Source organism: Massilia eburnea, from assembly GCF_050709955.1.
Lineage (GTDB): Bacteria > Pseudomonadota > Gammaproteobacteria > Burkholderiales > Burkholderiaceae_D > Rugamonas > Rugamonas eburnea_A.
The window spans coordinates 54758-163959 of sequence record NZ_JBNZFX010000033.1; the positions used below are offsets into that span (position 1 = coordinate 54758).

The 109202-nt window shown below is 61.4% G+C and carries 104 protein-coding genes and 3 pseudogenes; 47 read left to right on the top strand and 60 right to left on the bottom strand.

All coding sequences use genetic code 11. The features are described 5' to 3' along the window. The first annotated feature begins 112 nt into the window (after window positions 1–112). From ACQ4MM_RS20650 to ACQ4MM_RS20660, 3 genes are all read left to right on the top strand, one after another. Complete coding sequence (locus ACQ4MM_RS20650; protein ID WP_431479114.1) at window positions 113–862, top strand: electron transfer flavoprotein subunit beta/FixA family protein; 750 nt, start codon at window positions 113–115, stop codon at window positions 860–862. Between the two features lie 27 nt (window positions 863–889). Then, window positions 890–1822 (top strand): electron transfer flavoprotein subunit alpha/FixB family protein, encoded by a 933-nt coding sequence (locus ACQ4MM_RS20655; protein WP_431479115.1) that lies wholly within the window; start codon window positions 890–892, stop codon window positions 1820–1822. 75 nt (window positions 1823–1897) lie between these two features. After that, a complete protein-coding gene (locus tag ACQ4MM_RS20660) occupies window positions 1898–3688 on the top strand; it encodes an acyl-CoA dehydrogenase (RefSeq protein WP_431479116.1) in 1791 nt (596 codons plus the stop codon). Here the strand turns inward: ACQ4MM_RS20660 and ACQ4MM_RS20665 are convergent. The 4 genes from ACQ4MM_RS20665 to ACQ4MM_RS20680 all read right to left on the bottom strand — a co-directional run bounded on the left by ACQ4MM_RS20665 (window position 3685) and on the right by ACQ4MM_RS20680 (window position 7475). Beyond that, on the bottom strand, window positions 3685–4749 hold the full coding sequence (locus ACQ4MM_RS20665; RefSeq protein WP_431479117.1) for a bifunctional transcriptional activator/DNA repair enzyme AdaA: 1065 nt from the start codon (window positions 4747–4749) through the stop codon (window positions 3685–3687). The two genes, ACQ4MM_RS20660 and ACQ4MM_RS20665, sit on opposite strands and share 4 nt — an antisense overlap. Continuing rightward, window positions 4736–5485, bottom strand: a complete 750-nt coding sequence (locus ACQ4MM_RS20670) for an isocitrate lyase/PEP mutase family protein (protein ID WP_431479118.1) — start codon at window positions 5483–5485, stop codon at window positions 4736–4738. The genes ACQ4MM_RS20665 and ACQ4MM_RS20670 overlap by 14 nt, the downstream gene beginning before the upstream one ends. 95 nt (window positions 5486–5580) lie before the next feature. Then, window positions 5581–6489 (bottom strand): polysaccharide deacetylase family protein, encoded by a 909-nt coding sequence (locus ACQ4MM_RS20675; protein WP_431479119.1) that lies wholly within the window; start codon window positions 6487–6489, stop codon window positions 5581–5583. Then, entirely contained in the window at window positions 6486–7475 is a 990-nt protein-coding gene (locus ACQ4MM_RS20680; protein ID WP_431479120.1) for a proline dehydrogenase family protein, read from the bottom strand. Before ACQ4MM_RS20680 ends, ACQ4MM_RS20675 begins: the two co-directional genes overlap by 4 nt. A 60-nt stretch (window positions 7476–7535) precedes the next feature. Between ACQ4MM_RS20680 and ACQ4MM_RS20685 the strand changes: the two genes are divergently transcribed. Beyond that, window positions 7536–8156, top strand: a complete 621-nt coding sequence (locus tag ACQ4MM_RS20685) for a LysE family translocator (RefSeq protein ID WP_431479121.1) — start codon at window positions 7536–7538, stop codon at window positions 8154–8156. On the opposite strand, the gene ACQ4MM_RS20690 is transcribed toward ACQ4MM_RS20685, so the two are convergent. Continuing rightward, window positions 8153–8566 (bottom strand): glycine zipper 2TM domain-containing protein, encoded by a 414-nt coding sequence (locus ACQ4MM_RS20690; protein WP_431479122.1) that lies wholly within the window; start codon window positions 8564–8566, stop codon window positions 8153–8155. The two genes, ACQ4MM_RS20685 and ACQ4MM_RS20690, sit on opposite strands and share 4 nt — an antisense overlap. A gap of 139 nt (window positions 8567–8705) precedes the next feature. Further along, window positions 8706–9122, bottom strand: coding sequence for an NINE protein (locus ACQ4MM_RS20695; RefSeq protein WP_431479123.1), 417 nt, complete (start codon window positions 9120–9122; stop codon window positions 8706–8708). Between the two features lie 186 nt (window positions 9123–9308). Here ACQ4MM_RS20695 and rpsP point away from each other — a divergent pair, with 186 nt between their 5' ends. The 12 genes from rpsP to ACQ4MM_RS20755 all read left to right on the top strand — a co-directional run bounded on the left by rpsP (window position 9309) and on the right by ACQ4MM_RS20755 (window position 22835). Then, window positions 9309–9554, top strand: a complete 246-nt coding sequence (gene rpsP / locus ACQ4MM_RS20700; protein ID WP_055936763.1) for a 30S ribosomal protein S16 — start codon at window positions 9309–9311, stop codon at window positions 9552–9554. 8 nt (window positions 9555–9562) lie between these two features. After that, window positions 9563–10105 (top strand): ribosome maturation factor RimM, encoded by a 543-nt coding sequence (rimM, locus tag ACQ4MM_RS20705; RefSeq protein WP_431479124.1) that lies wholly within the window; start codon window positions 9563–9565, stop codon window positions 10103–10105. 14 nt (window positions 10106–10119) lie between these two features. Next, window positions 10120–10866, top strand: coding sequence for a tRNA (guanosine(37)-N1)-methyltransferase TrmD (trmD, locus tag ACQ4MM_RS20710; protein ID WP_431479125.1), 747 nt, complete (start codon window positions 10120–10122; stop codon window positions 10864–10866). A gap of 103 nt (window positions 10867–10969) precedes the next feature. After that, window positions 10970–11350, top strand: a complete 381-nt coding sequence (rplS, locus tag ACQ4MM_RS20715; protein ID WP_431479126.1) for a 50S ribosomal protein L19 — start codon at window positions 10970–10972, stop codon at window positions 11348–11350. Window positions 11351–11424: 74 nt separating this feature from the next. Then, a complete protein-coding gene (locus ACQ4MM_RS20720) occupies window positions 11425–12087 on the top strand; it encodes a CoA pyrophosphatase (protein WP_431479127.1) in 663 nt (220 codons plus the stop codon). 44 nt (window positions 12088–12131) lie between these two features. Further along, window positions 12132–13091 carry a CobD/CbiB family protein gene (locus ACQ4MM_RS20725; protein ID WP_431479128.1) on the top strand — a complete coding sequence of 320 codons (960 nt, stop codon included), beginning with the start codon at window positions 12132–12134 and terminating at the stop codon, window positions 13089–13091. Window positions 13092–13173: 82 nt separating this feature from the next. Further along, a complete protein-coding gene (locus ACQ4MM_RS20730; RefSeq protein ID WP_431479129.1) occupies window positions 13174–13479 on the top strand; it encodes a DUF3579 domain-containing protein in 306 nt (101 codons plus the stop codon). Window positions 13480–13517: 38 nt separating this feature from the next. Beyond that, a complete protein-coding gene (locus ACQ4MM_RS20735; protein WP_431479130.1) occupies window positions 13518–16211 on the top strand; it encodes a M16 family metallopeptidase in 2694 nt (897 codons plus the stop codon). A 9-nt stretch (window positions 16212–16220) separates the two neighbouring features. Further along, window positions 16221–17390, top strand: coding sequence for a M48 family metalloprotease (locus ACQ4MM_RS20740; protein WP_431479131.1), 1170 nt, complete (start codon window positions 16221–16223; stop codon window positions 17388–17390). Then, window positions 17387–20944, top strand: a complete 3558-nt coding sequence (locus ACQ4MM_RS20745) for a DUF4011 domain-containing protein (protein ID WP_431479132.1) — start codon at window positions 17387–17389, stop codon at window positions 20942–20944. Before ACQ4MM_RS20740 ends, ACQ4MM_RS20745 begins: the two co-directional genes overlap by 4 nt. Further along, complete coding sequence (locus tag ACQ4MM_RS20750) at window positions 20941–22248, top strand: DEAD/DEAH box helicase (protein WP_431479133.1); 1308 nt, start codon at window positions 20941–20943, stop codon at window positions 22246–22248. Before ACQ4MM_RS20745 ends, ACQ4MM_RS20750 begins: the two co-directional genes overlap by 4 nt. Beyond that, window positions 22218–22835: a WGR domain-containing protein gene (locus ACQ4MM_RS20755; RefSeq protein ID WP_431479134.1), complete on the top strand. Its 618-nt coding sequence runs from the start codon at window positions 22218–22220 to the stop codon at window positions 22833–22835. The genes ACQ4MM_RS20750 and ACQ4MM_RS20755 overlap by 31 nt, the downstream gene beginning before the upstream one ends. Here ACQ4MM_RS20755 and ACQ4MM_RS20760 read toward each other — a convergent pair. Then, window positions 22832–23572, bottom strand: a complete 741-nt coding sequence (locus ACQ4MM_RS20760; protein WP_431479135.1) for a GntR family transcriptional regulator — start codon at window positions 23570–23572, stop codon at window positions 22832–22834. The genes ACQ4MM_RS20755 and ACQ4MM_RS20760 overlap by 4 nt on opposite strands. Window positions 23573–23853: 281 nt before the next feature. On the opposite strand from ACQ4MM_RS20760, the gene ACQ4MM_RS20765 reads away from it, so the two are divergent. The 3 genes from ACQ4MM_RS20765 to ACQ4MM_RS20775 all read left to right on the top strand — a co-directional run bounded on the left by ACQ4MM_RS20765 (window position 23854) and on the right by ACQ4MM_RS20775 (window position 28572). Then, complete coding sequence (locus tag ACQ4MM_RS20765) at window positions 23854–26502, top strand: TonB-dependent receptor (protein ID WP_431479136.1); 2649 nt, start codon at window positions 23854–23856, stop codon at window positions 26500–26502. Window positions 26503–26572: 70 nt separating this feature from the next. After that, window positions 26573–27511 carry a glycosyl hydrolase gene (locus tag ACQ4MM_RS20770; RefSeq protein ID WP_431479137.1) on the top strand — a complete coding sequence of 313 codons (939 nt, stop codon included), beginning with the start codon at window positions 26573–26575 and terminating at the stop codon, window positions 27509–27511. Further along, window positions 27508–28572, top strand: coding sequence for an acyltransferase family protein (locus tag ACQ4MM_RS20775; RefSeq protein ID WP_431479138.1), 1065 nt, complete (start codon window positions 27508–27510; stop codon window positions 28570–28572). Before ACQ4MM_RS20770 ends, ACQ4MM_RS20775 begins: the two co-directional genes overlap by 4 nt. Here ACQ4MM_RS20775 and ACQ4MM_RS20780 read toward each other — a convergent pair. The 9 genes from ACQ4MM_RS20780 to tssK are packed head-to-tail and all read right to left on the bottom strand — an operon-like array spanning window position 28562 to window position 38191. Next, window positions 28562–29110, bottom strand: a complete 549-nt coding sequence (locus ACQ4MM_RS20780; RefSeq protein WP_431479139.1) for a hypothetical protein — start codon at window positions 29108–29110, stop codon at window positions 28562–28564. The genes ACQ4MM_RS20775 and ACQ4MM_RS20780 overlap by 11 nt on opposite strands. A 9-nt stretch (window positions 29111–29119) precedes the next feature. Next, window positions 29120–29602, bottom strand: coding sequence for a hypothetical protein (locus ACQ4MM_RS20785; RefSeq protein WP_431479140.1), 483 nt, complete (start codon window positions 29600–29602; stop codon window positions 29120–29122). Beyond that, window positions 29599–30219 (bottom strand): hypothetical protein, encoded by a 621-nt coding sequence (locus ACQ4MM_RS20790; protein WP_431479141.1) that lies wholly within the window; start codon window positions 30217–30219, stop codon window positions 29599–29601. The genes ACQ4MM_RS20785 and ACQ4MM_RS20790 overlap by 4 nt, the downstream gene beginning before the upstream one ends. Beyond that, window positions 30216–30860: a M949_RS01915 family surface polysaccharide biosynthesis protein gene (locus tag ACQ4MM_RS20795; protein WP_431479142.1), complete on the bottom strand. Its 645-nt coding sequence runs from the start codon at window positions 30858–30860 to the stop codon at window positions 30216–30218. The genes ACQ4MM_RS20790 and ACQ4MM_RS20795 overlap by 4 nt, the downstream gene beginning before the upstream one ends. A gap of 2 nt (window positions 30861–30862) precedes the next feature. Beyond that, window positions 30863–32581 (bottom strand): LysM peptidoglycan-binding domain-containing protein, encoded by a 1719-nt coding sequence (locus ACQ4MM_RS20800; protein WP_431479143.1) that lies wholly within the window; start codon window positions 32579–32581, stop codon window positions 30863–30865. A gap of 10 nt (window positions 32582–32591) precedes the next feature. After that, window positions 32592–33131, bottom strand: coding sequence for a hypothetical protein (locus ACQ4MM_RS20805; protein ID WP_431479144.1), 540 nt, complete (start codon window positions 33129–33131; stop codon window positions 32592–32594). Then, on the bottom strand, window positions 33128–36079 hold the full coding sequence (locus tag ACQ4MM_RS20810; RefSeq protein WP_431479145.1) for a type VI secretion system Vgr family protein: 2952 nt from the start codon (window positions 36077–36079) through the stop codon (window positions 33128–33130). Before ACQ4MM_RS20810 ends, ACQ4MM_RS20805 begins: the two co-directional genes overlap by 4 nt. Further along, window positions 36079–36837, bottom strand: coding sequence for a type IVB secretion system protein IcmH/DotU (gene icmH, locus ACQ4MM_RS20815; protein ID WP_431479146.1), 759 nt, complete (start codon window positions 36835–36837; stop codon window positions 36079–36081). Before icmH ends, ACQ4MM_RS20810 begins: the two co-directional genes overlap by 1 nt. A 13-nt stretch (window positions 36838–36850) precedes the next feature. Further along, on the bottom strand, window positions 36851–38191 hold the full coding sequence (tssK, locus tag ACQ4MM_RS20820; RefSeq protein ID WP_431479147.1) for a type VI secretion system baseplate subunit TssK: 1341 nt from the start codon (window positions 38189–38191) through the stop codon (window positions 36851–36853). Window positions 38192–38395: 204 nt separating this feature from the next. Here tssK and ACQ4MM_RS20825 point away from each other — a divergent pair, with 204 nt between their 5' ends. From ACQ4MM_RS20825 to tssH, 8 genes and pseudogenes are all read left to right on the top strand, one after another. Further along, window positions 38396–39010, top strand: a complete 615-nt coding sequence (locus tag ACQ4MM_RS20825) for a tetratricopeptide repeat protein (protein WP_431479148.1) — start codon at window positions 38396–38398, stop codon at window positions 39008–39010. A gap of 26 nt (window positions 39011–39036) precedes the next feature. Further along, on the top strand, window positions 39037–39540 hold the full coding sequence (gene tssB / locus ACQ4MM_RS20830; RefSeq protein WP_431479149.1) for a type VI secretion system contractile sheath small subunit: 504 nt from the start codon (window positions 39037–39039) through the stop codon (window positions 39538–39540). Between the two features lies 1 nt (window position 39541). Beyond that, a complete protein-coding gene (gene tssC / locus ACQ4MM_RS20835; RefSeq protein ID WP_090442950.1) occupies window positions 39542–41023 on the top strand; it encodes a type VI secretion system contractile sheath large subunit in 1482 nt (493 codons plus the stop codon). 30 nt (window positions 41024–41053) lie between these two features. Then, complete coding sequence (locus tag ACQ4MM_RS20840; protein ID WP_431479150.1) at window positions 41054–41545, top strand: Hcp family type VI secretion system effector; 492 nt, start codon at window positions 41054–41056, stop codon at window positions 41543–41545. A 41-nt stretch (window positions 41546–41586) separates the two neighbouring features. Beyond that, window positions 41587–42048, top strand: coding sequence for a type VI secretion system baseplate subunit TssE (gene tssE / locus ACQ4MM_RS20845; protein ID WP_229204772.1), 462 nt, complete (start codon window positions 41587–41589; stop codon window positions 42046–42048). A 1-nt stretch (window position 42049) separates the two neighbouring features. Further along, complete coding sequence (gene tssF / locus ACQ4MM_RS20850; protein ID WP_431479151.1) at window positions 42050–43894, top strand: type VI secretion system baseplate subunit TssF; 1845 nt, start codon at window positions 42050–42052, stop codon at window positions 43892–43894. Next, on the top strand, window positions 43858–44949 hold the full coding sequence (gene tssG, locus ACQ4MM_RS20855; RefSeq protein ID WP_431479152.1) for a type VI secretion system baseplate subunit TssG: 1092 nt from the start codon (window positions 43858–43860) through the stop codon (window positions 44947–44949). Before tssF ends, tssG begins: the two co-directional genes overlap by 37 nt. Window positions 44950–44959: 10 nt before the next feature. After that, window positions 44960–47654: pseudogene (gene tssH, locus ACQ4MM_RS20860) on the top strand (type VI secretion system ATPase TssH). Here tssH and tssA read toward each other — a convergent pair. The 7 genes from tssA to ACQ4MM_RS20895 are packed head-to-tail and all read right to left on the bottom strand — an operon-like array spanning window position 47655 to window position 56530. Then, a complete protein-coding gene (tssA, locus tag ACQ4MM_RS20865; protein WP_431479153.1) occupies window positions 47655–48695 on the bottom strand; it encodes a type VI secretion system protein TssA in 1041 nt (346 codons plus the stop codon). Between the two features lie 14 nt (window positions 48696–48709). Beyond that, complete coding sequence (locus tag ACQ4MM_RS20870; RefSeq protein WP_431479154.1) at window positions 48710–49459, bottom strand: OmpA family protein; 750 nt, start codon at window positions 49457–49459, stop codon at window positions 48710–48712. A gap of 1 nt (window position 49460) precedes the next feature. Next, complete coding sequence (tagF, locus tag ACQ4MM_RS20875) at window positions 49461–50438, bottom strand: type VI secretion system-associated protein TagF (RefSeq protein WP_431479155.1); 978 nt, start codon at window positions 50436–50438, stop codon at window positions 49461–49463. After that, window positions 50435–54262 carry a type VI secretion system membrane subunit TssM gene (gene tssM, locus ACQ4MM_RS20880; RefSeq protein ID WP_431479211.1) on the bottom strand — a complete coding sequence of 1276 codons (3828 nt, stop codon included), beginning with the start codon at window positions 54260–54262 and terminating at the stop codon, window positions 50435–50437. The genes tagF and tssM overlap by 4 nt, the downstream gene beginning before the upstream one ends. Before the next feature lie 20 nt (window positions 54263–54282). Continuing rightward, on the bottom strand, window positions 54283–54864 hold the full coding sequence (locus ACQ4MM_RS20885; RefSeq protein WP_431479156.1) for a hypothetical protein: 582 nt from the start codon (window positions 54862–54864) through the stop codon (window positions 54283–54285). Next, window positions 54824–55657: a hypothetical protein gene (locus ACQ4MM_RS20890; RefSeq protein ID WP_431479157.1), complete on the bottom strand. Its 834-nt coding sequence runs from the start codon at window positions 55655–55657 to the stop codon at window positions 54824–54826. The genes ACQ4MM_RS20885 and ACQ4MM_RS20890 overlap by 41 nt, the downstream gene beginning before the upstream one ends. 33 nt (window positions 55658–55690) lie before the next feature. Then, a complete protein-coding gene (locus tag ACQ4MM_RS20895; RefSeq protein ID WP_431479158.1) occupies window positions 55691–56530 on the bottom strand; it encodes a M15 family metallopeptidase in 840 nt (279 codons plus the stop codon). A gap of 221 nt (window positions 56531–56751) precedes the next feature. On the opposite strand from ACQ4MM_RS20895, the gene ACQ4MM_RS20900 reads away from it, so the two are divergent. Then, a complete protein-coding gene (locus tag ACQ4MM_RS20900) occupies window positions 56752–57564 on the top strand; it encodes a hypothetical protein (protein ID WP_431479159.1) in 813 nt (270 codons plus the stop codon). 37 nt (window positions 57565–57601) lie between these two features. Here ACQ4MM_RS20900 and ACQ4MM_RS20905 read toward each other — a convergent pair whose 3' ends face one another. From ACQ4MM_RS20905 to ACQ4MM_RS21010, 22 genes are all read right to left on the bottom strand, one after another. Continuing rightward, a complete protein-coding gene (locus tag ACQ4MM_RS20905; RefSeq protein WP_431479160.1) occupies window positions 57602–58519 on the bottom strand; it encodes a hypothetical protein in 918 nt (305 codons plus the stop codon). Continuing rightward, complete coding sequence (locus ACQ4MM_RS20910; protein ID WP_431479161.1) at window positions 58512–59444, bottom strand: hypothetical protein; 933 nt, start codon at window positions 59442–59444, stop codon at window positions 58512–58514. Before ACQ4MM_RS20910 ends, ACQ4MM_RS20905 begins: the two co-directional genes overlap by 8 nt. A 20-nt stretch (window positions 59445–59464) precedes the next feature. Next, a complete protein-coding gene (locus tag ACQ4MM_RS20915) occupies window positions 59465–59962 on the bottom strand; it encodes a hypothetical protein (RefSeq protein WP_431479162.1) in 498 nt (165 codons plus the stop codon). After that, window positions 59959–60450, bottom strand: coding sequence for a hypothetical protein (locus tag ACQ4MM_RS20920; protein ID WP_431479163.1), 492 nt, complete (start codon window positions 60448–60450; stop codon window positions 59959–59961). The genes ACQ4MM_RS20915 and ACQ4MM_RS20920 overlap by 4 nt, the downstream gene beginning before the upstream one ends. 8 nt (window positions 60451–60458) lie before the next feature. Then, the gene (locus tag ACQ4MM_RS20925; protein WP_431479164.1) at window positions 60459–60635 is read right to left on the bottom strand and encodes a hypothetical protein; all 177 of its coding nucleotides are present in this window, start codon (window positions 60633–60635) and stop codon (window positions 60459–60461) included. Window positions 60636–60771: 136 nt separating this feature from the next. Further along, the gene (locus ACQ4MM_RS20930; RefSeq protein WP_431479165.1) at window positions 60772–61248 is read right to left on the bottom strand and encodes a hypothetical protein; all 477 of its coding nucleotides are present in this window, start codon (window positions 61246–61248) and stop codon (window positions 60772–60774) included. A 25-nt stretch (window positions 61249–61273) separates the two neighbouring features. After that, on the bottom strand, window positions 61274–63307 hold the full coding sequence (locus ACQ4MM_RS20935; protein WP_431479166.1) for a LysM peptidoglycan-binding domain-containing protein: 2034 nt from the start codon (window positions 63305–63307) through the stop codon (window positions 61274–61276). Between the two features lie 24 nt (window positions 63308–63331). After that, complete coding sequence (locus ACQ4MM_RS20940; RefSeq protein WP_431479167.1) at window positions 63332–66424, bottom strand: type VI secretion system Vgr family protein; 3093 nt, start codon at window positions 66422–66424, stop codon at window positions 63332–63334. A gap of 101 nt (window positions 66425–66525) precedes the next feature. Further along, a complete protein-coding gene (locus tag ACQ4MM_RS20945; protein WP_431479168.1) occupies window positions 66526–67044 on the bottom strand; it encodes a hypothetical protein in 519 nt (172 codons plus the stop codon). A gap of 14 nt (window positions 67045–67058) precedes the next feature. Then, entirely contained in the window at window positions 67059–68753 is a 1695-nt protein-coding gene (locus ACQ4MM_RS20950; protein ID WP_431479169.1) for a PoNe immunity protein domain-containing protein, read from the bottom strand. Between the two features lie 165 nt (window positions 68754–68918). After that, window positions 68919–70214, bottom strand: coding sequence for a tetratricopeptide repeat protein (locus tag ACQ4MM_RS20955; RefSeq protein ID WP_431479170.1), 1296 nt, complete (start codon window positions 70212–70214; stop codon window positions 68919–68921). A 95-nt stretch (window positions 70215–70309) separates the two neighbouring features. Continuing rightward, entirely contained in the window at window positions 70310–71407 is a 1098-nt protein-coding gene (locus tag ACQ4MM_RS20960) for an ABC transporter ATP-binding protein (RefSeq protein WP_431479171.1), read from the bottom strand. A 3-nt stretch (window positions 71408–71410) separates the two neighbouring features. Continuing rightward, window positions 71411–72700 (bottom strand): MFS transporter, encoded by a 1290-nt coding sequence (locus tag ACQ4MM_RS20965; protein ID WP_431479172.1) that lies wholly within the window; start codon window positions 72698–72700, stop codon window positions 71411–71413. A 16-nt stretch (window positions 72701–72716) separates the two neighbouring features. Then, entirely contained in the window at window positions 72717–74204 is a 1488-nt protein-coding gene (locus tag ACQ4MM_RS20970) for a glycoside hydrolase family 3 protein (protein ID WP_431479173.1), read from the bottom strand. After that, window positions 74201–75004, bottom strand: coding sequence for a carbohydrate ABC transporter permease (locus ACQ4MM_RS20975; protein WP_431479174.1), 804 nt, complete (start codon window positions 75002–75004; stop codon window positions 74201–74203). Before ACQ4MM_RS20975 ends, ACQ4MM_RS20970 begins: the two co-directional genes overlap by 4 nt. After that, a complete protein-coding gene (locus ACQ4MM_RS20980) occupies window positions 75001–75840 on the bottom strand; it encodes a carbohydrate ABC transporter permease (protein WP_431479175.1) in 840 nt (279 codons plus the stop codon). The genes ACQ4MM_RS20975 and ACQ4MM_RS20980 overlap by 4 nt, the downstream gene beginning before the upstream one ends. Then, window positions 75837–77171, bottom strand: a complete 1335-nt coding sequence (locus tag ACQ4MM_RS20985; protein WP_431479176.1) for an ABC transporter substrate-binding protein — start codon at window positions 77169–77171, stop codon at window positions 75837–75839. The genes ACQ4MM_RS20980 and ACQ4MM_RS20985 overlap by 4 nt, the downstream gene beginning before the upstream one ends. 19 nt (window positions 77172–77190) lie before the next feature. Then, complete coding sequence (locus tag ACQ4MM_RS20990; protein ID WP_431479177.1) at window positions 77191–78204, bottom strand: SIS domain-containing protein; 1014 nt, start codon at window positions 78202–78204, stop codon at window positions 77191–77193. After that, window positions 78194–79306, bottom strand: a complete 1113-nt coding sequence (nagA, locus tag ACQ4MM_RS20995) for an N-acetylglucosamine-6-phosphate deacetylase (RefSeq protein ID WP_431479178.1) — start codon at window positions 79304–79306, stop codon at window positions 78194–78196. The genes ACQ4MM_RS20990 and nagA overlap by 11 nt, the downstream gene beginning before the upstream one ends. Next, entirely contained in the window at window positions 79303–79980 is a 678-nt protein-coding gene (locus tag ACQ4MM_RS21000) for a GntR family transcriptional regulator (RefSeq protein ID WP_431479212.1), read from the bottom strand. The genes nagA and ACQ4MM_RS21000 overlap by 4 nt, the downstream gene beginning before the upstream one ends. A gap of 60 nt (window positions 79981–80040) precedes the next feature. Continuing rightward, the gene (locus ACQ4MM_RS21005) at window positions 80041–80910 is read right to left on the bottom strand and encodes a BadF/BadG/BcrA/BcrD ATPase family protein (RefSeq protein WP_431479179.1); all 870 of its coding nucleotides are present in this window, start codon (window positions 80908–80910) and stop codon (window positions 80041–80043) included. A 286-nt stretch (window positions 80911–81196) separates the two neighbouring features. After that, the gene (locus ACQ4MM_RS21010) at window positions 81197–82561 is read right to left on the bottom strand and encodes a GIN domain-containing protein (protein WP_431479180.1); all 1365 of its coding nucleotides are present in this window, start codon (window positions 82559–82561) and stop codon (window positions 81197–81199) included. A 192-nt stretch (window positions 82562–82753) separates the two neighbouring features. Here ACQ4MM_RS21010 and ACQ4MM_RS21015 point away from each other — a divergent pair, with 192 nt between their 5' ends. From ACQ4MM_RS21015 to bufB, 8 genes are all read left to right on the top strand, one after another. Then, window positions 82754–82939: a hypothetical protein gene (locus tag ACQ4MM_RS21015; protein ID WP_431479181.1), complete on the top strand. Its 186-nt coding sequence runs from the start codon at window positions 82754–82756 to the stop codon at window positions 82937–82939. Then, window positions 82940–83413 (top strand): hypothetical protein, encoded by a 474-nt coding sequence (locus ACQ4MM_RS21020; RefSeq protein ID WP_431479182.1) that lies wholly within the window; start codon window positions 82940–82942, stop codon window positions 83411–83413. Window positions 83414–83422: 9 nt separating this feature from the next. Beyond that, window positions 83423–85045, top strand: coding sequence for an AAA family ATPase (locus ACQ4MM_RS21025; protein ID WP_431479183.1), 1623 nt, complete (start codon window positions 83423–83425; stop codon window positions 85043–85045). A 1-nt stretch (window position 85046) separates the two neighbouring features. Then, on the top strand, window positions 85047–85880 hold the full coding sequence (locus tag ACQ4MM_RS21030; RefSeq protein WP_431479184.1) for a general secretion pathway protein GspB: 834 nt from the start codon (window positions 85047–85049) through the stop codon (window positions 85878–85880). Further along, window positions 85877–86398, top strand: coding sequence for a molybdopterin-guanine dinucleotide biosynthesis protein B (gene mobB / locus ACQ4MM_RS21035; RefSeq protein ID WP_431479185.1), 522 nt, complete (start codon window positions 85877–85879; stop codon window positions 86396–86398). Before ACQ4MM_RS21030 ends, mobB begins: the two co-directional genes overlap by 4 nt. A 52-nt stretch (window positions 86399–86450) precedes the next feature. Then, on the top strand, window positions 86451–86651 hold the full coding sequence (locus ACQ4MM_RS21040; RefSeq protein WP_431479186.1) for a YjfB family protein: 201 nt from the start codon (window positions 86451–86453) through the stop codon (window positions 86649–86651). Between the two features lie 118 nt (window positions 86652–86769). After that, complete coding sequence (locus ACQ4MM_RS21045) at window positions 86770–87033, top strand: BufA1 family periplasmic bufferin-type metallophore (RefSeq protein ID WP_431479187.1); 264 nt, start codon at window positions 86770–86772, stop codon at window positions 87031–87033. A gap of 3 nt (window positions 87034–87036) precedes the next feature. Next, complete coding sequence (gene bufB, locus ACQ4MM_RS21050) at window positions 87037–88647, top strand: MNIO family bufferin maturase (protein WP_431479188.1); 1611 nt, start codon at window positions 87037–87039, stop codon at window positions 88645–88647. On the opposite strand, the gene ACQ4MM_RS21055 is transcribed toward bufB, so the two are convergent. The 3 genes from ACQ4MM_RS21055 to fumC are packed head-to-tail and all read right to left on the bottom strand — an operon-like array spanning window position 88627 to window position 90621. Then, window positions 88627–88914 carry a DUF883 family protein gene (locus ACQ4MM_RS21055; protein WP_431479189.1) on the bottom strand — a complete coding sequence of 96 codons (288 nt, stop codon included), beginning with the start codon at window positions 88912–88914 and terminating at the stop codon, window positions 88627–88629. The two genes, bufB and ACQ4MM_RS21055, sit on opposite strands and share 21 nt — an antisense overlap. A 25-nt stretch (window positions 88915–88939) precedes the next feature. Further along, window positions 88940–89170 (bottom strand): RNA-binding S4 domain-containing protein, encoded by a 231-nt coding sequence (locus tag ACQ4MM_RS21060; protein WP_431479190.1) that lies wholly within the window; start codon window positions 89168–89170, stop codon window positions 88940–88942. Between the two features lie 53 nt (window positions 89171–89223). Next, window positions 89224–90621, bottom strand: coding sequence for a class II fumarate hydratase (fumC, locus tag ACQ4MM_RS21065; protein ID WP_431479191.1), 1398 nt, complete (start codon window positions 90619–90621; stop codon window positions 89224–89226). A 125-nt stretch (window positions 90622–90746) separates the two neighbouring features. On the opposite strand from fumC, the gene ACQ4MM_RS21070 reads away from it, so the two are divergent. Next, entirely contained in the window at window positions 90747–91955 is a 1209-nt protein-coding gene (locus ACQ4MM_RS21070) for a type IV pilus assembly protein FimV (protein WP_431479192.1), read from the top strand. A 388-nt stretch (window positions 91956–92343) separates the two neighbouring features. On the opposite strand, the gene ACQ4MM_RS21075 is transcribed toward ACQ4MM_RS21070, so the two are convergent. Next, window positions 92344–92610: a flagellar protein FliT gene (locus ACQ4MM_RS21075; RefSeq protein WP_431479193.1), complete on the bottom strand. Its 267-nt coding sequence runs from the start codon at window positions 92608–92610 to the stop codon at window positions 92344–92346. Window positions 92611–92775: 165 nt separating this feature from the next. Continuing rightward, window positions 92776–93591 (bottom strand): HDOD domain-containing protein, encoded by an 816-nt coding sequence (locus ACQ4MM_RS21080; protein WP_431479194.1) that lies wholly within the window; start codon window positions 93589–93591, stop codon window positions 92776–92778. 233 nt (window positions 93592–93824) lie between these two features. Here ACQ4MM_RS21080 and ACQ4MM_RS21085 point away from each other — a divergent pair, with 233 nt between their 5' ends. The 3 genes from ACQ4MM_RS21085 to ACQ4MM_RS21095 all read left to right on the top strand — a co-directional run bounded on the left by ACQ4MM_RS21085 (window position 93825) and on the right by ACQ4MM_RS21095 (window position 96786). Continuing rightward, window positions 93825–95876: a M13 family metallopeptidase gene (locus ACQ4MM_RS21085; protein WP_431479195.1), complete on the top strand. Its 2052-nt coding sequence runs from the start codon at window positions 93825–93827 to the stop codon at window positions 95874–95876. A 9-nt stretch (window positions 95877–95885) separates the two neighbouring features. Further along, entirely contained in the window at window positions 95886–96500 is a 615-nt protein-coding gene (locus tag ACQ4MM_RS21090; RefSeq protein ID WP_431479196.1) for a class I SAM-dependent methyltransferase, read from the top strand. A 79-nt stretch (window positions 96501–96579) separates the two neighbouring features. After that, window positions 96580–96786 (top strand): CsbD family protein, encoded by a 207-nt coding sequence (locus ACQ4MM_RS21095; protein ID WP_055936965.1) that lies wholly within the window; start codon window positions 96580–96582, stop codon window positions 96784–96786. A 519-nt stretch (window positions 96787–97305) separates the two neighbouring features. Here ACQ4MM_RS21095 and ACQ4MM_RS21100 read toward each other — a convergent pair. The 3 genes from ACQ4MM_RS21100 to ACQ4MM_RS21110 form a co-directional block, all read right to left on the bottom strand. Then, complete coding sequence (locus ACQ4MM_RS21100; protein ID WP_431479197.1) at window positions 97306–97710, bottom strand: hypothetical protein; 405 nt, start codon at window positions 97708–97710, stop codon at window positions 97306–97308. A gap of 43 nt (window positions 97711–97753) precedes the next feature. Further along, window positions 97754–98131, bottom strand: a complete 378-nt coding sequence (locus ACQ4MM_RS21105) for a hypothetical protein (RefSeq protein ID WP_431479198.1) — start codon at window positions 98129–98131, stop codon at window positions 97754–97756. Window positions 98132–98342: 211 nt separating this feature from the next. Next, window positions 98343–99005, bottom strand: coding sequence for a glutathione S-transferase family protein (locus tag ACQ4MM_RS21110; RefSeq protein WP_431479199.1), 663 nt, complete (start codon window positions 99003–99005; stop codon window positions 98343–98345). Between the two features lie 168 nt (window positions 99006–99173). On the opposite strand from ACQ4MM_RS21110, the gene ACQ4MM_RS21115 reads away from it, so the two are divergent. Continuing rightward, window positions 99174–99659, top strand: a complete 486-nt coding sequence (locus tag ACQ4MM_RS21115) for a hypothetical protein (protein WP_431479200.1) — start codon at window positions 99174–99176, stop codon at window positions 99657–99659. A gap of 62 nt (window positions 99660–99721) precedes the next feature. On the opposite strand, the gene ACQ4MM_RS21120 is transcribed toward ACQ4MM_RS21115, so the two are convergent. From ACQ4MM_RS21120 to ACQ4MM_RS21135, 4 genes are all read right to left on the bottom strand, one after another. Further along, window positions 99722–101434 (bottom strand): DPP IV N-terminal domain-containing protein, encoded by a 1713-nt coding sequence (locus tag ACQ4MM_RS21120; protein ID WP_431479201.1) that lies wholly within the window; start codon window positions 101432–101434, stop codon window positions 99722–99724. Continuing rightward, window positions 101370–101576: a DPP IV N-terminal domain-containing protein gene (locus ACQ4MM_RS21125; protein WP_431479202.1), complete on the bottom strand. Its 207-nt coding sequence runs from the start codon at window positions 101574–101576 to the stop codon at window positions 101370–101372. The genes ACQ4MM_RS21120 and ACQ4MM_RS21125 overlap by 65 nt, the downstream gene beginning before the upstream one ends. A gap of 85 nt (window positions 101577–101661) precedes the next feature. Further along, window positions 101662–101940, bottom strand: coding sequence for a hypothetical protein (locus ACQ4MM_RS21130; RefSeq protein ID WP_431479203.1), 279 nt, complete (start codon window positions 101938–101940; stop codon window positions 101662–101664). 80 nt (window positions 101941–102020) lie between these two features. After that, a complete protein-coding gene (locus ACQ4MM_RS21135) occupies window positions 102021–103388 on the bottom strand; it encodes an MATE family efflux transporter (protein ID WP_431479204.1) in 1368 nt (455 codons plus the stop codon). Window positions 103389–103485: 97 nt separating this feature from the next. Between ACQ4MM_RS21135 and ACQ4MM_RS21140 the strand changes: the two genes are divergently transcribed. From ACQ4MM_RS21140 to ACQ4MM_RS21160, 5 genes and pseudogenes are all read left to right on the top strand, one after another. Further along, entirely contained in the window at window positions 103486–104157 is a 672-nt protein-coding gene (locus ACQ4MM_RS21140; protein WP_431479205.1) for a beta/gamma crystallin-related protein, read from the top strand. A 197-nt stretch (window positions 104158–104354) separates the two neighbouring features. Next, a complete protein-coding gene (locus ACQ4MM_RS21145) occupies window positions 104355–105767 on the top strand; it encodes a hypothetical protein (RefSeq protein WP_431479206.1) in 1413 nt (470 codons plus the stop codon). 261 nt (window positions 105768–106028) lie between these two features. Further along, a complete protein-coding gene (locus ACQ4MM_RS21150; RefSeq protein WP_431479207.1) occupies window positions 106029–106184 on the top strand; it encodes a hypothetical protein in 156 nt (51 codons plus the stop codon). Between the two features lie 141 nt (window positions 106185–106325). Beyond that, a pseudogene (locus ACQ4MM_RS21155) lies at window positions 106326–107189 on the top strand (DnaJ C-terminal domain-containing protein). Window positions 107190–107192: 3 nt separating this feature from the next. Further along, window positions 107193–107513 (top strand): chaperone modulator CbpM, encoded by a 321-nt coding sequence (locus ACQ4MM_RS21160; protein WP_431479208.1) that lies wholly within the window; start codon window positions 107193–107195, stop codon window positions 107511–107513. A gap of 4 nt (window positions 107514–107517) precedes the next feature. On the opposite strand, the gene ACQ4MM_RS21165 is transcribed toward ACQ4MM_RS21160, so the two are convergent. From ACQ4MM_RS21165 to ACQ4MM_RS21175, 3 genes are all read right to left on the bottom strand, one after another. Then, the gene (locus ACQ4MM_RS21165) at window positions 107518–107730 is read right to left on the bottom strand and encodes a hypothetical protein (protein WP_431479209.1); all 213 of its coding nucleotides are present in this window, start codon (window positions 107728–107730) and stop codon (window positions 107518–107520) included. Window positions 107731–107857: 127 nt separating this feature from the next. After that, window positions 107858–108271: a LysR substrate-binding domain-containing protein gene (locus ACQ4MM_RS21170; protein ID WP_431479213.1), complete on the bottom strand. Its 414-nt coding sequence runs from the start codon at window positions 108269–108271 to the stop codon at window positions 107858–107860. Beyond that, window positions 108190–108774, bottom strand: a complete 585-nt coding sequence (locus ACQ4MM_RS21175; RefSeq protein ID WP_431479210.1) for a LysR family transcriptional regulator — start codon at window positions 108772–108774, stop codon at window positions 108190–108192. The genes ACQ4MM_RS21170 and ACQ4MM_RS21175 overlap by 82 nt, the downstream gene beginning before the upstream one ends. Before the next feature lie 100 nt (window positions 108775–108874). Between ACQ4MM_RS21175 and ACQ4MM_RS21180 the strand changes: the two are divergent. Next, window positions 108875–109202, top strand: a pseudogene (locus tag ACQ4MM_RS21180) (FMN-dependent NADH-azoreductase); the annotation flags it as partial.

The window sequence follows — 109202 nt, forward strand, 5'->3', positions numbered from 1 at the left end:
GCCGGATTGTACTTAAAAAACGCACGATCGTGCTTTTATTCGATAAGTGATATCGAATTCCAATATAATCTAGCCCACTAATTTTACTTATCTCTTTTTCAAAGGCACACCTATGAAAGTCCTGGTACCTGTCAAGCGCGTCGTCGACTTCAACGTGAAAGTGCGCGTCAAATCCGACGGCACTGGCGTAGATATCGCCAACGTCAAAATGTCGATGAACCCGTTCGACGAGATCGCACTGGAAGAAGCGACCCGCCTGAAAGAAGCCGGCAAAGTAACCGAAGTGGTTGCCGTATCCGCTGGCGTGACCCAATGCCAGGAAACCCTGCGCACCGGCATGGCGATCGGCGCCGACCGCGGCATCCTGATCGAAACCGGCGTTGAGCTGGAGCCGCTGGCTGTGGCCAAGCTGCTGAAGGCTGTTGCCGACAAAGAGCAACCGCAACTGATCATCCTGGGCAAGCAGGCGATCGACGACGACTCCAACCAGGTTGGCCAGATGCTGGCAGCGCTGCTGGGCTGGCCGCAAGCGACCTTCGCATCGAAGGTTGAACTGGGCGACGGCAAAGTCACCGTGACCCGCGAAGTGGACGGCGGCCTGGAAACCCTGGCACTGCAACTGCCAGCCATCGTGACCACCGACTTGCGCCTGAACGAGCCACGTTACGTGACCCTGCCTAACATCATGAAGGCGAAGAAGAAGCCGCTGGATGTCGTCAAGCCGGAAGACCTGGGCGTTGACGTAACCCCACGCCTGAAAACCCTGAAGGTGGCCGAGCCTGCCAAGCGTTCCGCTGGTATCAAAGTGCCCGACGTAGCGACCCTGGTGTCGAAGCTGCGCACCGAAGCTAAAGTCATCTAATTCACCGAATACTCTAGGAACTCAATCATGGTCGCACTCGTCATCGCAGAACACGACAACGCATCCCTGAAGGGCAGCACCCTCCACACCGTTACCGCCGCCGCCAAATGTGCAGGCGAAGTCCACGTGCTGGTCGCTGGCTCGAACGCCGACGCCGCAGCTGCAGCCGCCGCGAAAATCGCCGGCGTCACCAAAGTGCTGCACGCTGACGCAGCCCACTTCGCCGACGGCCTGGCCGAAAACGTCTCCGAGCAGATCCTGGCGATCGCTGGTGGATACACCCACATCCTGGCTCCGGCAACCGCCTACGGCAAGAACATCCTGCCACGCGTTGCTGCCAAGCTGGACGTGGCGCAGATCTCCGAAATCACCAAGGTTGACGCGCCTGACACTTTCGAGCGCCCAATCTATGCCGGTAACGCGATCGCCTACGTGCAATCGTCGGACAAAGTCAAAGTCATCACCGTACGTAGCACCGGCTTCGACGCTGCTGCTGCCGAAGGCGGTTCCGCTGCCGTTGAAACCGTGGCTGCCGCTGCTGATTTCGGCAAGTCCGCTTTCGTTGGCCGTGAAGTGGCCAAGTCGGACCGTCCAGAACTGACCGCCGCCAAGATCATCGTTTCCGGTGGCCGCGGCATGGGCTCCGCTGACGCCTTCAAGATCCTGGAACCGTTGGCCGACAAGCTGAACGCAGCCATGGGCGCGTCGCGCGCTGCAGTGGATGCAGGCTTCGTGCCGAACGACTGGCAGGTTGGCCAGACCGGCAAGATCGTTGCTCCTTCCCTGTACATCGCTGTTGGTATCTCCGGCGCGATTCAGCACTTGGCCGGCATGAAGGATTCCAAGGTCATCGTGGCTGTGAACAAAGACCCTGAAGCTCCGATCTTCTCCGTTGCCGATTACGGCATCGTAGGCGACCTGTTCGAGGTTGTTCCTCAGCTGGTCAAGGAACTGGGCTAATTAAATAAATGTCCTGAAAAAGGACTGAGTACCGGGGCCACGCAAGTGGCCCTTTTACTACCTTGGAGAGGTGTCATGAGCTATCAAGCCCCAATGAAAGACATGCTGTTCGTGATGAACGAACTGGCGAACCTGGAAGGCGTGTCCGCGCTGCCAGGCTGTGAAGATGCAAACGCGGAAACCGCGGAAGCCGTACTGGAAGAAAACGCGAAGTTCGTGAGCGGCGTGATCGCCCCGTTGAACCACGCAGCAGACAAAGAGCCTAGCTCCTGGGCAGATGGCAAGGTCACCACCTCGAAAGGCTTCAAGGAAGCCTTCAAACTGTTCGCGGAAGCCGGCTGGCAAGGCCTGCAGCATCCGACCGAGTTTGGCGGCCAAGGCCTGCCGAAGCTGATCGGCACCCCATGCGTGGAAATGCTGCACGGCTCGAACCTGTCGTTCGCGCTGGTGGCGCTGCTGTCCGACGGCGCGATCGAAGCGCTGCTGACCGCAGGCTCCGACGAGCAGAAGGCGACCTACCTGGAGCCGCTGGTGACCGGCAAGTGGACCGGCACCATGAACCTGACCGAGCCGCAAGCCGGTTCCGATCTGGCAGCCGTGCGCACCCGCGCCGTGCCGCAGGGCGATGGCAGCTACAAAGTATTCGGCACCAAGATCTTCATCACTTACGGTGAGCACGACATGGCCGAGAACATCGTCCACCTGGTGCTGGCGCGTACGCCTGACGCACCGGCTGGCGTGAAGGGTATCTCGCTGTTCATCGTGCCGAAGTTCATGGTCAATGCCGACGGTTCGCTGGGCGAGCGCAACGACGCGCACTGCGTGTCGATCGAACACAAGCTGGGCATCAAGGCTTCCCCGACCGCCGTGCTGCAGTTCGGCGACAATGGCGGCGCCATCGGCTACCTGGTGGGCGAAGAGAACCGCGGCCTGGAATACATGTTCATCATGATGAACGCGGCCCGCTTCGGCGTCGGCATGCAGGGCGTGGGCCTGGCGGAAAACGCGTACCAGCAGGCTGTGGCCTTTGCCAAGGACCGCGTGCAGTCGCGCGACCTGAACGGCTCCCCAGCCGGCGTGGCGATCATCAACCACCCGGACGTGCGCCGCATGCTGATGTCGATGCGCGCCCAGACCGAAGCGGCGCGCGCACTGGCTTACGTGGCTGCCGGTATCCACGACGTGGCACACCACCACGCCGACGCGGAAGTTCGCACAGCCAACCAGGCCGTGTATGAGTTCCTGGTGCCGATCGTGAAGGGCTGGTCGACCGAGATGTCCGAGAACGTGGCCCGCGACGGCGTGCAAGTGCACGGCGGCATGGGCTTCATCGAGGAAACCGGCGCGGCGCAGCACTACCGCGATGCCAAGATCCTGACCATCTACGAAGGTACCACCGCGATCCAGGCCAATGACCTGATCGGCCGCAAGACCGTGCGTGACGGCGGTGCCCTGGCCAAGTCGATCGTTGCCCAAGTGCGCGCGACTGCCGAGCAACTGGCTGGCGTGAACAGCCCTGATTTTGCCGCGATGCGCAAGCACCTGCAGCAAGGCGCCGATGACCTGGAGGCAGTGGTGGACTATGTAGTCAACCATGCCAAGTCGGACATCAAGGGCGTGTTCTCTGGTTCCGTGCTGTACCTGAAGCTGGCCGGTATCGTGTTTGGCGGCTGGCAGATGGGCCGTGCTGCGCTGATCGCGCAGTCCAAGCTGTCGGCAGGCGAGGGCGATGCATCGTTCTACCACGCCAAGATCGTGACCGCGCGCTTCTTCGCGGACCACATCCTGTCCGGTTCCACCGGCATGCGTGCCGCCATCGTCGACGGCAGCGCAGGTGTCCTGGGCCTGGACGTCGAGCAGTTCTAAGCTGTAGCAGGGCGGCCGCCGTGCCGCCCTTCGTGCGCCAGGAGCCATTCCTTGCGCGCCAATCCCCCGCCGTAGCCAGTCAGCGATCCATCCTTGCCGATAATCCGGTGGCAGGGAATGATGATCGCAATCCGGTTCGCCCCATTCGCTCCAGCCACGGCCCGCACTGAGTTGGGTGCTCCCAGGCGCGCCGCCAGGTCAGCGTAATGCGTCACTTCGCCGAACTTCATTGCACGCAGGGCAGTCCAGACGCTGCGCTGGAAATCGCTGCCCGGTGCGTCGAGCGTCACGCTGAACTGCTGGCGTTTGCCTTCGAAGTATTCTGCGATCTGGACTTCTGCTTCACGCGTATGCGCGTTTTCTCCGGCCAGGATGCGGGCTTTGAACAGGCGCTGCAAATCACGGAACTCGGTTTCCAGCATGCGCCGATCGGTGAACTCCAGCAGGCAGATACCGTTTTCGCTAGCGCAAACGAACATCGGCCCGAGCGGCGACGCAAATCGGTGCAGCACCAGTTGCCTGGCGCCCTGGCTCGGTACGTTGCCGGTCATTTTCTTGTAGGTGTAAGCGAAGCCGCTGAGCGATTCGTAGCCGCTGTCGAGCGCCACATCGGTCGTGCTGCGCCCCTCGTTCAATTCCGTCGTGGCGAGATTGATGCGCAACATCCGCTGGTAAGACTGAAAGCTGAAGCCGTGGTGTTTCTGGAACCAGCGCCGCACCAGTTCCGGGCTGATGCCCAGTTCGCGCAGTTCGGCATCCTGGATGCGCCGTTTGGGCTGCTCGCGTACCAGGGCAACCGCACGGGCCACTTGCGGTGGCACGTCCGGCGCGTTTTCGGTCGGACGGCACACCTTGCAGGGACGGAAGCCCAGCGCCAGCGGTTCCTTGATGTCGGAGAAGAAGTCGACATTCTCCGCTTTCGGCTTGCGCGCACGGCAGGTTGGCAGGCAGAAGATGCCGGTGGTCTTGACCGCCGCATAAAAGGCGCCGACATGCTCGGGTGAGCGAGCTACCAGGGCCTGGTAGCAACGCTGGATGTCGGCTGGATCAGTGACTTTCATCGGCGAACAAAGAGGCGAATGATTGCTGGTGGCGGATCGTTGTGAGCATGGCCTGGACTTGCCGCGCCGTAGCCCCGTGCACGAAGTTCCCCATGCTGATGCGGCGTACGCCCAGTTGCGCCAGCGTGGCGAAATCAGGCAGGCCGGGCATGCACATCACGTTGACGGCGCAGGCCATTGTACCCGCCACCTGGCGGATATCGGCAGCTGCCGTGATACCGGGCACGAACAGGCCGTCGGCGCCGGCCTCCACATAGGCCAGCCCCCGCGCAATGGTTTCGTCCAGCGCTGCGGAGCAGCCAAGCAGGAAAGTGTCGGTTCGGGCATTGAGGAACAGGCCCGGAAATGCTGGACGCAGGGCGTGCAGGAGCCTTGCCAGGTGCGCCGGCGCCAAAAGCTCGCGGCGCCCCTCAATTACGCGGCTGTCTTCAATATTGATGCCAGCTACGCCCAGTTCCGCCAGCCGCGCGATATTGGCAATGACTGCATCATTGTCGCCGTAGCCGGCCTCGATATCGACGCTCAGCGGCAGCGCGCTGCTGGCGCGGATGCGGCGTACGATGAACAGCAATTCGTTGAAGGGCATTTGCTCGCCGTCCTGGTAACCAAGCATGGCGGCGATGGCTGCGCTGGAGGTGCCGATCGCGCTGTAGCCCGCTGCTTCGGCAGCCTGTGCGCTTGGCGCGTCCCAGACATTGGCCAGCAGCAGCGGGGTAGGGGAAAAGAAAGGGGACATAAGGTGAATTCCGGTTGCAGTGATGGCAGGAGCTTAGCGAGGCTCCTGCCGTTGCGGCAACCGAAAAACGGACGACTATTTTTTTGCCGGGGGCGCTACAGCCCCTTTTTTGCCAGCTCGGCGATTTCGTAGTCGCCGTCATCCACCAGGCGCTCGCCGCCCGGCATCAAGCCCAGTCCCAGGGTGCGCCCCAGCGATAGCAGCAAGCTTTGCCCCGCAGCCTTGCGCACCGGCTCCAGCTTGTAGACCGGATCGGCAAACGCCTGTGCCGGTGAAATGATCTTCCAGCCCATTTGCTCAAACTGCGTCAGCGCATCATCCAGCCACAGCGCGTTGATCAGGTTATGGTGCAGCAGCATGACTTGCGAGATATCGCGTCCTTGCAGTTGCTGCGAAAGTTCGCGGTAAGCCAGGGCGCGTTGCTTGATGTGAGCCAGGTAGGCGGTGCGGATCGCGCTGACGTCGGCATTCGGGTCCTTCTTCAGTACTTGTTCCAGCTTTTCGTTCAGGCGCCAATCGCTGGTGTCCAGGCTCACGTGCGCGTTGCGGTAGTCATGCTCGCGCAGGAATTTGCGCATGCCGTCGATCTTTTCGGGCGTATTCCCTTCGCGCAGGTAGGTAAAGCGCAGCCACTTCTGGTAGCCGGGCTGGGTGCTGATCAAGCGGTCGCATTCCATCACCTGGCGTTGGTAATCGGCCAGCGGGACCTTTTCCAGGTCCGGATGCGTCACCGTATGGTTGCCGATAGCGTGTCCGGCCTTGCTCCAGGCCCGCAGCAGCGGCAAGCCTTGCTGCGTGTTGGCGCCAAAGCCGGAGGTGACGAACAGTGCTGCCTGCACGCGGTGCTTGGCCAGCGCATCCAGCAGGGCCTGGTTGCGCTCCTTTGCGGACATGCGCGGCGTGTTGTCCGTGTTCGGACCGTCATCGATCGTGATTGCCACCGATTGTGCTTGCGCGGCACTGGCGGCGACTAGCGCGGCTGCGGCGAGAAGTCGGCGCATCATGCGGCACCCAGGGCGTCGACGACCGCCTGGTAGACGCGGACTGGTTCTTCGGAGATGCGGTTTAATACGTACAAGAAGTACTCCTTTCCAAAAACTGCGTATTCGCGCGTGGCAAAGCCGCCATCGCGCAAGTCTGAGATGTTTTGTTCGCCCAGGCCGATCAGGGACTCGAACTCGTAAGGGCCGGCAGCAATGCCTTCGGCGCGAATCATGGCCGCCAGCTCGTCCTGGATCGAGCGGTCATGCGTGGCGATCGAGCATTTGTGGCCGCTGCGCAGCAGCAGTGCTGCATAGCGGCGATAGGCCGATGCCAGTTCGGGACTGCTGCGAGGATAGGCGATTTCCACCGGTTCGAACATGGCGCCCTTGACCAGGCGGATGCGGCCCGGATGGCGCAGCAGTGCCGGGAGGTCGCTTGCAGTGCGGTGCAGCTTGGCCGGCACGGTGATGCCGACATTCGATAGCCCGTCCTGCTCGTGCAGGCGGCTGTAGATCTCGTAGATGCCGGAAGTGCGATCGGATGCCTCCATCGAGATCATCACTTCCTGGCCGATCTCGTTGGCCGCGCGCGCGATACGGCGCGCGTTGCGGTAGCCCAGTTCCGGGTCCACCAGCGAGCCGATATGCGACAGGTCGAAAGAGATCGAGCAATCGAGACGCTGCTCGCCGATGGCCTGCACCAGTTGCATGAAAACGCTGGTTTCCGCGTTGGCGAAAGCCTCATCGCGCACGCTCTCGCCCATGTATTCGGCGGAAGCGCGGTGCCCATTCTGGTTGATCATGGCGGCACGCACGACCGCATCCGCCACCGTGCTGCCGGCGACATAGCGCTGCGAAACGCGTTCCATGTAAGGGCGCAGCATCGGGTCGTTGAGGAAGCGGGCCTTGGCGTCTTCGTTGATGGCCAGCTTGCGCAAGGCGCCGGCCGCGCGGTCGACCAGCGGCTGCCACTGGGAGGGGAAGTGTGGCGTGGTATTGTCTGTCACGATGTCTCCTTGCACATTTGGACGTTGTATATTAACTAAAATTTCCATATGGAGCCGGCCATGGATGCTTCAACCCTCATGCTGTTCGTGCCTGCCTGTTTTGCGTTGAATATGGCGCCGGGGCCGAACAACCTACTATCGGTCAGCAATGCCACGCGCTATGGCTTTCGCCGCTCATGCCTGGCGGGCGCCGGGCGCCTGGTGGCTTTCGCGGGGATGATCGCCCTGGCATCGGCCGGGCTGGCGGCGGTGCTGCACACGTCGGAGCTGCTGTTCTACGGGATCAAGACTGTTGGCGCGATCTACCTGTTCTACCTGGCTTGTCAGCTGTGGCGCGCGGCACCGGGCGGGCAGGTGGAAAGCGCTATGCCAGCGGTAGGCTGGTGGCAGCTGGCGCGGCAGGAATTCTTTGTTGCCTCCGGCAATCCGAAAGCGATCCTGATTTTCACGGCCTTCCTGCCGCAATTCGTCGATCCTGCCGGGCCGGTGGGCGCGCAGTTCTTCGTGCTCGGGGTATTGTTCCTGCTGCTGGAGGTGGTGGCGCTGGCGGCTTATGCCTGGATGGGGGCGCGCATGCAGAAGTGGTTCGCGCAACCGCGCGGGAGGCGGCTATTCAACCGGAGTTGCGCCGGCCTGCTGGCCGGCGCGGGGATGGGCTTACTGCTGTCGCGCAGGACTTAGTAGCGGTTCAGGCCACCATTTTCACGGCGGACGTGGTCGCCGTTACGCAGGTTTGGATCGTTTTTCAGTACCACGGTGCCGACCTTGCCGGTTTCGTACTTGACGGTCACGTGCCATTCCTTGACCTTGTTCATTTTGCCTTCGATCTTCTTGCCGGCGTAAGCGCCGCCAGCGACGCCGGCCACGGTGGCCAGGGTTTTGCCGGTGCCGCCGCCTACCTGGTTGCCCAGCAGGCCGCCAGCGATACCGCCGGCTACCATGCCGGCCGCGCCGCCGTCGCCATCTTTTTCGACGAGTTTAACTGCGGTCACGGTGCCGCAATCTGCGCAGACGCCGCGCTTCGGTTGCGCCTGAGCGCCGGTCACCGTTACGGCCAGGATTGCTGGCAACAGGAATTTAATTAGTTTCATATGGGTTCTCCAAAAGCGGTTGTGGTGCTAGTGAGTATAGGTCAATAGTTGCCGAATGGAATGCTAAATTGTGACAAGACGTTATTCGTACATGAGCCCGTGTCCCACTTGGGGTGTGACCCCATGGTGTGACACGAGCTTAGCCGTAGATGCCGCCGGTGTAGAGCAGGTCGAACAGGCGGGCGATGGTGGCGATCAGGGCGAAGGCGCCGAACATCAGGGTGGCAACCAGCACGATGGCGAGCGGCCAGCGCGAGTCGGTTTGCTTGCTGGAGCCGGGGTTGAATGCGGCGTCCCACTTCTCGTCGGGCATCAGGCCCAGCACCAGGGCTTCGAGCGCGCCAACCAGGATCGACAGGATCAGCGGCAGCAGCAGAAAGTAGGGATCGGCTTTCGGCCAGAGCGCAAATACGGCGGCGCAGCCGGGCAGGCTGGCCATATGCAGCCAGCCCCATTGATCGGCCAGGCCGCGCAGGTAGAAGCGGTGCAGGCCGATGCCGCCGGTGACCGTGGCAAGCAAAGTGGCGAAAGTTTTGTTCTTGTGTAAAACAGACATGATTGCTGCCGATAGGTCCGAAAAACCGGCAGTATCGCACAACAAAGCGGTTGCCGCCGCGGCCAGTTCGGGGGATAATCCCGGATTGTCCAATTCCCCACCAATTTGATTAATCTTGCCGGTTGGAGTTAAAGCGCGCTATAATTCGCGGCTTTTTCCGACTCAGCACACTTTTTTGGAATTATTATGGTCGTTATTCGTTTAGCTCGTGGTGGCGCCAAGAAGCGTCCTTTCTACAACATCGTTGCAACCGATTCCCGCAATCGTCGTGACGGCCGTTTCGTAGAACGTATCGGCTTCTTCAACCCAATGGCTACCGGCCAAGCAGAAACCTTCCGCGTTGCTGCTGACCGTCTGGCTTACTGGCAAGGCGTTGGCGCGCAGCTGTCCCCAGCTGTTGCCAAGCTGGTTGCTACCCAGAAAGCAGCTTAATTCAAGCTTTGAGCAGCAAGCCCGCATCTGGGGTGCAAGCCCCGGCTGACCTGGTTCAGGTTGGCTTTGTTTTCGGTGCCTATGGCATCACTGGTGGGGTCCGTGTCCGGCCCTTTTCCTCCGAAGCAGATGCGCTGCTGCACGCCACTACCTGGTGGCTCGACAAGCCAAGCCTGCGTGACGTAGAAGTCAAGCGGGCTAAGCTGCATGGTGGCGACGTTGTCACCACTATCGTCGGGATGACGGACCGGAACGAAGCAGAAGCACTGAAAGGTGCTGCCGTTTTCGTGGCGCGCGCCGATTTCCCGCAGCTGGAAGAGGATGAATACTACTGGGGCGACTTGCTCGGCCTGGCAGTTGAGAATCAACAGGGCGAAAGCCTTGGAACAGTCGCGGACATGATGAGCAATGGACCACAATCCATCCTGCGCGTCGAGTACCAGGCTGATGGAAAGGCGCAAGAGCGCCTGATCCCATTTGTAAGCCAGTTTGTTATCAAGGTGGACAAGGACGCGAAGCTGATCATCGTGGACTGGGGCCTGGATTACTAATCCGGAACCGCACCATGCAATTCGACGTCATTAGCCTGTTCCCCGAGATGTTCGCTGCCTTGACGCAGTCCGGCGTGACGCGCCGTGCGTTCGAGCAGAAGCGCTGGGGCCTGTCGCTGTGGAATCCGCGCGATTTCACCAGCGACAATCACCGCACCGTGGATGACCGGCCTTACGGCGGCGGTCCGGGGATGGTGATGCTGGCCAAGCCGCTGGAGCAGACCATCGCGGCCGCTAAACAGCGCCAGATGGTGTCCGGCCTGCCGGCACCGCGTGTGGTGTACATGTCGCCGCAAGGCAAGCAGCTGACGCATGAGCGCGTGATGCAGTTGAAGCAGGAACCCGGCCTCGTGATCCTGTGCGGCCGCTACGAAGCGGTGGACCAGCGTTTGCTGGACCGCTGCATCGATGAAGAGATCAGCCTTGGCGATTTCGTGCTGTCCGGCGGCGAGCTGCCTGCCATGGCCCTGATGGATGCCGTGGTGCGCCAGCTGCCAGGCGTGCTGAATACCGATGCTTCCGCAGTCGAAGACTCGTTCGTCAACGGCTTGCTGGATTCGCCGCACTATACGCGGCCAGAGATTTACGAAGGCGAGGCCGTGCCCCCGGTGCTGTTGGGCGGCAACCATGCCGAGATCGAGAAGTGGCGCCGTGAGCGCATGCTGGAAGCGACGGCGCGCAAGCGTCCCGACCTGCTGGCAAAGGCGCGCGAAGCCGGCCTGCTCTCGAAGAAGGACGAGAAGTTTTTGGCGGGTTTGTAAACCCGTTGCAGTACCGTGGCAGGCATGTCGCCTGCCGTGTTTCAACCCCATCCTCTACCGGGCATCTTTTTGGCGCCGGCAAGATGGTAATAGGAGTTTTAAAATGAACCTGATCCAGCAACTGGAACAAGAAGAAATCGCTCGCCTGGGCAAAAACATCCCTGACTTCGCTCCTGGCGATACCGTGGTTGTCAACGTAAACGTAGTCGAAGGCACCCGCAAGCGCGCCCAGGCTTACGAAGGCGTTGTTATCGCCCGTCGTAACCGCGGCCTGAACTCGAACTTCATCGTTCGTAAGATCTCGTCCGGCGAAGGCGTTGAGCGTACCTTCCAGCTGTACTCCCCACTGATCGCTTCGATCGAAGTGAAGCGTCGTGGTGACGTTCGCCGCGCCAAGCTGTACTACCTGCGCGAGCGTTCGGGCAAATCCGCACGTATCAAGGAAAAACTGCCAAACCGCAAAGTTGCGGCAACCGCAGCGTAATCCATACCCCGGTATCGGATTCGAAAAGGACGCCTTCGGGCGTCCTTTTTTTTCAGCTTGGTACAATGCCGCCTATGGCCAAAACACCTTTCGACCCGACCCGCTTGCCGATTGAAGCGATTGCCGGTGAAGCCGCCGTGCTGCTGGAGCATCTTGCGCCGGACTGGCTGCGCCAGCGCTTTGCCGCGCCGCCTGAGTGGACGCCCGAACCGTCCGAGCCAGCGCTTGGCGTGCATCGCGGCGAGCCGACCCCGGCTTCCGTGCTGGTGCCGTTGGTGCTGCGCGAAGATGGCGTCCACCTGCTGCTGACGATGCGCACCGCGCATTTGAACGACCATGCAGGGCAGGTTGCGTTTCCGGGCGGCCGCGCCGAGCCGACCGATGCTGATGCGGTCGACACCGCCCTGCGCGAAACGGAGGAGGAGATCGGCCTGGATCGCCGCCATATCGACGTGATCGGCAGCCTGCCTTTGTATTACACCGGCACCGGCTATGCCGTGACGCCGGTGGTCGGGCTGGTGACGCCGCCATTCGACATGAAGGCCGACCCGTTCGAGGTGGCGGAAATCTTCGAGGTGCCGTTCCAGTTCCTGATGGACGGCGCCAACCACCAGCGCCTGGCGGCCGAACTGCCGAGCGGGCGCCGCACTTTTTACGCAATGCCATACCAGAACTATTTTATCTGGGGCGCAACGGCTGGCATGCTGCGCAACCTGTTTCATTTCTTGCGCGCATAAGCTATCGTAGCGGGCATTGTGGTACTGCAAATCAAAGGATTTAGATGACTTTTCTCTCCATACTCGTGGCCTTGCTGTTTGAGCAACTGAAGCCCCTGCGAGCGGACAACCCGATCTGGGCGGAAATCAAGAGCCTGGCCGTGCGCATGGAGCAGTGGTTCAATGCCGGGCATGCGAGCCACGGCCGGATGGGCTGGTTCCTGCTGATGGGGGCGCTGACGCTGCCGGCCGGCCTGGTCTACTGGCTGCTGTTGCGCTACAACCTGGTGCTGGCAGCCTTCGCCTGGAACGTGCTGATCGTCTACCTGACGCTGGGCTTCCGTCACTACAGCCATTACTTCACTTCGATCCAGCTGGCCCTGAGCGCGGGCGACGAAAGCCAGGCCCGTGCACTGCTGGCCGAGTGGTGCAAGATCGATACCGTGGGCCTGGAGGTGAGCGAGATTTCCCGCATTGCGGTGGAGAAGGCGCTGGTCACCACCCACCGCAATGTATTCGGCGTGTTCTTCTGGTTCCTGATGCCGCTTGGTCCTTGCGGCGCCATCCTGTACCGCGTGTCCGAATACCTGGCCCGTGCCTGGAATGAGCCTGAGCACATGCGCCAGGAAGCGTTCGGCATCTTTGCTGCCAAGGCTTTCTACTGGATCGACTGGATTCCAGCCCGCCTGACCGCCGTGGCCTTCGCCGTGGTCGGCAATTTCGAAGATGCGATCTACGCCTGGCGCAATTTCGCCCACCGCTGGAAGGATGAGGCAATCGGCATCATCCTGTCGGCCGGTGGCGGCGCCATGGGCGTGCGCCTGGGAACGCCGTACGAAAACGCGGCCAAGATCATTCCATCCGATGCGGCAACTGTCGACATCAGCGACATGGAAGTGGACCAACTGCCGGGCGACGAGCCTGGCGTACGCGCCCTGCAAAGCACGGTCGGCCTGGTCTGGCGCGCGCTGTTGCTGTGGATGATGCTGCTGCTGTTGCTGTCCGGAGCGGTGTGGCTCGGCTAAAATGACCTGAACCCGGGACCCCGTTCAAGTCTTCTATAAGATATAATACTGGGGTTCCTCACAGCAACTGGGTTTCAGGTATATGGCCAGCGAGTTCTTCATTCTTGGGCTTACGACCGACGGCAAACAATTCCGACCAAGCGACTGGGCGGAACGACTGGCCGGTGTACTGTCGTGCTTCCGCCCGGAAGGCTCCGGCGGCCGCCATGCCCACCTGCAGTTCTCGCCCTATGTCACCCCGACCGTCGTGAATGGCATCAAGGCCGTCGTCGTCAACGAAGGCCTGCGCGAAATCCAGCCGATGGCTTATAACTTCGTTAAAGAGTTCGCCAAGGACAATAAGTTGCAGGTGGTCGAGGCTTGCCTGCTACCTGACGAAAAGACCTAAGTGGTAGGATAGGGTTTTGCCAATATGAGCAGAACCCTATGCAAATCCGATATGTCGCAGCGCTGCTGCTGACCGCTTCTTCCGCTCTTGCCCAGACCTTGCCCGCCGGCGTCGCCAAGGGCCCGTCGGTCGAAGGCATCACCGAATACCGCCTGCCCAACGGGCTCAAAGTCCTGCTGTTCCCCGATGCGTCGAAACCGACGGTGACCGTCAACGTCACCTACCTGGTCGGCTCGCGCCATGAGAACTATGGCGAGACCGGCATGGCGCACTTGCTGGAGCACCTGATGTTCAAGGGCGCGCCAAACCATCGCAACATCCCGCAGCAGTTCTCCGAGCGCGGCATGGAATTCAACGGCACCACGTCGCTCGACCGCACCAACTACTACGAAGTGTTCCAGGCCAGTCCGGAAAACCTGAAGTGGGCGCTGGATATGGAAGCCGAGCGCATGACCAGGTCCTTCATCGCGAAGAAAGACCTGGATTCGGAAATGACCGTGGTGCGCAACGAGTACGAGAGCGGCGAGAACAGTCCGTTCGAAGTGCTGTACAAGCGCCTGGAAAGCATCGCCTACGACTGGCACAGCTACGGCCGGTCCACCATCGGCAACCGCAGCGATATCGAGAACGTCAAGATCGAGAACCTGCAGGCGTTCTACCGCACCTACTATCAGCCTGATAATGCGGTACTGCTGGTAGCAGGCAAGTTCGATGCGTCGCAGACGCTGGCCTGGATCAGCAAGACCTTCGGCGCGATTCCCAAACCCAAACGCAAGCTGCCGCAGTTCTGGACTGTGGAACCGACCCAGGACGGCGAGCGCCATTACGCGGTGCATCGCAAGGGCGACGTGCAGATCGTCCTGGTGGGCTACAAGATTCCATCGGGTTTGCATAACGATGCCGATCCGCTGGCATTCATGGGGCAGGTGCTGGGCGATACGCCAAACGGCCGCCTGCACAAGCAATTGGTGGAAAGCGGCAAGGCGGCGCAGGTGTTTGCCATGAGCCAGCCTGGTTTCGCGCCAAGCCTGCAAGTATTCGGCGCGGTGGTGAAGCTGGGGCAGCCGATCGAACCGGTGCGCGACGAACTGATCGCGGCGGTGGAGGGCTTCGCCAAGGCGCCGCCGAGCGCAGAGGAAATGGAGCGTACGCGCCGCGAGTACAGCAACTCGATTGAAAAGGCGCTGAATAATCCGCAGCAGGTGGGAGTGGCACTGAGTGAGCATATCGCACTGGGCGACTGGCGACTGCTGTTCCAGGGCCGCGACGGGCTGGCTGCGATCACCTCCGCACAGGTTGCGGAAGCGGCGGGGCGCTACATGAAGCGCGATAACCGCACCGTCGGCGTTTTTGTTCCGGATGATGCGCCGCAGCGCGCGGAGATCGGCGCGTCGCCGACGGCGGCCGAATTGCTGAAGGATTACAAAGGCAAGGCCAGCGCACTGACTTCCGAGAACTTCGACCCGAGCCAGGACAACATCATGGCGCGCACCGAGCTCAAGGAAATCGGCGGCCTGAAACTGGCGCTGCTGCCGAAAAAGAATCGCGGCGAGACCGTGGCGCTGGATATGCGCCTGCACTGGGGCGATGAAAAGAACCAGTTCGGCAAGCAGATCCTGTCGGCGGCGGCGGACCAGATGCTGGCGCGCGGCACCGGCAAGTATTCGCGCGCCCAATTGGCCGACGCGATGTCGAAGCTGAAGATGACAGGCAGCCTGTATCACTTCGAAACGACGCGTGAGCACCTGTCCGATGCGCTGCGCCTGGTGGCGCACGTGCTGAAGGATGCCTCCTTCCCCGAAGCGGAATTCGAGCAGATGCGCCAACAGTGGATCGTGGCGATTGAAGCGTCGCGCAACGACCCGCAGGCGATGGCAGGCCGTTCGCTGGCCGAATACTTCGATCATTGGCCGAAGGGCGATCCGCGTAGCGTGATGACGCTCGACGAACAGATCGAGGCGGTAAAGACGATGAAGCTGGCCGATGTGAAGGCCTACCACGCCGAATTCTACGGCACTTCGCGCGGCGAGCTTTCCGTAGTGGGGGATTTCGACAAGGCGGAACTGGTCAAGGTGGTGACCGAAGAGCTGGCCGGCTGGCAAAGCAAGGCCGCTTATGCGCCGATCCTGGACAAGCACGTTGAGAAGGCCGCGACCCGCATCGCGCTGGATGCGCCGGACAAGGAGAACGGCATGTTCGCCGCGCGCATCAATATCCCGCTGCGCACGGACGATGCGGACTATCCGGCGCTTGAGGTGGCGAATTACATTTTCGGCAACGGTGGCCTGAAGTCGCGCCTGATGGACCGGATTCGCCAGAAGGAGGGCTTGTCCTACGGCGGCGGCTCCTCGCTCGAAGCGGGCGACCGTGACGATGCGGGCGGCTTCACCGTTGACGCCATTGCAGCGCCGCAGAACATGGTCAAGCTGGAAGCTGCCATTCGCCAGGAATTGCAGCGCGCGGTGAAGAGCGGCTTTACTGCAGCCGAAGTGGCGGGCGCCAAGTCGGGCCTGATGCAGCAGCGCTTGCAGAATCGCTCGAAGGACGACGTGGTGGCCGGCGCCTGGTCGCACTTCCGCTACCTGGACCGCACCTTCGTGTGGAGCAAGGAGTACGACGCGAAGCTGAAGGCCTTGACCGCGGAGCAGGTGAACGCAGCCTTCCGCAAGCATATCGATCCAGCCAAACTGTCGGTGGTGATCGCCAGCGACGCCTCGAAGGCCAAGCGCTAAGTGGATAGCATGGAACTGCAGCCACTGGCCTATCACGCGAAGGTGGTTGAGCACCTGCGCCGCCACGAACCTGACGTATGGCGCTGGGCCAGCGAGCGCCGCTCTGACGAGGAGCATCGCGAATCGCTGCGTGCGCTGCTGTTGCGCGACACTTACCGTATCGAGGGGCAGAGCCACGCCGGCGTGCACCAGGTTTTGGCGCAAGCCATGGTCAGGCTGGGCATCCTGGCGCCGGCCACGCTGTATCAGTCGCCAGGACAGGAAATGAATGCCGCGCTGGTGTTCGTGCCGGACGAAGTACACATCGTCTTGCAGGGACCGGTGCTGGAGCGCTTGTCGCAGGACGAACTCCTGGCACTGTTCGGACATGAACTCGCGCATTATGTGCTGTGGTCGCAGGACGATGGCAGCTTCCTGGTTGCCGACCGTATTCTCGCCGACGCGCTGGCGTCGCCCAGCGCCAGCGCGAGCCAGCGTGAGACGTACCGCCGGTTTGCCCTGCACACGGAGCTGTTTGCCGACCGCGGCGGCGCCATTGCGGCGGGAGCCGTGGGGCCGGCGGTATCGACGCTGGTCAAGGTGCAAACCGGTATCGGCAGCGTTGACCCGGCTGCCTACCTGCGCCAGGCCAGCGAGATCGAATCGAGCGAGACCGGCGCCAGCACGGCGCACAGCCATCCGGAGACCTTTATCCGCGCACGTGCTCTGTCGCTATGGTGGGAGGGCGCGCCGGACCTGGACAGCTGGATCGATTCGCGCCTGCATGGCCGCTTGTCGCTGCCGCAACTGGACTTGCCGGGGCAGTTGCGCATGCAGGAGATGACACGCGGCTTCCTCGCCCATTTCCTGGACGGCACCGAGCTCGCGAGCGAAACAGTACTGGCGCAGGTGCGCATGATGTTCCCCGACTGGCAGGAAACAGAACCAACGGTGGCGCCCGAGGCCTTCGGCGCGGAGGCTGCCGACGAAAGCGTGCGCGACTACCTGAATGCGCTCATGCTGGACCTAGCGTTGGCCGATGCCGACCAGCGCGACCAGGCACTGCTGCGCGCCGGCGAGGTGGCGCAGCAACTGGGCAGCCTGGAGGGCCTGCGTCGCAACCTGCGGCGCGATGCCGGTTTCGGCAAACGGGAGTTGGACCGCTATAACCGCCAGCTGGCCAAGGAGTTGAAGATATGATGGGCACGCTGGATAAGCTGCTTGAGGCACAAGACGGGGCGGCATTGTCGGCCGACGACGTGCTGGTTTTGGTGCTGCCTCTGTTCCGGCAGGTGGCGGCATTGCATGCGCAGGGCAGGGTTGCCGCGCTCGAGGCCGATAGCATCCTGGTCGACGGCGAAGGCGCGTTAAGCCTGCGCCGGTCGGAAGGCGAAGCGCCGCGCATGAATATCGCGGCGGTGCACATGGTGCAGCCGCATCCCGCATCCGGCCTGAATATCGTCGGTACCTTGCAGTCCAAGCGCACCGACGGCGAAGGATTCGAGGTCAGCGACCTGGCGGTCCAGCTGGACGTGAACGCGGCAATCGAGCGACCGGTGCACCTGCCGGGTCCCGCAAGCTGGGAAAAGCTGGTCGGCCACCATGACGAAATCAGCGACGTCTACATGCTCGGCATGCTGCTGGCCAGCCTGGCCTGCGGACTGGATTTCCGCGATCCGCAGGACTTGCAGGAATTTGCCGGCGCGCGCCGCAACCTGTTCCTGCTGCACGAGCGCCTGCATCCGATTGTCGCCGCTGTGATTGTCGAAATGACGGAAGTGAACCGCCACGAGCGCGCGACCGACGTGGCGGCACTCGAAGCGCGCCTGCGCACCTGGCGCGAGCAGCCGCAGGTACTGGACGTGGAGCGCGCGCTGGCTGGTGCAGATGGCGCGGCACCGCGCCGCACGGCAGTGCTGAATCACCTGCGCGACCGCCTGTTCGACCTGTCGCGCCGCAACCGCCTGTTGTACTTCCGGCCGACTGCAGCCACGGTCAACCTGACTGTGGCCAGCGTGCCGCTGATGCTGCAGGTCGAAAGCATCCGCGCCGAGCAGATCTGTACCTGGGGCGGCCCGTTCGCGGCCGAACTGGCGGCGGGCAAACCGCTCGCGCTGCAAAGCTGGCTGCGTTTTGACGACCAGCCCTACCTGCCGGCGGCCCTGGACCAGTTGATCAGCGAGACCCGGCGCGACCGCGCCGAATATGGCTTCAGCAACCTGCGCCTGGTGATTGCCTTCCTGCGCTGGCACAACCTGAAGGAAGCGCCGGATGAACGGATCACGACGCCGTTGCTCTGGCTTCCGGTCGAACTGGTAAAGCGAAAAGGGGTGCGCGACCAGTACGTCATCCAGTGCACCAGCGCTGAAGCGGAATTCAATCCTGTGCTGCGGCATCAGTTGAACCAGCTTTACGGCATCCGGCTGGCTGAAACCGTGGACCTGACACGCACTTCGCTGGCCGAGGTGCACACCGATATCCTGGGCCAGATCCGCCAATCGGAACCGGCAGTCGAACTGCGCCTGGTTGAAAAAGCCGCGGTGCGCCAGGTGCGCCAGAAGGCCTTGCAGCGCTTGCAGCAGTACCAGCGCCGCCGTTCAACGGCGGGCGCCAGGCGCAGTGAAAGCTGGCTTCCTCCATACAGCTACGCTGCCGACGACTACCGGCCGCTGGGGCGCGCGCTGTTCGAGCACTGGATTCGCCCAAGCGAACTGCCGCAGCGTTTCGAGGCCGGCGCGGCGCCGACGGCGGGACCACGGTTGGCACACTTGGGCGCACCAGCGGTGGAAGCGGAAGACCGTGCCGGCTATACGCTGGAGGAAACCGAAGGACATCGCTACGCATGGGACCTTGACCTGACCCAGGTGACGCTGGCCAACTTCAATTACCGCAAGATGTCGCTGGTGCGCGACTACGCCCAACTGCTGGACGATCCTGCGCCCAATCCATCTTTCGACCGCATCTTCTCGATCGAGCCGAGGGCGCTGGAGGCTGGCTTGCCACCGCCGTTGCCGCCTACCGAACAATGGAATGTGGTGGCGGCCGACGCCACGCAAAACACTGCCGTGCGGCTGGCACGCACGCAGGGCAGCTTCATCATCCAGGGGCCGCCAGGTACCGGCAAGTCCCAGACCATCACCAACCTGATTGCCGATTTCGCAGGACGCGGCAAGCGCGTGCTGTTCGTGTGCGAAAAGCGGGCGGCGCTCGACGTGGTGTTCCACCGCCTGAAGCAAAGCGGGCTGGATTCCCTATGCTGCCTGATCCACGATTCGCAGGCCGACAAGAAGGCCTATATCGCCGATCTGCGCGGCTGCTACGAAAACTGGGTAGCACAGCCGCCCGCCAGCGAAGCGCTGGCTGCGCGCCGTGCACAGCTCACCGATGCCATGGCCACGCAACAGGCCAGCATCGATGCGTTCGAAGCGGCATTGGCCGGCTCACCAGCGGAACTGGGCGCAACCGTGCGCTCACTGCTGCGGCGCCTGGCCAAGTCGCCGGTCGTTCCGGAGCTTTCCCACGCTTGGCGCGAGCGCCTGCCTTCGCTGGCAGCGTGGGACCAGCAGCACGAGCTGGTGCAGTGCCTGCACCGTGCCATGCGCGAGCGCTTTGGCCTGGACGCCCTGGCGGCACACCCGTTCTCGCGGCTGGCTGCTGCCGTGGTGGCCGACGAACAGGCATATGGCCGGCTGGAGAAGTTATGCCAGAAAGCGGAGGCCCTGCTTGACACGCTGGAGCCAAGTTTCGATGCGACGCTTCAGCAGGCGCTGTGCGACGCGACGGACAGCCAATGGCTGCTGGACACTGGCATCGCTAGCCATATTTCCCTGCTTGACCATGGTTCGACGCAGTACGCTGGATTGACCACCGTGCGCAACACCCTGGCAAGCCATGAGCAGGCCCTGGCAAAAGCTCAGGAGGCGACGGCAAACTGGCGCGACAAGCTGACGCCGGGCGACACCATCGCGGCGCTCGACCTGGCCGGCCGCCTGGAAGGTTCGCTGCTGCGCTGGTTGCAGCCGGCCTGGTGGCGCATGCGTGGTGAAATGCAGCGGCGCTACGATTTCAGCCGTCACGCGGTGCGCCCGAATTACCGGCAGGTGCTGGAAGCGCTGGCAGCCGAACATGCTGCGCAGGCGAACCTGGCCGTATTTGCAGCGGCCAGCCAGCAGCAATACGGCGTGAGTGACATGCAGCCCTTCTTGCGTGCGCTGGAGGACATTGAGCAGCGGCTCGCCAAGCCAGATGGCCCGTCCGCACTGGTGGCACGACTGAGCCAGTCGGCCGATCCGCTCGCCTCGGCGCGTTCCGAAGCGCTCTCGCGCCAGGCCTTGGCCAGCCTGGCGCAAAGCGTCGGGCACGACCTGGTATTGGAGACGGGCATGCGGCTGGGCGAACTGGCCGAGTTGCTGCGCGACTTGCGCGAAGCGTCGGATGATTTGCCGGACTTGCTGCCATTGCTGCGTGCAGTGCATTCCGCCGGTCCAGCCTGCACGGCCATCCTGCAAGGCCTGAACTTCGCACCGCACGCCCTGGATGCCCTGGTCGCTGACGAAGCGTTCCGCCGCATTTTGCGGGTTGATCCGGTACTCGCACGTTTCAATGGCGCCGCCCTGGCGCAATCGGTGCACGCGATGTCATCGCTGCAGCGCGAATTGCTGGCGCTGAATGCGCAGGTGGTGCAGTCCACGCAACACGCGCGCTTCAGCGAGCATGTGCGGGTTTCGGCAAACCTCGGCGACCCAGCTCGATGACGACGCCAAGGCGTTCAAGGAAGCTGTATGCAACCGGGCGCCGCGAGCTGGAACACGAATTCGGCAAGAGCATGCGCCATCGCTCGATCCGTGACCTGAGCGACGACGAGACCGGGCTGGTGGTGAACGACCTGAAGCCGATCTGGCTGATGAGCCCATTGTCGGTGTCGGACACGCTGCCGCTGTCCGCCGATTTGTTCGACGTGGTCATCTTCGACGAAGCCAGCCAGATTCCGACCGAGGAAGCGGTGCCGGCGCTGTGCCGCGCGCGCCAGGTGGTGGTGGTGGGCGATGAAATGCAGCTGCCACCGACCAGCTTCTTCAGCGCCGGCGCCGGCGAAGGCGAGGACGAGATCCTGGTGGAAGAGGGCGGTGAACGCATCGCCATCAACCTCGATGCGGATAGCCTGTTGAACCAGGCGGCGCGCAACCTGCCGGCGACTTTGCTGGCCTGGCACTATCGCAGCCGGCACGAATCGCTGATCAGCTTCTCCAACGCCGCTTTCTACGAAGGGCGCCTGGTGACGATTCCGGATCGCCTGCTGGAACAGGAATCCGTGCTGGCGGCAGCGCGCCGCTCCGAGGACGACGGCGTCGGCGTTGCGGCTGCCGAAGCACTGATGGCGCGCCCGGTCAGCTTCCATCAAGTGGCCGACGGTGTCTATATCGGCCGTCGCAATGAGGCGGAGGCCCGCTATATCGCGCACACGGTGCGTGAAATGCTAAGGCGCGAAACGGGAATGAGCCTGGGCATCGTGGCGTTTTCCGAGGCGCAGCAGGGCGCCATTGAATCTGCCCTGGAAGCATTGGCAGAGGAAGATGCGGACTTTGCGATGCGCCTGGAGCGCGAGTATGTGCGCGAAGACGATGACCAGTTCAACGGCCTGTTCGTGAAGAACCTGGAAAACGTGCAGGGCGACGAGCGTGATGTGATTATCCTGAGTATCTGCTATGCGCCGGGGCCGGATGGAAAGATGCTGATGAATTTCGGCCCGATCAACCAGCGCGGCGGCGAAAAGCGCCTGAACGTGATCTTCAGCCGCGCGCGCCATCGGATGGCGGTGGTATCGACCATTCATGCCGAAGCCATTACCAACGTCCACAACGACGGCGCGGCAGCCTTGCGCTCATTCCTGCAGTTTGCACAGGCCAGCGCAGTTGGCCAGTTCGAACGCGCGCAAATCGGTGCTGGGGGCGTTGAAACCACGGGGCGCGCCATGCGTTCACCAGGGATATTCCGCAAGACAGCATTCGCGATGCGCTGGCAGCGGCATTGCGCGAGCGCGGTCACCAGGTGCACCTGAATGTCGGCCGCTCACAGTTCCGCTGCGACCTGGCCATCGTTGACGAATCGGCCGCCGGTTATGCGCTGGCGATCCTGCTGGACAATCCGGCCGAAGCGGTCAGCGACAGCGTGGAACGCTATGTGTTCCGTCCCGGCGTATTGCGCAGTTTTGGCTGGCGTGTGCTGGATATTCCAGGAAAGGACTGGCTGGATAATCCGGGCGCCGTCCTGCAGCGCATCGAAGCCATGTTGGCGGCAGGCGAGGACAGGGCGCTGGAGCAGATGGTTGATCCGGTGCCGCTCGCGCCGCCGCCTGCGCCGGCCGCCGCGGCGCATGCAGCGCATTTAGCGCAGGTGGCGCCGACTGCCGAAGCTGCACTGGACGCTGCGGCCGGGGCGCAAGTACGCAGCCTGCATTTCGAGCAGGGCGCATCGCGCAAGTTCTGGCGTGCTTCCCTGCGCGATGCCGAGCTGACCGTCAGCTACGGCCGCATCGGCAGCACTGGCCAGTCCTTGCTCAAGCAGTTCGAAACGCCCGAGCGCGCGCTGCGTGAAATGGAGAAGCTGGTCGACGAGAAGCTGCGCAAAGGCTATGTAGAAGACTAAGGCGTAGAGAGTTCCGCGACGAAGTCGTACATGTCGCCGCGGAAGATCGAGCGGCAAAACTCCACTGCGCGGCCATCGCGCAGGAAGCCAAGGCGTTCGACGGCCAGGCCGGCGTCGCCTTCCTTCGCTTGCAGCAGCTTGGCCTGTTCACCTGTCAGCAGAAGGGCGGACAGTCGCTGCAGCGCGCGCACCGGCCGGTGGCCGGCCGCTTCCAGCGCTTCATACATCGACACGTCCACCGCCTCCAGCGAAGGCAGCGCATCGGCCACGATGGTCGCGTATTCCACGCACATCGGCACTTCGTCCGCAAAGCGGATGCGGTGATAACGGTACACCGGCGCGCCCGGGCTAAGCCGCAGGCGCAGGGCTTCCTCGGGCGTTACAGTTCCTTCCGATTTCTTCAGCCACACGCTGCGCGGCGTACGCCCACGTGAGCGCATATCTTCCGAGAAGGAAGTCAGCTTGGCGAAGTTCTTTTCAATACGCGTGTTGATGAAATTGCCGGAGCCCGGCCGGCGCACCAGCAAACCTTCTTCCACCAGGCCGTCGATGGCTTTGCGCACTGTGATGCGGGAGATGTTCAAGTCGGCCGCCAGCACACGTTCGGCCGGTAGGGCTTCGTCGGGACCGAACACATGCAGGTTGATTGCTTCACGCAAGGCACGCTGCAGAAGCTGGTAAAGCGGCTGGCTACTGGTCTGCACCAGGTCTTCCATGAGCTGCGCGAGCGATGCCATTTAGTCTCCCCTTGTGTGCGGCTGATAATACCAAAAAAAGACCTTATGGCCAGAGGTATGCAGCCACTCATAGTCCACGTCCCCAATGGGATAGCGCTAACAGCAGGCTTTTAAGGCAAAAGTGGTATGTCTTTTCAGTACAACATGCGAAAAAAATACGAAAATTGGTAGTATTCTGGTATTTGATCGGGGTATATTGGCGTCCAATTGGTTTGAACGTGGTTTTAGAAACTGGTAACAACAGACCGGGCTTTGAGACAGCCCATACTTAGGGGGAGTAAATGAACCGCAATATGACACCGATCGCGACCGCAGTCGCCATCCTGACCGCCACCGCTGGCATGGCGCAAGCACAGCAGGCTGCTCCGGCCGAGCAGAACGTCGTGGTCGTGACCGGCGTGCGTGCCGCGCTGGCGCAGTCGATCAACCAGAAGCGCAATGCCGACTCGCTGGTTGAAGTGATTACCGCAGAAGATGTGGGCAAGATGCCGGACAAGAGCGTGGCTGATTCGCTGCAGCGCGTGCCTGGTGTTTCGGTCGCTACGGCCGGCGGTTCGGAAGGCGGCTTTGGCGAGAATGACCGCGTCAGCCTGAAAGGCACTCCATCCAACCTGGCGCTGACCACCCTGAACGGCCACACCGTGTCGAGCGGCGACTGGTACATCTCCAACATCACCAACGGCGGCCGCTCCGTCAGCTACTCGATGTTCCCGTCGGAGCTGATTGGCCGCGTGACCGTGCACAAGTCTTCGCAGGCTAACCTGATCGAGGGCGGCGCATCCGGCAACGTCGACATCGAAACCCGCAAGCCACTGAGCTTCAAGGACCCGCTGACCCTGATGGGCGCCGTGACCGGTGTGTACAGCGAAGGCTCCAAGAAGACCGATGCGCAGTTCAGCGCCCTGGGCAACTGGAAAAATGAACAGAACAACGTGGGCGTGCTGGTCCAGGTGTTCGACGAAAAACGCACCCTGCGCCGCATCGGCCAGGAATTCCTGTGGTGGGACAAGCTGAGCGCAGGCTATGCGCCGCAGTGGGTTGCCGCCAACCCTGAAGTGGCAGGCAAGTACATCTCGCTGCTGACCGGTACCGCCATGTTCAACCAGGAACGTGAGCGCAAGGGTGGCATGATCGACGTGCAGGTCAAGGTCAACAAAGAGTTCGACTTCGACATCAACGGTTTCTACACCCGCCTGGATGCGGACAATATCAATGCCAACTTCATGCTGGCGCCTTACCAGCCGCTGACCAATAACTGGTCCGGCGTGGGCGGCGTGATCCCTTCCAAGTGGACCGTCACCGGCGACACCATCACTTCGATCACCTTCCCAAGCGCCTGCCCAGTGGCGGACTGCTCGAAGATGGGCCCATCGGTGCAGGACATCATCGCCCGTCCTGGCTCGTACAGCGATTCGAAATTCGTCAACTTCGACTTCAACTACCGTCCTACCCAGGACCTGAAGTTCAAAGGCCAGATTGGTACCACCCGCGGTACCGGCTACGCCCGCGACTACGGTTACGAAGCCTGGCTGGCCTACGCAGGCAACAGCCTGACCACCCATGGCCTGGATTCTCCTGCCACCGTGATCGTGGATAACGCCGGCACCTTCAATCCGCGCACTGGCGCCGATTTCTTCGGCGGCTGGGCCTCGGACGTGACGGCAAAGGACAAGGAAACCTACGGCCAGATCGACGGCCAGTACAAGACCCAGTGGAACGGCGTGCCGACACTGCATTTCGGCGTCCGCAATGCAAACCACGAGCGTTCCCTGACCTGGCTGGGCGGTACGGTTGCTCCTGCCGGTTCGCTGTTGGCCAACCGTCCTACCGGCTTGACCAGCTTCCCGGACAGCCCACTGCCTAACCTGCTGAACCGCGCCTGGACCTTCGACGCCGAGTCGATGAAAGCCTGGGGCGACAAGTACGTCAACTTCGCCAACCACGCCTACCAGAGCGAATTCCTGATCAAGGAAAAAGCTACCGCGGCATATGTGATGGGTGACCTCGAGTTCGGCAACTTCGGCGGTAACGTCGGCGTGCGTTTCGTGAAGACCAAGATCGACGTGGACAACGGCTCGCCGAACAACGTCTGGAACCCGACCCACAGCTCCAACACCTATAACGACTTCCTGCCTAGCATCAACCTGTACACCAACCTGACGCCGGACCTGAAACTGCGCGGTGCTGCCAGCCGCACCCTGGCGCGTCCTGACTTCGGTTCGCTGGGTGCCTTGAGCCTGAACGACCTGACCTTCTCCGGTTCCGGCGGCAACCCGAACCTGCGTCCGATCATGTCGAACAACGTCGATGTGGGCCTGGAGTGGTACTTCATGCCGAAGTCCCTGCTGGGCATGAACATCTACAACATGAACATGGGCTCCTACGTGACCTTCGGTTCCTCGAAGGCTGACTTCTTCAATCAGTCGGTCGGCAGGGTCACCACCTATAACATGAGCTCCGCAGTGAACACCAAGGCTCGTGTACGTGGCGTGGAACTGCAGTATTTGCAGGACCTGGGCAACGGCTTTGGCTTGAACGCGAACTACACCTACGCCGACGGCAAGGAAACCGAAGCAGCACCGAAATCGGCTTGTGCGGATCTGGGCGACTGCAGCATGATCGGCACCTCGAAGAACTCCTATAACCTGGGCGTGTTCTACGAGACCAGCAAGTTCAGCGCGCGTATCAACTACAGCTACCGTTCGGCGTTCCTGAACGGCCTGGACCGCAACAGCGCAATCTATCAGGATGATGTGGGCACCTTGTCCGCTGCCTTCAACTACAACCTGACCGATAACCTGACGCTGTCGCTGGAAGGCAAAGACCTGAACGATCCGACCTTGAAGTCGTACGCTACGTCGCGTAACCAGCCACGCGCGTTCTACAAGAACGGCAAGCAGTTGTTCTTCGGCGTGCGCGGCAAGATGTAATTGATCCCGATGTAAGAGTGTTATGGCAGGGTTCCTCCGGGACCCTGCCTTTTTTGTATCCGGAGTTTGAATGCGTAAAGTAATGCTGGCGGCCCTCGCCGCCATCTCGACTGCCGCCGCCGCGGCGCCGGCAGTCGTCTATAGTCCCTATAAATACCTTTCACCGTGGGATCCGGCTCAGGGCGTGCAGACCTGGGCCTTCGCGCGCGGCGAATGCGGCCAGGAGCGCTGGGGTGAGCTTGACGGCGCCAGCGTTGCCGCAGACAACGTGCCGCGGTTCGTGCAGGCTGGCGTGGGATATATCATTTCGACGGGAGGGCAGGGCAATGTCTTCACCTGCGCCACTGACCAGGGGATGGAGGCGTTCGTATCGCGCTATGCGTCGCCGCAGCTGATTGGCTTTGATTTCGATATTGAGCATGGCCAGACGGCCGCGCAGATCGATTCGCTGGTTGAGCGCATCACCTTGGCGCAGAGAGCGCATCCTCACCTGCGTTTCAGTTTCACCATCGCCACCCATGCTGCTTCGAACGGCAGTGCGCGCAGCCTGAATGAAACCGGCGAGCAGGTACTGGCAGCCTTGCGCAAGCATGGCGTGCAGGATTACGTGTTGAACCTGATGGTGATGGATTATGGTCCCGCAAGCCGCAAAGTATGCGTGGTGCGACGCGGCCGCTGCGATATGGGGGCATCCGCCATCCAGGCAGCGCAAAATGTCCATCAAAAGTACAAAGTACCGTATGCGCAGATCGAACTGACACCCATGATCGGCGTGAACGATGTGGTGGAAAACGTCTACACCCTTGACGATGCGCGCGCCACCGCCGCTGCCGTGCGCAAGATGGGCATGGCGGGGATCCATTATTGGTCGCTCGATCGCGACCGGCCATGCCGCAAGCCCTCCAAGGTTGCAGAGCCGAATTGCAGCTCGATGGCGAACGTACCGACGGGTGCCTATCGGCGTATCCTGGCGCCGGCGTCTGTACTTCCGCGCGAGGCGGCGCAATGACTGCCGCCCGTTACCAATCGCTGGACGTCCTGCGTGGCCTGACGGTCGCGTTGATGATTATCGTGAATACGCCGGGTGACTGGAGCCACGTCTATACGCCGCTGCTGCACGCTCCCTGGCACGGCTTCACGCCGACCGACTGGGTGTTCCCGAGCTTCCTTTTCGTGGTGGGAAATGCGCTTGCGTTCACTTTGCCGCGCTACGAGGGAATGGGCAACAGGGCCGTGCTGGCCAAGATCGCAAAGCGTACCCTTATCATCATTGCCCTCGGACTCTTGCTATGCTTTTTGCCCAAGCTGGGCGGGTCTTTAAGCGAAGTACGCCTGCCCGGCGTGCTGCAGCGGATTGGCCTGTGCTTCGGCATCGCTGCGCTGGTGCTGCATTACCTGGGCGAGCGAGGCGCATTGGTATTCAGTATCGTCGCGTTGCTCGGACACTGGCTGGTGATGTCGCTGTTCGGAGACTACAGCCTGGATGGCAACGCAGGCCGGGCCATTGACCTATGGGTGTTTGGCGCCAACCACCTGTACAAAGGCGAGGGTATTCCTTTCGACCCAGAGGGCCTGCTTGGAACCCTTCCTGCCACGGTGAATGTCATCGGAGGCTATTTCGCCGGCCGCTACCTGCGCGAGAACGGAGCGACATCGCGCACGCTTGGCATGCTGGCAGTGGCTGGCGTCTTGCTTTCCGTGCTGGCGCTATGCTGGGCACCGCTGCTGCCGATCAATAAGAAACTGTGGACGGGTAGTTACGTGCTGCTTTCGACCGGTACCGCATTGATCGCGCTGGCCGCCCTGGCGTGGATCATTGAAGTGCGCGGCGCGCGGCGCTGGACGTACTTCTTCGAAGTACTCGGCAAGAACACGCTGTTCATCTACATGCTGTCGCAGGTCGCCGTGATTGCGCTGGACAAGACTGGCACTTACGCGCCCCTGGCAGCAGCACTGGCGCCGCTCGGCAGCCCAAAGGCTTCCTCGCTGGCGTTTGCGCTGCTGTTCATGCTTGCCTGTTGGCTGGTGGGTTATTGGCTGGACAAACGGAAGGTCTACATCAAGGTGTAGTGTTCTGGAATTCGATGCGGTTGACCTCGTACTTCCATTTATCGTGCGTGCCGAACACACGCACGTTATCCGGGTGTACATAGCTCTTCTCGGCGCGCTTGAGGCGGCGAACCAGCGCCGCATCCTCCGGCGCGCCTTTGGTGGGGCCGTATATGTCGCGCCGGATGCTGCCCTTTCGGTCGGAGCCGCGCCAGATCACGGTAAAGATGCGGGCAGCCGGATCGAAATACATGCGGAAGAAGCCATCCGTATTCATATCCTGCAGGTAAAGACCATCATCGCGCCATTTTGCGAAGTAATAGTCATCGCATCTGGCTTTGGGTTCATCCTTCCATTCGCACGACAGCAGGATCACCACATGGTGTTCATCCAGCTTCCTGATCGAGATGTGAGCCTTGTTATAGCCCCATTTGCTCGCTGGTACGGTTGTCGATGAAGTGAGATTGTATTCCCCCTCGATTGCAGCTATCGGTGACTGTGCGAAGGCGGCGGTGCAGGAAGCGAAAAGGGCGAGTGCTGCGAGTTTAATGTTCTTCATATTAGATTTCTATTGTTCCGACCATATGGTCAAGTGAAGCAAAGTCCGGCCTGAGCTCGCGCAAACGAATCCTTTGAGTGGTTCGCCAGTTTTCTTGAGCGTGGTCGTAAATCTCCGGCAGTTGGCTTTGCGGGAAAGATCTACCTCGTTGCCCTTATCACTCTCCAGAAGCTGGCGGAAGTCGTCGGCGAGCCAATGCCTTGCAGCTTCCGGAGCTATATAAACGGAACCTGTCTGCTCGTTCTGCGCGTCAAACCAGGAACTCTCCGAATGCAGTTCTGCTACGAGCGTAATGAGGAATGTAGGTCCCGGCACGCCGCCTTTGTATTCCGGGGTGCCAAAGACTTCCCAGCGTCCCGAACTTGCAGGAATTCGCAGGTCAATAATTCCACGCAGTTTGGCCAGGTCATCGGAGACGCCTGGTTTTGGGACATCGGGGGTGCAACCAGCCACTAGAAGCAGGGCAGCTGCGACGCGAAGACCGATCTTCATTGCGCCGATTGTGAAAACTCAAGCCGGCGAAAGTCTTTGGACAGCATGCCGGTAGGGGAGTTCTTCATTTCCGGGTAGTTCAAGAACTTGATCGCAAGCCTGCCATCCTGCACTGAGTATGCGGAGAAGTCTGTTTCTTTTCCGTCCTCGTTGTCGGGGTAAATGGACTCATAGCAGCTGCCGACGTGCACTTTTCCCAGCACCTTGATCTTTACGCCGTCGATGCTGGCAGCATTCAAATATTCTTCCGCCCCCGATCCACATTGGCCCATGCCTTCACCGCCGCTGCTGCGAACAACAGTATTGAACAGAACCACATTGCGCGAGAGGTAGGGCTGAAGCTCGAGGGGCAGGAAACGGATGTGCTTTTCCATGCCAATCAGCTCGGGGCCATAGTTCTTGTCGATCCGCTCGATCCTTTGCGAGCGGCCTCCGACTGCGATGCTGACCGAGCGGGCCTTTTCCTGATAATCGAGCGTTAGGGTTTTGCCGGGCAGGCGTAAGGAGGCGCCGGGGCGCTGCGGTTTGGCGTCTGGCGTGCAGCCAAAGTCTTTCAGCTCAGCTGCCTGCGCCGAAAAGGCGGCATAACATGCGAGTGCAGACAGGATGCGCATCATCCGTCGTTCCGTTCAACGTAGACCTGTTGCCAGACTTTATCCATATGGCGCTTGAACACAGCTTTATCGCTATCGAGCAGTGCCTTATCCGGCTTGTTCGTGCCACCCATCGCTTCCTGGCCCTTGAACTTGATCAGGGATTCGCCGCGGAGGGCGAATTTCTGCTTACCCTGGCGCAGGATCACCTTGACGGTCGAAGGATCGACGCCTCCGCCGCAGAAGGTCTTGTAAGCGACGGTGACCTCCGCTTTGCCGTCTTTATCCAAGTCGGTGACGGTGGTTGCGTCGGCGAAGAAGGAGGCCGCGCTATCCAGTCCCGGGCAGTCAACACCATCCTTGATGGCCCATGCAGGCGTCCACTTGCCGTCAGCCAGGTCGTAGTAGGTGGCGACCAGTTCGATATGCTCGATGCGTCCATTTTGCGACGCCAGCGACTTTTCGGTCAGCAGGAGAATATGCTCTCCGAGCGCATCGCTCACTTTTTTGCCCAGTACGACCTTGCCGCTGGTTTCGACCTGGAGCCGGCCAATCTCTGCGGCGGGTATGGTGGTGGCAGCCAGGTCGCTGGCCTGGCCGCTGTGGCAGGCCAGCACGAGCAAGGCGCAAACGGAATAAGTAAGGGTGGTGGCAAGTCTTCTCATATTTATCGCGTCGCGTCGCCTTCCTTCTTGTGCATGGAAATACCAAAAGCCTTGTTCAAGTCAGCGCAAGTGTGGTTGACCAGGCTCTTACCATCCTTGATTTCCTTCTTTGCGAATTCCGAATACGCGATCGGGACAAAGAAGCGCAGGCTTTTCTTGAAGGGGGTGAAGTTGATCTGGTCGGACTGGTTGCCGCCAAGGCAGGCATAACTGTTGCCATCCTTGGCGTAGACGAAGGCGACGTGATGGGTACCCTGGAGCATGATCGCGCCGTACACCGGCTCTTTGATTTCGACAAAAGTCGCATCCAGCGCAACGGCCCGGGCGCGGAACGAGTTCTTCCATTTCGAATAGGCCGGTTGGGCGTTGGTCAGGCAATATGAGACGAAGGAAGCGCACCAGGCGTTGTCTTTGCCCTCCAGGGAACTCAGGAATCCAGCCCCGGTCAGCTTGTGGTAATTGCTGGTCTTGGTAATGGTGCCTTCCGTCTTGCCGGCCCACTTCTTTGCTTCCTCGATGGCGATGGCCATCCACGGTGCCCGTTTCTGGTCGACCGGGATCAATGCCAGCGGCGCGCCACTGCCTTCCTTGCTGCGTGCCGGTTCGGCAGGCTTGGCCGGGGTTTGCTGGGCCGGCTCCTGTTTCTTCGCTGTGGGCGGCGCAGCTTTCTTGGGAGCCTGGGGCAGGGCAGCAGGTTTGGTGGCTCCGCCGGTCTTCGCTTGTTTTGCGGATGCCTTACCGTGAACGTTGAGCTTATCGCCGGGGAAGATACGCGCGATATTCTTGATGTGCGGATTGTCGCGCTGGATTTCAGCGATTGTCGTGCCAAAATCCTTGGCAATGCGGCCCGCGGTATCGCCGGGTTGGACCACGTACAGGGTCGGCGTGCGCGCCGCAGGAGTGGCCGGCGTCTTGCTTTGCGTCTTCTTCACTTCCGTCGTTGCCGAGAAGATGTCGAGCGAGTGGATCAGCGCCAGGGTCTTCGACTCCTGCGCCATGATGAATTCATGCGCTTTCTTCCATTGTCCGTCGACCGCAGTGAGGAATACCTTGACCTGTTCGCCCGGAGTCAGGTGGACGATGGCCGGCACGCGGCCACTCTTGTCGGTCTTGGTCTCATGAGCCTTGCCGGCGATTTCCACCTTGACCGGCAAGTCTGCCTTCGGCTTCGCACCATCGGTAACAACGATATTGGTGGCAGGGATTTCTTTTTCCTTGCGCGTCTCTTTTTTGCCGTGGAAGCCTTCGTGCTTCTCCATTGCGTCCATCATGCTTTCGAGCTGCGCGTCCGTCATGCTGGACAGCTTGGTCGTCGTCGGCAAGCCGGTATGCTTGGAGATCACTGCCGCGTACTTTTCCGGATCGTTGCTGTCGGTCTTTGGGGCATAGCCGTAAATGAGCTTGCCCTTGCCGTCGTCGATACCGGTCAGCATGGTGTAAATCGTACGGTCGTTATAGCGGCTGCGCAGAAGGGCTTTCTTCTGCTTCCGGCCTTCCTCGTAGCTGGAGAAGATCAGGAACGACTTGTTGGTCTTGGTGTCGCCGATGCCGATTGAGCCATAGATCAGCACCCCTTTCTTGCCGGGGCGCAGGTTGCCGGGGTTGTTGAAACGCCAGGCTACGGTGCCGCCGCTGCGAAGCAGGTGGCTGCCATCGCCGGCGACAAAATTTACGGTCAGGGTGTCGGCGTCGTACTTCGCGCTCAGGTACTCTTTCGTCATGATGGTGTTCTCAACGCGCCGGCTTCAGGAGGGCTTCCTTGGCGAGTATCTCTTCGACGCCATTTTTGACTTTACCGTACGGGCGGGTGAACACAGGCTGCAGCGAATAAGCCGGTTGGTCAGGATTGCTGCCATCGGTTTCGACGAACTTGTACCAGGTGGCGCTGGCGGCACCGGCCTCGCTGTACCCTTTTTCGGAGTTGCGGCTGGCAATGACAAAGAAGGTACCTTCCTTGCGCGGGACGACAATAGCGTCCGCCAGGAGCACGTCGCCTCCGCTGGCGCTATCCCAGGTAAATTCCATGCCGCTGTTCTTTCGCATCAGCGGGACCTGGTTCCAGTCCTGGTCGCCATTGGCCTTGAAATAGAAGCTGTAGCTGCGGTGGAAGGAGGTGACGTCCTGGTAGCTGCCGACAACCAGAATCAGCTTGCCGGAACTGGTCTGCCACTCGTGCAGGCCCTGGCTCATTGGTACTACGTCTTTTGCGGCATATGCCGACATTGTCACGCTAAAGGCTAACAGGGCGCCCAAGAAAAGGCGTTTGATCATTCATCGTCTCCAATTGGGGTGCCCATCAGGTGGGCGATCATGTCGGAGTCCAGGAACTGGACGTCATCGTCATGCGGCTGCGAGGAGTAGCTCACCAGTAGCTCGGGACTATTATGCATTTCCACGTAATGCTCGAAAGGCGTCGGTGGCACGTTGGCTGCGGCGACGTTCGGTTGCTCGCGCCAGGAATCGTCTCCGATCAGCAGCTGCAGGTCTTCTTTCTTCGGGAAATCCTGGCGCGGCAGGCGGCCATCCTTTGGCACCGTTCCTTCGGCCACGACCTTGCCTTTGCCGTCCACCAGCTTATAAGGCTGGTCGGTGATTCCCATCAGGTCTGCCAGCTTGTCGCTGCCCGCAAAGGCGAAGCGCAGGCTATGCGGGCCCGCGTCGGACTTGAATGCCTCGGGCATGGTGACCAGCCCATTGGGCAGTGGCGGCAGGTCGGCTGCTGCGGAACCCGCACCCTGGAAGTCATGTTTGGCAGATTTGACCGTGAAGTTGCCGGGGCAGGCGAAGGTGATATTGCCGCCTTCGAGCACGATCGAGGACTGTCCCGCATGCAGGACGATCTTCTTGTTGGCTTTGATTTTGATACCGTCGTTGACCGACAGGACCACCACTTCCTTGTCCGCCAGGATTTCCAGCGCGCCGGTGTTGGCTTGCAGCGAGACGTCGCCGTTGCCGGCGATGGCCTTGATGCCGCCCTCGCGCGTGAACAGGGTGGCGGCGTTGCCGGCCACGCTGGAGTAAGTCTGGCCGGCTGTCAGATGCAGGTCGGAGCCGCTGGTCCAGTGCAGTTGTTCGCCGGCGAACAGCAGGGTGGAGGCGGGCGTGGCGAAGTTGATGCTGTCCACGCTGTCGATCACAGTAATGGCGCTGGCGAAGCGTTCCACCGGCTTGGCGGAATCCAGGTCGCGAGCACCGTCTTGCGTGCGCTGGGCGGTATGGCCGTTTACAGCGTTGGCGTATTTGCCGTCCTGTTTCGGGTCTAGCTGCTTGAGCATGTCCTGCTGCGCCTTGATTGCTTCGGCGCTGTATAGGGCGTGCTGCTGCGCAGCGGGCTTGGCCAGGCTGTCGGCCAGCTTCTGGCTGGCGCGCAGGCGCTCCAATGCGTCGTCGACTTCGAGCTGGGTCGAGCTGATGCCGCTGCCTCGCGCTGAGCGGCCGCTGGTCGTCAGCAGCAAGCCTTCGCCCGAACGCAGAACGGCCCAGGCATCGGTGCGCAGTTCGAAACCGGTGCCGCGGTGCGCGCCGCGCGTGGCGGAGTCGGGCGCCTGGTGCACGATGTGGCCGAGGTTTAACTGGCTGGCTGCCGTGCTGCTGGCAAGGCGCATGCGCAGTTGCTGGCTGGTGTCGTCAAGCACCCATTGATTGTAGCCGCCGCCATCGAGGGCGTGGCTGTGGATGCCGGAAATGACACCGGCGTGGTTGGCACTCGAGTCAACGCCGGCCGAGAAGGGCGGGCGGTCACTGCCGGTATAGAGCTGGGCCACCACGATGGGGCGGTCGATATCGCCTTCAATGAAATCGACCAGCACTTCGGTACCAACGCGCGGTGTGAACTGAGTGCCAAAGTTCGGACCTGCCAGTGCTTCGGAAACGCGCACCCAGGTGCCCGAGCTTTCGTCGCCGGGCGCGTTGCCTTGCGTGTCCGTATTGTGATTGGCGCCGCCAGGATTGGCGCCAGGGCCTCGCTGCCATGGGAACTGGATGCGGATTTGCTGGCCACGTTGCGTGGTGTTGGCTGCATTTGGCAGGCCGACCACCAGGGCTGTTTGCGCGCCAAGCGCTGCGCCTTGCACGCGCAGGGCAGTAGCAGGCGGCACCAGCGGCACGGCGGAGCGCACGCAGGCGAAGCGGTTGCGGTAGGTGCCCGGGGCGACGCCGGGGCCGGCTTTCAGCGATGGCGTGAAGTTGTTGCGTGCTTCGTGTTCGACCCACAGCGTGGTGAATTCGTCGCCGTCAAAGCGCTCATGGTCGGTCAGCGTAAAGTTGCTGCCTGCCGCCAGGCGGCGTGCCGAGCCTTCGCCGGTGAACTGCTTGTTCGTCAGTTCGACGGCCTGCAGCATCAGCAGGCTATGGCCGTCGGCTTCACCGCTGGCAATGTAGCTGCGTTCCTCGCTGCCGTCGTAAATGGACATCGAAGGCAGCTCGCCGGCGTCGAGGTTGCTGGTCTGCTCGGCGGCTGGTGCCGACACCTGGGCCGGGTCCCAGCTTGCGATGCTGATGGCGTTCGGTGCAATGGCGCGGCGCGCGGCGAACTGGTCGATCGAGTCGTCGCGCTCCGTGGCGCGCACGCCGTGGAAGCGCAGGGCTTGTACGACCGGGCGCGCGGCCTGGCTGTCGAATACCACCACGCGATGGCGCGACTGGCCGTCCTTGGTAGCCTGCTCGTCCTGGTCGTGTTCGAAACGCCAGTTCAAGCCTTCGGACGCCAGGATGCGGCACAGGAACTCGAAATCGCTCTCGCGATATTGGGTGGTTGTGGCGCGCGGCGCCAGTTCCTGCGTGGCGTCGAAGTCGAGCCTTACCTGCGTGTAATCGGCCAGCAGGTCCTGCACGATGTCGCGCACCGACTTGTCCTGGAAGATGAAGTTGTCGCGGCGCAGGCGCAGCAGGGCCAGCGCCGGTTCCAGGCGCAGGCGGTAGCGTGCCACGCCGCCGTCGGCGCCAAGCCAGCTGGCCTGGGTGCACAGGCCGTGCCATGAACGGCGGCTGCCATCCGGCTGCAGCAGGCGGATGGTGAGTTCTTCGCCGATGAACTGGCCGAGGTCCAGGCTGGTGGAAGTGCTGAGCGCATCGATGTCGAAGCAGAACAGCTCATTCACGCCTTCGCGGCCGACAAAGCGTTCCGCCATCAGGCTTTCCGGCAAGCTGGATTCCTGGGCGCTGGCGAGCGTCAACAGGCGGCCGTGCTGGGCCAGGCCTGTCCCGAACAACGACCGCATCACGGCAGGGTGATGGTGACGTGGGCTTGGCGCGGTGCCATGCGCACCACATCGTTATAGGCGCTCACTTGCTGCGCCGTATGGCTGGACAGCGAGGTGCGCAGGCCGATGTAGGCGAGCGCGGAAATCAGTGCGAACACGGAGCACAGGACCCACAGCGGCAGGTCGCTGCGCAGTTTGTGCATCACCTGGTCGGGACGTTCGGCATGCGGTGCGAAACCCGGACGGCGGCCCTTCATGTGGGCGATCTCGTCACCCAGGCGGCTGGTCAGGTAGCCCAGCTTCTCAGAACCCTCCAGGATGTAGCGGCCCTGGAAGCCAAGCAGCAGGCACATATGGAACACTTCCAGCGCTTCCACGTGCTCGCTGCTGCGGGTGCGCAGCGCGTCCAGGCGGTTGAAGAAGTTTTCGCCGGCGAGCTGGTCGCCAAACAGGGTCAATTGCAGCGGTCTCAGTTCCCACGCGTCGCGAATCGAGAAATGGGAGCGCAGGATGATCTCGTCGACAGCGGCGCAGAATGCATATTTGGCGGCATCGATGTCGTCGGCGGAGACGTTCTTCTTGCGCGCATTGCGGCCGAAGTCGTCGAGGAAGCGCGTCATGCGCGACTGGAACTCGGCGTGGTCCTGCGGGGCGCTGCCGTTCTTCAGCATGAACAGGGCGTAGAAACCGTCGTACATCAAGTCCAGCAGGGTGGCGTTGGACGCCGGTGCGGCGATTGGTTCGGCGATAAGTGAAGGTGGGGCGATGGTGTTCATGTTCTGCTCTGGTTCAGGAGTTCACAGCAATCAATTCAAGTCGCAATTCGCGCATGCCGGATGGGGCATAGATTTCGATGGACTGGGCCTGCAGCATGCGCTCGTACAGCGGGCCTTTGGAGTCCAGCGTGAAGTAGCAGGTGTCCGGGCGTACCGGCACCGCAGCAGGGACTTGCGGCGCGTGTGCCAGGCGCACGCCCGGCATGGCCGACAGCACCAGCTTTTCCACGTCGTCGGGCGCGCCTACCTTGAAGCGCAGCGGCACCACTTCCACCAGTTCGACGGCCGGCATTTCGGCGCCGACAGCGAGGTAGAAGGTGGTGTCTTCGCTGATCTTGCCGGAATCGAGCATGCCGCGGTGGTGGGCCGGTTTCGGTTGCGACAAGGCGATGGCGAAGTAGCGCGAGGAAATCACGGTATCGAGCAATTCGCGCACGATCATGTAGAGCTGCGTGAACGCGGGCCCTGGATCGTCGTGGCGATACGGCGGCAGGTCGGACAGCGACCAGCTGCGCGAATACGTCATCAGCGCGCCGGCCAGCGACAGCAGTTGCTCGTACAGGCGCTCCGGATGCAGCTCGGGGTTATGGTAGTAGTGCGACAGCGATGCGAAGGCCGTGCTGGCGGTATGCAGCAGCCAGAAGGTTGACATGTCGCCGCTGCGGAATTCGATCACGTTGCGGCTTGGTTCGCGATGATGGCCATACAGCGCATTGACCTTGGCCTGCAGCGCATCGAGCAGGCGGCGCAGTTGCAGGTACAAGGGCTGCGCAGTGCGGATGGTCAGGCTTGGCGGTACGAAGCCTGGATCGAGCTCGAAGCCGCCGGTGGACAGCCGGCGCAGGCGCAGCAGCGGCAGGCATACGTAGCCTTCGCGCGGTTCGGCGTCGGACATCAGGCGCAGCGATTTTTTCAGGTAGGCCAGTTCGGCTTGCGCAGCCTGCGTGTACAGGTCCGGCGTGTCGGCATTGGTTTGCGAAAAGCGGGCGCCGTTCGACGGCTGTCCGGCTTGTGCGAAGTTGCCGCCGAAGTGTTTGAACACGGGCAGGGCGGCATACCAGGTCACGCTGTGCTGCGATTGCGTGAGCTGGCCCAGGTCGATTGATTCCGGCAGGCTGTCATGGCCTGGCGCTTCAACCAATTCCCCATCCGGCAAAACCAGCGACAGATCAAGCAGGCGCAATGTGTTATGCGCCAGGGCTTCCATGTCGATGGACAGGCGATCCACGCCCCACGCATAAGGGTGCACGGCCTTTACGCTGCGATGCAAACGGTGCTCGTGATAGCGGTCCTGTTGCTGGAAATGCTGAGGGCGCAGAAATAAACCTTCCCCCCATAACACTTTGCTGGCCATCTATGATCCTTCTGACAATTGTTTTCTGGTAAGTGCCAGAACAATAACATCTCCTTGGAAAGCCTGTATTAAAAGGCTCAATCGTGCGCAGGGGTGTGAATATTGGTGAGATTCAATTGTGCGTGGGTAATATTTTTTTTCTGCTAACGTTCGTCGCACGCAACTATTGTAAAAAAGCTATTTGTCCGTTTGATGAGGTTAGTTATGAAAAAAATCACTGTTATCTCCCGCATTTTGTGCATCGCAGCAATTGCTGCTTCCCTGTCTGCTTGCCAGACCACCGGCCCCAAGGTCGCCACTACGGTAAAGCCGAAGCTGGAGGACATGCTGGCCCGGGCTACCGAAGCCAAGGTGGCCGGTAAACAAGAACAGGCCATCACCCTGTGGAAGGAAACCGCCACGGCATATCCCGCCGACAAATCGCCTTGGGTGAACATCGCCCAGTCCCGCTATGACGCAGGGCAATATGGCGAAGCGATCGTGAGCGCCCAGGAGATCCTGGTACGTGATCCGTCCGACCAACTGGCCAACAGCATCATTGCGATTTCCGGTTTGCGCCTGTCGACCCGTGCGCTGGGAGACCTGAGCCGCCAGAACAACCTGTCCGGTTCCATCCGTACCGAGTCGCAGGACCTGGCCAAGCTGCTGCGCGAGAGCCTGGGCGAATCCGTGCTGGTGCCGAATGCCGATAAAAAGCCGCAAGCCCGCAGCAACAATGCCGCTGTCAATGCCGCTACCAATGCGGTCCGCGGCAAGGCCCAGGCAGTAAAACCGCCTGCATCGACCCCTAGCGCCGACCCATTCGGCGCACTGAAATAACCACCAAGTCCAAAGAAGGAGAAGCCATGTCCAAAAACGAAAGCGTCCAGAAGCGCCTGCAGAAAATCCGTCCGCCACGGGTCCAGATGACCTATGACGTGGAAATCGGCGACGCAATCGAAAACAAGGAACTGCCCTTTGTGATGGGGGTTGTCGGCGATTTCGGCGGCAATTCCGAGGTGGAGAAAAAGCGCCTGAAGGACCGCAGCTTCGTCAACATCGACCGCGACAACTTCGATGAAGTGATGAAGGGCGTGGAACCGCGCGCCGCCTTCCGCGTGCCGAATGAGCTGGGCGGCGAAGGCCAGTTCGGCGTCGACCTGAAGTTCAAGGCCATTTCGGACTTCCGTCCGGAGTCGGTGGTGGAGCAGGTGGAACCGCTGCGTCAACTGCTGGAAGCGCGCAACAAGCTGGCCGACCTGCGCAACAAGCTGGCCGGCAACGACAAGCTGGAAGATTTACTGAACGACGTGCTGCGCAGCACCGAGAAGCTGGCCGAACTGGGCCAGAAGTCCGAAAAAGGAGAATGAGATGTCGGCCCAACTGAACGCCGGCGGTGCACTGGCCACCGCGGAAGTTAACCTGCTTGACCAGATCGTCGAGCAAAGCAAGGTCGCCAAATCGACCACCGAGCACGCGCGCGCCAAAGACATCATCGCCGAGCTGGCGCAGCAAGTCATGGCCGGCACCGTGGTGGTGTCGGACAACCTGGCCGCCACCATTGACGCCCGTGTGGCGGAACTGGACCGCCTGATCTCCTCGCAGCTGTCGGTCATCATGCACGCGCCGGAATTCCAGAAGCTGGAAAGCAGCTGGACCGGCCTGCATTACCTGGTCAAGAACAGTGCCACCAGCACCGGCCTGAAGATCAAGATGCTGAACGCGACCAAGCGGGAACTGGTCAAGGACTTTCAAGGGGCGCTGGAATTCGACCAGAGCTCCATGTTCAAGAAGGTCTACGAGGAAGAATTCGGCACCTTCGGTGGCGCGCCATTCGGCGCCTTGCTGGGTGATTTCGAAATCACCCGCCAGCCGGAAGACATGTACTTCATCGAGCAGATGTCGCACGTGGCAGCTGCCGCCCACGCGCCTTTCATCAGCTCCGCTTCGCCTGAGCTGTTCGGCCTGGAGACGTACTCCGACCTGGGCAAGCCGCGCGACCTGTCGAAGGTCTTCGATACCGTGGAATACGCCAAGTGGAAGTCGTTCCGCGAGTCCGAAGATTCGCGCTACGTCGGCCTGACGCTGCCGCGCTTCCTGGGCCGCCTGCCGTTCAATCCGGCCGACGGTGCCACCGTGGAAGGCTTCAACTACGTGGAAGACGTGGACGGCACCGACCACGAGAAGTACCTGTGGTGTAACGCCGCCTACGCCTTCGGCGTGCGCCTGACCCGCGCCTTCGAAGACTTCGGCTGGTGCGCCGCCATCCGCGGCGTGGAAGGCGGCGGCCTGGTGGAAGACCTGCCAACCCACACCTTCAAGACCGACGAAGGCGAAGTCGCGCTGAAATGCCCGACCGAAATCGCTATTACCGACCGCCGCGAGAAAGAGCTGAGCGACCTTGGCTTCATCTCGCTGGTGCATTGCAAGAACACCGACTACGCGGCCTTCTTCGGCGCGCAGTCCGCGCAGAAAGCGCGCAAGTACAACACCGACGCTGCCAACGCCAACGCCGTGCTGTCGGCCCAGCTGCAGTACATCTTCGCCGTGTCCCGCATCGCCCACTACATGAAGGCCATGATGCGCGACAAGATCGGCAGCTTCGCCGCTGCTGCCAACGTCGAGGACTACCTGAACCGCTGGCTGACCCAGTACGTGCTGTTGGACGATAACGCCAGCCAGGAGCAAAAAGCGCAGTTCCCACTGCGTGAAGCTAACGTGCAAGTGTCTGAAGTGCCTGGCCGTCCAGGCGTGTATCGCGCTGTGTCCTTCCTGCGTCCCCACTTCCAGCTCGACGAGCTGTCCGTCTCACTCCGTCTGGTCGCGGAGCTGCCGCAATCGACCAAGTCTTAATTTTTATTTTTCAACACAGAAAGGAATACCATGGCAATCGACGTTTACCTGCAAATCGACGGCATCAAAGGCGAGTCCACCGATACCGCCCACAAGGATTGGATCGAAGTTAAATCCGTCCAGTGGGAAGTCCTGCAGCCAAAGTCGGCCACCGCATCTACTGGCGGCGGCCACACCGCGGAACGCACCGAGCACCGCGATATCGTTGTTTCCAAGCTGGCCGACCTGGCTTCGCCACTGCTGCTGCAGAATTGCTCCTCGGGCAAAACCCTGCCAAAAGCAAAAATCGAATTCATGCGTGCTGACGGCCAGGGCGACCGCGTCAAGTACTTCGAAATCGAACTGGAAAACGTGCTGATCTCCAGCGTGGCTCCAGAAGTTCGCCAGGGCGACATCCTGGGCGAAGACGTTTCGCTGAAGTACTCCAAAGTCAAGTGGAAGTACACCCAGCAGAAAGTCAACGGCGGCACCGGTGGCAACACCTCGGGCGGCTGGGACCTGTCGTCCAACAAAGTAGCTTAAGCGGGGACTGAATGACGGTAAGGGGATTTGCACCGGGGCTGATGGACCGGTTGCTCCAGCCTGGCGACGGCTCCGGCAGTGCGGCCGTCTACCGGATGTCGCTCGACGAGATGAAAGACTCCGTCGCGCGCGACCTGGAAGCATTGCTGAATACCCGCACCGTCATCCCTGAGCATCTGCTCAAACGCTTTCCGGAGTGCGGTCGCTCCATCGTCAGCTATGGGCTGAACGATTTCGCCGGCATGTCGCTGGCGAGCCCGGACGACCGCGCTGCCATTTGCCAGGGGCTGGAACGTGCCATCGCACGGCACGAACCGCGCCTGCGCAATGTACGGGCTTCACTTGAAATGCAAGAGGGCGGCATCGACCGCCTGAATTTCGCCATTACGGCGTTGCTGGTGCTGCACGCAGCACAGGAACCGGTCAACTTCGACGCGGTCCTGACACCATCCAGCCTGCAATACACGATTAGCAAGGCACGCCGCGCGCTGCCGGGAGCTTGATTTGGAAGAGTTACTGCCGTACTACGAGCGCGAACTAGGATTCCTGCGGCGCTATGCGCGCGAATTCGCCGAGCGCTACCCCAAGATTGCCGGCCGCCTGTTGATCGGCGGCGAGGTATGCGAAGACCCGCATATCGAACGCATGATCCAGTCCTTCGCGTTGCTGAATTCGCGCGTGTCGAAGCGGCTGGACGACGATTACCCCGAATTTACCGAAGCGCTTTTCGAAGTGCTTTATCCGCACTACCTGCGCCCGTTTCCATCCTGCTCGATCGCACGCATGGACTATGCCGCTACCGCCGCCCAGCTGACTGCGGCCAGCGAGATTGCGCGCGGGACGGTGCTCAACACGCGGCCCGTCAACGGCGTCGCCTGTACTTTCCGCACTTCCTATCCGGTGACGGTGGCGCCGCTGGAGTTGAGCCGGGCCTCGTTTACGGCCGCGCTGGCGCCGCCGGAAGCGGTGCAGCTGCCGCCAGGGGCCGGCGCCGGGCTGGCGATCACGCTCGATTCATTGTCCGAGCAGATCGGCCTGCCTGCCATGGAGGTGTCCAGCCTGCGCGTCTTCATCGACGGCGAGCCTTCGTTCTGCGCCGCCTTGCGCGATGCGCTGTTCATGCGCAGCGCCAAGGCCTGGGTCGAGTGCGACGGCAACGGCCGCTGGCTGCCGCTGGCGCGGATTCCCGTCGCCGCGGCCGGCTTTGAAGAGGAAGATGCGCTGATCGACTTTTCGGCGCGCTCGCACCAGGCATACCGCCTGCTGACCGAATATTTCTGCTTCCCCGAGAAATTCAATTTCTTCGATATTGACCTGGCGGCCCTGTGCGCGCTGCTGCCGATCGGCACCAAGCGCCTGACGCTGCATATCGCCATGACCGGCCTGCGCCCGGATTCGCATGTGGCGCGCATGCTGTCCACGCTGAGCACCAATAACCTGCTGCTGGGCTGCACGCCGGTGGTCAACCTGTTCCGCCAGCGCGGCGAGCCGATTCGCATCTCGCATACCGCCGCCAGCTATCCGGTGCTGGCCGATGCGCGCCGCGCTTATGCCTACGAGGTGTATGCCATTGATGCGGTGCGCATGGTGCGCCAGACGCCGCAGGGCGAATCGATCGTGGAATTCCGGCCGTTCTACTCGCTGCGCCACGGCGAAACGCCGGAAAAGCATGGCCACTACTGGGTGATGCGGCGCGATGAACAGATGGCGCACAAAAGCCCCGGCTATGAAACCGAGATCACCATCGTCGATATCGACTTCGATCCGGCGGCGGTGGAAACCGACACCCTGAGCCTGCAACTGAGCTGCACCAACCGCGACCTGCCGGCTTCGCTGGCCTACGGCCTGCGCGGCGGCGACCTGTTCCTGGAAGGCGGCTCCAGCGTGCGCAGCATCAGCTTCCTGCGCAAGCCGACGCCTTCCCATCGCTTCGACCGCGGGCACGGAGCGCACTGGCGCCTGGTGTCGCACCTGTCGCTGAATCATTTGTCGCTGTCCGGCGGCGGCCTGGAAGCGTTCCAGGAAATGCTGGGACTCTACGACCTGCCGCGCTCCGCCTCCACACAGCGCCAGATCCGCGGCCTGGAATCGGTGGAATACAAGCCGGCCAATGCCTGGCTGGCGGGGAATCCGTTCGCCTGCGTGGTGCGCGGCATGGAAGTTCGGCTGACAATCGATGAAGAGGCATTCGTCGGCAGCGGCATCCATGCTTTCGCCCAGGTGATCGAACGCTTCCTGGGGCTGTACGTGCATGCCAACAGCTTTACGCAACTGGTCGTCGTGGCCGAGAGGACTGGGGAGGAGCTGTTGCGATGCACACCGCGAAGCGGCGATTTGAGCCTGCTGTAATCGAGCGCCTGTTCGCCGAGCCGTTCCGCTTCCAGTTCTTCCAGGCGGTGCGGATGGTCGAGCTATGGCTGCGCCGCAATGGCGTTGCGCAGGAGGGCGCGGTGGCGAACTTCATGCGCTTCCAGAACTCGGTTACGCTGCGCTTCCCGGCCAGCCAGCTCGAGTCGCTGCACCCCGAACCGCGCGAAATCCTGCCTACCGCGACGGCCCTGACCGACGCCTTGCAGAGCAAGCAGCTGCGCTACCTGCGCATGACGCCTAATTTCATGGGCTTCCTGGGCAGCGCCGGCGCTTTGCCGTCCCATTACACGGAATCCATCGCGACGCACCAGTTATACGCCAAAGACGAAGGGCCGCGTGCCTTCCTCGACGCGTTTTCGACGCGTTCGCTGTCGCTGTTTTACGAGGCTTGGCGCAAGTACCGGCTGGAACTCAAGTACCAGGTCGATGGGCAGGACCGCTTCCTGCCGCTGCTGCTGGCATTGGGCGGGCTTGGCAACAAGGGTCTGACGCAAAGGCTGTCCGGTCGCGACGCCCGGGCTTCCGGCGAAGTGCGTGACGAGACATTGGCTTACTTTGCCACGGCCCTGCGCCAGCGCCCGGCCTCGGCGTCGACCATGGCGCGCGTGCTGGGCGAGTACTTCCGCGTAGGTATCGCGGCAACCCAGTTCGTCGGCTGCTGGTGCACTGTGCCGGCGCTGCAGCAGACCGTGCTGGGGGGCGTGCAGGCGCAGTTGGGCGCAACTGCCATGATCGGCTCGCGCGTCTGGCAGCGCGACCTGCGCATGCGCCTGACCATCGGCCCTTTGCGGCGCACCGACTTCGACGCTTTCCTGCCCGGCGGCACCGCGGCACGTGCGCTGGAAAAGCTGCTGACGATGTTCACCGGCGTGTCGCTGGAATACGAAATCTGCCTGGTGCTGCGCGCCGAAGACGTCTGCGGGGCGTCGCTTGGCGCCGGTGCGCGGCTGGGCTGGGACAGTTTTATACCGGACGAGGGTGCAAATGAAGACCGCACCGATGTCCGCTACTTCATCCATGGATTAACAATGTGAGGACCGCTCGATGAGCATCAACCTGAAAACCCTGATCGGGAAATTGAACGACACCTGCCGCAATGCGGCCACCCGCGCGGCCAGCATTTGCGTCGGCCTTGGCCAGTATGAAGTAGACCAGGAACACCTGCTGCTGGCATTGCTGGAAAATCCGCGCAGCGACATGGTGGCGCTGGCGCGCCATTTCGAAGTCGACACCAGCCGCCTGCAAGCCGACCTGCAGGCCGAGATTGCGCGCTTCCGCAGCGGCAACGCGCGCACCCCGGTATTCTCGGCGCGCCTGCCGAAACTGTTCGAAAACGCCTGGCTGATCGCCTCGCTCGACCTGCAGGCCGGCCAGCAAGTCTTCATCCGCAGCGGCCACCTGCTGCAGGCCATGCTGACGGACCCGGAACTGTCGCAGCTCGCATACCGCAGCTCGGCGCTGTTCCATCGCTTCGAGTCGGACGATATCAAGCACCACCTGGACAAGCTGACCGCCAATTCGGAAGAAGCCGAGGCGGCAGCTGCCACGCGCGCCGCAGGAACCGGCGGCGAAGGCTCGCTGGGCGGTGACCCGGTCGGCGAGATGCAGCAGCCGGCCGGCAAGACCCCGGCACTGGACCAGTTCACCACCAACCTGACCGAGCGCGCACGCGCCGGCAAGGTGGACCCTGTGATCGGACGCGATGCGGAAATCCGCCAGGCGATCGACATCCTGATGCGCCGCCGCCAGAACAATCCGATCCTGACCGGCGAGGCCGGCGTCGGCAAGACTGCCGTGGTGGAAGGCCTGGCCTTGCGTATTTCGCAGGGCGACGTGCCTGATGTGCTGAAAGGCGTGTCGATCCACACCCTGGATATGGGCCTGCTGCAGGCCGGCGCCAGCGTCAAGGGCGAATTCGAGAACCGCCTGAAGAACGTGATCGACGAAGTGCGCAAGAGCCCGACGCCGATCATCCTGTTCATCGACGAGGCGCACACCATGATCGGTGCCGGCGGCCAGGCCGGACAGAACGACGCGGCCAACCTGCTCAAACCTGCGCTGGCACGCGGCGAGCTGCGCACCATCGCAGCCACCACCTGGGGCGAGTACAAGAAGTACTTCGAGAAGGATGCCGCGCTGGCGCGCCGCTTCCAGGTCATCAAGGTTGAAGAACCGAGCGAGGAACTGGCTTGCGCCATGCTGCGCGGCATGGCGCCGTTGATGGAACAGCATTTCAATGTGCGCATCTTCGACGAGGCAATCACGGAAGCCGTGCGCCTGTCGCATCGCTATATCATGGGCCGCCAGCTGCCGGACAAGGCGATCAGCGTGCTGGACACCGCCTGCGCCAAAGTGGCGCTGGGCCAGAGCGCCACGCCGGCCCTGATCGAGTCGCTGCAGCGCCGCCTGGAACGCATTGCTGCGGAAACTGGCGCGTTGGAGCGCGAATTGGCTGGCGGCGGTGCGCACCAAGAACGCCTGCAGGAACTGGCCGACAGCCGCAGCGCGGCGCAGGAAGAACTGGCGGCGCTGCAAGCGCGCTGGGAGCAGGAAAAGGCAATCGCAGCCCAGATCGGCGAGGCGCGTGCCAATGTCGAGAAGGCGGCCGCCGGGCAGGCGGGGGGGCGACGATACTGGCGGCGCAGCGAGCCAAGCGCATGACATCCAGGCCCTGCTGAAGGAACTGCGCGCGCTGCAAGGCGAAGCGCCGATGGTGCCGGTGCAGGTGGACGGCAACGTGGTGGCGGAAATCGTCGCCGGCTGGACCGGCATCCCGCTCGGCAAGATGGTGAAAAACGAAATCCAGGCCGTGCTGAAGCTGCGTCCGGCGCTGGAAGAGCGCGTGATCGGCCAGCCGCACGCCATCGAAGCGGTGGCGCAGCGCGTGCGCACGGCGCGCGCCAATCTGGACGATCCGAACAAACCGAAAGGCGTATTCCTGTTCGTCGGCCCATCCGGCATCGGCAAGACCGAAACCGCGCTGGCCCTGGCCGATGCGCTGTACGGCGGCGAGCGCAAGATGGTCACCATCAATATGAGCGAGTACCAGGAAGCGCACAGCGTCTCCGGCCTGAAAGGCTCGCCGCCAGGCTACGTCGGCTACGGCGAGGGCGGTGTGCTGACTGAAGCGGTGCGCCGCAACCCGTACAGCGTGGTGCTGCTGGATGAAGTGGAAAAGGCCCACCCGGACGTGCTGGAGCTCTTCTTCCAGGTGTTCGACAAGGGCGTGATGGATGACGCTGAAGGCCGCGAAATCGACTTCCGCAATACCATCATCATCCTGACCTCCAACGTCGGCTCAGCAACCATGATGCAGGCTTGCCTGAACAAGGAAGCGGAAGAGATGCCGTCGCCGGAAGAACTGGAAGCGGCGATCCGCCCGCAACTGGTGAAAGCGTTCAAGCCAGCCTTCCTAGGCCGCCTGAAAGTGGTGCCGTACTACCCGCTGGGCGACGACGTCCTGGCCAGCATCATCACCCTGAAACTGGACCGCATCGGCCAGCGCGTGGCCGCCAACCACAAGGCGACCTTCCATTACGACGATACGCTGGTGGAAGCCGTGCTGGCGCGTTGCACCGAAGTCGATTCCGGCGCCCGTAACGTGGACAATATCCTGAATGGCACGCTGCTGCCCGAGGTTGCGGAAGCGGTGCTGGCGAAGATGGCGGAGGGAAGTGCGATCGGCCGCATCGAAGTAGCGGCCGACCAGCAGGGGAATTTCAGCTACAGCGTAGTCTGATCAGTTGGACGGGGGGATGCCCAGCATCTCCTCGATATGCTGCAGCGAGTTGGGGTCTTTCACCACGCTGCGCAGCCAGGTGTGCAGGTCCTGTTCACCGGCATCGGCAGCCTTGTCGGCGAAGTACGATACAGGGCTGTGCGGTTCGGTGCGGCGGAAGAAGCTGGCGATCTCGCGCAATTGCGTGATGGCGTGGGAGCGCGAGACGACCGGGCCGCTGGCCTGTGGCGCGATGCCAGCCATTGGCTGCGCAATGATGATCTGCTCGCCCGCCGGCGCCACGCCGAGCGGGGTGCTGACCGTCGCCGGCAAGCCTGCATGCGACGGCATGGCATCGATCATGGCCTGCACCGCATCGCGTGCTGCCGCAAAACCCGGGCTGTCATTGCCCAGGAATTCATCGGACACCTGTTCCAGTTCCTTCAGGGCATCCATGCAATAGCGTGCATCGGTGGCGAACTGTTCGCGGAAGCGCGGCGAATTGCGCGAGCGCGCGGTTTCCATATCGGCCAGCTTTGGCCAATCGGTATTGCGCGCGTGTTCCGGCAGGCTGGCCTGCTTGCGCGCCATATCGAAGTCGATGGCGGAAAAAGCGGTGCCCTGGCCTTCGGTCAACGGCATTTCGCGCAGCAGGGCAGGGGTGCGGCCCAGGATCCAGGCCAGGTTGCCGACGCGCTGCTCCATATCGTCGCCATCCGGCTCCGGATACAGGCCGCTGTTCCAGAATTCGCGGATCAGGCCAGCCAGCAGGCGGAACGATTCGCCCAGGCCTTGCATGCGATGCTGCTTGGCTGCGGCTTCCGTCAGCCAGACCGCCACGCGCAAGTCTTTGCTCTTTTCGCCCAGCAGGGCGCTGCAGCGCTTGACGACGAAGGACCAGTCGGCCTCTTTCAGCTCGGTGACCCACTCGCCCTGTTCCAGCGACGGGTCGTCGAAACGGCGCGCCTGGGCGATGGCGTCGAAGTCGCTGGAGAAGGACAGGTCGTCGCCAGCCGGTTGCGCTGGCGAGATCGGCGCCAGCAGGGTTTCTGCGTTAAACATGGTTATCTCCTCGGTTACTGCGCCATGCGGAATTCAATACGGCGGTTGCGTGCACGGCCTTCCACGGTATCGTTGCTGGCGATCGGACGATCCGGGCCGGAGCCGGATGCGACCAGGGTTTCAGCAGCAATACCCTTGCCGGCCAGGTAGTTGCGCACCGCTTCGGCGCGCGCCTGCGACAGGTTCTGGTTGCTGGTGCGCAGGCCCACGTTGTCGGTATGGCCGATGATTTCCACCTTCTGGCCTTTCAGCTTCAGCATGGCCGCGCCCATTTCGTCGAGGATGACCTTGCCGGTCGGCGTCAGCACGGCCTGGCCGCTTTCGAATTCGACGATACGGTTGGCCAGCGTGCGATCCAGAACGCCCTGGTCGGCCGCCGAGACGCGCAGCCCGTTGGTAACGGTGTAGGTAGGATTGAGGCGGGTGGCAAAGTCGCTGGCAATGCGCTGGCGCTGCGCTTCGTTGGCAACTTCGCCGCGCACGCTGACAGACGTACCGTCGATCTTGAGCTGGCCGCGGCTGACCTGTTTCAGGTCCGGCGTAATCAGCTTTTGCACATAGTCGCCCCAGTTGGCCGGCGTGGTGACCTGGCCCACAGTAATCTGGTCCAGCACCTTGTCGGCGCCATAGACTTCACGCAGCTTGGCCAATACGGCGGTCTTGCTGGCTTCATCGGCCACGGTGCCGCTGGCGACAACCTGGCCGGGTACTTGCGCCTGCACCGCAAAAGCGGCGCACAGCAGGAGGAGGGGAAGGTAACGCATATCAGTTTCCGATAAAGGAAGTACGCAACGAGTCGTACGCAGATTTCAGGGAGAGTCCGGGATTGGCGAGGTAGGCCGATACCTTCTGTATCGCATAGTCTTCGTTGACCTGGTCCTCGACCCAGGCGACGTCGTCGAAGGCAATGTGGTGGCCTTCGCCGACTTGCGGGTCCATGATGCCCAGCAGGGTTTGCGGCGACGCGCCGCTGAAACCCAGTACCAGCACCGGCTTGTCGTCCAGTTTTGTCACGAACAGCGACAGTTCGAAGTCGGCACGCGCCAGGAATGGCGTGACCATGTGCATCCAGAATGCCGCAACCAGGTAGCGGTACATCGGGTCGGTCGGCAACGGCAGCACCAGGCTTTTTTCAAGGCGACTCGAGCTACTGGCCATCACCGGCTGCAGCAGGATGCCCAGCGCCAGCAATACCTGGCGCACGCTGCCGGTAAAGCCGGCCTGCGCCAGCATGGCGTCCAGGCCGCCGACAGTCTGCAGTTCAAGGAAATCGGCGAACGCGGCGTCGTAGGCGCTGGCGCGGGTGTCCAATTCCACCGTATTGCCGTTCAAAGCCTGCAACGGCGCGGCGGCGTCTTCTGCGGACAGAACGCCGCCGCTCAGGTTTTCCAGGCGATTCCACAGGCGCGTCAGCACCAGCGGGCTGTTGGCAGCGAAGGACGACGGTTCGTCGACATCGATGCTACCGGCCATCAGGAACGGGAAACGGCGGCTGGACTGGTCGCTGCTGGCCGCAATATGGCCGGCAATCGCCGCGCGCCGGCGCGGGCCGAACAGCGCGAAATGCAGCGGCTGCACGGCGTCGTACGTCAGCTTCCAGCGCGCGTCGATGCTCAGCATGTCCATCGAACGCGCCATCCAGTCGTCCATCATCTGCAGCACTTTCGGATCGCTGCCGCCTTTGACGAAGTCGGCGCGGCTCGGGATCTTGCCGAAGTAACCGATAGCAGCAGCGCGACTCATTGCGCACCTCCGGCGGCCGCAATCGCTGGCTCGCCACCGGCGCCGGCCGGTGCCGGGCCGCCGACCACGGCGTCAGGCAGGCGCAGTTTGCGGAAGCCCTGGCTGGCCTGGACCGGCGCTGCAACCGGTGCCGGTGCGGAAGGCAACAGGCGCAGGTTGGCTGCCACGGTCACACCGCCGTTGGTCCAGTTCAGCTCAAAGCTGCCGTCCGGACGGCGCTTGCGCTGCGCCGCATCGATCATTTTTTTCAAGCCGAAGTGCCCGTTTTCTTCCAGCACCACCACTTTCCTGCCATCCGGCGTGAAAGCGGTAATGCGCGAACCAGGCACGCCTTGCGGGTTAGGCCATACCATCGACACCCACGGCTGTTGCTGGCCTTTCCAGCGTACCGACTGGCCGTCGATTTCGATGGTGTATTCGCTGACGCCGGTCACGGCGACCGTCTGTAGTTCGAAGCGGGTTTGCGCCTCTTCGCTGCTGGCGGCCTGGTTGGCGACGCCGTTGGCGCTGAGCGGCGCGATCCAGCCCGGGAAGGCGGTAGCGACGGCAGGCGACAGGGTAATGCCCATATTGGCCCAGGTCTTGGCGCTCAGCGCGTCGCCGCGGCGTACCACCAGCGGGCCGATGGTCGTGTTGAAGAATTTTGCCACTGCGCCTTCCGGACCGAACACCTGGCCGATTTCGGCATTGCTTGCTTCCAGCTTGGATTCGGTCGCGAACGGGTATTTGGTTTGCAGGTCGCGGCGGAACGGCTCCAGCACTTGTGCCGCCCACACCTTGTTGATCTCGGCTTCGGTCGGCTGCACGATGACGGCGAAGGTCTGCATCAGCGGTCGCACCAGCAACGGGCGGATAGCCTGTTTCTGCGGGTCGTTCATGCTGACCAGCATTTGCTCGTCGACATATTTCAGGGCGTCAGCCAGTTCGGAGCCGCTGCCGTCCAGCGTCTGCTGCATCAGCTGTTTGGCGCCAGGGCCGGGATCGCCCTGGTTGCGGATCTGGTTGAAGCGCGCGCGCAGTTTGCCCAGGCTGTCCATATAGCCGCGCATCAGCGAGGCATTGTTGTCCTTGACGACCACCAGTTGCGCCACGCCGGAAAACTCCTTGCCGACCGGGCCGAGCGGCAGCGGAGCGCCTGGCTGGCCTTGCGGGTTGGCAGGCAGGTTGATGTTCACCTGCGAAGGCTTCTGGCGCAGGATGGTTTCGCGGAACCAGTCGCCGATGCCGCGCTGGGCGCGCTGCAGGCCGCTATCCAGCAGGGAAGGGTTGTCCCACGAAGTTTCCTGGTACACGGTGGTGACCAGTTTGGAGATCGGCGAAGTCTGCGGATCGCCCAGGCGGTTCATTGCGGCGGCTGCCGCTTCAAAGCCGTTCAGGTCCTTGATCGCCACGCCCTGCAGGAACTTCTGCCATTCCTTGGCATAGTCGTTCTTGTAAAGGTCGACCAGGGCTTTCTGGATCTGCTCAGGGCTGCCTTCCAGCGTCAGGTCGTCCTTGGCTGCGGTTTTCAGCACCCAGTCGGCGCTTTGCAGTTCGTGATTGGCGGCCTCCTTGAAGGCGTCGCGCACATAACCTTCCCATGCCGCGCGGGTGTAGGCGCCGGAAATCGAATAGCTGCCCAGGACCAGTTCGCGGTCCTGGTCGCCAACGATGCGGGCCACGGTCATGGAAGGGAAGCGGGTCGCGGCACGTGCCTTGACGTCGGCATACACACGTTCGCGCGCCGGCATGCCGCGCACCACGCCGCGCAGGGTGTTGCGCGACTGGTCGACCAGGGCCAGGCGGCTGTCGACCGTCGGCCAGGACGGATCGTTGATCTCGGACAGATAGAAGGCGATCAGGCGTTCGGCACTGCGGATCATCTGTTCGCGCGGCATGGCGCCGCGGTTCGATTCCAGCCACACGCGCCAGAAGCGGGTCAGCTGGTCGTTCAGGTGGCTTGCTTCGGCACGGGATTTATCGCCCAGCATCAGGTAGGTCTTCAGCGCGTTGTAGGCGTCTTCCACATTTTCAGGGGAAGCGTCCTTGAACTGCTGCGGCACTGCCGGCGCAGGCGCTGCCGCAGCTGCCACGGTCGCGGATGCCGCGCCTGGCGCTGCAGCGGCGGCAGGCGTCGCAGCGACATTGCGCGCCAGCGGCTGCAGGCGTTCCGCATTGGCATTGACTTCGCCGAGGAAGGTTTCCAGCGATTGGCCAACTGGCTTCAGCATCACTTCACGCACGCCGGCGAAGTATTCCTCGCGCAGCTTGCGTTCCAGATAAGCGCCCTGGTAGAGCCCCAGGCTGACCGACATCGGACGGTTGTCGCGGAAGCGGTCCAGCTGTTCGATACGGTCTTGCAGGATTTCCAGCGCTTCCAGGCGTGCGGCCAGGTCCGGACGCTGTTTCTGCAGCTTGACAACCTTGTCCAGGTCGGCCTGCACATTGGCCACCAGGGTGCGGTTGCCCATGTAGGACCAGCTCCAGCCGCCCAGCAGCAGGCCGCTCAGCGCCACTGCGCCGAAGAAGGCCGCATAACGCATACGCGTCTTGGCCGGGCTGGCGTACTGCGCCACCAGGTTCTTGTCCGCAAAGATCACGTTGCGGAACAGCTTCAGCAGGAAATAACCGTGTTGCTGTTCGCTGCCATGGTGTTCTTCGCGCTGCAGGCTCAGGTCGAAACGCTGCGCCACGCGGTGCGAAGTAGCGGAAACGCCTTCGCCTTCCTGCAGCGCGCTGGTGAAGTAGAAGCCGCGGAACACGGGCTTGAACTGGAATGGATTCTCTTCGAACAGGGTCGCGATGAAGGTGCGCAGCGGTGCCTTGACGGAGTTGAATTCCAGCGGGAAGGTGAAGACGCCGGGCGGCAGGCGTTCGCGCCACTGCAAGGCCATATTGGCCAGGCTCATTTCCTTCAGGCCGTCGTACAACTCGTCGAAGCGCGCATCGAACTGGCGCAGCAAGTCTTCGTTCGGCTGGCTCTTGCTGTAGGGCAGGGTGGCGCCCCACACGCGGTCGCGTTCACCGATTTCCGTATCGTGGAAGAAGTCGGTGAAGCCGTTGATCAGGTCAGCCTTGGTGAAGACGATATAGACCGGGGCGTGCACTTCCAGCTTTTCGGTCAGCTCCTGCACGCGCTGGCGCAGGTTCTTTGCCAGTTCGATCGCGAACTCCGGGCGCTTGCCAGTCAGTTCGGCGATGCTGACGGCGATGATGATGCCGTTGATCGGTGCTTTCTTGCGATACTTCTTCAGCAGGCCGAGGAAGCCGAACCACTCGGCGCGGTCTTCGTCGTTGACCGCATAGCGGCCCGCGGTATCGAGCAGGATGCCGTCGGTAGTGAAGAACCAGTCGCAGTTACGGGTACCGCCCACGCCTTGCACGATGCGGCTGCCGGCCAGCGGGAACTGCAGGCCGGAGTTGGCGATCGCCGTGCTCTTGCCGGCGGCAGGGTTACCAATGATCATGTACCAAGGCAGCTCGTACAACGCCGCGCTGCCCGAGCGCAGGCCCAGCTTGGAGGTCTTGATGGTCTGGATCGCATCCAGCATGCGCTTGCGCAGGGTTTCCGTTTCGTGGCGCGGCGCCGGTTCGGCCTTGGCCGGTGCGGCAACGGCCTGCTGTTCCAGCATGCTGCCCAGTTGGGTGGCGGCACGGCGCGCGCGGTAGCGGCGCCATGACCAGACCATTATGCCAAGCAGCAGGGCGGCTGCCAGCACGGCAAACGCCAGGCTGTAAGGCAATTCCAGCAGTACCGCCGTCACCAGCAGGAATGCCGCGAAGGCAAGCCAGCCGTAGATCAGGAAGGCGGTGCGCGAGGTCAGGATTTCCCGGATTCTGTGCATCATTATTTACTCTTGCAAGGTTAGCTAAGGGATGGCGCTTTACTTGCCGGGGCCGGGATAGGGCCGACCAGCAAGGCGTAACGTTGGGTAGGGTCGCTGTTGGCCAGCGCAAGCGCGAGGCTGCCGCTTTGCATGGCCTGTTCGTGGGCCAGCGCTATCGCGGCCAGTGCACCGACAGCGCCGGTGTGGCCGCAGGCTGCGCCGACGCAGGCCAGCGAAGTGTTGGCGTCCAGGCCTGGCGCAGTGGCCTCGACGCATTGCATCAGGTCCGACATCAGGCCTGCGCGGTGATCGGTATCGGCTGCAACGTAGGCTGGTTGCTGGCCATCGGCTTGCGCCAGGGCCTCTTCGGCCAGTTCGCGCAGCGTTGCATCTTCCTTGGCGTGCAGCGCCAGCAGGCGCAATTCTTCGCCGGGCTCTTTGCGCGACTGCAGCAGGATGCCTGCCGCGCCTTCCGCCGGCATGCGGCCGTTTGGATTGCGCGAACCATACAGCTTGCCGTTGATGGCCAGGTGTTCGATAGCCTCGGCATCGATATCGGAGCCGCAGGCAAGCAGCAGGTTAAGTGCTGGCGCCTTGGCGTCCGCCGCCTGGGCCGACACGGCGCGCAGCGCGGCAAGCGGCGTCGCCGGAGCTGGCGGTGCGGAAGTCGCGGAAGCGTGCGCCGCAGCCGCTGGCTGGCGGACAAGCAGCCGCTCCCGCGGCCAGCCGGTTTCGACAACGGAGTGTTCCAGCCAGCGCGTAGCCAATACCTGCGTGGTGGCCGGCCAGTCCGGTGGCAGCAAGGGAAGCAGTTGCAGCACGCTTTCGCTGCCGGACTCCGTGGCGCGCGAAGCGAGGGTGCTTGCGATATCGCCACCCAGCGCCATGGCGCGCATGTGCTGTGCCGACGGTGTGCGCGGAGCCGGCTGCAGTTGTAGACAGCCATTCTTCCAGCGGCTCCAGCGCTATGTCTGCTACTCGGCCGGCAAGCAGCGGGAAGCCTTGCAAATCGGTGAGTTCAGGATCGAGGTCGAGGCGCGCTTCACCTTCGGCGATGGCGGCCGCCAGTTCAGCCGGCGAATCGCCATGCGCCATGCGCAGCGCGGTAGCGGCGACAGCGAACTGCGTCCATGGTGCGGCCGCATCAGGCGTGTTTGCCACGCCCTGCGCACCCTGGCCGTCCTGCACCGCTGCTGCTGGCGCTTGCGCGCCGCCTGCACCCGAGGGCACCGCAGCCGGGGCGTCAAAAGTCTTCCGCGCCACCACAATCCCCACGATCAGCGTCAGCGGCATGACCAGCATGGCCAGCGCCAGGTCGCTTGTGTCGGGCATGCGCGTGGTGGTGCGCCAGTACCAAACGGCCGCAATCCAGCAAAGACCGAATACACCGACCACCATCAAACTGCGTTTCATCCAATTCTGCATGCTTGCCTCACACCGCAACTCCTATTTCTTTCTCACGCCGTCCACACGCAACTCCGTGTGGCCGAAATCCATCATCTTCCAGCGGCCGCCCCAAGTCAGGCCGAGGCTCTCCGCCACTTCACCAAACAATTGGTATCCACGCATGGCCCAAGGGTCGCGCTCCGAAATCACCAGCTTGCCGTCACGCAGGAAGGCGCAGTCGGCGGCCAGGCCATACTGGTGCCAGCTCTGGAAGGCCTTGGCATTGGTCACGTTGCTGCCTTGTGCCGCCAGCGCATCCTGGCGCTCGGGACTGCGGTAGCCCTCCAGGATGGCCATGTCATAACCATGGCGCTCCTTCATGATGCGGAACGCCTGCAGCAAACGCTGCGAATATTCTTTATCCAGCAAGGCCCAGTCGCGGCTTGCAGACACCAGGTTAGGACGCACGACCTCCACCTCTGGCGTCATGAACAGCATCGGCGGTAGGGCAGGCGGCGGCACGAGCTGCTCGCCATGCAGCAGATCCGCTACCTGCTGGTTCGCTTCGCGCACCGGCGCATCGAAGCCACCCACCATGGTGCGGCTGCTCGCCATCCATGCCACGCCCGCCGGCAGCAGCATGATCACCAACGCTGCGACCGCAGTCCATTTGTGCTCGCGCAGGAAGTTGCCGCCCTGGCGCACGGCCAGTGCCGATTCCGATCCCAGCGCACCCGCCTGCACACCACCGCGGCGCGCGATGTTCTGCACGCTGCGCTGAAAACGGCTGCCTACCAGCTCCAGGCGGCGCGAGACGTAGGCCCGCCCGGCAGGGAACAGGACCATCCAGCTCAGCGCGCAAGCCAGCAGGAAATACAGCACGACGGCAACGAACACCAAAATTAACCCCTGGAATCTAAATTACCAATTTGACAACATGGCAGGCGTGTGTCGCCTTAGCAATAAATTATTTGCGGGAAAGTATATCTTGAAGTTCTGATAATCCGCTTTTGCCAGGATTTCAATCGTGCGCACCCCTGGCAAAGGAGGTTCGCCCTAGAGTGCGCACCTTTTTCCATAGGTAAAGTATATTAATGATAACCTTTGCCAGGAGTAATCCATTGTCATCCAGTAACGAAACCCGGAAACCGGCAGGCCGTCCAAGCCTGCTTACGGCTGAGCAGCAAAATGCTCTAGAGAATCAACCTGCGGCGCCGGCGGCTGCATTCGAACCACCGGCTGCGGAAGCGCCGCGCCGCAAACATTTGTGGATTGCCGGCGGCGTCAGCGTGCTGGTGATCGGCATCGCCTTGGCGTTCATGTCGTTCGGCGAAAGCGAATCGGCCGCCGATACGCTGGCTGTCGCACCCGCTCCGGCCTCGGCTCCAGCCCCGGCCGCCGTGCCTGCCGCAGCAACGGCTGTCGCCAGCGCCCCGGCTGCGGCAGGCGTGGTAACAACGGAGCCTTTGCAAGCGGCTGACAACTCGCCGCTCGCCGCGCTGAATGCGCCCTCGCCGCAAGCCGCGGCCATCATTGACGAAGCTCCGCCGCCTGTCGGCGCCAAGCCGAAAGAATCGCTGAAGCAGATGCTGGAGAGCGGTGCACCTGTTGCCGCCAAACCTGCGGTGCCGAAGACCGCGCGTAAGCCCGCAGTGAAGGAAAAGCCAGCCAGGGAATCCGAGCCAGCCGCCACGCCGCCATCCGCGGAAGAGGAGAATGACCTTCAGCTTCTGGCGGCTCTGGTCGCCCACGCCAAGTACGATACTTCAGCGAACGCCCGCATCTCCTTGTCGAAGGCACTCGATCAATGCAAGAAGCAGGGCAAGCAGGACGCAGCCCGCTGCCGCATTCGTGTGTGTGAAGGCCGCTGGAAGAAAAACGAATGCCGCGTATACAGCCGCAGCAAGCTTGAGAAGACTGCGACGGGCGCATGAGACCCGGCACCGGCTGGCGCTGACCGGCGCCAGCCGTCTATTGGGCTACTTTGCGTTTTTGCCCTTCCAGCCAACCGGCAGGAACTTTCGCAAGCAAGGGATCATTCTTCTTCAGGTTGGTCCAGCTAGCACCGCCATCGGCGGAGTAGACAAGCAGGTTCGGATAGTCGTCTGAATTATCGAGAATACCGGCCAGCCAGATTTGTTTGCCATCCACGACGTAGCTGCTCACCAGCGACGATAATCCTTCCGGCAGTTTCACCTTGCTCCATTTCCTGCCATCTTTCGAGGTCAGGAGAGTCTGTTCGATGGAGCCGGTGATCCACCAGCCGCCATGACTGGACTGCCCCAGCTCCACCAGCAAATCCGGATCGCCAAGTTTCGCGACCAGGCTTACCTTGCAGGTTCGCGGATCGATAGAACGTACGTGATACCGGCTGCTCTGGCCATCGCTCAAGAAGCTAGTTACAAGGGCCAGTACTTTGTTTTCCGATGCGGCGAACTTGATGTTCGCGACCTGCAGGGCTTTGAACGGAGACTTGCCGCCAGGGGCGCCAAGTCTTTGGTACGGCAAGGTGCATTGCGATTGATGATGGCGTACCCGATAGCCTTTGCTTGTCGGCGTCACTGCAAGTTCGTTGGGGAACAATACTGTGTCGAGTGTGTCTTCCTTGAGTGCGGCGGCGTGTTCTCCCGTTGCAGGATCAATCGCGTTGCGTCCCGCGAGGATCCGCCCCGATTCGTCGAGCTGCAAGAGTGGCCATGTATGTCCACCCGGCAGCACCTCGATCCGTACTTCAGGCTTGCTTTGGATTTGTATATGGAGCGCATCTTCGGTGAAGGCCACATTGCCCACCTTGTAATGCAAGGTTTCCATTTGTGCCTGCGCATCGACATTGGCGAGGGCCGTGGCAAGCAAAACGACTCCGCATCTAATTCGTGAGATCTTATTCATGCTCGGCATTCTTTACTTCATGTGCGCCGGACAATAGGGAAACAACCAGGATTGAAATTGAATAAGTAGCGCTGCGAATCACGCCGTCCGACGGTACCGCCATGGCACCATCAAATCCGCACGCCAGGGTGGCAAAGCGGCGTCCGCCCGGCACTTTTCTCACCGGCTGCGCAATTGTCAAACGCGTATCCTGCACCGCCAGGAAGGGAAGTGGAAACTCGAAAACTTCCGCCAACACTTGTGATTCCTCTGGCGCTGCCCGATGGATCATGTCCCTCAGCTTACCGGGTGAGCCGCAGTGCTGTTGCACCAGCTGTGCAAAGGAGTCCGCGTCGATGTTCTCCAGTCCAAACCTCGGCAACGCGGTATATCTGATTGTCTCGAGCGCCGTTGACTCGGCTGCAAGCCGCGCACTCCAACCAAAGGTGACTTGGCCCTGCCAGTTGTCCAGGCGGAGGTTTTGAAGACGTGGCAGCTTTTCGATTCTTCGCCAATCGCCATTGTTCGATGGAATTGGATCAACGCCAGCCTTTCGAAGAAGATGCGTAATGTCCTGCCCCAAGAAATAGCCGCGGTGGTGACGTGATACACCTACTGGCTTCCCATCGTGGAAAACCTTCAGCTCCGCAAAGGTCTTGTCCGAATTTTCTTCGCCTTCACCGAGGTACACGAACAGCGGGGTTGCCGCGTAAAAGCCCGCGTACTGTGGCTGCCTTGTACTATTTTCCAACGAGACCGCCACCTCTACGTCATGGCCAGTGAGCCAAATGTGAACGTCCTTGACGGTTGTTTCGCCCAACTGAAAACCGAGAGTCAATGGGACCCCGTTCTCGAATTCGTAAGCGAAGCTTGTGCTGGCAAAGCAGGCGGAAAAGACGAAAGCCAGCGTTGATTTAAGTTTGCGACTGGTCGGCGAGTGATTCATGTTACGGGCTTGCAGAACTCCTACTGCTTCATTGGATCGTACAGTTCGCCGACAACTCGTGAATCGAATTTGTAGTGAACCGTGATGTCGTAATCCGAGGTCGGATCTTCGACCAGAAAAATTCCTGTGCTGTCATCCAACTTCCATGGCAGCCAGGATTTGTCAGAAGGTCCGCTCTTGTCGGCCTTTACAAAATCCACACCGTATGTCCGGGTGTTTTTACAAATGGGGAGCATTTCCTTCAAAACGAGACAGTCTTCCCGGCAGTTCGTCACTTTCAACCTGGCCGGGGTAAGGACCATTTTGTAGCCGGTAGGAACAAGGATATGGCCGGTGTTTTGCCATTTGTAGCCGATCTTGCCGACGTCAATCGGGCCACGACTGATAATTCCCTGCGGGTCAAGCAAAAATGCGACAGGCCCCTTTTCCTTAGCAACCAGTTGGCAGACTGAGTGCGGCGCGGCCATCGCGATACGCAGACAAACGAGGAGGATGGCCGAAAAAATTACATGTCTCATAGACCGGATCTGCCTACTGGAGGAATGAAGCTGCAGAACAGTTCCCATTGATCCTTTTCACTCGAGTTGCGCCCCAGATTTTCGCCAATTACGTTCGGCCAAACCAATGAAGCTGCGGAGATCCTTGGCACATTGGTTTCATCGTAGGCGATGAGTCCGTCAAACCCTTCAGAGATCAGGCTACTGTATGGCTTCTTTAATTGAGCTTTCAATATCTTGAGTGATTTCTTATTCTTATCAAGAATCGCGCTTTTCACTAGATCTTTCGAAATCTGGTCAGGAAGCGGAACGACAATCAATCCAGCGTAGTCGCAGTCGCTCTTGGAATCTATTCGCGATCCAATTGCTTTCCCAATACTTGCGTTCTCAGATAGATTGACCCAGATAACATATGGGCCACCGGGGGCACCTGCATTCGCAATGGCTGCGAAGGAGGTTGCCAGTGCCGAAACAAGGCAACAAGCCAGTCTGCTTATCTTCAAGTTCATAGGGACGTCTACGTGTAATCCATGATGCAAATCGGCTTGCCGTCAGGGCGCTTGTACATCAGCGGCTTGCCAGGGCCGGAAAAACGGGCGAAGCCAACCAGTTCCCGGCCAAACCATTCCGCTCTGTTCTTCCCTTCGCGTTCGACGTTGTACGCAAATTGTAGCGGACGAGATGTGTGCAGCATGTTGATCCCCGGCCAGTCTTGCGAAAGATTGGCGGAGCTATAGCAGCTTTCTGTCGAAACGGAAGGGAGATAACGGTAGGCTCCGTAGAGACTAAGAACCTTTCCGCGGTCGTGACAGTGGCCTTAGCCATTTCACCTAAATCGGTCGTTTGATCCTAGGCATCAACTTGCAGAATTCCTCCCATTGAGCAGACTCTGACCCTTGTGCGGGTAACTTCGTGTCGATTGTGTACTTTCGACCACGAACGAGGTTTGTCAGACGGGGGCCAGAGATTTCGTCGTATACCATGATTCCATCAAACCCATCATAGATATAGTCGTCGTAGCGTTTGCGCATTAGCGTGTCCAGCTTGGCAATTGCGCCCTTATCATTCTTTAGAATTCCCTTTCTAATAAGGTCAACAGAAATCCAGCTCGGCAGGCGGGTAAATGAAGCACTTGGTGATAGGCAATCATCTTGCTCCGCCATTCGTTTGTCTATGATAGCTTCAAGGTACTCATTCTGCGAGAGATTAACCCATATCACATGAGGGCCTGAGCGAGATCCGGCAACCGCAGGCAGGGAGGACAGGGAAATGATGGTAATGGCCGAAAGTTTGGCGAAAAAGTTCATGGCGACAAATTTAGTAAATCAAAAATTATCTTGTGCGGGAAAGTGCACCGGCTTTACTGTGAACGAAGCTTATCTCTGCATTAAGCTTGGTGAAGTCGACATCGTCTAAGGTTTTTGGGCTTTTCTCATAGGTTTTGGCGTAGGAAACGGGTAAATAGAATTCCAAATGGTCGCTTTTTGATTTTACTTCCACCGTCTTGCCATTCTTTTTGACTGACTCGGTTTCTAGAACCTCTTTTTCGGTAGTAGGTGCGAAACAGATAGCATCGTCTTGATTCCCACCGAGAACGCAAATTTTGTTTTTGCCAGACCTACCATACACAAACCCAACATGGTGCCCGTGACCGTGTGGACTTGTTGCTACTGCAATGGCCCCGTAGACCGGTTCTTCGATCTTAAAGTAGAGTGGATTTACCTCAAGATGAGTCTTTGTTTTTGCCTTCTTCGGCTTTCCTTTGGCGTCTAAAACGACAGGATCTTGCACTTTATCCTTGACATATACTTTCCTAAAACCATTGGCACGGCTTAAATCCGCCTGGTCAATATATCCTGCTTCCTTCGGGTTCCTAATCGGGTAGCCAGCGCTCATTAAACACCAGTTTGCAAATGCTGCGCACCACGCGTTCGGAGTATCAATCATCGTCACTTTTGTGTCTTGAATCACTTTGTGATAATTGTTGCTCTTCTCGATATCGGCTTCCCTTTTTCCACTCCATCGCTTTGCCTCGGCGATTGCATATTTCATCCAAGGAACCAGACCATCGTCAGGTTTGATAAGCGCAATCGCTTCACCTTTACCTTCTTTCGAGCGAGCAGGCGTCGTATTGCTAACCGCAGGTGCGGATTCGGCAGCTTGGTTTTTGGGGGGGGCTTCAGATTTTACTGGATTCGATTGCCCTTTCGGAGGAGCTGGATTGTTGGGGCCGGGCTTAGGAGTAGGCGGCGCCGTTGGAGTAGTCGTTTCCTGTTGCGCTATCGGCGTTGCGGACTGTTTTGGCGCTGCCGAAGGCATTACAGATGACGCTGAGGTATTGCCCGCATTCTTGGGTGCTGCATTGGGTGCTGGAGCCTTCTTCGCAGGTTGAGCAGGCAACACACTTGGAGGAGGCATGTTGATCCCCAAGATCTGATCCTTATAAATGGTATCAGTCTTGAGTTGGTTGTCCTGCTTGATGCGTTGGACAGTTACTCCGAGGTGCTTGAAACGACCCGCAATGCGTCCAAGTGTGTCCTTTTCTTTTACTTTATATAGGAACGGCTCCTTGTTGAAGATAGGGTTTTCCGGAGCTTTAACAGGAGCGGTCGCACCAAAGTATTGAGCAAACTTGTTTATCAAGTTGAAGCGTTGTCCTGTTTCAGGATGCAGGTCGGTTAACTTCTTGAGGTCGCCGTGGGGTGTCTTGTGAAATAGTTCAGCGGGCTTTTTACCATGAACGATGGGCGGGAAGAGGCCCGCAGCATTGGAGGTATACGTGGTCTCGTTCCCCTCGCTGCGAACGACCAGTTGCTCACCTTCGACAGGTTGAGTACCGTTGCCAGCCTGGATCTGCGTAATCGGGCACCAGACTTCTTTGCGGGTATCTTTATCCTGGTGATAGCCCTCTAGCTTTTCAATGCCATCCATGAGATTGGCAAACTGCTTTACATCCATTTGATCCAGCCGGAAGTCTTTACTGAAACCCGTTTCATTGCAGAGGTCCCGAATGTATTTCTCGGTATCGTTGCCGTCTGACGGCGGCACATAATCGTAGACCATTTCTTTGATGGTTTTCCTGATATGCTGACGGTGCAGACTCGCTTTGAGCTCAGCGCGTCCCGTCTCGTAATCGGGGAAAATGAAGAAATGGAGTCTGCTCTTTTCAGGCTTGGCGAAGCCAATAAAGTTCTTTGTCTTGCGAGGTGCCGGCTTCCCATCTTTCATCGGTGATGCGAGATCTCCTGCGTTGGAGATACGCCATTGCAGTGAGCCGCCCGAACGTATGAGCACACGATTGTCATCGGTGATGAACTGAGCGACTTTTAATTTCGCGTTATACGAGGCTTTAATAAACCGAGTCATAGCTGGTGCAGGTACAAAGGGTAATCAGGAAGCTTCGTTGATCAAAGCAAGGAGAACGGACTCGGGAAGGAATTCGTCATGATGGTGTTCTGTTGCAGCGACTATCTCACGATAGTAGCGATTCGACGTCAGCGTTTCGATGTCGTCACTTCCATCGACTTCTGACAGATGTTCGTCTTCCTCGGTGGAGTCGTCATCCTGTTCAAAAACACGCTCGCTTACAATCATTTTTTGCTCGACGAGCTCGGCACCTTGAGGATCGCCAAGGCGAAGCTTCAGCATTTGGGCACCTTCAGTCGTCACGCGTGGCAGCCGCCCATCTTCGGGAACGGTGCCTTCTGCAAGTACGTTTCCATCTTCATCAAAGATGGCGAATGGTTCGCCAGCCCATACCCCAGTACCTAACAGCTCGTCCGCGCCCATAGTAGCGAAACGAAGACTGTGTGGACCGACGGCGTCTAACGCTGGCCATTCTTTTGGAACCGGCAGCGCGACAGGTGCCATGGTCATGTGTGCGGGGCCACCCAATTCCTTCATGCTGGCTTTGAATTCGACCTTCCCTGGCGCGGACAGTTCGATGTTTCCGCCTTCAATGCGAATTGCTGCTCCTTGCGTGGTTAGCAGAACGTGATTACGCGCGCTGACAACTACTTCCTTGGTGGCGCTGCTCACGACGATATTCTTATCAGCCGTTAGCGTCGTCGCGGCAGTGTGGCTTTGGCTGCTGTACTTCCCGCTCGCGGCGTGCAGGTGCAGGCCGGTTTCCTGGTTCGGCTTTTCCTTGGCGTTGGCTTTTCCGTAGGTGAACAGGCTGATGCCGCCTGCGGACGAATGCAGCAGGTTCGCCTGGGCGGCGAAGTTGATGTCCTGGTTGGCGGTCACACTGCTGGATGTTTCGGACGCAAGCAAGGCGTCGACTGGTGTGGCGGCGACGATGCCGGATGGGCTGTCAACTTGCAGCAGCGGGGCGTCGAAGGCCGGTGCGCCGCCGTTTGCGCGTGTGGCCAGGGTATCCGCAGTGCGTTGCAGTCCTTCCGCTACCGGAAGCTTGTCGGTTTCCTTTTGCTTTGGCAAGTCGGCTTTGTGAGTCTTGGCCTGGTCGGTCAGCGAGACCTGCAGCTGCCTGGCGCTTTCAACCTGGTTTTGCGCGGAACGTGCATCCAGCACATTGCCGCTGGCGCCGCGCGCCGCGTGGGTCGAGAGCAGCATGCCCTGGCCGGAACGCAGGGCGAGGGCGTGTTCGGTCTTCAGTTCCGCGCCAAAGCCGACTGCATGCAGGCGCTGGTTGTCGCTTTGATGGCGCAGGTGGCCGAGGTTCAGTTCCGCGGTGCCCTGGTGCGGCCTGGCGTGGCGTTGCAGGGCCACGCGTGACTGGCCTGGCGAATCGTCGAACACCAGCTGGCTGTAAGCGCCGGCGCCAGCTTGGCTGCTTTGCATGGCCTGGCTTTTCAGGCCGGACAGGGAAGCCGGGTGTGCGTGGCCGCCGGATGCGCCGGGGAACCATACAGGCGCGTTGCCAGTGGCGGCGCCGGTGCCTGCGCTGACCTTGTTGTGCTGCGCGTCGGCCTGGCCGTCGCCGTTGTACAGGGCGCCAATGATGACGGGGCGGTCAATATCGCCTTCGAGGAAGTCAACCAGCACTTCCTGGCCGACACGCGGCAGGGTATTGCTGCCCCAGTTGGCGCCAGCGATAGGCGCCAGCGGCGTGGCGACGCGCACCCAGGTGCCGGCGCTGTCGTCAGCGGGGGCACCGGCATCGCCGGCCTGCAGCGATGGCGCAAGGCGGCTATGGCTGCTGGCGCCGCGCTGCCAGTGGAACTGCACTTTGACACGGTGGTCGCGGTCAGTGTGGATTGGCGCGCCGGAGGGGCCGACTACGATGGCGGTCTGTTGTCCCTGCACACTGGGGCGTTTCCACGGTGCCGTGCTGCGGTAGGGCAGGGCGGCTTCAATGGCGTCGATGCGGTTGCGGTACAGCGGGCGCTCGGCAATGGCGTTGCCGACTGCGTGGCGGCTCTCAGCCAGGTCGCCGTCGTTCAGCAATTGCAGTGCGGCCTGGCCCAGCTCACGCTGGATATTCGAGCGCGTTTCCGCTGCCAGGTTGTTGTGCATCAGGTGCAGCACACGGATGACAATGAACTCGCCGCTGCCGCCCGTCACCGGTTCGCCTTGCAGGGCGAAGCGCGTAGCAGGCGCCATGGTGCGCACGGTGCCTGCACCAGTCATGTTTTTTCGCGCGACGTCGAGTGCCTGCAGGCGGCGTTCGGCAAGGCGCTGGCCGTGTTCGCGGCCGCTGTAGGCGTAAGCGCCGGGCACGTCGCGTGCGGTAAGTGGTATTCCGCTATCGTCCGCGCTGCCCGCGTTGGAGGCGCGCTGGTCCAAGGAGCGGTAATCCCAGCTTTGCAGTGCGACTTCGCTGGTGAGCAGGCTGGCCTGCATGCGCCAGCGGTCCATGCTGTCTTCCCGCATCACGGCGCCGGCCTGGGTGAAGCGCACTGCTGCCTGGGCGTTTGGCTGGAAGGCGCCATTGTGGTCGGCGATCACCAGTACGTGACCGTCGCTGCGGTGTTCAAAGTAATAGAACAGGCCTTCGTCGCCCATCAGGCGCTCGGCGAAGGCCCAGTCGCTTTCCTGGTATTGGGTGCACAGGCTGCGCTTTGGATAAGCCGCGCGGTCGGACAGTTCGAAACGCCACTCGGGCACCAGCGTGCCCTGGCCTTGCCAGCTTCCCAGTACGGCATCGAGGATGTCGCAGACCGACATATCCTGGAAAACACGGCTGTCGCGGTTTTGTGCGAGGAAGGCAGTCCATGGCTCCAGCCGCACCGCGTAACGCGCCAGGCCGCCGTTGGAACCGCTCAATTCGATGGCGGTGATGTGGCCGTGGAACGGGCGCAGCGCTGCCAGGCCGTTGGCAGTCACCAGTTCCAGCAAGGCCGGTTGTCCAAGCAGGGATTTGAGCGGGATCGCAGCGTCGGTGGACAGCGTTGATACGTCGAAGACGAAGGGTTTGCCGATCGCCTCCTCCCCGCGCACGCATTCGACCAAAAGCTGCGCGGCGCCCTGCGGCGTGGTCAGTCGCAGCAGGCGTGTATCTTGAGTGAGGCGGTCCAGCATGAGATTGTGTTTTCGATAACCATACGGACCGCCATTACAGCCTAGAAGTTCTTTTGAAGCAAGAGAGATTCAATTGAATCGCTATACTTGCAAGTCAATAGTTACTTCTTCAGGCGAGCGGCGTCCGCATCCATTGCCTGGTTTACGTCGCAGAATTTTCGCTGGCTGGTGAACTTGTTCACCTGGCGGAAGGACAGAGCGGGCGCGTCTACCGACTCCTGATCGTCATTTGCTTTCAGTTCCATGACCGTAAACGTCACGCGTCGATCCTCCGCCCACCAGCCTTCACGCTCGGCAAAGATCACGCGCAGGCCAGCCTTTGACTTGAAGGCGCGAAATGCGCTGATGGCGCAGTCGGCGCCCGAATTCAGTTGAAGCGTCGGCACGAACTTCTCATTGATCTCGAATGGGATCTGCTCTGCGGGACCCTTGTCATTGGAGCGGAAGAAGGTAATTGTGCGCAGGGTGTGATTCCCCCTGTCGATATCCGTGTACAGCATTTTGAGTTCGATCCCGTTTGCCGAAATGCTCGTGATATCGCGCTGTGGGATGATGGCTTGTTGCGCGTGCAGCGGCAGGCCAATGGCGAGCAGCAGCGCGCCAAGGAATTGGGCTTTCATTGTGAATCTCCGGTTTATGCGATGCGCGAGCGTGCGAAGTCTGCCAGTTCGCGTGGGTAAAAGATATCGTCGCGGTAGGATGTGTCGTCGATGCCGAGCACGGAGCTGATGGCTGCTGCTTCGAAGGACCAGTAGCCGAAGAACTGGGAGCCCTTGCGGTTGGTGCCGAAGTAGGGCTCGTTCTCGCTCAGGTCGTACCAGGCCTGCATGTATTCGGCCATCATGGCAGCGCGTTTTTCCGGCGCAGCGGCGAAAATCGGCAAGGTTTGCGAGTACGGTTTGCCGCGCGTGCATTTCTTCGGCGGTGCTTCGCGGCCGGGCACAAATGGCGCGACCAGGTGCTCCAGCAGGGCGTCGCGGCGGCGGTTGCCGTAGTCGAGGATAGGCATGATGCGCACCAGCTTGTCCTGGTGGCCTAGCAGGGTGGCGAAGCACACCAGCGACAGGCCGGTGTGATAGTCATCGTCTTGCAGGTCCAGCCAGTGCTTGTAGCAGTCCTCGTCCTCGTCTTCCGCCGACAGTGTAGATGGCGTTAGGAAGCGCGCGTAGCTTTCCCAAAAGCTGAGAGCCAGCGGAAAAAAAGTATTGAGGTCCTCCAGTGCATGGCCGGCGCTGTAGGTATTGCGCAGGTGGTTCACGGACTCCCATGCCAGCCAATGTGCTCCGTCGTACTGATCCGGGTCGGCGCAGTCGTAGCAGACCTTGTCGGTGAACAGCACCAGGTTTTCTTCATAGCTCGCATAGCGCATGCGGCTGGAGCGGCGCCTTTGCTCGAAGTCTGCGGGAGAGAGCTTTTTATGCCGCCAGAATTCGGCCAGTTCGTCGATTGTCTGGGGCTGCGGCAGTTCGGCGCTTTCTTCGACGGGAGGTGCCACATAGACCGGCATCTTGCCGGCATTGGCCTGGCGTGCAAAGGCGACCATGTCCGCCGGATAATAGGGCAGGTGGCGATAACTCGTGTCGTCGATGCCCAGCACCAGGGTGATGGCGGCAGCTTCCCACGACCAGTAGCCGACGAACTGGTAACCCGACTTGTGCAGGTCATAGTAGTTTTCACGGCGGCTCGCCTCGTACCATTCGGCGAGGTATTGCGCCATCAGAGCCGCCCGCTCGGAAGGCTGCGCGGCAAAGATCGGCAGCGCTTTCGAGTATGGCAGGTTGCGGCGGCAGATGCTGATCGCCGGATCGCGGCCTGCGATGCAGCAGCTAAGCAAGCGCTCGACCAGCGCATCGCGCTTTTCGTTGAGATAGTCGATCAAGGGCACCAGGCGGTGCAGCACCTCCTGTTTGCCGAGCAGGATGCCCATGCAAACCATGGTCAGGGCCTGGTGGTATTCCGGGCCCGCAAGCGCTACGTGCGGCCAGGAGGTCTCGCGGTCGTTGCTGTCGTTATAGGCCTGGTTGTAATGGGCGTAGGTTTCCCAATATTCGACCGCACGGTCGTAGAAAGCCTGCAGCTGCGCAATATCGTGCCCGCCGCTGTAGCAGTTGACCAGGAACGCGCTCGCATCTGTCGCCAGGCGCTTGGTCGTGTTCATCAGGTTATACAGGGGGATCGCCGAGATCATCTCCGGTGCTTGCTGCAGGCGCTCCCGCACATGCTCAAATGTCTGGAGCTGGTCGTGGAAATTTTCTTCGTAGCCGTAATACCTAAGCAGGGGTTCGCGCAGGGACTGCTGAAAGTCACTTTCTGACAGCGGGGCATGCATGGGTGTTGCTCTTTCTGTAACGGTGCGGATCGCCATTACAGCCTAGAATTTCGCGATCGGCAAGAGTGATTCAATTGAATCGGGGGTGACAGGCGAAAAAAAAGCGGGAAGGACCCGAAAGCCATTCCCGCTTTGTTGTATTGCTTAGACGCTCAGGCGCTCGGCTTAGCCTTGTTTTTCGTCGTCGCCGGCAGTCGCTGGGAATGGACGGTTGACCCACAGGATCCAGTAGCGTGCCAGGTCGGCACGGCCGTCGGCGCCTTGCACGGTCTCCAGGATCTTGATCGCTTCATCCTTCTTGCCTGCCATCGCGTAGGAGTAGCCCAGGCGCAGCTTTGCGTCATCCGCATTTTTCAGGCCGCCCTTGGCGATGCCGTCCTGGATCAGCTGGATGCCCTTGTCGTGCTGGCCCATGGTCACGAAAGCGTAACCCAGGTTAACCAGGCCGGTGCCGTTCTTGGCCTTGCGGGCCGAAGATTCGGAGGCGGCGATGTTCTTCATGTCGTCGGCTGCCTGGCGGTCCAGTTCGGACTTCAGCTTCTTGACCTTGGCGTTCTGGGTGACAGCGCCATTGGCGATGCCGGCGTCCAGCACTGCCTTGCCTTCGATGAACTGGCCTTCCAGCTGGTCGACTTCGGCCAGTTCCAGGTAGTCCTGTTCTTCCATCTTGGTGGTGGCGACTTTCTGCAGGCGGATGATGTCGGCCGAGAAGCGGGTCGAGTAGTTCTCCTTGCCGCGGGTACGGTACAGCATGTCCGACCAGTAGCGGTCACGCGGATGCCAGCGCACCAGGCCTTCCAGCGCGGTCAGGTAGGTGCCCTTGTCTTTCAGGCGGTGCGAAGCGTCGGCCAGCATGTGCAGTTCTTCGCGGGTCATTGGCTGGTTAGCCTTGATGCTGTCGTTCAGCTTCTTCAGCAGGTCGGCTTGTACGCCCTTGTAGTCGCCGGACTCGAAACGGATCGCCATGATCTGGCGTGCTGCTTTCGGATCGCCGGTCATCTGGCTGTACTTCTGCAGGTTTTCGATGGTCTTAGGGTAGTTCTTCAGTTCCTGGTAGTAGCCAGCCAGGGCCTGGGTGAACTTGGCTTGCTCTTCTTTTTCCAGGCGGCCGGAGGCCAGCACGTACTCCAGCATCTCGATCAGCTTCGGCTTGTCGTTCATGCCCAGGGCAGTGGCCAGGCGCATGCGGTTGATGAAGTACTGTTCGTAAGGGGTTTTGTTCGGCATTGCGTCTGCCTGGTCCAGCAAGGCGGTCACTTCGCCATATTTCTTGGCATCCAGCAGGGGCCCCAGGACTTTACCGTCCAGGAATTTGACCATATCTTTGCGCACTGTCTCTTGTGGAGCGCTGGCGGCAGCCTGTTTGTCTTGCGCGTGTGCGGTCTGGACCAGCGCCGGTACGGCGCTCAGGCCGATGGCTGCCAGCAGCAGGCCGATACGTGCGAAACGATGTTGGGTCATGGTATGTGATCCTTCTTGTGGTTGAGGCAAACGTCTATTCTCCCATAATTTTGTCATGGGACCGGTTTTCTGAAGTAGCCAATTGTAACGATTTCTTATGGCCGGCAGAAAGCCGTGCCGTCGGCCGCAAACAGCATGCAGCGCTCCGACGGCAGGAACAGCGTGGCAGGCGCGCCGGCAGCCGGCACGGTCAAATCCTGCGCCAGTTTGACCGCCAGCGCCTCCGCCATGCCGGGCAAAGCCGCATAAACAATTGATTGATCGCCAAGGTACTCCACATGGCTGATCGCTACAGCGGCGGCATTGTAAGCCTCTTCCCGCAATTGCAGGTGTTCCGGTCGCACACCAAGCGTGACGCGGCTGCCGCGCTCCACGTCGCCGGGCAGGGCTGCCACTTCCACGATGGCGCCGCCCGGCAGCAGCACCGCCACATGCGTGGCTCCCAGGGCGATCACTTCGGCCGGAATGAAGTTCATGCGCGGCGCCCCAAGGAAGCCGGCCACGAACTGGTTGGCTGGACTGTTATACAGCTCCTGTGGCGTACCGGCCTGCTCGACCTTGCCGCCATTGAACACCACGATGCGCTGGCCCAGCGTCATTGCTTCGACCTGGTCGTGCGTGACGTAGATGGTGGTGGTGCCCAGTTCCTTGTGCAGGCGGCCGATTTCCAGGCGCATCTGCACCCGCAGGCCGGCGTCCAGGTTGGACAGCGGCTCGTCGAACAGGAATAGCTGCGGCTTGCGCACGATGGCGCGGCCGATGGCAACGCGCTGGCGCTGGCCACCCGACAGCTCCTTCGGCTTGCGTTCGAGCAGGTGGCCGATCTGCAGCGTGGCGGCGGCGCGTTCGACCGCCGCACGCAATTCGGCGGCTGGCGTGCCGGCCAGCTTCAGGCCGAATGCCATGTTCTCGTACACCGTCATGTGCGGGTACAGCGCATAGGACTGGAATACCATGGCCAGCCCGCGCTGGGCCGGCGGCACGCTGTTGGCTAGCTTGCCGCCGATTTGCAGTTCGCCGCCGCTGATTTCTTCCAGCCCGGCGATCATGCGCAGCAGCGTCGATTTGCCGCAACCGGAAGGGCCGACGAATACCGTGAATTCTCCATCCGCGATGTCAAGGTCAATGCCCTGGATCACCGGGGCATTGTCGCCATAGCGCTTGGCGATATTGCGCAGCGAGACCGACGCCATGAATCAGGCTGCCTCGGGCACGGCTTCGCCACTGCCTTGTTCGCGCGATTCCATCGGAATGAACTGCGACAGGATGGCAACCGGGATCGCGGCCAGCAGCACCCACACAAAGAAGTCCTTGTAGCCCAGCGCGGTCTGGATGTCGCCGCTGATCCAGCGGAACAGCACAAAGCCCAGCTGCATCACGCCGGTGGAGAAGGCGTAGTGCGCGGTGGTGTACCTGCCCGGGGCGACCACCTGCATCATGTACAGGATTACGCCGACAAAGCCGAAGCCATAGCCGAACATCTCCAGGCTCAAGGCGACACCGATTACGGTCAGGTCGGTCGGCAGCGCGTGAGACAGGTAGTAGAACACCAGGTTTGGCAGGTTCATCGCCAGGATCAGGAACAGGATGGCGCGGCGCAGGCTGAGCCAGGAAGTGAAATAACCGCCTGCGATGGAGCCGATGATGAAGGCGATGGTGCCGCCGGTGCCATACACCATACCCACCTGCGCCGTATCCAGCCCCAGGCCGCCGGCAGCGCGTGCTTCTCGCAGGAACAGGGGGCCGATGGTTTGCACCTGGGCTTCGCCGGCGCGGAACAGGATAATGAACAGGATCGAAACCCAGATGCCCGGCTTACGGAAGTAGTCGATGATTACTTCGCCCAGCGTGCGCGCGACGGCGGCGGCGCTGTGATCGGCCATGCGCGGGTTGGGGCTGAGGGGCAGAGCCCAGAAATTGTAGCCGCCCAGCGCGCACATGGTCAGGCCGATGATGCCGAAAATGACCGTCCAGGCGGACGTGACACCGTATGTCTTTTCCAGAAAGCCGGCCAGCGTCAGCAAGCCGCCCTGCGCCAGGAGCCGGCCGGCGTTGAAGAAGGTGCCGGTCCAGCCAGCGTATTGTGCCTGCGCCTTCTTTGAAAGGCTGGCGATGTATAGGCCGTCGCAGGAAATATCGTGGGTGGCGGAGGCAATCGAAGCCAGGAACAGCACGCCGATGCTGGCGCTGAGCCAGAACGGGAATTGCAGCGCCAGCGCCACCAAGCCAAGGCATAGGCCGCCGAACAGCTGAAGGCTGACCACCACCAGCTTTTTGCTGGACGCCAGCTCCAGGAAGGGACTCCACAAAGGTTTGAAGATCCAGGCGCCGCCGAGGAAGGCCAGCCAGTGGCTGATTTCCGCGTTCGACATGTTCATGCTCTTCATCATCTGGCCGAAGACGAGGGCAATGGCGAAGTAGGGCAGGCCCTGCGCCAGGTACAGCGTAGGAATCCACTTCAGCGGGTTGTGGCGTGCGGCATCCATCTTGTCTCCTTAAGCTTCAAGCAAAGCCGGGAACCGGGCAGCGGCCGGTGGCTTCAAGTTCGCCCGACAGCCAGGCGTTGATGGCTTCCAGCGCGGGCGCGGCGAAACCGTAGGTCATCAGGGCCGGCGATTGGATATCCAGCGCCTGGTAAGGATTCCACAGCGCCAGGTGCAGGTCCGGCTTCCAGTTATTGCGAGCGTTGTCGCCGTAGCGCAGGCGGGAAGTGGAGGCCAGCACGGTGAAGCGTCCGTCCTGCGGCAGCGACGACCAGTCGAAGGTGTTGGCGTCGGCGAAGGTGACCAGGTCGACGTCGTACAGTTTGCCCAGCGAGGCGGCTACGGCGGCTGCCGGCACGCCGGCTTCGGACACGCCGTCGCTCACCACGTCCTGCCGCACCACCAGACGCAGCTTGCTGCCTGGCGCCGGGCGCTGTGGATTGCTGCGGGCGGTCAGCGCACGGCGCCAGCCTTCGGCCATGATCACGCGGTCGGCGGCATCTTCCTTATAGGAGCGTTGCTGGCAAGGGTAGGCTTGCGCCAAGGCGTTCAGGCGCGCCAAGCGTTCATCGACGGCGGCTTGCGACAGGGAGCCGTTGGCCAGTGCGGCGGCAATTGCATCCAGGGTTTCGTTCTGGGTTTCGGTGGTGCCGAGCGCCATCACCATGTCGGCTCCGGCCAGCAGGGCGCGCACGGCGGCGTTGCCCACGCCGTAGCGGCCGGCGATGGCATGCATGTCCATGCCGTCGGTGATGATGATGCCCTTGTAGTTCCATTGCTTGCGCAGGATGCCGTCCAGGATGGCGGGCGACATCGTTGCCGGATTGTCCGGATCGATCGCCGGGTAAACGATATGGGCGGTCATCATCGCCGGCGCCACCGGGGCAGCGGCGCGGAAGGGCGCCAGCTCCAGCACGTCCAGTTCGGGCAGCGCCTTGTCGACGGTCGGCAGGTCGCGGTGCGAGTCGACGTGGGTATCGCCGTGGCCGGGGAAGTGCTTGACGCAGCAGGCCACGCCTTCGGCATGGCTGCCGGCCATCCAGGCCATGGCCAGTTCCACCGCGCGTTGCGGCTCGGCGCCGAAAGAGCGCTCGGCGATCACCGGGTTGTTCGGGTTGTTGTTCAGGTCCAGCACCGGCGCGAAGTTCCAGTTGAAGCCGAGCGATTTGGCGGCGCGCGCCACGGCGGCCCCGGTGCGGTAAGCCAGGTCGGAATCATCGGCCGCGCCCAGGCCCATGGCTGCTGGCGGTGCCGGCACCCAGGTTGAACGCACAACGGCGCCGCCTTCCTGGTCGATGGCGATCAGGGAATTCGGACCCATGGCGTCGCGCAGGTCGGCGGTCAGCTTGGCCAGTTGCACGGAGTCGGTCATATTCCCGCGGAACAGGCACACGCCACGGATGCCGTTGTCCCGGATGAAATCTGCCGTCGCCTGGTCCAGCACGGTGCCGGGGAAGCGGATCATGATCAGTTGTCCCGCGATTTTTCGTAGTTCTTGTGTGCTCATTTAACTGCTCCGTCCATGCCGCGCATGAAGTAACGTTGGGTGAAAAGGAATGCCGCCAGCGTCGGCACAATGGTGATGATGGTACCTGCCGCGATCACGCGCGTGCTGCTGCCGAAGGTGCCGCGCAAGTACAAGACGCCCACCGACAGCGGGAATTCGTCCGGCTTGCTCATGACGATCGATGGCCAGATGTATTCGTTCCAGGCCTCCACGGCGGTCAGGATGCCGACCGTCGCCAGCCATGGCGCAATCAGCGGCAGCATGATTTTGGTGAAGATGGCCCATTCGGAGGCGCCGTCGACGCGCGCGGCATCGACCAGGTCTTGTGGCACTTCCTCGAATGCTTGTTTCAGCAATAGGATGGCGACGGCGTTCACCACGTTCGGCAGGATCACGCCGGAGTAGGTATCGACCAGGCCCAATTCGGTCACTGTGATGAAGTTGACCAGGAAGTTCACTTCGGACGGCAGGACCATGGTCGCGACGATCAGGCCGAAGACCAGCTTCTTGCCTTTGAAATGCAGGCGGGCCAACGGATAGGCAGCCATTGAGCACAGCACCAGCTTCCACAGTACAGTGAACGCCGTGATCAGGATCGAGTTCTTCAGGAAAGACCAGATCGGGATCACGCGGAATACCTCCGCGAAGTTCTCCAGCGAAGGCTGCTTCGGCCAGAAAGTCGGCGGATAGGAGAAGATATTGCCTTCGGTGGACAAGGCCGTCACCAGCGTCCACCAGAACGGGAAGATGCACAGCAGCGCGATGGCGGCCAGCAGCAGGTATTGTGCGGTCTTCTTCATCGGTGCTTTGGCTTCAGGTAGCGCAGGCAAAGCAGGGCGATGCCGATGCAGATGAGCGAGACGATAAAGCTCGCGGCCAGTGCGCGTGGCAGCTTCAGGTGCTTCAAGCCCTGGTCGTAGGCGTAGTACAGGGCGGTGAAGGTGGAATTCATTGGGCCGCCCTGGGTCAGTACGTCGACCTCCTGGTAGGCTTTCAGCGCGCCCAGTACGGACAGGATGGTGCAGACCATGATGGTGGGGCGCAGCATCGGCACCGTGATATGCCAGAAGCGCTGCCAGCGTGAAGCGCCGTCCAGGATCGCGGCTTCCTGCATCTCCTGCGGCACCGATTGCAACGCCGCCAGGTACATCACCATATACCAGCCGAGGCCGCGCCACAGCGTGACGAACATGATTGCCGCCAGCGCGAAGGTGTCGTCCTGCAGCCAGCCGATGTTGGTGCCGAGGATGTAGTTCAGTGCACCCTGCTCGTGAAACATGAAGCCCCACATGATGCCGACCACGGAGACCGTGGTCACCACCGGCACGTAGTACGCTGCGCGGAACAACTTGATGCCCGGGAGCTGGTTGTTCACCATCACCGCCAGCGCAATGGCGCCAAGCTGCACGCAAGGGACGATCAGCAGGAAGGCCAGCGAGTTTTTCAGGCCGGTGACGAACATCTCGTTATTGAAGATGTAGCGGAAATTGTCGAAGCCGACCCAATGCGCCGGCCGCACCAGTGAGAAATCGGTGAACGCCAGCACCGACCCGAACAGCACCGGCCAGAACGCAAAGACGGCCAACAGCGCCAGCGCCGGCGCCAGGAACATCCAGGCAGCGAGCGAGCGCTTCATCGCACATTCCCCCGCGAAATGTCCACCTTGGGGTCAGGAACAAAAGTGGACATTCCATGAGGAATGTCCACTTTTGTTCCTGACCCCAAGGTGGACAATTTTCGGTTCCAGATTGCGACGGCTGTGTCGAGCGCTTGCTGGATGTCCTGGCGGCCGGTGACGCCCGCTTCCACGGCTTTTACCAGCGCGCGGCGCAGTTCGTCGTAGTCTTCGATGCCGGCCACGTACATGGTGCGCGAGTAGGGCATCGATACGGCACCGGCGGCGACGGCTTTCTCCGCTGCGCCTGCATTGGCCGGAACGGCAGTGAAGAAGGGATCATTGGCTGCGCGCGCCGAGGCGGGAAACACGCTGGCCTGCCGGGCGAATTCCAACTGGTTCGCGTCGCTGGTCAAAAATCGTGCAAATTTGCCGATACCTGGTAAATCCGCCGCCGGCACGCGCGCCGGTACGCCGAAATGGATCAACCAGCCGCCATCGGCAATGCCGGTCGGCCCCAGCGGCGCGGGCGCCACATCGGTCATTGCATACACATCGCGTGCATCGGCCTGGATGCGCTTCAATGCCGTCGGCGGCGCCAGCAGCATTCCAAGGCACCCACTCTTATAGGCCTCCACGGCAGGCGGGAAGTTATCTTCCGCAAACAGGCCATCCTTCAGCAGGCCGCCCGCGCGATAAGTTTCGGCCAATTTGCGAATCAATTCCACGTGCGCAGGAGTATTGAATACCGCGCGGCCGCCAGCCAGTACCGGCAAGCCTTGTTGCAGCATCAGGCCGTCAACCTTTGACAGGGCAGGGCACAGGCCGGCCTTGCCGGTGCGCTGGGCGATCTGGCGTGCGAACGCCAGCTGCTCATCGAGATTGCGCGGCGCGTGCGGAATGCCTGCCGCACGGAAGATGTCGCGGTTGTAGGCAATCACTGCGACATTGCTGTACATCGGGAAGCCGTAAGTCCTGCCGGCGAACGACAGGTCGCGCAGGGCACTTTGCAAATAGCGCGCGCGATCTGCACCGAGCATCGCATCGACCGGCGTCAGCAGCCCGTCGCGGGCGAATTCCTCGGCCCACGGCACGTTCAGGTTGACCAGCGCGGGCGGCTTGCCAGCCACGATGCGTGTCACCAGTTTGGTCTGGATAATGTCCCACGGGAAGTCGACCCATTCCAGCTTGACGCCGGGATTGGCGGCCTCGTAGCGTTTCACCACGTCCTCGAAGTAAGGCGTGAAACGCGGCTTCATGCTGAAGGTCCAGAACTCGATGCGCTGCACCGGCGCCGCGAGCGCAGCACCGGCAACGGCCATCAATGCAGCAAGCAGGAGACTGTTCTTCATCGATGGCCGCGCGGGAATATCAGTGGGTCTTGGTGACTTTGTTCAGGTGGCGCGGACGATCCGGGTCCAGCCCGCGCGCTGCGGACAGCTTGGCCGCCATCACATAGAAAGCCTGGATCGCAACGATCGGATCGAGATCCGGCGTCGCCGCCACCGGCAGGGTGAGGTCGCGCGACGCGATATCCTCCGGAGCTGCCAGCAGCACGCGCGCACCGCGGCCTCGCATGTCTTCGGCCAGCGCCAGCAAGCCAGCCTGGGTCGGGCCGCGGGTGGCGAAGATCAGCAGCGGATAACCTTCCTCGATCAGCGCCATCGGACCGTGCTTGATTTCCGCGCCGGAGAAGGCTTCCGCCTGCAATGCCGAGGTTTCCTTGAATTTCAGCGAAGCTTCCAGTGCCACCGGGAAGCTGATGCCGCGGCCAACCACCATGATGTTGCGGGCTGGCGCCAGCACTTCGACGGCAGGCGACCAATCCACGTTGCAGGCTGCGCGCAGCGCATCGGGCAGGGCGGCCAGGCCCTCCAGCAGTTCAGGATCGTTCTGCCAATGCGCCACCATGCGCGCGCCGGCCACCAGGGAAGTAATGAAGCTCTTTGTGGCGGCCACGCTTTGCTCTTTGCCGGCATGCAGCGGCATCGCCCATTCGGCGCTGTGCGCCAGCGGCGAGTCGGCATCATTCACCAGCGCCACGGTGGTGGCGCCGCCATCGCGGAAGTAGCGGATCGGTTCCACCACGTCCGGGCTTTGGCCGGACTGCGAAACCGACACCACCAGCGTGTCGCGCGTAATCAGCGGCGATTTGTGCAGCGTCACCAGCGACATCGGCAGCGAAGCCACCACGCGTCCCAGGCGCGACATGATCAGGTAAGCGATGTAGTTGCAGGCATGGTCCGAGCTGCCGCGTGCCACGGTCAACGCGGAGTTGAATGGAGTGCTCCTCAGTTTGCGGCCCAGTTCCGCGTAGCGGTCGGTGTCATTCGCCAACTGCTGTTCCACGCAGTCGGCGGCAGACAGGGCTTCTTTAAGCATCATTGAGGTCACAACGTTCTCCTTCGATATAAACGGCTTTCAGTTTCAGGTCCCGGTCCATCACGACCAGGTCGGCATACGCGCCGCGTGCCAGGCGGCCGCGGTCCTGCAGGCCGAGGTAATCGGCTGCATGGGTGGAAACTCGTTGGGAAGCGTCGGCCAGGTCCAGGCCCAGCCCGACCAGGTTGCGCAGGGCCTGGTCCAGCGTCAGCGTGGAACCGGCCAGTGTGCCGTCGGGCAGGCGCACGCCGCCCATGCATTTATGGACGATGTGGCGGCCCAGCATGTACTCGCCATCCGGCATGCCGGTGGCAGCCGTGGAATCGGTCACGCAATACAGGCGCGGGATGGCGCGCAATGCGCCCTTGATCGCGCCTGGATGCACGTGCAGCAGGTCGGGAATCAGTTCCGCGAATTCGGCATGCGCCAGGGCAGCGCCGACCATGCCGGGCTCGCGGTGGTGCAGGCCGCTCATCGCGTTGAATAAATGGGTGAAGCCGGTGGCGCCATGGTCCAGGGCGGCGACACCTTCTTCATAGGAGCCCAGCGTGTGGCCGATCTGGACCCGCACGCCGTGGTTGGCCAGGTCGCGCACCAGTTCCAGGTGGCCCGAAATTTCCGGCGCGACGGTGATTACGCGCATCGGGGCCAGCTTTTCCAGGCGATGGACTTCTTCGATCGTGGCGGCGCGCGCAAAGTTCGGCTGCGCACCCAGCTTGCCGCTATTGATGTAAGGGCCTTCCAGGTGGGCGCCCAGCACGCGTGCTTCGCCTTTGCCGCGCTGGCGCACGGCCTTGCCGATCGCCGCCAGCGCCACCTCGATGTCTTCCGGCGGCGCGGTCATGGTGGTGGCCAGCATTGACGTCGTGCCATGGCGCGCGTGGATCGCGGCAATCGCATGCACCGCATCGCCGCCTTCCATCACGTCCTTGCCGGCGCCGCCGTGCACGTGCAGGTCGATGAAGCCTGGCAGGATATAGTCGTCGCCGTTCAGCTTCGGATCGGCGCTGTTGCCCGCGACGTCCGCAATCCGCTCGGCGAATGAAATCGTTCCGTTCAGCCAACCGGACGGTGTCAGGATATTGCCTTTGATTGCCTGGTTCATCGACGCGACTCCGCTACAAATTCATAATAGTCACTCCGGCAGTAGGAGTGGGTAAGTTCTACCGCTGCGCCGCTCTCCAGATAGCTCACGCGCGTAATGTGCAGCATGGCGGTACCGGGCGAGATATTGGCCAGGCGCGCTTGCTCGGCATTGGCATTGATGGCGCGGATGTGCTGCAGGGCGCGCATCGGCACGTTGCCGGTGGCTTCCAGAAAGCCGTACAGCGAGCCGTTCACCGTGCCGGGATCGGGCATGTACATGGCGGGAATGGTTGAAGTCTCGATCGCCATGACCACGTCGTCGGCGGTGCGCAGGCGCTTCAGGCGCGCTACCGGCATGTTCGGCGACAGGCCGAGCGACAGCAATTCCAGCGGCGCCGCCACGCCGATTTCGCGCTGCAGCCAGCGCGAGCCGGCGGTAAAGCCGCGCTGGCGCAGTTCTTCCGAAAAACTGGTCAGGCGCGACAGCGGCTGCTCCAGCTTGGGCGTGATGTAAGTCCCGGAACCGCGGCGGCGCGTCAGCATGCCGCGTGCGCACAGCATGTCGATCGCCTTGCGCGCGGTCACCCGCGAGATATTGAGTATTTCCGAAAGCACGCGCTCGGACGGCAGCGCCTCATTGGCACGCCAGTCGCCGCTCGCTATGCCATCGGACAGCTTGTTTGCCAACTGCATATACAGAGGGGTGTCGCTGTCGGCGTCGGGCCGGAAATCGCTCAACTGGGATAGCACGGGCTACTCCTTCAAATGTTGTTGGATCAGGCGCAGGCCACCCGCGGCCGAATCGCCCTTGGGTGGAACAATCCGCTGCAACAGGGCAGGCGGCAGGAACGCGCGCAGCGGCTCACCGAGCCCGCCGCACAATGCGATCGGCAGCGTGCCGCTCGGGTCCAGGCCGTGGGCGATCAGCGCCACTTGCCGGCCTGCTTCGGACAGGATGTCGCGCGCGGTCGCATCGCGATCGGCAAATTGCAGGACGATGCGGGCCAGTTGCGCAAAGGCGGTCTGGTTGGCGTTGGCCAGCCAGACCTGGATGCGGTCACGGCCGCCGCCGCAAGCGTCGGCCACCGTCTGCGAGAAGGCGCTGGCCGGCACGCGTCCGTCGGTAACCTGCTGCACATGGTTGATTGCCTTCATGCCGATCCAGGCACCGCCGGCTTCGTCGCCGGAAGGGAAGCCCCAGCCGCCTACCTCATGGCGCGAGCCATCGGCGTGCAGGATTTCGCCCACGCTGCCGGTGCCCAGTGCAATGATGGCGCCTGGCTGGCCCTGGTGCGCACCGAGCACGGTGGTGAAGGCATCGGTTTCCAGCGCCACGGCGGCAAAGCCCGGATTGGCGGCCACGAAGTTGGCGGCCCACTGCTTGTTATGCACGCCGGCCAGCCCCAGGCCGATCGCAATGCTTTCGCGCGCTGGCTGTGCCACGCCGGCCGCCTCAAAGGCGCGTGCCGTGGCTTCTTCAACCGCGGCCCACGCATTCTTAATGCCGTGCAGCAGGGCGGATGGACCGGCCTGGCCTTCGCCCAGCAATTGTCCGTCGGCACGCGCCAGGCGTACGCGTGTGCCGCTGCCGCCACCATCGACGCCTATCAGGAATTCGATCATTTTTTCAAGGGATGAAAAGAACTGTGGCGACTATATGAGGAGCACACCAGCTTGTCAACAGGTATTTAACTGGTATTGTTTAGGCCTGCTGATAAACATCGAATTGCAATGGCAAGTGATTGATTTGTATGAATAAGTTTGCTGGCGTGAATGGTATGCACTTTGGTATGGACTGTGGTGCCAAAGTTGCAATGTAGACGTAAAAAAGCCCGGCACGATGGCCGGGCAGTCGGGAGAAAAAGCTAATCGCTGCCGGCGCCTCAGGCGTCAGCAGCGATGTCGTCAATCATTCGGTGTGGGCGCCACGACGGTCGACCGTCACCACACGCTGTTTGTCGGAGATCAGTTGCTGGCCTTGTGCGGCCACCTTGCCTTCCACATTGACCGTGGCGTTGCCCGGGCCGCGCACATTGACTTCGGCCTGCTTGGCCAGCATGTCGCGCGCATCCAGGCTGCCGGAACCGGTCACTTGCGCATTCAGGTTGCTGGTCCAGCCGCGCAGTTGCACGCCGCCCGGGCCGCTCATGGTCACTTTGACGTCCTTGCATTCCGGCTCCGCCTCGAGGTCACCCGAGCCGCGCACGTCGGCATCCAGTGAATCGCTGACTTTGCTCAGGTAGATATTGCCGGGGCCCTTGCTGCGGGCAATCGCCTTGGCCACCTTGAGATGCTTGGCGTCCAGGTCGCCGGAGCCGCTGACATCTGCGCTCAGGGTTTCGCTGCTGCCGGACAGGTTCATGCCGCCAGGGCCGCTCAGGCTCACGCGGGTGTTCTGGGTTTGCAGGCCGCGCGCTTCCAGGTCGCCGGAGCCGTGCACCTCGGCGTCGAATTTCTTGATCTGGCCATTGATGCAGGCGCTGCCCGGGCCATTCAACATCGCGCTGACGTTCTCGACCTGCAAGCTGCAGGCTTCCAGGTCGCCCGAGCCCGAGATGTCGACACGGATCTCGCGGCTGCTGCCACGCAGCTCGACCGAGCCGGGGCCGCTCATCGCAGCGTTCACCTTGTTGGCGCGCACGTCGCCTGCCTCCAGGTCGCCGGAGCCGGACAAGACCGCATTCAGGTCGCCGGTGACGGCCGGTGCACTGACATCGCCAGGACCGGTCATGACCAGGTTGAGGTTAGTGGCACGCATGCGGTGCAGGTGCATATCGCCGCTGCCGCTGGCCTTGACGGTCAATTCGGTGGCCGTGCCGGAGGCGCTGAGGTCGCCCGGGCCGGTAGTGATCAGTTTCAGCTCGCTGCTGTCCACGCGCTCCAGCTCCACGTCGCCGCTGCCGCTGTTGCTCAGGACTTTCAGGCCGCTGGTGCTGATTTTGACAATCACAGGCTCGCGCTGTTTGCCGAAGCTGAACACCCAGTGGTTGCGGCGCAGCGGCCGTACGTGCAGGGTATCGCCCTGGACCACGGTTTCAAGCTGTTCGACCTGGCGTTTCGGACCGCTGACTTCCACCGCCGGTTCGCCCTGGGCGTTGATCAGTACCTTGTATGGGCCCTCGACTTCAATGCGCGAGAACGCCGTCACCGGGCGGTTTTCCCTGGTCGGGGTGAGATCGGCCTTCTTTTCGCTGTCCGGAGGGCTCGCATGCAGGGCCGTAACGCCCAGCGCGATCAGGGAAACAGCGGCGCCGTAGGTGATCAGCTTATTCATTTTGATTGTCACTGTTCAGGATTGTGATGCAGGAACGATATGCGAATCTGTCGCGCCGCCGGGGCGGAAAAAGACAGACGCGCAAAAACGAGGAGCCAACTGCATTTTTCCGATACTGAAATGCACACGCTACCGGCCAAAAAGTTGTGATTTCGCCTTGAAATGTCATAATGCTCGTCAGGAGAGACACTTATGATCAAGTACTTAGGAACCAAAAAGACCGACCAGGGTGGAACGGTATACGTGTTCCTGATCAATGGTTTGCAGAAGGAGGTCCGCGAGGGTTCCCTGAAGCAATACCCTGGCTGCTACGAAGCGTTGCCTCCTGCGGCCAAGGCCAAGATCAGTGCTAACCGCGCCTGGCTCCAGAAGCTCTGAATGATGCGGCGCTTCCTTACGGCGGCTGGCCTGCTGGCCGCCAGTCTCGCGGCGCAGGCTGCGCCGCCTTCCCACTTCGGCGATGTACTCGGCAATGGATTGCTGTGCCGCGACCAGACCTCGAACCGTTATTACTTCGACTACTTGAGCCAATACTTCGGGCGGCCCTACAAGCGGGAGGGCGGGGCGTACTGGTTCCGTACCGATGACGCGATCCTGTGGGGCTTTCCCGTGCTGGAAGTGATCATCAGCGACGAAAGCTACCCATACAGCTTTGTTGGCGCGGTGACCGATACCACCCCTGAAGAGCTGGAAAAGGCGATCCTCCGCCAGGACGGGCAAGCCTATGCGAAAATCGACACTTCGCGCTATCCGGTGCGGGAGTCCAAGCCAGGCAGCCGCATCGTCTATTTCAACACGCGCTCCAAGATATACTGCGCCAAATTCAAGCAACTGCCGCCCGCGCTGCGCTAAGCGCCGACCATGTACACGCAATACTTCAACCTCAAACAGCAGCCGTTTTCGATTGCCCCCGACCCGCGATACCTGTTCATGAGCGAACGGCACCGCGAAGCGCTGGCGCACCTCCTGTATGGCGTGGGCAGCGGCGGCGGCTTCGTGCTTCTGACCGGCGAGATCGGCGCCGGCAAGACCACCGTGTGCCGCTGCTTCATGGAGCAGATCCCGGCCGATTGCCGCCTGGCCTATATCTTCAATCCCAAGCTGACGGTGGAAGAACTGCTGCAGTCGGTGTGCGATGAATTCGGCGTGGCGCCGGAAGGGGCCAGCGTCAAGTCCTATGTGGACGCGGTCAACAGCTACCTGCTGGAATCGCACGCGGCCGGCCATAACAATGTGCTGGTCATCGACGAGGCGCAAAACCTGTCGGCCGATGTGCTGGAGCAGTTGCGCCTGTTGACCAACCTGGAAACCAGCGAGCGCAAGCTGCTGCAGATTATCCTGATCGGCCAGCCGGAACTGCGGCAGATGCTGGCGCGGCCGGAACTCGAGCAACTGGCGCAGCGCGTGATTGCGCGCTACCACCTGGGGCCATTGTCCGAGGCGGAAGTGGGCAGCTATATCCAGCACAGGCTGGCGGTGGCTGGCGCTGGTGCGGTGGAGCTGTTTCCGCGCGGGCTGCTGCGCCGCATCCACCAATTGAGCAAAGGTGTGCCGCGCAGGATCAACCTGTTGTGCGACCGGGCGCTGCTCGGCACCTACGTTGAAAACCGCGCGCAGGTGAATGCCACCATCCTGCGCCGTGCGGCGGAGGAGGTATTCGCGGGCGAATCCGCTCCAGTCAAGGCGCGCGCATGGCGTGTGGCCGCTGCCGGAGTACTGACCGGGGCCGCGCTGACCGCTGCTGCGGCTTGGCAGATGATGCCTTCGGCGCGCGCCCCGGCGGCCAGCGCGCCCCAGGTGGTTGCGCCTGCCTCGCGCCCCGCAGCAAATTCGGCACCGCCGCAAGCCGCCGCTCCGGCGCCGGCCGCCACGCACGTCGCGCCGCCGGCGCCAGCGCCTACCTGGCTGACGATGGATGCCGCCTTGAGCCAACTGGCCGCAAAGTGGGAGGTGGAGATTTCCGAGGGTGAGGGCTGTGCCGAAGCGGCCAAGCGCAACTTGCGCTGCATGCAGACCAAGGGCGGCCTGGAAGAAATCCGCAAGCTTGACCGCCCCGTGATCATCAAGCTGCGCGACGGCGAGTCCCTGCCGCGCAACGTCCTGCTGACCGCCATCGACGGCAAGAGCGCCACCCTGGTTGGCGCCCGCGGCAGCGAAACCATATCGCCCGAGGCATTGGACGCCCGCTTCGACGGCACTTTCACCACCTTCTGGCGCGCACCGCGCTCGTGGCGCGAAGAAGTGCGCGAAGGAGACAAGGGTCCGGACGTCGATTGGCTCGCCCGCCGCCTGGCACAGATGAACGGGGTCAAGAAACCGCGTGAAAACCAGCCACTGGCCGGTGAAACTTTGCGATACTTGCACGAGTTCCAGCTAGCCCAAGGCTTGAAGGCCGATGGCGTGGCGGGACCGCGAACTTTCATTCGCCTGTCGCAGCCGGGCCGGGAGACCGAGCCGCACCTGATGGCCGAGGCGGGTAAATAATATGTCCTATATTCTCGAAGCACTGAAAAAAGCGCAGGCCGAACGGCAGATCGGCAGCACCCCGACCATCCACGCACCCACGCTGGCCAGCGTGCCTGCAGGGCAGGGCGCGCGCAGCAAACGCACGCCAGTGATCGTGGCGATGGCACTGATGGCCGCCGCCATCGCCGGCCTCGCGACCTTGCTGGTGCGCCAGCAACCGGCCGCGAACCAGCCGCCAGCCGCCGTCGCGGCCACCGCTGCCACCCAGGCGGCCGCCCGGCCGGCCTCCGCCCCGGTAGCCGCTGTCGCCGCCCCGGCCGTCGCCGACAGCGCCACGCCAGCGGCCGCCACTGCAGCATCCGCCGCTGCAGCGCCTGCTGCCGCCGGTCCCGCCGCAGCAGGCCAAGCGCCAGCCCAGCAAGCGGTCCTGCAATCGCCAGCCGCAATGACAACGCCGCCGGTGCAGCGAAGTGTGAGTCCCCAAACAGCCGGCCAGCGCGGCTCCGAAGCCCCGCAACTGGCGGCCACTAAGCCGGGTGGAACTGCGACGCGTGCTGCAGACGTAGCGCAGGCTGCTCCGGCCGCCCCTCCGGCCCCGGCCCCAGCCCCCGCGCCAGCAGAAGAACAAGTGCAATCCCTGCGCGAGCTCCCAGAGCCAATCCAGCGCGCCATTCCCCAGATCACCCTTGGTGGCTACATGTATTCGAAGAATCCCGCCGATCGCCTGCTGCTGATCGACAAAGTCCTGCGCAGGGAAGGCGAAGAGGTCGCCCCCGGCCTGATCCTGGACAAACTCCAACCCAAGCAAGCCGTCTTCAGCTTCCGCGGCTACCGCTATCGGGTGCCGCTATGAGCGACAAACAGAACGTCATCGGCGTCACCGGACCGTCAGGCAGCGGCAAAACCACCCTGATTGAATACCTGGTCACCGAACTCGCCGCGCGTGGCTGGAAAGTCAACGTCATCAAGCATAGCCACCACGACTTCGAACTCGAGCCGCCAAGGAAAGACAGTGCCCGCTTCCGTCACGCAGGCGCCGCCGAAGTGATGATCGCCTCGCCTTATCGTTTCGCCATCATCCACGAACTGCGCGGAGCCGAAGAACCCGGCGCCGAGGAACAGCTCGCCCGCCTGCAGCCCGCCGACCTGACCCTGGTCGAAGGCTTTCATGCATGGCAGATCGACAAGCTTGAAGTCTACCGCGCCATCGCCGGCCAACCGCCGCGCTACCTGGACGACCACACCATCGTCGCCGTGGCATCCGACCAGCCTGCCCCGCAAGGCCTGCCGCCCCGCCTGCAATGGCTCGACCTGAACCGGCCCGACACCGTACTGGCCTGGCTGGTCAAAAAAATCCCGCGCCAAGCCTAAAGTTTGCCCAACGCTGTCCGTAAATTAGGATAGGTACTCCTGGGAGATTTAAATGGATGCAATGAGCATTGCGAAACTGGCAACGACAATGGCCGATACGAGCAATCGTACCGAGATCGGTTACGCCGTCTTGAAAAAAGCACAAGACGTGCAAGCCTCCAGCGCCCAGGCCCTGATCGAAGCGATCCCGCCGGCGCCAGCAGCCGCCAACCTGCCATCCCACCTGGGCAAGAACATCAATACCACCGCCTGAACGCGCATCGTCCAGACATCGCGCAGGCCGCAAGAAACCCGCCGCACCGGCACCGGTGCCAGCGGGTTTTTTTTTATGGTCTAATCGCACACCTGCAAACCTACCGAGGAGACCCTGCATGAAAAACCGTCAAGCCCTGATCGCCGCCGCCCTGGCCACCGTCTGCGCCACCGCTAGCACCTCTGCATCCGCAGCCCAGGACAAACCAGCGGAAAAAGAAAAGTGCTACGGCATTGCCAAGGCCGGCCAGAACGACTGCGCCACTGGCACCCACGGCTGCTCCAGCCAGGCCAAGACCGATAATATGGAAAGCGAGTGGAAGTTAGTTGCTAAGGGTACTTGCGAAAAAGCCGGCGGCAAGACCACCGCGCCAGCAAAGTAATCAATGATGCAACACGCCGTGGTTCAAGGAGTTGGCGTTGGATTGCGGGCCCCGCACTACCGCCAGTTCCTCGAACAACGGCCACGCGCCGCCTGGCTCGAAGTCCACACTGAGAACTACCTCGACCAGGCCGGCGGCGACTTCCACGTATTGCAGGAACTGAGGCGCGACTACGCAATCAGCCTGCACGGCGTAGGCCTCGGCCTCGGCTCCGCGCGCGGCTTCAGCACCGATCACCTGGCGCGCGTCGCCAGCCTCGCCAAACACATACAGCCAGCGCTCGTTTCCGAGCACCTGTGCTGGGGCGCCGTATTCGACCGCCACCTGAACGACTTGCTGCCGCTGGCGCTGAACCACGCCGCGCTCGACTTGCTGGAAGAGCGGGTAGGGCGCATGCAGGACGCGCTGGACCGCACCATCCTGCTCGAGAATGTTTCCAGTTTCGTGCGCTTTGCCGACGACGCCATGAGCGAAGCCGAGTTCCTCGCCGCCCTTGCGCACCGCACCGGCTGCGGCCTGCTGCTGGACGTGAACAACCTCTACGTCAACCAGTGCAACCACGAAGAAGACGCCATGGCCGCGCTAGCAGCAATCGCGCCCGGCACGGTCGGCGAAATCCACCTTGCCGGCCACCTTGTCACGCCCGATGCCGTGGTCGACCACCACGGAGCCGTAGTCGCCGCTCCCGTCTGGCGCCTGTATGAAGCAGCCCTAAGCCGCTTCGGCAGCGTCCCCACGCTGATCGAATGGGACACCGACATCCCGTCCCTGGAAGTCTTGTTAGGCGAAGCGGAAAAAGCCGCCGCCATCGCAACCCGCTTCCCCCCTGCAAATGTCCGCCCCGGGGTCAGGAACGAATGTGGACATTTTCCACCTGGCAGCAATGAAACCCTGGTCGTGCAGCAGCAGTCATTTTCGGATGCCTTGTTTGCGCCTGCCGTCGAGGCAGCCCTCCAGCTCAAGCACGCTGAACGATTCGCCCTGTACCGCGGCAACCTGGCTTCAACCTGGACCAAGGCGCTGGCGGCCGCTTATCCGGTCATTGCACAACTGGTCGGCGAAGAGTTCTTCAACGCATTGTCACGAGAATACGGCCGAGCCCACCCTTCAGACAGCGGCGACCTGAACCGCTTCGGAGCCCACTTCGAGCCCTTCCTGCGCGGCTTTGAGCATGTAAAAGACTTGCCCTACCTTCCCGACATGGCCCGCCTGGAATGGCAGCTGCACCGCATCCACTACGCACACCACGAGCCGCCGCTGCAAGCCCAGGACATCAACCCGCAAACCGTGGAAGAGCAAAGCTTCCCCTGGCAGCCTACCGCCCGGCTTTTCGAATCGAAATGGGCCGTGGTACCGCTCTGGCTGGCCCATCAGGGCATGGAATTCCCGCAGAAAATGGACGAGCCAAGCCGCGCGCTGCTCAGCCGCCCGGAATGGACCGCCCAGGTCACGCCGCTGCAGGCGCCCCAATATGCGGCGCTACAGGTTCTGAAAGAAGGGAAGGCATTCGGCGCCGCACTCGACGCCGCCTTTGCGCTGGATGAAAACTTCAACGTCGCCGCCAGCCTCCAGCAATGGCTGCAGCAGCGAATTCTAGTCAAACGCCCGCATTAACTTGTCCTCGCCGGACGAGTCCCGGTACAGCAGGTTAGCACGCTGGGTCGCCTCGATCATGCGCAAGAGCTGCGCATCCTCACACCGTTCCAGCTCCTCGTTCGCCGCAAGCAAAGCCTGGGAGAGCTTGGCGCGTGCCGACTGGTACAGCACGCTGGTGTAATGATCGGTATTCTTGAGCAGCTCCTCGGCATTCTCGATGACCTGCCGCAGGTCATCGATCAATTGTTCCTGGGACTGCACTTGCTTCTCGCGGGGACCATCCATGGAGCTAACCCTCCGCGCGGATCAATCAGGCCGCGCCGCCCTCAGCATGAACGTCGATCTGCACGTCGCCCAGTCGAACCTTCTGGCCCGCCCGGATCTTCGCCGTCTTGCGCAACTCCTGTTTGCCGTCGACCTTGACGTCGCCGCTAGCCACGATCTGCTTGCCGGCACCGCCGCTGTCGCACAGGCCAACCACTTTCAGGAGCTGGTTCAGCTCGATGTACTCGCCTGTCAATTCGAAATCTACTGTCTGCATTTTAATCCTCTTTCTGTTGGGTTGGCGCGGAGGTGTTGTATTCCCACCTGGCATTAACCTTTGCCACCCGGCTTGGTCATCTCCAGCGGAACAATCCACTCATTGAACTGGCTTTCGTTCACGAAACCAAGGGCTAACGCCGCCTCTTTCAGGGTAGTGCCCTCATGCTGCGCCTGCTTCGCAATTTGCGCGGCGCGATCATAACCGATATGCGGAGCCAGCGCGGTGACCAGCATCAGCGAGCGCGCCATCAGCTCCTCGATGCGGCCCAGGTTTGCTTCGATGCCATGGGCGCAATGCTCGTCGAAGCTGCGCATGCCGTCCGCCAGCAGACGGGCGCTTTGCAGGAAATTGTGGACGATCAGCGGCTTGAACACGTTCAGCTCGAAATTGCCGGACGAGCCGCCGACGGTAATCGCCACATCGTTGCCGAACACCTGGCAGCACAGCATGGTCAGCGCTTCGCTCTGGGTCGGGTTGACCTTGCCCGGCATGATCGAGCTGCCCGGCTCGTTTTCAGGGATGCTGAGTTCGCCCAAGCCGGAGCGCGGGCCCGATGCCATCCAGCGCACGTCATTGGCCAGTTTCATCAGCGCCGTGGCGAGTGTCTTCAGCGCACCGTGGGCCGACACCAGGGCGTCATGCCCGGCGAGCGCGGCAAACTTGTTGTCCGCGGTGCGGAAGGGCAGCTTCAGGCGGCTCGCCAATTCGGCTGCAATGCGCGTTGCATATTCGGGATGCGAATTCAGGCCGGTGCCGACCGCCGTGCCGCCGGCCGCCAGTTCCAGCACCGCAGGCAGGGTGGCTTCGATGGCTTTCTCGGCATAGTCCAACTGGGCCACGTAGCCTGAAAACTCCTGGCCCAAGGTGAGCGGGGTGGCATCCTGCAGGTGGGTGCGGCCGATCTTGACGATACCGTCAAATGCTTGCACCTTGTTCTGCAGCGTTGCGCGCAGTTGGCGCAAGGCCGGCAGGACATTGTTCGCCACCGCCTGCGCCGCTGCCACGTGCATTGCAGTAGGGAAGATGTCGTTCGACGACTGGCCCTTGTTGACGTCATCGTTCGGGTGCAGCTTTCGGCCTTCGCCGCGCTCGCCGCCCATCAGCTCGGAGGCGCGATTGGCCAGCACCTCGTTCATATTCATGTTCGACTGGGTGCCGGAGCCGGTCTGCCACACCGCCAGAGGGAATTCGCCCGGATGTTTGCCCTCCAGGACTTCATCGGCCGCCTGCATGATGGCCTTGGCTTTGGCGCTGTCGAGCACCCCAAGGTCCACGTTGACCTTGGCTGCAGCGCGCTTCACGCTGGCGAGCGCGGCGATCAGTTCGGCCGGCATGCGTTCGCTGGAGATGCGGAAATGTTCGAGCGAGCGCTGGGTCTGGGCGCCCCACAGCTGGCTGGCAGGAACTTCAATCGGCCCAAAGCTGTCGCGCTCGGTTCTGCTGTTCATGTATGGCTCCCTCGCTGGAAAGTGGTGTCTGAATTCTAACGCCAATGCCACTCACTCTGCCGGGGCCTACAAAATCGGGATATTCTGCCGTTAATGAGTACATAGAAGAAATAGGCCTGTTCTCCATGCTAAGCAAACGATTGACCATTCGCGCCCTCGCGTTGCCGGTACTCGCAGCCACCCTGTGCGCTTCGGTGCGGGCGGCAGAACTGGGGGAGATCAAGGTCAATTCCCACATTGGCCAGCAGCTTTCGGCGGACATCGAACTGGTCGACCTGACCGCGACCGACCTGGCCGACATCCAGGCGCGGATCGCAAACCCCGACGTCTTCAAGGGCGCCAATGTGGCGATGCCGCCGGCGCTTGGCGGGCTGTACATATCTATTGCCAAGCGCGACAACAAGCGCTTCCTGCACCTGACCACGCTGCAGCCGGTTAATGCAGACGCTTTGCATCTATTCCTGGAATTGAATAGTGGCGGGCGGAAGATCATCCGGGCGGCCTCGCTCTGGATGACGCCCGAGCCGCCAGGGCAGCGGGCAGCAAGCGTGGCCGCGATGCCGGCGGAGGAGCCGTTGCCGGCAGCCGCGCCAGCGCCAACCGCCGTCAGCCCCCCATCGCCGAAGAATGGCGAGGCAGGACTGAACGAAGCCGCGCAACGCGCATTTGCGCACCGCCAGCAAGTCGCCCTGGCGAAGGCCCAGGAGCAAAGTGCAAATCCAGCGCCGCAAGCTGCGCTGGCGGCGGCCCCTAAGGCCGCGCCTGCCCGCGAAGCCGAAGTGACGCCCCCACCCCGCAAGCCGAGCACGAAGGCTGTCGCCGCTACGCCCGCAGCCGCATCGGCGCCCGCTGCAGTGCCGCCGGCATCCGCACCCGCCCAGTCTTGCGCCCCCGCGAAGCAGGTGGAAGCGCAGCTTCGGCAATGCGAAGCCATGACAAGCAAATTGGCCGACATCGAGGGCAAAGTGCAGCGTCTTCAAACAGCAATCGTCGCGCCCGCCGCGGCGGTGCCCGCCAGCGCCCCATCCGCGCCACAAGTTGTGCCGCAAGCAGAATCCACCCCAGCCAAGCCAGTCGCGGCGCCAAGCAAACCAGGCGCAACCCCGGTGAAGCCAGGAGTCGCGGCCGACCTGGCAGCCAACCCACGCCGCCGGCTGATCATGATCGCCGGCGGCGTGCTGGCCGGCTTGGCGGCACTCGGTGGCCTGATCTATTTCCTGCGCAAACGCCAGGCAAAAGGCCCGCTTAAGATCTGGCAATCGTTCCGGAAAAAGGGAAGTGCAGAGGACGATGTGCCGACGCTGGAAGACGCGGTGGAGGTTGCTGCACACTAGTAACTAGCGTTGCATTTCAATGCTGGACAAGAATTTTTTACCTGCGTTATACTGGGTTCACACAGACCGGGTTCTGCCGCAGTCACCACCGATAGTGTGACGCGAACCGCAGAGCGACGTTGAAGAAACGACCCCTTCTGGAAGCAGTTCATAGCCGACTGAGGCGAAATGAACGCCGGGTGCAACCGGCGCTGAGGCGACGCCAGGAGATACCTGGTGCTCGCCCCTCCCAATTCCAAGGCGCCCCAAGCGGGCGCCTTTATTTTTGTCCACTTTGGGGTCAGGAACAGAAGTGGACATTTCCGCAGAAATGTCCACTTTCGTTCCTGACCCCCAAGTGGACAAAATAAAAAAGCGCCCGGAGGCGCTTTCATTGCGTTCGCTGGAATCAGCCGTGCAGGCGATTTTGCCAGGAGTCGGTCACGTCGCGGATGGCGCGGTCGTTGGCCATGATCTGTTTCAGTAGTTCGATCTTGCGCTTGCGGGCGTCGCCCTGCGCGGGAGCGGCGCCACCCATCAGGGCTACCGAAGCCGCCGCGCACTGGTTTTCCATGCGGTCGAGCGAATCCCAGTCGCTGGCTTGCGCGGCGCCCACCATCTGGCTGGTCAAACCGGCAATTTTTTCGTAGGTAGCAAGAACTTGAGTCGAGGACATTTTGAGCCTTGGATTCTGTGCGCGGAGTGCCGCATGTCAGGATTAACGTCAGGCTCGGAAGGAACTTTAGGGTCTTTTTGAAAAATATTTGAGAAATTTCCAAAAAAATTGCCGTTGCGCCCCCATCCCAAGGGTCACAACGGCAGGAGTGAAACGAAATATTGTTTATTTAATCAGTTCGTCGAGACCTGCGCTCAATTCGTCCAGCGATGGCATCTGGTCAATCAGTGCATTTTCTTCCAGGCCCAGGCCTTCCGCTACTTCGGTCGGATAGCAGGCGGCAATCTGTTCCGGCGAGAGCTTGTTCTCGTCGACGCGGGCGCGCCAGGCAGCCAGGTGAATCACCGCTGCCAGATCGTTCTCGCCCGGCTTGGGGATGGCGGCAATGGTTTCAGCAAAGGTCGGAGGGAATTTCCAGCGGCTGGCCAGTTCGGCGCCAACGTCGGCAAAGGTGTAGCCCAGCGCAGTCTTTTCAGTTTCCAGGCGGTGCTCATCCAGTGGGCCTGCCACCTTGTCCAGTGCCAGCGCCTGCTCAGGCATGCCAGCGTGGATCACCAATTGGCCGATCGCATGCATCATGCCAATGGTGAAGGCGAGGTCGGTGTTTTGTTTGCAAGCCTTGGCGATGAATTTGGCGCCCACTGCGGTGCGCAGGCTGTAGCGCCAGAACTGGCGCAGGTCCATGCCGGGCACGGTCTTGAAGCCGCTCACCAGGCCGGAGCTGATCACCAGGGTGCGCACGGTGACGAAGCCCAGCATCAGGATCGCATCTTCAACGGTGCCAATCGAGCGCGATACGTGGTAGTAGGCGGAATTGGCCAGGCGCAGCAGTTTGGCGCTCAGTACCGGGTCGGCCGACAGCTTCTTTGCAATTTCCTCGGTGGAGACGCTGGCCTTGTCGAAGCTGCTGATCAATTCGTCAACAACCTTTGGAGCGGTTGGCAACGCAGTTGGATTCTGGAACAGTGCTTCGAGCTTCATGAAAAATCTCCTCTAAATTCGGCGTTGCTGTGGGTGAAACTATATAGCCTTTCCAGAGGGGAGTGCAGCAAGTTTTTCGACAAACGTTGGCAGCGCTGCACAGCATTCCCAGCTTTTTGCATTTGATCCCGCAAATTTGCAGTCTGTCGCAATTGGGCAGTGCCGCGCCTGCGTTGACGTTAGAGTGCAGCCTGGCTCATTCCGCCACTTATAACTAGATAGGGATACAAAAAATGCAAGCATCCACTCGCGTCACGCCGCTCAAGCTGGCCCTTACCCTGGCCTTCTGTGGAGCGACTTTTGGATTGGCCCCGGCGATTGCCCAACAGGCAGCCCCGGCCCCAGCCGCGCAAACGCAAGACGCCGTCCCGCAGCCGGGCGACGATTTCTTTGGACATGTGAACGCCGAATGGCTGGCCAAGACCCAGATCCCGGCCGACAAAGGCAGCTGGGGCGCCGGTTCCGCGCTGGGCGACGCGACCAATGAGCGCATCGTCAAGCTGATCGACGAAACCGCCGCCAAGTCGCCGGCCGGCGACACCCGCCGCGTGACGGATTTCTACCGCAGCTTCATGGACGAGGCGGCAATCGAAGCGCACGGCCTGAAATCGCTCAAGCCGGAACTGGAAAAGATTGACGCCCTCAAGGACAAGGCCGCCCTGGTACGCGCGCTGGCCACTTCGATCCGCGCCGACGTGGACCCGCTGAACTCCACCAACTTCTATACCGAGAACCTGTTCGGCATCTGGATCGCGCAAGGCCTGACCGATCCGAATCACTACACCCCATACATCCTGCAGGGCGGTCTTGGCATGCCGGACCGCGCTTACTACCTGGAAGACAACCCGCGCATGCACCAGCTGCGCACGGCCTACCAGGCCCATATTGCCGCCATGCTGAAGCTGGCCGGCTACAGCGAGCCGGAAGCCCGCGCCGCCCGCGTCTATGAACTGGAACGCAAACTGGCCCAAGCCCACGGCAGCCGCGAAGATTCCGCCGATATCCAGAAGGCCAACAACACCTGGACCATGCGCGACTTCGCCGCCAAGGCACCTGGCATGGACTGGCGCGCCTTCTTCCGCGCTGCCGGCCTGGGCAAGCAGAATAAATTCACCGTCTACCATCCGAGCGCCATCATAGGTAGCGCAGCGCTGGTGAACGAGATGCCGCTGCAAGCCTGGAAAGACTTCCTTGCCTTCCATACCGTGAACCATTTCGGCGGCTTCCTGCCGAAAGCTTTCGTCGACCAGCGTTTCGAATTCTATGGCCGCACCATGAACGGTACGCCGCAGCTGTCGCCTCGCTGGAAGCGCGGCCTGAGCGCAGTCAATAACGCGGTGCCGGATGCCGCGGGCAAGATGTACGTCGAGCGCTACTTCCCGGCCGAAGCCAAAGCACGCTTGCAAACCATGGTATCCAATATCGTCGACTCCTTCCGCAAGCGCGTCGATGCGCTGGACTGGATGGCGCCGGCCACCAAGAAGGAAGCACAGGAAAAACTGCGCACCCTGTACGTGGGCGTTGGCTATCCGGATAAATGGACTTCCTACGAAGGCCTGGAAATCAAGCCCGACGACGCGATGGGCAACGCGCTGCGCGCCGAGCAATTCCACTACAAGCAGCAACTGGCAAAACTGGGCAAGAAGGTCGATCCAACCGAATGGTGCATGCCGCCGCACGTGGTGAACGCGGTGAACATGCCGATGCAGAACGCGCTGAACTTCCCGGCCGCCATCCTGCAGCCGCCATTCTTCGACATGAAGGCTACCGATGCGCTGAACTACGGCGCGATCGGTGCGGTGATCGGCCATGAGATCAGCCACAGCTTCGACGACCAGGGTGCGCAGTTCGACTCCAAAGGCCGCCTGCGCGACTGGTGGACCAAGGAAGACGGCGAGCATTTCAAGCAAGCCGCCACCAAGCTGGTCGCGCAGTACGACGCCTATGAAGCCTTCCCTGACCTGAAACTGAACGGCACCTTGACCCTGAGCGAAAACCTGGCCGACCTGGCCGGCCTGGCTGCAGCACTGGATGCGTACCACGTTTCGCTGGGCGGCAAAGCCACCCCTGCGCAGGACCGCGACTTCTTCAACGGCTATGCCGCAAGCTGGGCCAACAAGGCGCGTGATGCCTCGCTGCGCAACCAGGTCATGACCGACGGCCACTCGCCGGCCAAGTGGCGCACCTACACTGTGCGCAACCTGGACGCCTGGTACCAGGCCTACGACGTAAAGCCGGGCCAGAAGCTGTACCTGGCGCCGGAACAGCGCGTACGCGTCTGGTAAAGTAGGGGGATGGACGACATCGAGCAGATTACCCGCCGCACGCTGGAGCATTACGAACGCAATGCGCAAGCCTTCCTTGAAGGTACGCGCGACCACGACGTAAGCCAGAATATCGCGGCGCTGCTCGATGCGATTGAAGGAACGCCTCCGTTCCGGATTCTTGATTTAGGTTGCGGCCCCGGCCGCGACCTGCGCACTTTCAAGTCGCTGGGGCATGAGCCGGTCGGACTCGATGGCTCGGCCCATTTTGTGGAGATGGCCCAGCGTTGGAGTGGCTGCAGCGTCCTGCATCAGGACTTTGTCGCCCTGGACCTGCCGGCGGAATCGTTCGACGGCATCTTCGCCAACGCCTCCCTGTTCCACGTTCCCAGTGCCGTGCTGCCCGATGTGCTGGGGCGCTTGCACGCCGCCTTGAAGCCACGCGGCGTCCTGTTTAGTTCCAACCCGCGCGGCCACAATGAAGAAGGCTGGAACGGCCCGCGTTATGGCTGTTACTACGATTTCGAAACCTGGTCCGAAGTGGTCATGGCGGCCGGCTTTGAGCCCGTCACCCATTATTACCGTCCGGAAGGATTGCCGCGCGAACAGCAGCCATGGTTGGCTTCGGTCTGGCGTAAAGGCTAGTTCTGTTAGCTTGCGTACAGTGGCCGTCGATGCCTGTTCGTATGATTTGCTCGTCGCACTTTTTAATGAGGAGTGGATCATGAACAAGGACCAAGTGAAGGGCAAAGCTAAAGAAATCGGCGGTAAGATCCAGGAGGAAGCCGGTGAACTGGTTGGTAGCTCGAAGCAGCAGGTGAAGGGTGTCGCCAACCAGGTCGAAGGCAAGCTGCAGAAACAGCGCGGCGACCTGCGGGAAGCGATCGACGATGCCACTGACGAGCTGATTGACCGCGGCAACCGCCAGTAAAGTAGTCGCCAGGGGCCAGGGTGCACGATGTGCACGCTGGCCCTTTTCTTTTGTCGCACTTGGGCGCGTGAACTTACAACCTCAACTATCCGGCATGACTAGCAAAGTAGAAGACCCGCCACCTGTTGTCCGAAGTTCGACGCAACCGCACGCCCAGTAAACAAGTGCCCTCAAACTCTACGTTTACTTCGTCCATATCGATGTTTTGCCCCCGAATCAACCTGCGCAACCGGTTTCCATTGGTCTGTGGCGGAGAAGTCCATACGAATCGACCACTCAAGCAGGTGTGGCGCTCGGCGAACTCTCGTAGATCTGCAGGCGTCCTTCCAACATAGCCACTCTTGGTTGTCAGCTCAAAGGCGCTTTCAAAATCACCATTTTGCAATCTGGACAAGAACGTCTTTGCCACGGATACAGCCTCAGGCTGGCCATACTCTGCCTTCGCCCAAAGGAAGAATCCAATAATGGCTAATGCTAAGGCAACAGCGAACGAAAAGAATGGCCTGCGCGCGAACATGTCTACTTTGCTTTGTGTTGATTCGTTTGAAATGACGCGCGCATGGCTTCGTTCAGTTGAATGAACTCCCGAACCAGGTCATCGCAAGCTTCCTTGCTTGCTTTGCATTTCACATCCATCTTGACGAATACCGTACCGTTCTCCTCGACAATGGCGCGTTTAACTACGGAGGGATACGAGGCATGCTGTTCCGGCGCAAACGACCAAATCACATGCAACGACGGCTCGTACGCAATAGTCCAACCACCTTGCACACTTAACTCGACGCCTGGTTTTGAACGAAGGGTCTGCAAGGCCTCTGCCGGCGACTTGTACTCGATATTTGATCGATCAATCTCGGGTAAAGGGTCTGCGAGAGCGCTCACGGTGATACACGCGGCTGTTAGCTGCGCTAAAAATTTCTTCAATTTCCTTGTTCCTTTCGAACTTCTGGCCGACGGGCTTGTCCATTCAGTTGCATATGTCCTTGCCTCTATCGACCTCATGTTGGAGCAAGACAAAGTCTGCGCCGAATAAGTCGCGCTTCTCGTTTTTCTCAATTGGCTTGACGGTAAAGATTCTTAGAGCTTCCTCGTGTTTTGGGGTGAGGATTCCGTGCTCGAGTGATACAGCATTGATCCGCACGGGTACGGAAGCACCTGAAATCACTTTCTCAACCTTAATACCCCAACGCGTCCAGCCGCTCAAGCAAAGCGAATTTACAGGGCATGGAACCTGCACATCTTCGATGGACGCTTGACCAAGCGCGCGCCCGCAAAGCACCGATTCCGATGCACAGGCCAAGTTCGTCATTACTGCGATTGCAGCTCCCACCAATACCGTTCGCACTACGAATCTCCTTCTAATACCTCGTCGATCTTCGAGCCACCAGGCATCAGAAGCCCTTGGCAGGCTACTCCTCGTTGCATTCATCAATCGATACCTTGTCATGCATTCGGAACACCTACGGCCGCAGAACAGGATCAATCGTACTATTGCCTTTCCTTATTGCTAGATTGGCAATTCTAGGTGAAGTTGTTCAACAAAGCGAGCCAAGGGCTTATTCTTCTCCGACCGGCACGCCGAGCGGGAACATGTGGCGGTATGGCTTGGCCTCTGCCCAGCAGCGGGCAAACGATGGGCGTTCGCGCAGGCGACGCAGGTAGGCCATCACATGTTCATGCTTTTCGGGGATCGGGTGCGACCAGTGCGCGTACAGCAGGAAGGGCGCGGCTGCGCAGTCGGCCATGCTGAAATCTTCGCCAGCAGCCCAGGTGCGGGTCGCCATGATTTTGTCGAGCCAGGCGTAGGCGGTATCGAGCTTACGCCTGGCTTCGGCGACGCCAAGCGGGTCGCGCTCGCCGTCGGGGCGCAACACGTCGGCGACAAGCTTCTGTTGCGGCGTGGCGATGTGGTTGTCGAAGAAGCGGTCCATCATGCGCACTTCCAGCGCGGCTTCTGGATCGTCAGGCAGCAGTTTTACCGGGCCAGGATGGCAGAGGGCCAGGTGCTCGATCACGATGCTGGCCTCCACCACCATGCGCTCGCCATCCAGCAGGATAGGGAATTTTTGGATCGGCCACATTCCGGCAAATTGCGCGCAGTTTTCGGGATGTTCAGGCGACAGCATGCGGTATTCGAACGGCGTGCCGTTCTCATACAGCGCAATCAGCGCCTTCATCGAGTAGGAAGAAAGGGGATGGTAGAACAGTTGCAGGGACATGACGCCTCCGTCGGTGGTGGTTGATCGTATCACTTGACGAACGAGCGGAGCAGGAATCGACGTGGAAGCCCGATAATAGTTATCTTGCCGAACAATGCGCCCTTGCGTCAAACTGTGCTGCTTTGTTGATACCGATTTTTCCTAAGATATTTGATGCGCAGAGTCCTGTTGACTATCCTGGCCATTGCCGGTTTCCTGGTTGCGACCACGTTTGCAGTGAATTGCTTGTTGTTTGATCCCCGCACTGGGCTATCGGACTATGATCAATCGGTTGCACCATGGCGCGACTCTTACACATCATTCTTCCCTAAGCCGATTCCGGTAGAGGCGAGTCAAGTGCGCTACTTCCACCGACCCGCGATGATGCAAGGGGGGGAGCATATCCAACTTCGCATGGTCTTGCCTGCAGCGAGCGTCCGGAATATCCAGGCAGACGCTGTGCGGAATGCCTTGTCCCGAACGGCCGGTATGCGCCCAGGCGATGATCGTAAAGAACTCATGCCGCGTCCAGGCGGGGTGAAGGGGCATGCGGACTACCAGGTATTCGTACTGAATTCGTCGAGGACAGAGGACAACTGGAATCATTACCTGGAGTCGGGGGTCGCGGTCAGCACTAAATACAATGAAGTCGTCTATTGGTTCGAGAACTGGTAGGTAAAGAAAAAGCCCGCCGGCTTGCGCGGGCGGGCTGGGAGGCGAGGGCGCTCGGCCCGGCCTTAGTTCGATTCCGGCTTCAGGTGCTTGCGGAAGAAGGCGTCGATGTAGGTTTGCACGTGGCGCTTGGCCAGGCGGTTCGACACGCCGTGCTTGGCGCCGGGGTAGGTCATCAACTCGAACTGCACGCCGCGGTTCACCAGTGCGTCGATCATCTTGGTGGTGTTGGTGAACAGGACGTTGTCGTCCGCCATGCCGTGGATCAGCAGCAGGTTCGACTTCAGGCCATCGACGTGATAGAACACGTTCGACTGCTTATAGCCTTCCACATTGTCGGTTGGACGGTCCATGAACTGCTCGGTGTAATGGGTGTCGTACAGGCCCCAGTCGGTCACCGGTGCGCCGGATACGCCAGCCGCGATCTTGTCCGAACCTTGCGACAGCAGGCGCAGGGTCATGAAGCCGCCGTAGCTCCAGCCATACACGCCGATGCGTTTGGCATCCACGAACGACTGTTTGCCCAGCCAGTCGATACCGGTCAGTTGGTCTTCCACTTCCACCTTGCCCAGGTTGCGATAGATAGCGTCGGTGAACACGCGCTCGCGGCGCGAGGAGCCGCGGTTATCCAGGCGGAATACCACATAGCCTTGCTGCGCCATGTACTGGTCGAACTGCGCGTTGTCCCATTTGCGGGTCACGTGCTGCGAGTGCGGGCCGCCGTAGGTGGACAGGTAGACCGGGTACTTCTTGCCAGCGTCGAATTTGTACGGCTTGATCATCGAGTAGTACAGGGTCTGGCCATCCTTGGCCTTCATGTTGCCGAACTCGACTGGCAACTGGTCCGACTTGTATTTGAAGTAGGGGTGCGACTCGTTGACTTCATTCTTCTCCAGCCAGCTCACCAGCGCACCGTCCGGACGACGGATTGCCACCTGCGGCGGGGTAGCCGGATCGGACCAGGTATCCACAAACACTTCGCCATGCTTGGAGAAGGAGGCATCATGCCAGCCGTCAGCCTGGGTGATGCGCTTCGGCTTGTCGGCACTGGAACCATCCAGTTTCAGTTCGTAGACTTGCTTGTCGTAGACCGCATCCTTGTTGGAGGAAACGAAGACCTTGCCAGCCTTCTCGTCCACCGCCAGCACGTCGTCGAAGCCCCACTCGCCTTTGGAGATGGTGTGTTTCAGCTTGCCGTCCATGCCGTAGAAGTACAGGTGGTTGCGGCCGGTGCGCTCGGACGACCAGATGAAGCCCTTGCCGCTTTCCAGGAAGCGCAGGTCGTCGTTGATGGTGGTCCAGGTTTTGGCGGTCTCGGTCAACACGGGGCGCTGCGCCAGCGTGGACGCGTCGACGGCGATCAGCTCCAGCGTCTTCTGGTCGCGCGACTGGCGCTGGAAGAACAGCGACTTGGAATCCTTGCTCCAGTCGGCGCGCACCAGGTAGATATCCTTGTTGGCGCCCAGGTCCACGTCGCGGATCTCGCCGCCGGCAGGCGATACGATTTTCAGGCCGACAATGGCGTTCTTGTCGCCGGCGGCAGGGTAGCGCTGCTCCACCACATCGGTGCGGTCGGCGTAGATCTCGAAGCGGCGCGCCACTGGCACTTGCGCTTCATCGTACCAGCGGAAGGCAATTGCGGAATCGTCCGGCGCCCAGTAGTAGCCGGTGAACTGGTGCATCTCTTCCTGCGCAACGAATTCAGCTTCGCCGTTATGCACGGTGCCTTTGCCATCGGTGGTCAGTTGGCGCTCCTTGCCGGTGGCCAGGTCGATCACGAAACAGGTTCTGGTTGCGCACGAAGGAAACGTATTTGCCCTTTGGCGAAATCTTTGGATCGATCACGCTGCCCGATGCCACCAGGCGCGCGCTGTCAGGCTTGGACAGGTCGACCAGGTACAGGTTGCCGGCCAGCGGCACCAGCAACTGCTTGCCGTCGGGCGACCAGTTGTAGGAGATGATGCCTTTCAGCGCCGCGGTGCGCGCGCGTTCGCGCAGCGCTTTTTCAGCGTCGGACAGGTTCTCGACCGGGGGCCAGGGCCTTGGAGTCGACCAGGCGGCGCGTGGTCTTGTCCTTCATGTTGTATTCCCACAGATCCATCTGGTACTGGTCATCCGCGCGAGCGCGCAGGAAGGTGACGCGGGCGCCATCCGGAGAAACTTTGAGGGCACGCACGCCAGGGCCGGACAGGGCAGGATCGGCATACAGGCGCTCCAGTGTCAGGCGTTCAGCGGAAGCAGTGCCGGCAGCCAGCAGGGCCACCAGGGTGAGGATAAGGCGCATTGTTTGTCCCGGAATGGTTTACTTACGAATCGCAAGACAATACCAGAACCCGCCCCCGCTGATATTCGGAATGCTATGCCCTATGCCGTTTTTCCTTCGGCTACTCGAGAATTCGACAGCGTGCGCAGATAGGCTGTGAGCAAAATGGCAGCAATCGTCAAGCCGAGCACCAAGCCGATCCAGAAGCCGGCCGCCGCCATTTCCTTCCACAGGCCGAGCAGGCAGCCGACCGGCAGCGCGAAGACCCAGAACGCCAGCAGCTGGATCTGCATCGGCCCGCGCGTCACCTTGTAACCGCGAATCGCGCAAGCCGCTGCCACCTGGGTCGCGTCGGACAACTGGAACAGCGCGGCGAACAGCAGCAGGGTGACGCAAGTCTGCTGCACGGCGACGTCGCTGGTGTAGGCGGCCGCGATCTCGTTGCGGAACAGCGCAATGAAGGCCGCCGACACTACGGCAAACGCCAGCGACATGCCGAGCCCGACCCACGAAGCCGAACGGGCACGCAGCGCATCGCCCTCGCCCAACGCCTGCCCCACGCGGGTCACCATGCCGATGCCCAGGCTAAGCGGCACCATGAACACCAGCGACGAAAAGTTCAGCGCAATCTGGTGCGCCGACTGTTCGATCACGCCGAAGCGCGCCACCAGCAGCGCCACCGCGCCGAAGGCGCTGACCTCGGCGAAGTAGGTCACGCCGATCGGCAGGCCAAGTTTCAACATGCTGCGAATTTCCGGCCAGTGCGGCCACTCCCAATGCGTGAAAGGGTAGGTGGCCCGATATGCCCGGGAAATGCGCATCCACGCCAGCATGGCGCCCAGCATCAGCCACATGCAGATGCCGGTCGATACCGCGCAACCCACACCGCCCATTGCGGGAAGGCCCCAATGTCCGAAGATCAGCAGCCAGTTAACGAAGACGTTGAAAGCCAGCCCGAACAAGGCGATCACCATCACCGGCTTGGTCTGGTTGATGCTGGTGCTGTAGCCATACAACGCGCGATAGCAAGCGAACGGTGGCAAGCCGATGCTGATGAAGTGCACAAACAGTGCAGCGCGCCGGTTCACTTCCGGCGCCAGTTGCAGGTGGTCGAACAGCAGGGTGGCCAGGTTGGCCAGCAACATGGCCACCAAGCCGACGCCCAGGCCCTTCCACAAGCCCTGGCGTACCAGGTGCGGAATACGCTGGTAACTGCCGGCACCCACTTCGTGCGCCACCAGCGTGTTCATTGCCATCATGGTGCCCATGACGGTCACCAGCACGATGGACCAGATTGCTGCGCCGGTCGACACCGCAGCCAGTTCGGAAGCCTGGGTGTGGCCGGTCATCGCCACGTCCGCCACCGCCATGCCAACGGTGGCGAGTTGCCCAATCAAGACCGGCCAGGCCAATTTCCATAATGCTGTCGCTTCGTTGCGTAAATTGGAGCTCAAAATCGTGGTCGGCATGTGTTGCACAGTAGGAATTTGTTACAAGGTAGGGTAGTCTAACGGCCTTTGCGCCGCGTTAGTGCGCTTAGGATGCCTGAATATCGGAGATTTAGTAATGAAGAATACCTTGACCGCCGCTTTCCTGCTGGCCGCTTCCCTTCTTGGCCAGGCCGCTTCGGCCGGTGAATTGCAGCTCTTCTCGCGCGAAGACTTTCGCGGCCAGCGCGTGGTGATTGCCGATGGTGCCGCCAACAATTTCCGCGACTTCGATTTCAACGACCGCGCTTCGAGCCTGGTGGTGCGCTCCGGCACCTGGGAATTGTGCGAGCACGTTGATTTCCAGGGCCAGTGCGCCGTGTTCGAACGCGGCGAATATCCGGACCTGCGCCGCTTCAACAATAACTTCTCTTCCGCCCGTGAGATTGACCGCCGCCGCGAACGCGGCCACGGCTGGGGCCGCGATAATCGCGACGACCGCGACGACCGCTGGCGTGAAGAGCGCCGCGAAGAGCGCCGCGAATACCGCGAAGAGCCACGCGGCCCGGCGGTGGAGCTGTTCAATGACAACGGCTTCCGCGGCCGCATCGTCCAGATCAATAATGATATGGACACCCTGCGCAACGTCCATTTCAACGACAACGCCAATTCGATGGTCGTCAACTACGGCACCTGGGAAGCCTGCGAACACGCCGACTTCGGCGGCCAGTGCCGCACGTTTGCGCCAGGCCGCTACCCTGACCTGAGAGACTTCAGCGACCGCATCTCGTCGATCCGCCGCGTCCGCTGATCGGCACATGCCCACACAAAAAACGCGCTTCACAGCGCGTTTTTTTTTTGACCTGGAAGATGTATTTTTTACGCAAACCCAGATTTGAAGCGGCTTCCAAGGCTGTGTTAGTATTGCTTTATAGCACCAATAGTTTCAATATAGAAACATTAATAGTGGCTATTAGATAAGATGAATGCTAACAACCCGAGGGAAGAATGAAATTCAACAAACTGATTTTGGCTAGCGCCGTGAGCCTGGCATTGGCCGCATGCGGCGGTGGCGGCAGCGATTCGAGCAGCGCAACCACGACTCCACCAGTGCAGACGTCGCCGGTTTCGGTGGTGTTCAACGGTACGGCAGCAGTGGGCGCCCCATTGGCGGGCAGCGTGACCGTCAAGGACTCGAAAGGCGCCACCAAGGTTGCCCAGATCGGCGACAACGGTGCGTACTCGGTCGACGTGACCGGCATGACCGGCCCGTTCGTGTTCCGCGCCTCCGGCATGGCCAATGGCCGCACCTATACCGTGCACTCGGTCGCCACCAGTGCCGATGCGACCGGCAAGATCAATATCACCCAGCTGACCGACCTGATCGCCGCCAACGTAGGTGGCCAGCTCGCAGCGGACTATTTCGACCAGTTCGATAAGAACGCGGCTACCGCAACCGCGAGCACGATCGATGCTGAAGTCGCCAAGCTGAAAGAAAAGCTGCAGCCCATCCTGACCGCGCTGGGTGTCGATGCCAACGCCGACCTGCTGCGTACCCCGTTCACCCCGCTGACCAGCCCGCTCGATAAAGCGCTGGATGCGATCCAGGTGTCGGTGAATACCAACACGGCCGTAGCCACCATCAGCACCACGGCCAACAGCTCCGTCATCACCGACGATCTCAAGCAAAAAGCCAGCACCGAAACCAGCTCGCCGAAACTGGCAGCGGACAATATCAGCACCGCGACCAACGATGCGCCGCTGGTGAAGAAGGCGCTGTCTGACTTTATCGCCCAGTTCGCCAATGGCCAACCGACCGTCGATGCGCTGCTCCCATTTGCCACCGAAGGCTTCCTCAACGATGACGAAGGTGCCAAGGACTTCCTCCGTCACCTGGTCAGCGAGACTGTGCTGGTAGGCGCGACTTTCAGCGATTTCGAGATCCACCAGATCGATTACACAGACCCGGCCAAGATTACCGCCCGCGTGTCGTTTACCGTGAAAACCAAGGGTGGCCAGATTCTGGACCGTCTGGAAAACTGGAAGATCCGCAAGAGCCCGACCGACGGCGTATGGCGCCTGCACGGCAACCAGCGCGTATTCGAACTGGAAGCCTTCGCCAGCATGAGCAAGACTGTCGGCGCGTCTGGAACCTGCTATCGGACCGGCATCAACTTCAACATCAATGACCGCAACCCGGCCAACAACACCACCGCCGGCGTGATCGACCACATCATCGTTACCGGGCCTGGCATGCCGCAAGCAGGCTTGCGCTATGCCCTTTCCGGCCAGGGCGAACAGTGGGTCAACACCGTCAACTCGTCCAGCACCTATGTCATGGGCACCGACTGCGGTGATACGATCTCGCCGAGGGCGATGACGGCATCGCCCGCCTGCCTGACAACGCGGCCTATGTCCTGACTGCATATGACGCGTCCAATGCCAAGCTCTCCTTCGCAGCCGGCAGCAGCGATGGCACTTACGTGCTGAAAGTACAGCGCCGTCCACTGACCCTGACCGAAACCAAAGCCAGCACCGCCTTCCCGACGCCTGTCGGAGCAGAGTCTGGCAGCGCTGGCGAGCTACAGCACCCGTGACCTCGCGCTGGCCGTTTCCGCCGTCAACCCGGGCGCGGTGACCTGGCTCTCTATTTGGGAGCAAACCTCGGGTATCAACAGCGGTTTGGAATCTACAGAATCGCCAACTGCAGCTGGTACCTTCAGCACCAACTTCAAGCTGCCCGCACTGGGGGCAGGCGAGACCGTGAAGGCACGTTCCGTGCGGATCGAATCTGCCGACACCTATCGCCGCTATATGCAGACCGTGTACAACCGCTAAGCTGCGGCTGCTCCACGCAAAGAAGCGTCTTCAATCGAAGGCGCTTTTTTTTGTACGATGCTCTGGAAGTCTGGCGAATGATCTGCCTTCGAATCCGGAATTCCGCTAGACTGGCCTAATGCCATTCCGGGAGCGCGCGACGTGGAATACAAGGACTACTACGTGACATTGGAGTCGCCAAGACTGCCAGCGAAGACGAGATCAAGAAAGCTTATCGCAAGCTGGTCCGCAAATATCATCCGGACGTCAGCAAGGAAGCGGATGCCGACGCGCGCACCAAAGAGCTGAACGAAGCTTATGGCGTGCTGGGCGATGCCGAAAAGCGTGCTGCCTACGATTCGCTGGGTAGCGGACAGTACCACGCTGGCCAGGAATTCCGCCCGCCACCCGACTGGGGCGGCGGCTTCGAAGGAGGCAGCGCCGAAGATTTCTTTGCCGACCTGTTCGCCCACGTGGCGGGCAACGCGGCCGTCGCCAGGGCTTCCGCACGCGCGGCGAAGATATCCACGCCGTCCTTGAAATCAGCCTGCAAGATGCCTACAACGGCGCCCAGCGCGAGATATCGCTTGGCAAGCAGCGCACGCTCAAGGTCAGCATCCCGCAAGGCGTGACGGCGGGGCAGCAATTGCGCCTTGGCCGGCAGGGCCAGGCCGGCATGAACGGTGCCGAAGCAGGCGACCTTTATCTCGAAATAGCATTCCAGGCCGATGACCGTTACCGTGTCGAAGGCCGCGACGTCTACGAAAAGTACCGATCCCGCCGTGGCTCGCTGCGCTGGGCGGCGAGCGTGAAGTCATTACACCATCCGGCCGCGTGACCGTGACCGTGCCGCCCAATTCGCAAGGCGGCCGTAAGCTGCGCCTGAAAGGGCGCGGAATTCCCCCCGCCAACAGCTCCGGCACGGCGGGCGACCTGTATCTCATATTGGAAATCTTTGCCCCGCCGGCCGATACGCCCGAGCGGCGCGCGCTATACCAACAGATGCAACGCGAAATAGGAGGATGAGCGATGCCAAAGGAAGAGATTGTGGAAGGCGTGCCGCTGGAACACCAGGCGCTGACGCTGGATGAACTGGCGCGCGCGTGCGCCGTCGAGCCCGAATGGATCGTGCACCACGTTCAGCGCGGCATCCTGATCGGCCGGGAAGGGGCCAGCATCGAAACCCTGCAATTCACCAGCGTGGACCTGGGGAGGGCGCGTCGCCTGGCACAGCTGGAGCGCGATTTCGATGCGGATGAAGATTTGGCGGCGCTGGTGGTGGATTTGTGCGACGAAGTCCGCCGCCTGAAATCGCGCCCTGCGCGCCGCCGGAATCGCTTAGCCGCCTGAAGGCTTAGCGTTGCTGGTCGCGGTCGCCGCGATTGCCGCGGTTGCCGCTTTCTTCATCCTTCAAGTCGTCGCGGCTTCCCTGACGCTGGCCTTGGCCGACGTCATTCTGCTTATTGCCACGGTCCTGGTCGGATTGCTGGTTGCCGTCCTTGTTGCCTTCCTTATTGCCTTGTTGGCCTTGTCCGGCTGGTTCGCTTGCCCGGCCTGGTTGCGCCAATCGTCCGATTGCTCAGTGTCCTTGCGTGGTGCCATGATCGCTCTCCTTTGTGAATGAAGCGATTCCATGCTAGGCCGATGCCGCAAACTAGCCTGTAGGCGCACGCCGCGCCGGCCTGTAGGAATGTTTAGAAGGCGTCCTGCGGCAGCGTATGGTCGAGGTCGATGAATTTTTGCCGCAGCCATTTGCCGGCCGGGCCCAGTTCATCATCGCCGCGATGGATCACGAACAGCGGGTATTCCAGCTCACTGCCTTCCTGGGTGTGCAGGCGCACCAGGCGTCCTTCCGCCAGGTCGCGCATGACGGTGTGCTCGGGCATATTGCCCCAGCCGAGCCCTCCAACCAGCAAGGCGTGCTTGGAACCGAGGTCACCCAGGCGCCAGTCACGCAGCCCCAGCACGCCGAAATCGCGGCCTTCGGTCAGCGGGCTGCGGTCTGTCACCACCAGATTGCAAATGTTCACGCAAAACCGAGGTTGGGATTGCGCCGCTTCGCGCGACAGTGGATGCAGCGGAGAGCAGACCGCATCATTTTCACGAATCCCGCCGCATGGCGCTCGATATTCACCGGCGCGGTGGCAGCCATGCCGGCCACACCCAACTGGCAGCGGCGGTCGGCCACCATCTGCGCCACGGCGCCCAGCGCTTCGGTATGCAGGCGCAGCGCGACGGTCGGGAATTCCCGCTGGAAGTGTTCGAGTGCGCGCACCAGCACGCAGGCCGGGAACATCACGTCGACCACGATGCACAGCTCGGCCTCAAGGCCCATGCCGAGGGCCTTGGCGCGCGAACGCATGCCATCCACCTTGCTGGTCACGGCGCGGGCATCTGCCAGCAAGGTCTTGCCGGCTTCGGTCAGGGTCGGCTTGCGCGTGCTGCGGTCGAGCAGGGCGATGTTCAATTGCTCTTCCAGGTTGGCGATGGTGTAGCTGATCACCGATTGGGTGCGGTGCAGGGCGCGTGCCGCGTGGGCGAAACCGCCATGGTCGATGACCGCGATGAAGACGCGCAACTGGTCGAGGGTGGGGTGGCCGGGATCTCGCATATCAATAAAATCGATAATTTCTATCGTGATAAAACCTATTTCGTCGATAATAAACCCGTTCTAAGATGGCTGCAATCACCAACTTTCTTGGAGCAAGTACATGGCAAACGTTCTCTACATCAACAGCAGCGTACGTAATGCTGGTTCGCTGTCCCGCCAACTGTCGGCCGAATTCATCGCCAAATGGAAGGCCGCCAACCGGCCGACACCGTGGTTGAGCGCGACCTGGCCACCAATCCAGTCCCGCACCTGACGGAGCAGATGATGGGCGCCTTCTTCACGCCAGCGGAAGCGCGCAATGCCGAACAGGCGCAGGTCGTTAAAGTGTCCGACACCCTGGTAGACGAACTGTTTGCAGCGGACGTCGTGGTCATCGGCGCGCCGATGTACAACTTCTCCGTACCATCGACGCTGAAGGCCTGGATCGA

Excerpts from the sequence above, each read along its gene's own strand:
- ACQ4MM_RS20650 (WP_431479114.1), top strand. The coding sequence starts at position 113 with ATGAAAGTCCTGGTACCTGTCAAGCGCGTCGTCGACTTCAACGTGAAA.
- ACQ4MM_RS20655 (WP_431479115.1), top strand. The coding sequence starts at position 890 with ATGGTCGCACTCGTCATCGCAGAACACGACAACGCATCCCTGAAGGGC.
- ACQ4MM_RS20660 (WP_431479116.1), top strand. The coding sequence starts at position 1,898 with ATGAGCTATCAAGCCCCAATGAAAGACATGCTGTTCGTGATGAACGAA.
- ACQ4MM_RS20665 (WP_431479117.1), bottom strand. The coding sequence starts at position 4,749 with ATGAAAGTCACTGATCCAGCCGACATCCAGCGTTGCTACCAGGCCCTG.
- ACQ4MM_RS20670 (WP_431479118.1), bottom strand. The coding sequence starts at position 5,485 with ATGTCCCCTTTCTTTTCCCCTACCCCGCTGCTGCTGGCCAATGTCTGG.
- ACQ4MM_RS20675 (WP_431479119.1), bottom strand. The coding sequence starts at position 6,489 with ATGATGCGCCGACTTCTCGCCGCAGCCGCGCTAGTCGCCGCCAGTGCC.
- ACQ4MM_RS20685 (WP_431479121.1), top strand. The coding sequence starts at position 7,536 with ATGGATGCTTCAACCCTCATGCTGTTCGTGCCTGCCTGTTTTGCGTTG.
- ACQ4MM_RS20690 (WP_431479122.1), bottom strand. The coding sequence starts at position 8,566 with ATGAAACTAATTAAATTCCTGTTGCCAGCAATCCTGGCCGTAACGGTG.
- ACQ4MM_RS20695 (WP_431479123.1), bottom strand. The coding sequence starts at position 9,122 with ATGTCTGTTTTACACAAGAACAAAACTTTCGCCACTTTGCTTGCCACG.
- rpsP (WP_055936763.1), top strand. The coding sequence starts at position 9,309 with ATGGTCGTTATTCGTTTAGCTCGTGGTGGCGCCAAGAAGCGTCCTTTC.
- trmD (WP_431479125.1), top strand. The coding sequence starts at position 10,120 with ATGCAATTCGACGTCATTAGCCTGTTCCCCGAGATGTTCGCTGCCTTG.
- rplS (WP_431479126.1), top strand. The coding sequence starts at position 10,970 with ATGAACCTGATCCAGCAACTGGAACAAGAAGAAATCGCTCGCCTGGGC.
- ACQ4MM_RS20720 (WP_431479127.1), top strand. The coding sequence starts at position 11,425 with ATGGCCAAAACACCTTTCGACCCGACCCGCTTGCCGATTGAAGCGATT.
- ACQ4MM_RS20725 (WP_431479128.1), top strand. The coding sequence starts at position 12,132 with ATGACTTTTCTCTCCATACTCGTGGCCTTGCTGTTTGAGCAACTGAAG.
- ACQ4MM_RS20730 (WP_431479129.1), top strand. The coding sequence starts at position 13,174 with ATGGCCAGCGAGTTCTTCATTCTTGGGCTTACGACCGACGGCAAACAA.
- ACQ4MM_RS20735 (WP_431479130.1), top strand. The coding sequence starts at position 13,518 with ATGCAAATCCGATATGTCGCAGCGCTGCTGCTGACCGCTTCTTCCGCT.
- ACQ4MM_RS20740 (WP_431479131.1), top strand. The coding sequence starts at position 16,221 with ATGGAACTGCAGCCACTGGCCTATCACGCGAAGGTGGTTGAGCACCTG.
- ACQ4MM_RS20745 (WP_431479132.1), top strand. The coding sequence starts at position 17,387 with ATGATGGGCACGCTGGATAAGCTGCTTGAGGCACAAGACGGGGCGGCA.
- ACQ4MM_RS20750 (WP_431479133.1), top strand. The coding sequence starts at position 20,941 with ATGACGACGCCAAGGCGTTCAAGGAAGCTGTATGCAACCGGGCGCCGC.
- ACQ4MM_RS20760 (WP_431479135.1), bottom strand. The coding sequence starts at position 23,572 with ATGGCATCGCTCGCGCAGCTCATGGAAGACCTGGTGCAGACCAGTAGC.
- ACQ4MM_RS20765 (WP_431479136.1), top strand. The coding sequence starts at position 23,854 with ATGAACCGCAATATGACACCGATCGCGACCGCAGTCGCCATCCTGACC.
- ACQ4MM_RS20770 (WP_431479137.1), top strand. The coding sequence starts at position 26,573 with ATGCGTAAAGTAATGCTGGCGGCCCTCGCCGCCATCTCGACTGCCGCC.
- ACQ4MM_RS20775 (WP_431479138.1), top strand. The coding sequence starts at position 27,508 with ATGACTGCCGCCCGTTACCAATCGCTGGACGTCCTGCGTGGCCTGACG.
- ACQ4MM_RS20780 (WP_431479139.1), bottom strand. The coding sequence starts at position 29,110 with ATGAAGAACATTAAACTCGCAGCACTCGCCCTTTTCGCTTCCTGCACC.
- ACQ4MM_RS20785 (WP_431479140.1), bottom strand. The coding sequence starts at position 29,602 with ATGAAGATCGGTCTTCGCGTCGCAGCTGCCCTGCTTCTAGTGGCTGGT.
- ACQ4MM_RS20790 (WP_431479141.1), bottom strand. The coding sequence starts at position 30,219 with ATGATGCGCATCCTGTCTGCACTCGCATGTTATGCCGCCTTTTCGGCG.
- ACQ4MM_RS20795 (WP_431479142.1), bottom strand. The coding sequence starts at position 30,860 with ATGAGAAGACTTGCCACCACCCTTACTTATTCCGTTTGCGCCTTGCTC.
- ACQ4MM_RS20800 (WP_431479143.1), bottom strand. The coding sequence starts at position 32,581 with ATGACGAAAGAGTACCTGAGCGCGAAGTACGACGCCGACACCCTGACC.
- ACQ4MM_RS20805 (WP_431479144.1), bottom strand. The coding sequence starts at position 33,131 with ATGATCAAACGCCTTTTCTTGGGCGCCCTGTTAGCCTTTAGCGTGACA.
- ACQ4MM_RS20810 (WP_431479145.1), bottom strand. The coding sequence starts at position 36,079 with ATGCGGTCGTTGTTCGGGACAGGCCTGGCCCAGCACGGCCGCCTGTTG.
- icmH (WP_431479146.1), bottom strand. The coding sequence starts at position 36,837 with ATGAACACCATCGCCCCACCTTCACTTATCGCCGAACCAATCGCCGCA.
- tssK (WP_431479147.1), bottom strand. The coding sequence starts at position 38,191 with ATGGCCAGCAAAGTGTTATGGGGGGAAGGTTTATTTCTGCGCCCTCAG.
- ACQ4MM_RS20825 (WP_431479148.1), top strand. The coding sequence starts at position 38,396 with ATGAAAAAAATCACTGTTATCTCCCGCATTTTGTGCATCGCAGCAATT.
- tssB (WP_431479149.1), top strand. The coding sequence starts at position 39,037 with ATGTCCAAAAACGAAAGCGTCCAGAAGCGCCTGCAGAAAATCCGTCCG.
- tssC (WP_090442950.1), top strand. The coding sequence starts at position 39,542 with ATGTCGGCCCAACTGAACGCCGGCGGTGCACTGGCCACCGCGGAAGTT.
- ACQ4MM_RS20840 (WP_431479150.1), top strand. The coding sequence starts at position 41,054 with ATGGCAATCGACGTTTACCTGCAAATCGACGGCATCAAAGGCGAGTCC.
- tssE (WP_229204772.1), top strand. The coding sequence starts at position 41,587 with ATGGACCGGTTGCTCCAGCCTGGCGACGGCTCCGGCAGTGCGGCCGTC.
- tssG (WP_431479152.1), top strand. The coding sequence starts at position 43,858 with ATGCACACCGCGAAGCGGCGATTTGAGCCTGCTGTAATCGAGCGCCTG.
- tssA (WP_431479153.1), bottom strand. The coding sequence starts at position 48,695 with ATGTTTAACGCAGAAACCCTGCTGGCGCCGATCTCGCCAGCGCAACCG.
- ACQ4MM_RS20870 (WP_431479154.1), bottom strand. The coding sequence starts at position 49,459 with ATGCGTTACCTTCCCCTCCTCCTGCTGTGCGCCGCTTTTGCGGTGCAG.
- tagF (WP_431479155.1), bottom strand. The coding sequence starts at position 50,438 with ATGAGTCGCGCTGCTGCTATCGGTTACTTCGGCAAGATCCCGAGCCGC.
- tssM (WP_431479211.1), bottom strand. The coding sequence starts at position 54,262 with ATGCACAGAATCCGGGAAATCCTGACCTCGCGCACCGCCTTCCTGATC.
- ACQ4MM_RS20890 (WP_431479157.1), bottom strand. The coding sequence starts at position 55,657 with ATGAAACGCAGTTTGATGGTGGTCGGTGTATTCGGTCTTTGCTGGATT.
- ACQ4MM_RS20905 (WP_431479160.1), bottom strand. The coding sequence starts at position 58,519 with ATGAATAAGATCTCACGAATTAGATGCGGAGTCGTTTTGCTTGCCACG.
- ACQ4MM_RS20910 (WP_431479161.1), bottom strand. The coding sequence starts at position 59,444 with ATGAATCACTCGCCGACCAGTCGCAAACTTAAATCAACGCTGGCTTTC.
- ACQ4MM_RS20915 (WP_431479162.1), bottom strand. The coding sequence starts at position 59,962 with ATGAGACATGTAATTTTTTCGGCCATCCTCCTCGTTTGTCTGCGTATC.
- ACQ4MM_RS20920 (WP_431479163.1), bottom strand. The coding sequence starts at position 60,450 with ATGAACTTGAAGATAAGCAGACTGGCTTGTTGCCTTGTTTCGGCACTG.
- ACQ4MM_RS20925 (WP_431479164.1), bottom strand. The coding sequence starts at position 60,635 with ATGCTGCACACATCTCGTCCGCTACAATTTGCGTACAACGTCGAACGC.
- ACQ4MM_RS20930 (WP_431479165.1), bottom strand. The coding sequence starts at position 61,248 with ATGAACTTTTTCGCCAAACTTTCGGCCATTACCATCATTTCCCTGTCC.
- ACQ4MM_RS20935 (WP_431479166.1), bottom strand. The coding sequence starts at position 63,307 with ATGACTCGGTTTATTAAAGCCTCGTATAACGCGAAATTAAAAGTCGCT.
- ACQ4MM_RS20940 (WP_431479167.1), bottom strand. The coding sequence starts at position 66,424 with ATGCTGGACCGCCTCACTCAAGATACACGCCTGCTGCGACTGACCACG.
- ACQ4MM_RS20945 (WP_431479168.1), bottom strand. The coding sequence starts at position 67,044 with ATGAAAGCCCAATTCCTTGGCGCGCTGCTGCTCGCCATTGGCCTGCCG.
- ACQ4MM_RS20950 (WP_431479169.1), bottom strand. The coding sequence starts at position 68,753 with ATGCATGCCCCGCTGTCAGAAAGTGACTTTCAGCAGTCCCTGCGCGAA.
- ACQ4MM_RS20955 (WP_431479170.1), bottom strand. The coding sequence starts at position 70,214 with ATGACCCAACATCGTTTCGCACGTATCGGCCTGCTGCTGGCAGCCATC.
- ACQ4MM_RS20960 (WP_431479171.1), bottom strand. The coding sequence starts at position 71,407 with ATGGCGTCGGTCTCGCTGCGCAATATCGCCAAGCGCTATGGCGACAAT.
- ACQ4MM_RS20965 (WP_431479172.1), bottom strand. The coding sequence starts at position 72,700 with ATGGATGCCGCACGCCACAACCCGCTGAAGTGGATTCCTACGCTGTAC.
- ACQ4MM_RS20970 (WP_431479173.1), bottom strand. The coding sequence starts at position 74,204 with ATGAGCACACAAGAACTACGAAAAATCGCGGGACAACTGATCATGATC.
- ACQ4MM_RS20975 (WP_431479174.1), bottom strand. The coding sequence starts at position 75,004 with ATGAAGAAGACCGCACAATACCTGCTGCTGGCCGCCATCGCGCTGCTG.
- ACQ4MM_RS20980 (WP_431479175.1), bottom strand. The coding sequence starts at position 75,840 with ATGAAGCGCTCGCTCGCTGCCTGGATGTTCCTGGCGCCGGCGCTGGCG.
- ACQ4MM_RS20985 (WP_431479176.1), bottom strand. The coding sequence starts at position 77,171 with ATGAAGAACAGTCTCCTGCTTGCTGCATTGATGGCCGTTGCCGGTGCT.
- ACQ4MM_RS20990 (WP_431479177.1), bottom strand. The coding sequence starts at position 78,204 with ATGATGCTTAAAGAAGCCCTGTCTGCCGCCGACTGCGTGGAACAGCAG.
- nagA (WP_431479178.1), bottom strand. The coding sequence starts at position 79,306 with ATGAACCAGGCAATCAAAGGCAATATCCTGACACCGTCCGGTTGGCTG.
- ACQ4MM_RS21000 (WP_431479212.1), bottom strand. The coding sequence starts at position 79,980 with ATGCAGTTGGCAAACAAGCTGTCCGATGGCATAGCGAGCGGCGACTGG.
- ACQ4MM_RS21005 (WP_431479179.1), bottom strand. The coding sequence starts at position 80,910 with ATGATCGAATTCCTGATAGGCGTCGATGGTGGCGGCAGCGGCACACGC.
- ACQ4MM_RS21010 (WP_431479180.1), bottom strand. The coding sequence starts at position 82,561 with ATGAATAAGCTGATCACCTACGGCGCCGCTGTTTCCCTGATCGCGCTG.
- ACQ4MM_RS21015 (WP_431479181.1), top strand. The coding sequence starts at position 82,754 with ATGATCAAGTACTTAGGAACCAAAAAGACCGACCAGGGTGGAACGGTA.
- ACQ4MM_RS21020 (WP_431479182.1), top strand. The coding sequence starts at position 82,940 with ATGATGCGGCGCTTCCTTACGGCGGCTGGCCTGCTGGCCGCCAGTCTC.
- ACQ4MM_RS21025 (WP_431479183.1), top strand. The coding sequence starts at position 83,423 with ATGTACACGCAATACTTCAACCTCAAACAGCAGCCGTTTTCGATTGCC.
- ACQ4MM_RS21030 (WP_431479184.1), top strand. The coding sequence starts at position 85,047 with ATGTCCTATATTCTCGAAGCACTGAAAAAAGCGCAGGCCGAACGGCAG.
- mobB (WP_431479185.1), top strand. The coding sequence starts at position 85,877 with ATGAGCGACAAACAGAACGTCATCGGCGTCACCGGACCGTCAGGCAGC.
- ACQ4MM_RS21040 (WP_431479186.1), top strand. The coding sequence starts at position 86,451 with ATGGATGCAATGAGCATTGCGAAACTGGCAACGACAATGGCCGATACG.
- ACQ4MM_RS21045 (WP_431479187.1), top strand. The coding sequence starts at position 86,770 with ATGAAAAACCGTCAAGCCCTGATCGCCGCCGCCCTGGCCACCGTCTGC.
- bufB (WP_431479188.1), top strand. The coding sequence starts at position 87,037 with ATGATGCAACACGCCGTGGTTCAAGGAGTTGGCGTTGGATTGCGGGCC.
- ACQ4MM_RS21055 (WP_431479189.1), bottom strand. The coding sequence starts at position 88,914 with ATGGATGGTCCCCGCGAGAAGCAAGTGCAGTCCCAGGAACAATTGATC.
- ACQ4MM_RS21060 (WP_431479190.1), bottom strand. The coding sequence starts at position 89,170 with ATGCAGACAGTAGATTTCGAATTGACAGGCGAGTACATCGAGCTGAAC.
- fumC (WP_431479191.1), bottom strand. The coding sequence starts at position 90,621 with ATGAACAGCAGAACCGAGCGCGACAGCTTTGGGCCGATTGAAGTTCCT.
- ACQ4MM_RS21070 (WP_431479192.1), top strand. The coding sequence starts at position 90,747 with ATGCTAAGCAAACGATTGACCATTCGCGCCCTCGCGTTGCCGGTACTC.
- ACQ4MM_RS21075 (WP_431479193.1), bottom strand. The coding sequence starts at position 92,610 with ATGTCCTCGACTCAAGTTCTTGCTACCTACGAAAAAATTGCCGGTTTG.
- ACQ4MM_RS21080 (WP_431479194.1), bottom strand. The coding sequence starts at position 93,591 with ATGAAGCTCGAAGCACTGTTCCAGAATCCAACTGCGTTGCCAACCGCT.
- ACQ4MM_RS21085 (WP_431479195.1), top strand. The coding sequence starts at position 93,825 with ATGCAAGCATCCACTCGCGTCACGCCGCTCAAGCTGGCCCTTACCCTG.
- ACQ4MM_RS21090 (WP_431479196.1), top strand. The coding sequence starts at position 95,886 with ATGGACGACATCGAGCAGATTACCCGCCGCACGCTGGAGCATTACGAA.
- ACQ4MM_RS21095 (WP_055936965.1), top strand. The coding sequence starts at position 96,580 with ATGAACAAGGACCAAGTGAAGGGCAAAGCTAAAGAAATCGGCGGTAAG.
- ACQ4MM_RS21110 (WP_431479199.1), bottom strand. The coding sequence starts at position 99,005 with ATGTCCCTGCAACTGTTCTACCATCCCCTTTCTTCCTACTCGATGAAG.
- ACQ4MM_RS21130 (WP_431479203.1), bottom strand. The coding sequence starts at position 101,940 with ATGCGCCTTATCCTCACCCTGGTGGCCCTGCTGGCTGCCGGCACTGCT.
- ACQ4MM_RS21135 (WP_431479204.1), bottom strand. The coding sequence starts at position 103,388 with ATGCCGACCACGATTTTGAGCTCCAATTTACGCAACGAAGCGACAGCA.
- ACQ4MM_RS21140 (WP_431479205.1), top strand. The coding sequence starts at position 103,486 with ATGAAGAATACCTTGACCGCCGCTTTCCTGCTGGCCGCTTCCCTTCTT.
- ACQ4MM_RS21145 (WP_431479206.1), top strand. The coding sequence starts at position 104,355 with ATGAAATTCAACAAACTGATTTTGGCTAGCGCCGTGAGCCTGGCATTG.
- ACQ4MM_RS21160 (WP_431479208.1), top strand. The coding sequence starts at position 107,193 with ATGCCAAAGGAAGAGATTGTGGAAGGCGTGCCGCTGGAACACCAGGCG.
- ACQ4MM_RS21175 (WP_431479210.1), bottom strand. The coding sequence starts at position 108,774 with ATGCGAGATCCCGGCCACCCCACCCTCGACCAGTTGCGCGTCTTCATC.